General features: G+C 69.8%; 107 protein-coding genes and 1 tRNA gene (2 of these 108 only partly in view). 50 read left to right on the top strand and 58 right to left on the bottom strand.

The genetic code is table 11. From position 1 onward, the window contains the following. The 8 genes from QFZ27_RS19445 to QFZ27_RS19410 all read right to left on the bottom strand — a co-directional run. On the bottom strand, positions 1-274 hold the 5' portion of the coding sequence (locus QFZ27_RS19445) for a TfoX/Sxy family protein (RefSeq protein ID WP_429228039.1). It extends 56 nt beyond the left edge of the window; only the first 274 of its 330 coding nucleotides appear in the window; the start codon lies at positions 272-274; the stop codon falls past the left edge of the window. Between the two features lie 15 nt (positions 275-289). Beyond that, positions 290-748 carry a FadR/GntR family transcriptional regulator gene (locus tag QFZ27_RS19440; protein WP_429232476.1) on the bottom strand — a complete coding sequence of 153 codons (459 nt, stop codon included), beginning with the start codon at positions 746-748 and terminating at the stop codon, positions 290-292. Then, entirely contained in the window at positions 630-965 is a 336-nt protein-coding gene (locus QFZ27_RS19435) for a GntR family transcriptional regulator (protein WP_429232475.1), read from the bottom strand. Before QFZ27_RS19435 ends, QFZ27_RS19440 begins: the two co-directional genes overlap by 119 nt. A gap of 167 nt (positions 966-1,132) precedes the next feature. Then, on the bottom strand, positions 1,133-2,692 hold the full coding sequence (locus tag QFZ27_RS19430) for a HEAT repeat domain-containing protein (protein WP_429228038.1): 1,560 nt from the start codon (positions 2,690-2,692) through the stop codon (positions 1,133-1,135). Between the two features lie 97 nt (positions 2,693-2,789). Next, positions 2,790-3,641: a carbohydrate ABC transporter permease gene (locus QFZ27_RS19425; protein ID WP_429228037.1), complete on the bottom strand. Its 852-nt coding sequence runs from the start codon at positions 3,639-3,641 to the stop codon at positions 2,790-2,792. Next, positions 3,631-4,572, bottom strand: coding sequence for a carbohydrate ABC transporter permease (locus QFZ27_RS19420; protein WP_429228035.1), 942 nt, complete (start codon positions 4,570-4,572; stop codon positions 3,631-3,633). Before QFZ27_RS19420 ends, QFZ27_RS19425 begins: the two co-directional genes overlap by 11 nt. After that, complete coding sequence (locus tag QFZ27_RS19415) at positions 4,569-5,789, bottom strand: ABC transporter substrate-binding protein (RefSeq protein WP_429228033.1); 1,221 nt, start codon at positions 5,787-5,789, stop codon at positions 4,569-4,571. Before QFZ27_RS19415 ends, QFZ27_RS19420 begins: the two co-directional genes overlap by 4 nt. A 69-nt stretch (positions 5,790-5,858) precedes the next feature. Next, the gene (locus QFZ27_RS19410) at positions 5,859-7,175 is read right to left on the bottom strand and encodes an L-fuconate dehydratase (protein ID WP_429228031.1); all 1,317 of its coding nucleotides are present in this window, start codon (positions 7,173-7,175) and stop codon (positions 5,859-5,861) included. A 223-nt stretch (positions 7,176-7,398) separates the two neighbouring features. On the opposite strand from QFZ27_RS19410, the gene QFZ27_RS19405 reads away from it, so the two are divergent. From QFZ27_RS19405 to QFZ27_RS19385, 5 genes are all read left to right on the top strand, one after another. Then, entirely contained in the window at positions 7,399-8,091 is a 693-nt protein-coding gene (locus QFZ27_RS19405) for a FadR/GntR family transcriptional regulator (protein WP_429228029.1), read from the top strand. Positions 8,092-8,360: 269 nt separating this feature from the next. Further along, positions 8,361-9,311 (top strand): LysR family transcriptional regulator, encoded by a 951-nt coding sequence (locus tag QFZ27_RS19400; protein WP_429228027.1) that lies wholly within the window; start codon positions 8,361-8,363, stop codon positions 9,309-9,311. A 52-nt stretch (positions 9,312-9,363) separates the two neighbouring features. After that, a complete protein-coding gene (kdgD, locus tag QFZ27_RS19395; protein WP_429228026.1) occupies positions 9,364-10,302 on the top strand; it encodes a 5-dehydro-4-deoxyglucarate dehydratase in 939 nt (312 codons plus the stop codon). 27 nt (positions 10,303-10,329) lie between these two features. After that, positions 10,330-11,340, top strand: a complete 1,011-nt coding sequence (locus tag QFZ27_RS19390) for a UxaA family hydrolase (protein WP_429228025.1) — start codon at positions 10,330-10,332, stop codon at positions 11,338-11,340. Beyond that, positions 11,327-11,854, top strand: a complete 528-nt coding sequence (locus tag QFZ27_RS19385; RefSeq protein WP_429228024.1) for a hypothetical protein — start codon at positions 11,327-11,329, stop codon at positions 11,852-11,854. Before QFZ27_RS19390 ends, QFZ27_RS19385 begins: the two co-directional genes overlap by 14 nt. A gap of 12 nt (positions 11,855-11,866) precedes the next feature. Here the strand turns inward: QFZ27_RS19385 and QFZ27_RS19380 are convergent, their stop codons facing one another. The 6 genes from QFZ27_RS19380 to QFZ27_RS19355 form a co-directional block, all read right to left on the bottom strand. After that, positions 11,867-12,610, bottom strand: a complete 744-nt coding sequence (locus QFZ27_RS19380; RefSeq protein WP_429228023.1) for an ABC transporter ATP-binding protein — start codon at positions 12,608-12,610, stop codon at positions 11,867-11,869. Continuing rightward, on the bottom strand, positions 12,600-13,343 hold the full coding sequence (locus tag QFZ27_RS19375; protein ID WP_429228022.1) for an ABC transporter ATP-binding protein: 744 nt from the start codon (positions 13,341-13,343) through the stop codon (positions 12,600-12,602). Before QFZ27_RS19375 ends, QFZ27_RS19380 begins: the two co-directional genes overlap by 11 nt. Next, positions 13,340-14,311, bottom strand: coding sequence for a branched-chain amino acid ABC transporter permease (locus QFZ27_RS19370; protein WP_429228021.1), 972 nt, complete (start codon positions 14,309-14,311; stop codon positions 13,340-13,342). Before QFZ27_RS19370 ends, QFZ27_RS19375 begins: the two co-directional genes overlap by 4 nt. Further along, entirely contained in the window at positions 14,308-15,186 is an 879-nt protein-coding gene (locus QFZ27_RS19365; protein ID WP_429228020.1) for a branched-chain amino acid ABC transporter permease, read from the bottom strand. Before QFZ27_RS19365 ends, QFZ27_RS19370 begins: the two co-directional genes overlap by 4 nt. Positions 15,187-15,240: 54 nt before the next feature. Continuing rightward, positions 15,241-16,383 carry an ABC transporter substrate-binding protein gene (locus QFZ27_RS19360; protein ID WP_429228019.1) on the bottom strand — a complete coding sequence of 381 codons (1,143 nt, stop codon included), beginning with the start codon at positions 16,381-16,383 and terminating at the stop codon, positions 15,241-15,243. A gap of 121 nt (positions 16,384-16,504) precedes the next feature. Continuing rightward, on the bottom strand, positions 16,505-17,515 hold the full coding sequence (locus tag QFZ27_RS19355; protein WP_429228018.1) for a LacI family DNA-binding transcriptional regulator: 1,011 nt from the start codon (positions 17,513-17,515) through the stop codon (positions 16,505-16,507). Positions 17,516-17,677: 162 nt separating this feature from the next. On the opposite strand from QFZ27_RS19355, the gene QFZ27_RS19350 reads away from it, so the two are divergent. From QFZ27_RS19350 to QFZ27_RS19330, 5 genes are all read left to right on the top strand, one after another. Continuing rightward, the gene (locus QFZ27_RS19350; RefSeq protein ID WP_429228017.1) at positions 17,678-19,036 is read left to right on the top strand and encodes an ABC transporter substrate-binding protein; all 1,359 of its coding nucleotides are present in this window, start codon (positions 17,678-17,680) and stop codon (positions 19,034-19,036) included. A 250-nt stretch (positions 19,037-19,286) separates the two neighbouring features. Beyond that, complete coding sequence (locus tag QFZ27_RS19345; RefSeq protein ID WP_429228016.1) at positions 19,287-20,201, top strand: carbohydrate ABC transporter permease; 915 nt, start codon at positions 19,287-19,289, stop codon at positions 20,199-20,201. Further along, on the top strand, positions 20,194-21,033 hold the full coding sequence (locus QFZ27_RS19340) for a carbohydrate ABC transporter permease (RefSeq protein ID WP_429228015.1): 840 nt from the start codon (positions 20,194-20,196) through the stop codon (positions 21,031-21,033). Before QFZ27_RS19345 ends, QFZ27_RS19340 begins: the two co-directional genes overlap by 8 nt. Before the next feature lie 20 nt (positions 21,034-21,053). After that, complete coding sequence (locus QFZ27_RS19335) at positions 21,054-22,232, top strand: glycoside hydrolase family 172 protein (RefSeq protein ID WP_429228014.1); 1,179 nt, start codon at positions 21,054-21,056, stop codon at positions 22,230-22,232. A gap of 103 nt (positions 22,233-22,335) precedes the next feature. Continuing rightward, positions 22,336-24,645 carry a calcium-binding protein gene (locus QFZ27_RS19330; protein ID WP_429228013.1) on the top strand — a complete coding sequence of 770 codons (2,310 nt, stop codon included), beginning with the start codon at positions 22,336-22,338 and terminating at the stop codon, positions 24,643-24,645. A gap of 9 nt (positions 24,646-24,654) precedes the next feature. Here the strand turns inward: QFZ27_RS19330 and QFZ27_RS19325 are convergent, their stop codons facing one another. Next, positions 24,655-25,026, bottom strand: a complete 372-nt coding sequence (locus QFZ27_RS19325) for a winged helix-turn-helix transcriptional regulator (protein ID WP_429228012.1) — start codon at positions 25,024-25,026, stop codon at positions 24,655-24,657. Positions 25,027-25,181: 155 nt separating this feature from the next. Between QFZ27_RS19325 and QFZ27_RS19320 the strand changes: the two genes are divergently transcribed. Genes QFZ27_RS19320 through QFZ27_RS19310 form a run of 3 tightly spaced genes read left to right on the top strand, consistent with a single transcriptional unit; the run spans position 25,182 to position 28,795 of the window. Next, positions 25,182-25,688 carry a (2Fe-2S)-binding protein gene (locus tag QFZ27_RS19320; protein ID WP_429228011.1) on the top strand — a complete coding sequence of 169 codons (507 nt, stop codon included), beginning with the start codon at positions 25,182-25,184 and terminating at the stop codon, positions 25,686-25,688. Between the two features lie 3 nt (positions 25,689-25,691). After that, positions 25,692-26,681, top strand: a complete 990-nt coding sequence (locus QFZ27_RS19315) for an FAD binding domain-containing protein (RefSeq protein WP_429228010.1) — start codon at positions 25,692-25,694, stop codon at positions 26,679-26,681. Then, entirely contained in the window at positions 26,678-28,795 is a 2,118-nt protein-coding gene (locus tag QFZ27_RS19310; RefSeq protein ID WP_429228009.1) for a xanthine dehydrogenase family protein molybdopterin-binding subunit, read from the top strand. The genes QFZ27_RS19315 and QFZ27_RS19310 overlap by 4 nt, the downstream gene beginning before the upstream one ends. Positions 28,796-28,801: 6 nt before the next feature. Here the strand turns inward: QFZ27_RS19310 and QFZ27_RS19305 are convergent, their stop codons facing one another. The 10 genes from QFZ27_RS19305 to QFZ27_RS19260 form a co-directional block, all read right to left on the bottom strand. Continuing rightward, positions 28,802-29,644 (bottom strand): carbohydrate ABC transporter permease, encoded by an 843-nt coding sequence (locus QFZ27_RS19305; protein WP_429228008.1) that lies wholly within the window; start codon positions 29,642-29,644, stop codon positions 28,802-28,804. After that, a complete protein-coding gene (locus QFZ27_RS19300; RefSeq protein WP_429228007.1) occupies positions 29,634-30,554 on the bottom strand; it encodes a carbohydrate ABC transporter permease in 921 nt (306 codons plus the stop codon). Before QFZ27_RS19300 ends, QFZ27_RS19305 begins: the two co-directional genes overlap by 11 nt. A 23-nt stretch (positions 30,555-30,577) precedes the next feature. Beyond that, positions 30,578-31,846 carry an ABC transporter substrate-binding protein gene (locus QFZ27_RS19295; RefSeq protein ID WP_429228006.1) on the bottom strand — a complete coding sequence of 423 codons (1,269 nt, stop codon included), beginning with the start codon at positions 31,844-31,846 and terminating at the stop codon, positions 30,578-30,580. Positions 31,847-31,889: 43 nt separating this feature from the next. After that, on the bottom strand, positions 31,890-33,503 hold the full coding sequence (locus tag QFZ27_RS19290; RefSeq protein ID WP_429228004.1) for an FAD-dependent oxidoreductase: 1,614 nt from the start codon (positions 33,501-33,503) through the stop codon (positions 31,890-31,892). Between the two features lie 5 nt (positions 33,504-33,508). After that, positions 33,509-34,564: a LacI family DNA-binding transcriptional regulator gene (locus QFZ27_RS19285; protein WP_429228003.1), complete on the bottom strand. Its 1,056-nt coding sequence runs from the start codon at positions 34,562-34,564 to the stop codon at positions 33,509-33,511. 207 nt (positions 34,565-34,771) lie between these two features. Then, on the bottom strand, positions 34,772-36,979 hold the full coding sequence (gene paoC, locus QFZ27_RS19280; protein ID WP_429228002.1) for an aldehyde oxidoreductase molybdenum-binding subunit PaoC: 2,208 nt from the start codon (positions 36,977-36,979) through the stop codon (positions 34,772-34,774). A 3-nt stretch (positions 36,980-36,982) separates the two neighbouring features. Beyond that, positions 36,983-37,933: an FAD binding domain-containing protein gene (locus QFZ27_RS19275; protein ID WP_429228001.1), complete on the bottom strand. Its 951-nt coding sequence runs from the start codon at positions 37,931-37,933 to the stop codon at positions 36,983-36,985. Further along, positions 37,930-38,565, bottom strand: a complete 636-nt coding sequence (paoA, locus tag QFZ27_RS19270; protein ID WP_429228000.1) for an aldehyde dehydrogenase iron-sulfur subunit PaoA — start codon at positions 38,563-38,565, stop codon at positions 37,930-37,932. Before paoA ends, QFZ27_RS19275 begins: the two co-directional genes overlap by 4 nt. Before the next feature lie 400 nt (positions 38,566-38,965). Beyond that, entirely contained in the window at positions 38,966-39,394 is a 429-nt protein-coding gene (locus QFZ27_RS19265; RefSeq protein WP_429227999.1) for an RbsD/FucU family protein, read from the bottom strand. A 43-nt stretch (positions 39,395-39,437) separates the two neighbouring features. After that, positions 39,438-40,427: an aldo/keto reductase gene (locus tag QFZ27_RS19260; RefSeq protein WP_429227998.1), complete on the bottom strand. Its 990-nt coding sequence runs from the start codon at positions 40,425-40,427 to the stop codon at positions 39,438-39,440. Between the two features lie 204 nt (positions 40,428-40,631). On the opposite strand from QFZ27_RS19260, the gene QFZ27_RS19255 reads away from it, so the two are divergent. From QFZ27_RS19255 to QFZ27_RS19225, 7 genes are read left to right on the top strand one after another with little or no spacing between them, the layout of a single operon-like run. Beyond that, entirely contained in the window at positions 40,632-41,576 is a 945-nt protein-coding gene (locus QFZ27_RS19255) for an aminotransferase class IV (RefSeq protein WP_429227997.1), read from the top strand. A gap of 31 nt (positions 41,577-41,607) precedes the next feature. After that, positions 41,608-42,642: an ABC transporter substrate-binding protein gene (locus QFZ27_RS19250; protein ID WP_429227996.1), complete on the top strand. Its 1,035-nt coding sequence runs from the start codon at positions 41,608-41,610 to the stop codon at positions 42,640-42,642. Positions 42,643-42,662: 20 nt separating this feature from the next. After that, positions 42,663-43,712: an ABC transporter ATP-binding protein gene (locus QFZ27_RS19245; RefSeq protein ID WP_429227995.1), complete on the top strand. Its 1,050-nt coding sequence runs from the start codon at positions 42,663-42,665 to the stop codon at positions 43,710-43,712. An 8-nt stretch (positions 43,713-43,720) separates the two neighbouring features. Beyond that, a complete protein-coding gene (locus QFZ27_RS19240) occupies positions 43,721-44,623 on the top strand; it encodes an ABC transporter permease (protein WP_429227993.1) in 903 nt (300 codons plus the stop codon). Continuing rightward, positions 44,620-45,417 (top strand): ABC transporter permease, encoded by a 798-nt coding sequence (locus QFZ27_RS19235; protein WP_429227992.1) that lies wholly within the window; start codon positions 44,620-44,622, stop codon positions 45,415-45,417. The genes QFZ27_RS19240 and QFZ27_RS19235 overlap by 4 nt, the downstream gene beginning before the upstream one ends. A 50-nt stretch (positions 45,418-45,467) precedes the next feature. After that, positions 45,468-46,124: a helix-turn-helix domain-containing protein gene (locus tag QFZ27_RS19230; RefSeq protein ID WP_429227991.1), complete on the top strand. Its 657-nt coding sequence runs from the start codon at positions 45,468-45,470 to the stop codon at positions 46,122-46,124. A 42-nt stretch (positions 46,125-46,166) separates the two neighbouring features. Further along, positions 46,167-46,925 carry an SDR family NAD(P)-dependent oxidoreductase gene (locus QFZ27_RS19225; protein WP_429227990.1) on the top strand — a complete coding sequence of 253 codons (759 nt, stop codon included), beginning with the start codon at positions 46,167-46,169 and terminating at the stop codon, positions 46,923-46,925. A gap of 166 nt (positions 46,926-47,091) precedes the next feature. Here the strand turns inward: QFZ27_RS19225 and QFZ27_RS19220 are convergent. The 3 genes from QFZ27_RS19220 to QFZ27_RS19210 all read right to left on the bottom strand — a co-directional run bounded on the left by QFZ27_RS19220 (position 47,092) and on the right by QFZ27_RS19210 (position 48,590). Further along, positions 47,092-47,167, bottom strand: a tRNA-Glu gene (locus tag QFZ27_RS19220). 71 nt (positions 47,168-47,238) lie between these two features. Then, positions 47,239-48,297, bottom strand: coding sequence for a threonine aldolase family protein (locus QFZ27_RS19215; RefSeq protein ID WP_429227989.1), 1,059 nt, complete (start codon positions 48,295-48,297; stop codon positions 47,239-47,241). 14 nt (positions 48,298-48,311) lie between these two features. Next, positions 48,312-48,590, bottom strand: coding sequence for a hypothetical protein (locus QFZ27_RS19210; protein WP_429227988.1), 279 nt, complete (start codon positions 48,588-48,590; stop codon positions 48,312-48,314). Positions 48,591-48,625: 35 nt separating this feature from the next. Here QFZ27_RS19210 and QFZ27_RS19205 point away from each other — a divergent pair, with 35 nt between their 5' ends. Then, positions 48,626-49,645, top strand: a complete 1,020-nt coding sequence (locus tag QFZ27_RS19205) for an RluA family pseudouridine synthase (protein ID WP_429227987.1) — start codon at positions 48,626-48,628, stop codon at positions 49,643-49,645. Between the two features lie 86 nt (positions 49,646-49,731). Continuing rightward, complete coding sequence (gene rpoH / locus QFZ27_RS19200; RefSeq protein ID WP_429227986.1) at positions 49,732-50,616, top strand: RNA polymerase sigma factor RpoH; 885 nt, start codon at positions 49,732-49,734, stop codon at positions 50,614-50,616. 64 nt (positions 50,617-50,680) lie between these two features. Here rpoH and QFZ27_RS19195 read toward each other — a convergent pair whose 3' ends face one another. From QFZ27_RS19195 to QFZ27_RS19180, 4 genes are all read right to left on the bottom strand, one after another. Beyond that, positions 50,681-51,742, bottom strand: a complete 1,062-nt coding sequence (locus QFZ27_RS19195; protein WP_429227984.1) for a WD40 repeat domain-containing protein — start codon at positions 51,740-51,742, stop codon at positions 50,681-50,683. Positions 51,743-51,810: 68 nt separating this feature from the next. Further along, positions 51,811-52,203 carry a VOC family protein gene (locus QFZ27_RS19190; RefSeq protein ID WP_429227982.1) on the bottom strand — a complete coding sequence of 131 codons (393 nt, stop codon included), beginning with the start codon at positions 52,201-52,203 and terminating at the stop codon, positions 51,811-51,813. 9 nt (positions 52,204-52,212) lie between these two features. After that, the gene (locus QFZ27_RS19185) at positions 52,213-52,794 is read right to left on the bottom strand and encodes a hypothetical protein (protein ID WP_429227981.1); all 582 of its coding nucleotides are present in this window, start codon (positions 52,792-52,794) and stop codon (positions 52,213-52,215) included. Between the two features lie 29 nt (positions 52,795-52,823). Continuing rightward, positions 52,824-53,420 (bottom strand): phosphoribosyltransferase family protein, encoded by a 597-nt coding sequence (locus tag QFZ27_RS19180; RefSeq protein ID WP_429227980.1) that lies wholly within the window; start codon positions 53,418-53,420, stop codon positions 52,824-52,826. 117 nt (positions 53,421-53,537) lie between these two features. Here QFZ27_RS19180 and QFZ27_RS19175 point away from each other — a divergent pair, with 117 nt between their 5' ends. After that, on the top strand, positions 53,538-54,692 hold the full coding sequence (locus tag QFZ27_RS19175) for a PQQ-dependent sugar dehydrogenase (protein WP_429227979.1): 1,155 nt from the start codon (positions 53,538-53,540) through the stop codon (positions 54,690-54,692). 183 nt (positions 54,693-54,875) lie between these two features. Here QFZ27_RS19175 and QFZ27_RS19170 read toward each other — a convergent pair whose 3' ends face one another. The 5 genes from QFZ27_RS19170 to QFZ27_RS19150 form a co-directional block, all read right to left on the bottom strand. Then, on the bottom strand, positions 54,876-56,168 hold the full coding sequence (locus QFZ27_RS19170) for an adenylosuccinate synthase (RefSeq protein ID WP_429227978.1): 1,293 nt from the start codon (positions 56,166-56,168) through the stop codon (positions 54,876-54,878). A 25-nt stretch (positions 56,169-56,193) separates the two neighbouring features. After that, positions 56,194-57,336, bottom strand: a complete 1,143-nt coding sequence (locus QFZ27_RS19165) for an ATP phosphoribosyltransferase regulatory subunit (protein ID WP_429227976.1) — start codon at positions 57,334-57,336, stop codon at positions 56,194-56,196. A gap of 72 nt (positions 57,337-57,408) precedes the next feature. After that, entirely contained in the window at positions 57,409-58,659 is a 1,251-nt protein-coding gene (locus QFZ27_RS19160) for a trypsin-like serine peptidase (RefSeq protein ID WP_429227975.1), read from the bottom strand. Between the two features lie 3 nt (positions 58,660-58,662). Beyond that, positions 58,663-59,805: a trypsin-like serine peptidase gene (locus tag QFZ27_RS19155; protein ID WP_429227974.1), complete on the bottom strand. Its 1,143-nt coding sequence runs from the start codon at positions 59,803-59,805 to the stop codon at positions 58,663-58,665. Beyond that, positions 59,802-60,494, bottom strand: a complete 693-nt coding sequence (locus QFZ27_RS19150; RefSeq protein ID WP_429227973.1) for an ion channel — start codon at positions 60,492-60,494, stop codon at positions 59,802-59,804. Before QFZ27_RS19150 ends, QFZ27_RS19155 begins: the two co-directional genes overlap by 4 nt. Positions 60,495-60,654: 160 nt before the next feature. On the opposite strand from QFZ27_RS19150, the gene ypfJ reads away from it, so the two are divergent. Beyond that, positions 60,655-61,494, top strand: coding sequence for a KPN_02809 family neutral zinc metallopeptidase (ypfJ, locus tag QFZ27_RS19145; protein WP_429227972.1), 840 nt, complete (start codon positions 60,655-60,657; stop codon positions 61,492-61,494). 96 nt (positions 61,495-61,590) lie between these two features. Next, positions 61,591-62,241, top strand: coding sequence for a hypothetical protein (locus tag QFZ27_RS19140; protein ID WP_429227971.1), 651 nt, complete (start codon positions 61,591-61,593; stop codon positions 62,239-62,241). A 217-nt stretch (positions 62,242-62,458) separates the two neighbouring features. Here QFZ27_RS19140 and QFZ27_RS19135 read toward each other — a convergent pair whose 3' ends face one another. From QFZ27_RS19135 to QFZ27_RS19120, 4 genes are all read right to left on the bottom strand, one after another. Beyond that, on the bottom strand, positions 62,459-62,992 hold the full coding sequence (locus QFZ27_RS19135; protein ID WP_429227970.1) for a cupin domain-containing protein: 534 nt from the start codon (positions 62,990-62,992) through the stop codon (positions 62,459-62,461). A gap of 210 nt (positions 62,993-63,202) precedes the next feature. Then, entirely contained in the window at positions 63,203-64,594 is a 1,392-nt protein-coding gene (locus QFZ27_RS19130) for an NAD(P)(+) transhydrogenase (Re/Si-specific) subunit beta (protein ID WP_429227969.1), read from the bottom strand. Between the two features lie 49 nt (positions 64,595-64,643). After that, the gene (locus QFZ27_RS19125; RefSeq protein ID WP_429227968.1) at positions 64,644-65,045 is read right to left on the bottom strand and encodes a proton-translocating transhydrogenase family protein; all 402 of its coding nucleotides are present in this window, start codon (positions 65,043-65,045) and stop codon (positions 64,644-64,646) included. Between the two features lie 12 nt (positions 65,046-65,057). Then, the gene (locus QFZ27_RS19120; RefSeq protein ID WP_429227967.1) at positions 65,058-66,224 is read right to left on the bottom strand and encodes a Re/Si-specific NAD(P)(+) transhydrogenase subunit alpha; all 1,167 of its coding nucleotides are present in this window, start codon (positions 66,222-66,224) and stop codon (positions 65,058-65,060) included. 220 nt (positions 66,225-66,444) lie between these two features. On the opposite strand from QFZ27_RS19120, the gene QFZ27_RS19115 reads away from it, so the two are divergent. The 8 genes from QFZ27_RS19115 (at position 66,445) to QFZ27_RS19080 (ending at position 73,258) form a co-directional block, all read left to right on the top strand. Further along, positions 66,445-66,888 (top strand): hypothetical protein, encoded by a 444-nt coding sequence (locus QFZ27_RS19115; RefSeq protein WP_429227966.1) that lies wholly within the window; start codon positions 66,445-66,447, stop codon positions 66,886-66,888. Positions 66,889-67,065: 177 nt separating this feature from the next. After that, positions 67,066-67,530 carry a hypothetical protein gene (locus tag QFZ27_RS19110; protein WP_429227965.1) on the top strand — a complete coding sequence of 155 codons (465 nt, stop codon included), beginning with the start codon at positions 67,066-67,068 and terminating at the stop codon, positions 67,528-67,530. Positions 67,531-67,772: 242 nt separating this feature from the next. Continuing rightward, positions 67,773-69,833: a DUF4139 domain-containing protein gene (locus tag QFZ27_RS19105; RefSeq protein WP_429227964.1), complete on the top strand. Its 2,061-nt coding sequence runs from the start codon at positions 67,773-67,775 to the stop codon at positions 69,831-69,833. A gap of 239 nt (positions 69,834-70,072) precedes the next feature. Next, positions 70,073-70,282 (top strand): hypothetical protein, encoded by a 210-nt coding sequence (locus tag QFZ27_RS19100; RefSeq protein WP_429227963.1) that lies wholly within the window; start codon positions 70,073-70,075, stop codon positions 70,280-70,282. A gap of 35 nt (positions 70,283-70,317) precedes the next feature. Further along, positions 70,318-71,034 (top strand): helix-turn-helix transcriptional regulator, encoded by a 717-nt coding sequence (locus QFZ27_RS19095; RefSeq protein ID WP_429227962.1) that lies wholly within the window; start codon positions 70,318-70,320, stop codon positions 71,032-71,034. A gap of 369 nt (positions 71,035-71,403) precedes the next feature. After that, positions 71,404-72,561 (top strand): helix-turn-helix transcriptional regulator, encoded by a 1,158-nt coding sequence (locus QFZ27_RS19090; protein ID WP_429227961.1) that lies wholly within the window; start codon positions 71,404-71,406, stop codon positions 72,559-72,561. 47 nt (positions 72,562-72,608) lie between these two features. Beyond that, entirely contained in the window at positions 72,609-72,845 is a 237-nt protein-coding gene (locus QFZ27_RS19085) for a hypothetical protein (RefSeq protein WP_429227959.1), read from the top strand. A 2-nt stretch (positions 72,846-72,847) separates the two neighbouring features. Next, positions 72,848-73,258: a PIN domain-containing protein gene (locus QFZ27_RS19080; RefSeq protein WP_429227957.1), complete on the top strand. Its 411-nt coding sequence runs from the start codon at positions 72,848-72,850 to the stop codon at positions 73,256-73,258. A 20-nt stretch (positions 73,259-73,278) separates the two neighbouring features. Here QFZ27_RS19080 and QFZ27_RS19075 read toward each other — a convergent pair whose 3' ends face one another. Next, positions 73,279-76,773: an indolepyruvate ferredoxin oxidoreductase family protein gene (locus QFZ27_RS19075; RefSeq protein ID WP_429227956.1), complete on the bottom strand. Its 3,495-nt coding sequence runs from the start codon at positions 76,771-76,773 to the stop codon at positions 73,279-73,281. A 442-nt stretch (positions 76,774-77,215) separates the two neighbouring features. Between QFZ27_RS19075 and QFZ27_RS19070 the strand changes: the two genes are divergently transcribed. Then, positions 77,216-78,568: an ABC1 kinase family protein gene (locus QFZ27_RS19070; protein ID WP_429227955.1), complete on the top strand. Its 1,353-nt coding sequence runs from the start codon at positions 77,216-77,218 to the stop codon at positions 78,566-78,568. Positions 78,569-78,573: 5 nt separating this feature from the next. Then, the gene (locus QFZ27_RS19065) at positions 78,574-78,879 is read left to right on the top strand and encodes a hypothetical protein (protein ID WP_429227954.1); all 306 of its coding nucleotides are present in this window, start codon (positions 78,574-78,576) and stop codon (positions 78,877-78,879) included. Between the two features lie 230 nt (positions 78,880-79,109). On the opposite strand, the gene QFZ27_RS19060 is transcribed toward QFZ27_RS19065, so the two are convergent. After that, positions 79,110-80,939, bottom strand: coding sequence for an aromatic amino acid ammonia-lyase (locus QFZ27_RS19060; protein ID WP_429227953.1), 1,830 nt, complete (start codon positions 80,937-80,939; stop codon positions 79,110-79,112). A gap of 222 nt (positions 80,940-81,161) precedes the next feature. Between QFZ27_RS19060 and QFZ27_RS19055 the strand changes: the two genes are divergently transcribed. After that, entirely contained in the window at positions 81,162-81,983 is an 822-nt protein-coding gene (locus QFZ27_RS19055; RefSeq protein ID WP_429227952.1) for a universal stress protein, read from the top strand. Positions 81,984-82,326: 343 nt separating this feature from the next. Beyond that, on the top strand, positions 82,327-83,838 hold the full coding sequence (locus QFZ27_RS19050) for an aminoacyl--tRNA ligase-related protein (RefSeq protein WP_429227951.1): 1,512 nt from the start codon (positions 82,327-82,329) through the stop codon (positions 83,836-83,838). Between the two features lie 73 nt (positions 83,839-83,911). On the opposite strand, the gene QFZ27_RS19045 is transcribed toward QFZ27_RS19050, so the two are convergent. Next, positions 83,912-84,508 (bottom strand): cation efflux transmembrane domain-containing protein, encoded by a 597-nt coding sequence (locus QFZ27_RS19045; RefSeq protein ID WP_429227950.1) that lies wholly within the window; start codon positions 84,506-84,508, stop codon positions 83,912-83,914. A 12-nt stretch (positions 84,509-84,520) separates the two neighbouring features. Then, positions 84,521-85,471, bottom strand: a complete 951-nt coding sequence (locus QFZ27_RS19040) for an arginase family protein (RefSeq protein WP_429227949.1) — start codon at positions 85,469-85,471, stop codon at positions 84,521-84,523. A 103-nt stretch (positions 85,472-85,574) separates the two neighbouring features. On the opposite strand from QFZ27_RS19040, the gene QFZ27_RS19035 reads away from it, so the two are divergent. Further along, positions 85,575-86,159 (top strand): TetR/AcrR family transcriptional regulator, encoded by a 585-nt coding sequence (locus tag QFZ27_RS19035; protein ID WP_429227948.1) that lies wholly within the window; start codon positions 85,575-85,577, stop codon positions 86,157-86,159. A gap of 151 nt (positions 86,160-86,310) precedes the next feature. Further along, positions 86,311-86,910, top strand: coding sequence for a DUF308 domain-containing protein (locus QFZ27_RS19030; protein ID WP_429227947.1), 600 nt, complete (start codon positions 86,311-86,313; stop codon positions 86,908-86,910). A 254-nt stretch (positions 86,911-87,164) separates the two neighbouring features. On the opposite strand, the gene QFZ27_RS19025 is transcribed toward QFZ27_RS19030, so the two are convergent. Together QFZ27_RS19025 and QFZ27_RS19020 are read right to left on the bottom strand one after the other, a co-directional pair. Next, the gene (locus tag QFZ27_RS19025; RefSeq protein WP_429227946.1) at positions 87,165-88,424 is read right to left on the bottom strand and encodes an NAD(P)/FAD-dependent oxidoreductase; all 1,260 of its coding nucleotides are present in this window, start codon (positions 88,422-88,424) and stop codon (positions 87,165-87,167) included. A gap of 79 nt (positions 88,425-88,503) precedes the next feature. Next, positions 88,504-89,142, bottom strand: a complete 639-nt coding sequence (locus QFZ27_RS19020; RefSeq protein ID WP_429227945.1) for an FMN-binding negative transcriptional regulator — start codon at positions 89,140-89,142, stop codon at positions 88,504-88,506. Between the two features lie 330 nt (positions 89,143-89,472). Here QFZ27_RS19020 and purB point away from each other — a divergent pair, with 330 nt between their 5' ends. From purB to QFZ27_RS19000, 4 genes are all read left to right on the top strand, one after another. Further along, complete coding sequence (gene purB / locus QFZ27_RS19015; protein ID WP_429227944.1) at positions 89,473-90,765, top strand: adenylosuccinate lyase; 1,293 nt, start codon at positions 89,473-89,475, stop codon at positions 90,763-90,765. Positions 90,766-90,786: 21 nt separating this feature from the next. After that, positions 90,787-91,938 carry a trans-sulfuration enzyme family protein gene (locus tag QFZ27_RS19010; protein ID WP_429227943.1) on the top strand — a complete coding sequence of 384 codons (1,152 nt, stop codon included), beginning with the start codon at positions 90,787-90,789 and terminating at the stop codon, positions 91,936-91,938. Positions 91,939-92,052: 114 nt separating this feature from the next. Then, positions 92,053-92,334 carry a hypothetical protein gene (locus QFZ27_RS19005; RefSeq protein WP_429227942.1) on the top strand — a complete coding sequence of 94 codons (282 nt, stop codon included), beginning with the start codon at positions 92,053-92,055 and terminating at the stop codon, positions 92,332-92,334. Between the two features lie 108 nt (positions 92,335-92,442). Continuing rightward, positions 92,443-92,784: a hypothetical protein gene (locus tag QFZ27_RS19000; protein WP_429227941.1), complete on the top strand. Its 342-nt coding sequence runs from the start codon at positions 92,443-92,445 to the stop codon at positions 92,782-92,784. 6 nt (positions 92,785-92,790) lie between these two features. Here QFZ27_RS19000 and QFZ27_RS18995 read toward each other — a convergent pair whose 3' ends face one another. Genes QFZ27_RS18995 through QFZ27_RS18985 form a run of 3 tightly spaced genes read right to left on the bottom strand, consistent with a single transcriptional unit; the run spans position 92,791 to position 95,715 of the window. Continuing rightward, the gene (locus QFZ27_RS18995; RefSeq protein WP_429227940.1) at positions 92,791-93,663 is read right to left on the bottom strand and encodes a phosphotransferase family protein; all 873 of its coding nucleotides are present in this window, start codon (positions 93,661-93,663) and stop codon (positions 92,791-92,793) included. Positions 93,664-93,682: 19 nt separating this feature from the next. After that, positions 93,683-94,624 (bottom strand): DUF1186 domain-containing protein, encoded by a 942-nt coding sequence (locus tag QFZ27_RS18990; RefSeq protein WP_429227939.1) that lies wholly within the window; start codon positions 94,622-94,624, stop codon positions 93,683-93,685. 26 nt (positions 94,625-94,650) lie between these two features. Continuing rightward, positions 94,651-95,715: a dipeptidase gene (locus QFZ27_RS18985; protein ID WP_429227938.1), complete on the bottom strand. Its 1,065-nt coding sequence runs from the start codon at positions 95,713-95,715 to the stop codon at positions 94,651-94,653. A gap of 195 nt (positions 95,716-95,910) precedes the next feature. On the opposite strand from QFZ27_RS18985, the gene QFZ27_RS18980 reads away from it, so the two are divergent. After that, the gene (locus QFZ27_RS18980; protein ID WP_429227937.1) at positions 95,911-96,705 is read left to right on the top strand and encodes an SDR family NAD(P)-dependent oxidoreductase; all 795 of its coding nucleotides are present in this window, start codon (positions 95,911-95,913) and stop codon (positions 96,703-96,705) included. Here the strand turns inward: QFZ27_RS18980 and QFZ27_RS18975 are convergent. Beyond that, positions 96,624-97,586 carry a helix-turn-helix domain-containing protein gene (locus tag QFZ27_RS18975; RefSeq protein ID WP_429227936.1) on the bottom strand — a complete coding sequence of 321 codons (963 nt, stop codon included), beginning with the start codon at positions 97,584-97,586 and terminating at the stop codon, positions 96,624-96,626. The two genes, QFZ27_RS18980 and QFZ27_RS18975, sit on opposite strands and share 82 nt — an antisense overlap. 127 nt (positions 97,587-97,713) lie before the next feature. Between QFZ27_RS18975 and pobA the strand changes: the two genes are divergently transcribed. Then, on the top strand, positions 97,714-98,880 hold the full coding sequence (pobA, locus tag QFZ27_RS18970; RefSeq protein ID WP_429227935.1) for a 4-hydroxybenzoate 3-monooxygenase: 1,167 nt from the start codon (positions 97,714-97,716) through the stop codon (positions 98,878-98,880). Here the strand turns inward: pobA and QFZ27_RS18965 are convergent. The 5 genes from QFZ27_RS18965 to QFZ27_RS18945 all read right to left on the bottom strand — a co-directional run bounded on the left by QFZ27_RS18965 (position 98,877) and on the right by QFZ27_RS18945 (position 105,600). Next, positions 98,877-100,496 carry a GMC family oxidoreductase gene (locus tag QFZ27_RS18965; protein ID WP_429227934.1) on the bottom strand — a complete coding sequence of 540 codons (1,620 nt, stop codon included), beginning with the start codon at positions 100,494-100,496 and terminating at the stop codon, positions 98,877-98,879. The two genes, pobA and QFZ27_RS18965, sit on opposite strands and share 4 nt — an antisense overlap. A gap of 10 nt (positions 100,497-100,506) precedes the next feature. After that, the gene (locus tag QFZ27_RS18960; RefSeq protein ID WP_429227933.1) at positions 100,507-101,724 is read right to left on the bottom strand and encodes a mandelate racemase/muconate lactonizing enzyme family protein; all 1,218 of its coding nucleotides are present in this window, start codon (positions 101,722-101,724) and stop codon (positions 100,507-100,509) included. Then, on the bottom strand, positions 101,721-103,016 hold the full coding sequence (locus QFZ27_RS18955) for an MFS transporter (protein ID WP_429227932.1): 1,296 nt from the start codon (positions 103,014-103,016) through the stop codon (positions 101,721-101,723). Before QFZ27_RS18955 ends, QFZ27_RS18960 begins: the two co-directional genes overlap by 4 nt. Before the next feature lie 50 nt (positions 103,017-103,066). Then, positions 103,067-104,491: an aldehyde dehydrogenase family protein gene (locus QFZ27_RS18950; RefSeq protein ID WP_429227931.1), complete on the bottom strand. Its 1,425-nt coding sequence runs from the start codon at positions 104,489-104,491 to the stop codon at positions 103,067-103,069. Between the two features lie 206 nt (positions 104,492-104,697). Then, positions 104,698-105,600: a LysR substrate-binding domain-containing protein gene (locus QFZ27_RS18945; RefSeq protein WP_429227930.1), complete on the bottom strand. Its 903-nt coding sequence runs from the start codon at positions 105,598-105,600 to the stop codon at positions 104,698-104,700. 165 nt (positions 105,601-105,765) lie between these two features. Here QFZ27_RS18945 and QFZ27_RS18940 point away from each other — a divergent pair, with 165 nt between their 5' ends. Further along, entirely contained in the window at positions 105,766-106,899 is a 1,134-nt protein-coding gene (locus QFZ27_RS18940) for a mechanosensitive ion channel family protein (protein WP_429227929.1), read from the top strand. Between the two features lie 90 nt (positions 106,900-106,989). Continuing rightward, positions 106,990-107,679, top strand: a complete 690-nt coding sequence (locus tag QFZ27_RS18935; RefSeq protein ID WP_429227928.1) for an endonuclease III domain-containing protein — start codon at positions 106,990-106,992, stop codon at positions 107,677-107,679. Between the two features lie 4 nt (positions 107,680-107,683). On the opposite strand, the gene msrA is transcribed toward QFZ27_RS18935, so the two are convergent. Together msrA and QFZ27_RS18925 are read right to left on the bottom strand one after the other, a co-directional pair. Then, positions 107,684-108,295 (bottom strand): peptide-methionine (S)-S-oxide reductase MsrA, encoded by a 612-nt coding sequence (gene msrA, locus QFZ27_RS18930; RefSeq protein WP_429227927.1) that lies wholly within the window; start codon positions 108,293-108,295, stop codon positions 107,684-107,686. Between the two features lie 90 nt (positions 108,296-108,385). Continuing rightward, on the bottom strand, positions 108,386-108,958 hold the full coding sequence (locus QFZ27_RS18925; protein WP_429227926.1) for a histidine phosphatase family protein: 573 nt from the start codon (positions 108,956-108,958) through the stop codon (positions 108,386-108,388). 174 nt (positions 108,959-109,132) lie between these two features. Between QFZ27_RS18925 and QFZ27_RS18920 the strand changes: the two genes are divergently transcribed. The 3 genes in view from QFZ27_RS18920 to QFZ27_RS18910 are tightly spaced (at most 14 nt apart) and all read left to right on the top strand, a layout consistent with a single transcriptional unit that may run on beyond the window. After that, a complete protein-coding gene (locus QFZ27_RS18920) occupies positions 109,133-109,645 on the top strand; it encodes a hypothetical protein (RefSeq protein ID WP_429227925.1) in 513 nt (170 codons plus the stop codon). A 14-nt stretch (positions 109,646-109,659) separates the two neighbouring features. Continuing rightward, positions 109,660-110,361, top strand: coding sequence for a PspA/IM30 family protein (locus tag QFZ27_RS18915; protein WP_429227924.1), 702 nt, complete (start codon positions 109,660-109,662; stop codon positions 110,359-110,361). Beyond that, positions 110,361-110,970 carry the 5' portion of a YqiJ family protein gene (locus tag QFZ27_RS18910; RefSeq protein WP_429227923.1) on the top strand. The gene runs 65 nt beyond the window's last position, so the window shows 610 of its 675 coding nt (coding positions 1-610); the start codon lies at positions 110,361-110,363; the stop codon falls past the right edge of the window. Before QFZ27_RS18915 ends, QFZ27_RS18910 begins: the two co-directional genes overlap by 1 nt.

Raw genomic sequence — 110,970 nt, 5'->3', positions numbered from 1 at the left:
GCAGCGCGTCGTCGCCATAGGCCGCGGCACCGGCCCGGACCCAGCCCGGCATGGGACGGCCCTGCATGACCATCGGCGCGACGCCCGGCTGCTCCAGCGCCCAGCCGTCGTTGCCCTTGCCGAGGCGGACCAGCATGCTGTCGAGCCGGGCGCCGCACAGCAGGTTGCCGTGCAGCAGCCAGGCCAGGCCGCCGAACATCCGCTTTTCGTCCAGGCCGGGCTCGGCGCCCAGCGCCTCCCGCACCAGCTCCTCCAGCCCCGGATCCCGAGCCATGCCGCCCTCCCCGTTTCAGTCCGGCGCCGCCACCTTCTCGGCGATGCCACGGTTGCGGGTCAGCATCGCCATCACCGCCTCCCGCGCCTTTCGCGGGTCGCGGCCGCGGATGCCCTCGGCAATCGCCATATGATAGTCGGCCGAGGGGCTGTAGGCATATTCCGCCGCGATGCCGTGGGCCGAGACCAGGAACTGCACCCGCAGCAGCACGTCGAGCGGCCGGGCGAAGCCGGACAGCAGCCGGTTGTGCGAGGCGTTCAGCACCGCCAGGTGGAAGGCAACGTCGGTGTCCAGCACCTGCGGCATGGTCTCGACCGCCAGCCGCGCGGCCAGGGTGACGATCGCCTCCGCCTCCTCATCCGTGGCGCGCAGGGCCGCCAGCTCGGCCGCCTGCGGCTCGACGATCTCGCGCAGCTCGGAGATCTCGACCAGGAAGCGACCGATGCCGTCCGGCTCGCGCAGATGCCAGGCCAGCACGTCGGGGTCGAGGATCGACCATTCCTCGCGCGGCCGGATGCGGGAGCCGTAGCGCCGGGCGCGTGCGGATCAGCCCCTTGCCGGCCAGGACCTTGATCGCCTCGCGCATGGCGTTGCGGCCGACCGCGTATTCGGCGGCCAGCTCGGTCTCGGTCGGCAGCGGCCGGTCGGCGGCATAGCGGCCGGCGACGATGGCGCGGCCCAGCGTCTGCACCGTCTGGCGCACCGCGCCGCCCGCGAGCGAACGGCCGGAGGCGCCGGACAGGGTGCGCTCCAGCAGCGCGGCCAGCGCCTCCGGATCCTGGGCTGCCGGATCCTGAGCTGAAGGTCCGCTGGTGGGGGAGAGCCGCCGATCCGCCAATGCCGCGCCGTTGAAACAGGTTAGAAAATGCTCGCCGACGTCGTCATCGGACACCAGCGGGAAAGCTTGAGATAGGGTAGCAGCACCCGGTGCGCGGCGTCATCCCCGATGCGGGACAGCGCCTCGACCGCATAGCCGCGGACATAGCGGTTCGGATCCTCGGTCAGCACCCGGCCGAGCGCCGGCACCGCGGCGGCCGCCGCCTGCCCCATCCGCGCCAGGCCGAGCACCGCGTCGAAACGGACCTCCGCATCGGCATCGTCCAGGGCGCGGGCCAGCGCGGCGACGGTCAAGTCATCGGCCGATTTCAGTCCCAGCGCCTCGACCGCGGCGATGCGCAGATGCGGGTCGGCATCGCCGGCGGCGGCGATCAGAGCGTCGCGCACCTCCGGCCCGGTGCCGGCGATCTCGCCGAGGGCGAAGGCGGCGAATTTGCGCGACCGGCCGGCGCCGGTCCGCAGCAGGCGCAACAGCTCGGGCACCGCGGGCGCCCCGATCTCGACCAGGCCGTAGATGGACGACAGGGCGATGCAGTCCTTCGGCGTCAGCCGGCCGGAATCGCTCTTGTTCGAGCCATCCTCCGGATCGCGGCGTGTGTCGGCCTCGACCCGCTGCAGCAGCGCCGGTAAGGCCGCTTCGCCGATCGCGCCCAGGGCATAGGCGGCGTCGAGCTGCAGCGCCTCGTCGTCGCCGTCGAGATGCGGCAGCAGCGCCGGCACCAGCGCCGAGGCGGCTGGGCCGAGATCGGCGATGGTCGACATCGCAACGGCAGCGTCCGCCGGCGTGCCGACCAAAGCCGCACGCAGGGCGTCGGGATCGGCCGCGCCGCCGGCCTGGGTGCCACCGGTCAGCCAGCGCCAATGCGCCTTCCAGGCCGCCTCCATGGCGAAAGACGGTGCCTGTTCCGGCGCCCGCCAGGCCGGGTCGCCATGCGGCCAGGCCGGAGCTTCGACCGGCGCCATGCGGATGAACTCGAACTTCATCATGAACCGCTTGTCGGCGGTCAGGTTCTTCATCTTCCGGTGCCAGATGTCGTAGTGGATCATCAGCACCGAGCCGGCGGGGCCGGAGCCGTTGCGCTCAAGCGCGTCCGGGTCCTGGATCCCGGCGGCGAGCAGGTGGCTGCCCGGCACCACCCCGGTCGGCCCCAGCTCGGCCGGCGTGTCCTGCGGGTAGTACATGATCATGACCCAGCGCGGCCGGTGGTTCCGCACCCGGCGCATGTAGCCCCAGTAGCTGTCCTTGTGCCAGTTCTGGATCGGCGAGCCGGGCGGGTTCTTATGCAGGGCCCGGTGCGGGTGCATGATGTAGTCTGGCCCCAGCACGCTGGTCAGCGCGCCCTTCACCACCGGATCCTCGAACACGGCATTGATCTCCGGCACCAGCGGCAGCAGGTTGTTGCCCGGGTTCTCGTGCCGGTCGGCGCCGATCAGGTCGTCGAAGCGCTGGAAGACCTGGTCGTGGAACGACTTCGGCAGCGCCGTCTGCAGCACCAGATAGCCGTTCGCCAGGAACTGCCGGATCTGCGCATCGGTGAGGAGGCGCGGCGCCTCGGCCTGCGCCGGAACATGCATGTCCATGGTTGTATCCTTCCCGCCTCTTCCGATTGGCTTGTCCAATGATGCGACTCTAAATGGGATTTAGCAATATGTCCGCTCCTCTAAATCCTCCTTAACGTTACCGTCCCCCGAACCCGGAATTCATGGCGATGCCGCTGAAGATGTAGCGCTGCAGCAGGATGGTCAGGCACAGGCCCGGGATCATCGAGATCGCGGCACCGGCCATCAGGTAGTTCCACTGCGTGCCCTGCTGGGTCTGGAACATGGTGAGGCCCAGCGGGATGGTGGCGTGCTCGGTGCCGTTCACGATGATCAGCGGCCACAGAAAGCTGTTCCACTGCGCCGTGAAGGTGAACAGGGCCAGGAGGCCGAGCACCGGCAGCGACATCGGCAGGATGATGCTGACCAGGATGCGCAGCCGCGAGGCGCCGTCGCACAAGGCCGCCTCCTCCAGCTCGCGCGGGATGGTCTTGAAGAACTGGCGCAGCATGAAGGTGCCGAAGGAGCCGAAGGCCACCGGCAGGATCAGCGCCTGGAAGGTGTTGACCCAGTCCAGCCTGCTGATCAGCAGGAACAGCGGGATCACCAGCACCACCTGCGGGATCATCAGCGTCGAGAGATAGGTCAGGAACAGCGTGTCGCGGCCGACGAAGCGCAGCCGGGCGAAGGCATAGGCGGCGAGGCTGGAGACGGTCAGCACGATCACGGTGACGGCGGCGGAGACCATGGCGCTGTTCAGGAAGAAGCGGCCGAACGGCAGGTACACCCAGGCGTCGAGGAAATTGCCCCATTGCCATTCGCTGGGCAGCAGCCGCGGCGGCACGGCCAGCACCTCGCCATTCGGCCGGATGGCGTTGGTCAGCATCCAGAAGAACGGGAACAGGAAGGCCAGCGCCACCAGCGCCATCGCCCCCTGCGACACCAGCGTGCCGGCGGTGACGGCGCCGGCGTGCTTCGGCCTAGTCGTCATAGTGCACCCATTTCCGCTGCAGCCGGAACTGGAACGCCGTCAGCGCCATGATGATGACGAACATCACCCAGGCGATCGAGGACGCGTAGCCCATCCGGTAGGTGGTGAAGCCGTTCTGGTAGATGAAGAATCCGAGCGTCGCGGTGGCGGCGCCGGGCCCGCCGCGGGTCATGGAATAGACCTGATCGAACACCTGCAGCGCGGTGATCGCGGTCATCACCGTGCCGAAGAACAGGGTTGGCGAGATCAGCGGCAGCTTGATCCGCCAGAAGCTCTGCCAAGCAGTGGCGCCGTCGATCTGGGCGGCGTCGAGATAGGTCTGCGGGATCGATTCCAGCGCCGCCCCGAACAGCAGCAGGTTGTAGCCGAAGCCCGACCACAGCGAGACGATGACGATCGCCTGCATCGCCCAGCCGGGATCGACCAGCAGGTTCGGGATCGGCAGGCCGAGCGACTGCACGACCCAGTCCATCAGCCCGCCCGGGGTGAAGATCAGCACCCAGACCAGCGAGGCGCCGATCATCGGGGTGAAGGTCGGCAGGAAGAAGATCAGCCGGAAGAAGCGCTTGCCCCAGCGCAGGCTGGAGATCCAGACCGCCATGCCGACCGCCAGCACGATGTTCAGCACCAGGTATTCGGCCGTGTAGAAAAAAGTGTTGAGCAATGCCCGGCCGAAGCTGGGATCGACGGTGAACAGCCGGACGTAGTTGGCGACCCCGACGAACTTCGGCTCGGCCAGCAGCCGCCAGTTGGTGAAGCTGAGCGCCAGCGACGCCACCAGCGGGAACAGCAGGAAGGCGAGGAAGCCGAGCAGGCTGGGCAGCAGGAACCAGAAGGCGGCCCGCCCCTCCGCCCGGAAGGCCCGGAGGCGCCGCCGGGCCTGCGGGACGACCGCCGCCTGCGCCCCGAGATCCTGGGCCTGCACCGTCATTCTGCGGCCAGGCCCTGCACGGTGTTCAGCACCTCGGCGCCGCTCTGCGACCCGCCATAGGCCAGCGGCGCATATTGCTCCAGCAGCTCGTACACCGTGTTCCAATTGGCGGTGGTGCGGTAGGGCTGGGCGGTCTTCAGCGCGAAGTCGATGGTCTCGCGCGCATTGGCGACGCCCTGCGCCGCGACGTCGTACCAGTAGCCCTGCTGCGCGATCCGGCCCGGGAAGGCACGGCCCTGCGACGCCAGGTACTGCTCCGCCTCCGGCCCGGTCAGCACCTGGATTGCCTTCCACGCCAGGTCCTTGTGCGGGCCGGCCTTGTTGATGCCGAAGCCCGAGCCGGCGGTGAAGGTGATGCTGCCGGCCTTGCCGGCGGGCAGCGGCGCCAGCCCGACCGGGAAGTTGGAGGATTTGCGGATGTTGATCATCTCCCACGGGCCGGTGACGTACATGGCGACGTTGCCGGCCAGGAAACGGCCGCGGGCGATGTCGCCGGAGGGCTGGCCGCTGGCGGCGATCACCGGCGCCACCTTCTCCTTGGTCACCAGGTCGACATAGGACTGGAAGGCAGCCTGCAACTCGGCGTCGCCGAAGTTCAGCGCTCCGTCCTCGGTCAGGTACCTGGCCCCGTCGGACAGCGCGAATTCCAGCCAGTCGCCGGAGGTGACGGCGAAGCCGTAATGGCCGTCCTGGCTCAGAGCCTTGGCCGCGGCCAGGAAATCCGCCCGGGTCCAGCCGGACTTCGGCGGCTCGACCTTGTACTTCGCGAACAGGTCGCGGTTGTAGTAGACGACCAGGGGCCCGAAATCATAGGGCAGCGCGTAGAGATGGCCGTCATAGCTGAGGCCATCGAGGATCGATTTGTCGAACTGGCCGAGGTCGAAGCCGTCCTTCACATGCTCGTCGAGCGGCTCGAACAGGGTGGTGAAGCCGGACAGGCGCAGCGACTGGATGCTGACGATGTCCGGCAGCGTGTTCGACGCGGCCAGGGTCGGCAGCTTGGTCCAGTAGTCGCGCCAGGGCGAAGTCTGCAGCTCGACCTTGATGTCGGGGTACTGGGCGTTGACCAGCCCGGCGACGTGCTGCCAAGCCGCGGTCTCGGCGTCGGTGCTGCTCCACATCTGCCAGGTCAAAGTCACCGGCTCGGCCCGGGCCGAGAGGGCGGACAGCGACAGGGCGGCGGCGGCCACCGTCAGAATGGTCGTCAGCGTCTTCATGGCGTTCGTCCTCCTGCTGCGGCCCGCCTTCTGCCGGGCGGGCGCTTGATGGATGGTGCCGGCCGAAGCTCAGCCGTCCTTCACGACCGGCTCGTCGCGCCAGGCGCTGCCGTCGGGGAAGCGATGGGCCCGGAGCGAGGCGGGCTTCATGGCGATGGAATAGCCAGGCGCGGTCGGCACGGCATAGCAGCCGTTCTCGATCCGCACAGGGTCGACGAAATGCTCGTGCAGATGGTCGACATATTCGATGAAGCGGCGATCCTTGCTGCCGCTGACCGAGATGAAGTCCCACATCGACAGGTGCTGCACGTATTCGCACAGGCCGACGCCGCCGGCATGGGGGCAGACCGGGACGCCGAACTTGGCCGCCATCAGGATGATGGCCAGGTTCTCGTTCACCCCGCCGACCCGGGCCGCGTCGATCTGGCAGAACCCCATGGCCGTGGCCTGCAGGTACTGCTTGAACATCACCCGGTTGTGGACGTGCTCGCCGGTCGCGACCCGGGTGCCGTAGCGCCGCAGCACCCGGTCGATCGCGGCATGGCCGAGGATGTCGTCCGGGCTGGTCGGCTCCTCCACCCATAGCGGCTTGAAGGGCAGGAGCGCGACCGACCATTCGATCGCCTGGCCCACATCCCAGACCTGGTTGGCGTCGACCATGAAGGTCAGGTCGTCGCCGATCTCGGCGCGCACCAGGGCGGCGCGGGCCAGGTCGGCCTCGCGATCGGCGCCGACCTTGATCTTGAACGCCTTGAAGCCCTGGGCCAGCGCCTCGCGCACCAGCCGGCGGATCTTGTCGTCGCTGTAGCCGAGCCAGCCGGCACTGGTGGTGTAGGCGGGATAGCCCTCGGCCAGCAGACGCTCGATCCGCTCCGCCTTGCCGGCCTCCTGTCGGCGCAGCAGCTCCACCGCCTCATCCGGCGTCAGGGCGTCGGTGATGTAGCGGAAGTCGATGCAGCGCACCGTCTCCTCGGGCGTCATGTCGGCCAGCAGGCGCCACAGCGGCTTGCCCTCGGCCTTGGCCCAGAGGTCCCAGATCGCGTTCAGCATCGCCGCGGTGGCGAGCTGCATCACCCCCTTCTCCGGCCCCAGCCAGCGCAGCTGGCTGTCGCCGGTCAGGCGGCGGTAGGTGGCGCCCATGTCGCGGATGAACTCAGCCAGGTCACGGCCCAGCACCGCCGGCTTCAACGCCTCGATCGCGGCGCAGACGATGTCGTTGCCGCGGCCGATGGTGAAGGTCAGGCCGTGCCCTTCCAGCCCGTCATCGGTCGACAGGATCACATAGGCGGCGGAATAGTCGGGGTCGGGATTCATGGCGTCCGACCCGTCCAGCGCTTTCGCGGTCGGGAATCGGATGTCGAGGACGCTGATCCGGTCGATTTTCAAGGGTGTCTCCGTCCCAGGACGGCGCGCCATGACAGCGGCCCGAGCGACGTTCCACAGCCGCTTCTCCGGCGGCTTTGCCCCGCCGATCGACGGCAGAGCGCTGGCATTAGGGCGTGACCCCGGATAGGCTGTCAAGTGGTCAGGCCAGCTCAAATGGGATTTAGAAGAAGATTCTTTTGGCGCCGTCCGGGCCGATGGTGAGACCTTCGAGCGGCAGGGCAGGATGCCCCTTCAAGCGGTCGTCAATCGCAAGCTCTACATCCAGATCGCCGAGCAGATCACGGCGGCGATCAAATCCGGCGAGTTCAAGCCGGGGCAGCAACTGCCGTCCGAGCGCGACCTGGCGCACGAGCTGGGCGTCAGCCGCCCAACCGTGCGCGAGGCGCTGATCGCGCTGGAGGTGGCGGGGCTGGTCGAGGTCAAGATCGGGGTCGGCGCCTTCGTCCGCACCGCGGCCAGGCCCGGCAGCGCCCTGCCCGAGGCCGACCATTCGGCGCTGGAGATCATGCAGGCCCGGGCGCTGGTGGAGCCGGAGCTGGCGGCGCTGGCGGCCCGGCACATCACCGCCGAGGGCCGGGCCGAGCTGGCCGGCATCGTCGCCGCCATGCGCGGCCAGACGGCGCGGCGGGAATGGTCGCAGGAAGCGGACCGGGCCCTGCACCTGCTGATCGCCGAGCATTGCGGCAACCAGGCGCTGCGGGAGATCGCCCTGACCCTGTGGCGCGGCCGCGAGGAAGGGCTGAGCGCCGCCTTCCACCAGCATCTGGCCCGCCAGCCGGCGCTCCTGGACCGGATCATGGCCGACCATGACGGCATCGCCGCCGCGATCGCCGCCGGCGACCCGGACCGCGCCCGGTCGGCGATGGCGGCGCATCTGGACTATGTGCAGCGGGAGATGCTGACGGTCTGGGATTGAGACGGCTTCAATGCCATTCCTGGATCGATCGATGCCCATTCGGCAATAGAACCGGATCGAACCCGCTCCTAGGGTTGCGCCCGAAGGCTTGCACAGCCGAATCCCGGGAGGAACCCGATGGCCGTCGCCATGGCCGCCTACCTCTTCGTCGCCGGCGAGATCCGCCGGGTCGGGCTGAAGCGGTGAGGGGGCCGATCCGGCCCCTCCCCTTTCGCCACCGGCGGCAGACGGGGCACACTCCGCCCCTGACTGACGCGGGACGCCCACCGATGTTCGACCTGAACCAGCTGCGCTGCTTCGTCGCCGTCGCCGAGGAGCTGCATTTCGGCCGAGCCGCCGCCCGGCTGAACATGACCCAGCCGCCGCTGAGCCGGCAGGTGCAGATCCTCGAGCGCATCCTCGACGTCGCGCTGTTCGAGCGGACCAGCCGGTCGGTGCGGCTGACCCCGGCGGGGCAGAGCTTCCTGGTCGAGGCCCGGCGGCTGCTGAAACAGGCCGAGGGCGCGGCGCTGCTGGCCCGCCGCGTCGCCGCCGGCCGGGCCGGCGCGATCGGCATCGGCTTCACCGCCACCTCGGCCCATAGCTGCCTGCCCGACCTGGTCGCCGCCTGCCGCCGCCGGCTGCCCGACGTCACCCTGGTGCTGCGCGAGATGGTTTCCGGCGACCAGTTCGAGGCGCTCGGCAACGGCCAGATCGATGCCGGGCTGCTGCGGCCGCCGGTGGTGCAGGCCGGCACCGCCAGCTTCCGCGTCGCCGAGGAACGGCTGATGGCCGCGCTGCCGGAGGACCACCCCCTCGCCCAGGCGCCCAGCCTGTCGCTGCGCGACTTCGCGGGGGAGCCCTTCATCATGTATGCGCCCTACGAGGCGCGGTATTTCCACGACCTGGTGATCGAGCTGTTCGCCCGCTCCGGCCTGCTGCCGGACTATGTCCAGCATCTCAGCCAGATCCACTCGATCCTGGCCCTGGTGCGGGCCGGCCTCGGCGTCTCGATCGTGCCCGAGGCGGCGCTGCACCTGTACAGCCGGGGCGTGGTGCTGCGGCCGCTCGATCTCGCCTCGCCGCGCTCGGCCGAGCTGTACATCGCCTGGCGCCAGGACAACGACAATCCGCTGCTGCCGGCGATCCTCGACATCGCCCGCGGCCTGGCGGAGCAGCATCGCCCAGCCGATACCGAAGTCGCATCGATCGATCCAGCAATCGGGTTGGAACGGAATTGATCCGGACGTTAGAACGGGATCGACCTTGATTTCGATGCCGGGAGGACGATTGATGGCCAGGATGACCCCGAATGAGATGGCGCAGCGGCTCGGCTCCGGCCTGCTGTCCTTCCCCGTCACCCCTTTCGACCGCGACAACGCCTTCGACGCGGAGCGCTACCGCTCCAATCTCGACTGGCTGTGCGGCTATGACGTCGCCGGGCTGTTCGCCGCCGGCGGCACCGGGGAGTTCTTCTCGCTGGCGCCGTCCGAGGTCGAGACCGTGGTCAGGACGGCGGTGGAGGAGACCCGCGGCCGGGTGCCGGTTCTCGCCGGCGCCGGCTACGGCACCGAGATCGCGAAGCAGATGGCGGCGGCGGCGGAGCGGGCCGGCGCCGACGGCGTCCTGCTGCTGCCGCCCTATCTGGTGCATTCGGAGCAGGAGGGGCTGGCCGCCCATGTCGAGGCGGTCTGCGCGTCGACCAAGCTCGGCGTCATCGTCTACAACCGCGACAACGCGATCGTGACCGAGGACACCCTGGCCGGGCTGTGCGAGCGCTGCCCGAACCTGGTCGGCTACAAGGACGGCATCGGCGATATCGAGCTGATGACCCGGGTCCAGCTGCGCATGGGCGACCGGCTGACCTATATCGGCGGGCTGCCGACGGCCGAGACCTACGCCCTGCCCTATCTGGAGATGGGCGTGACCACCTATTCCTCCGCCGTGTTCAACTTCGTGCCGGAGTTCGCGACCAAGTTCTACGCGGCGGTGCGCCGCCGCGACCGCGAGACGGTGCAGGCGGGCCTGCGCGACTTCATCCTGCCGCTGCTGACCATCCGCAACCGCCGCAAGGGCTATGCGGTGTCGATCATCAAGGCCGGGATGCGGGTGATCGGCCGGGATTCCGGCCCGGTGCGGGCGCCGCTGCACGACCTGACCGAGGCCGAGACCGAGCAGCTGGCGGCCCTGGTGCGGGGCCTGGCGCGGAGCAGCTTCGCCGCCGCGGCGTAACGGAGAGCGACGATGCCGGAGCCAGGCGTGACCCACGCGGACACACCCCGCACCATCCGGCTGCACGAGGCCGACAACGTCGCCATCGTGGTCAACTCCTTCGGCCTGCCGGAGGGCACGCGCCTGCCGGACGGCCCGACCCTGCGGCAGTTCGTGCCGCAGGGCCACAAGGTGGCGCTGTCCGACATCGCCGAGGGCGCCGAGATCCGGCGCTATGGCGAGGTGATCGGCCGCGCCGCCCGGCCGCTGACGGCCGGCGACTGGGTCGAGGAGGCGGCGGTGCTGGTCCCCGCCGCGCCGGATCTCGACCGGCTGGAGCTCGCCACCCGGGCGCCGGCGCCGCTGCCGCCGCTCGACGGCTACAGCTTCGAGGGCTTCCGCAACCGGGACGGGTCGGTCGGCACCAAGAACGTGCTGGCGATCAGCACCAGCGTGCAATGCGTGGCCGGGACGCTGGATTTCGCGGTGAAGCGGATCAAGGAGCAGCTGCTGCCCCGCTTCCCCAATGTCGACGACGTGGTGGCGCTGAACCACAGTTACGGATGTGGCGTGGCGATCAACGCGCCGGAGGCGGTGGTGCCGATCCGCACCCTGCAGAACCTGGCGCTGAACCCGAATTTCGGCGGCGAGGTGATGATCGTCGGCCTGGGCTGCGAGAAGCTGCAGCCCGAGCGGCTGCTGCCGGACGGGGCGCCGCCGGGCATCGTGCGGCTGCAGGAAGAGGCTGGGTTCGGCGCCATGATCGACTCGATCCTGGCGATGGCCGAGGCGCGGCTGGAGATCCTGGACCGGCGCCGGCGCGAGACCTGCCCGGCTTCCGACCTCGTGGTCGGGGTGCAGTGCGGCGGCAGCGATGCCTTCTCCGGCGTCACCGCCAACCCGGCGGTGGGCTTCGCCGCCGACCTGCTGGTCCGCGCCGGCGCTACGGTGATGTTCTCCGAGGTCACCGAGGTGCGCGACGCCATCCACCTGCTGACGCCGCGGGCGGCGACCGAGGAGGTCGGCCGCGCCCCTGATCCGCGAGATGGCCTGGTATGATTCCTATCTCGCCCGCGGCCAGGCCGACCGCAGCGCCAACCCCTCGCCCGGCAACAAGAAGGGCGGCCTGGCCAATGTCGTCGAGAAGGCCCTGGGCTCGGTGGTGAAGTCGGGGTCGAGCCCGATCGTCGACGTCCTTTCGCCCGGCGAGCGGGTGCGCAAGAAGGGCCTGGTCTTCGCCGCCACCCCGGCCAGCGACTTCGTCTGCGGTACGCTGCAGCTGGCCTCGGGCATGACGCTGCAGGTCTTTACCACCGGCCGCGGCACGCCCTACGGACTGGCGGCGGCGCCGGTGATCAAGATGTCGACCCGGACCGACCTGGCCCAGCGCTGGTCCGACCTGATCGACCTCGACGCCGGCCGGATCGCCAGCGGCGAGGCGACGATCGAGCAGGTCGGCTGGGACCTGTTCCGCCTGATCCTCGACGTCGCCAGCGGCCGCACCAAGCCCTGGTCCGACCGCTGGGGCCTGTTCAACGCGCTGATGCTGTTCAATCCGGCGCCGGTGACGTAGGGGTCGACGGGTTCAGGTCGTCCCCGCCGTCATCCCGCCACCGAGGAACATCTCGCCGATCCGGGGGTCGGCCAGGATCGCCTCCGCCCGGTCCTGCAGCCGGGTGCGGCCGAGTTCCAGCACCAGCCCGTGATCCGAGATCTGCAGCGCGCTGCGGGCGTTCTGCTCGACCATCAGCACCGACACGCCCTTGTCGCGCAGGCCGGTCAGGATGGCGAAGGTCTCCTGCACCATTAGCGGCGACAGGCCGATCGAGGGCTCGTCGATCAGGATCAGCTTCGGGTCCAGCAGCAACGCGCGGGCGATCTCCAGAAGCTTCTGCTCGCCGCCCGACAGGGTCGAGGCCTGGCGGTCGGCCTTGCGGCGCAGCATCGGGAACCGGTCCATCGCCGCCTCGATCCGTCCCGGCAGGTCGGCGATGCCCTGCGCCGCCACCCCGCCGAGCTCGAGATTGTGGCGGACGCTGAGCTCGGGGAAGATGTTGCGGCCCTGGGGCACGTAGCACAGGCCCTGGGCCAAGAGCCGGCGCGGCGTGGCGTTGGTGATTTCGGCGCCGGCGAAGCGGATACGGCCGGAGCGGGCGGGCAGCAGGCCGAACACGGTCTTGAACACGGTCGACTTGCCGGCCCCGTTCGGCCCGATCACGGTGGTGATCGCCCCGCGCGCCACCTTGAAGCTGGTGCCGTTCAGGATGGTCATCCGGCCGTAGCCGGCGACCACATCCTCCAGGTCGAGGATCGGCGCCTCAGTGTCCAAGATAGGCCTCGATCACGTCGGGGTTGCCGCGGATCTCGTCCGGCGTGCCCTGGGCGATGACGCGGCCCTCGGCCAGGACCAGGATCCGGCTGCACAGCGACATCACGAATTCCATGTTGTGCTCGATCACCACGAAGGTCGCCCCCTCCTCCCGGTTCATCGCGGCCAGGCGGTCCTTCAGTCCGGCCAGCATGGTCGGGTTGACGCCGCCGGCCGGCTCGTCCAGCAGGGCCAGCTTCGGCCCGGCCATGAAGGCCATGGCGGCATCCAGGAGCTTCTGCTGGCCGTAGCTGAGGCCGCCGGCCTTGGCGTCGGCCAGATGCTGCAGCCGGAAGAAGGCGATCATCCGGTCGGCGGCGGCGCCCAGCCCGGCGTCGCGCCGGCCGAACAGGCGGGACAGCATCGACCCCTGATGCTCCTGCCCCGCCAGGATCAGGTTCTCGCGCAGCGAGAGGAGCGGGAAGATCTGCAGCAGCTGGAAGGTGCGGCTGACCCCCATGCGGTTGAGGTCGCAGGGGCGCAGGCCCGTCACCGGCTGGCCGTCGATCCGGACCTCGCCGGCGCTCGGCTTCAGCTGGCCCAGGATGCAGTTGAACAGGGTCGACTTGCCGCTGCCGTTCGGCCCGATGATGCCGAGGATCTCGCCCGGATGGACGATGAAGGAGACGCCGTCGACCGCGGTGATGCCGCCGAAGCTGCGATGCAAGTCGCTGACCTCCAGCACCGGGCTCATCGCGCCGCCTCCTCGGCCGCGACCTGGTTGCGCCGCATTGGCCGCAGCAGCCGATCGGCGAGGCCCAGCAGTCCGGTCGGGCAGGCCGTCATCAGCGCCATCACCAGCAGGGCGTAGAGGATCAGGTAGTAGCCCTCGGTGAAGCGCAGCCATTCCGGCAGCAGCACCGCCACCAACGCGCCGAGGAACGGCCCGAAGAAGAAGCCGGCGCCGCCGACCACCACCATCAGCAGCAGGTTCAGCGACAGGCCGAGGCCGAAGGGCGTCGGGTCGACGAACTGCACCAGCGGCGCGTAGAGCGCGCCGGCGAAGCCGCCCAGGGCCGAGCCCAGGGCGAAGGCGATCAGCGTGTAGCGCCGGGTGTCGACGCCGAGCGACAGCGCCCGCACCGGGTTCTCGCGCAGCGCCACGAAGGCGCGGCCCCAGGGCGAGCGCAGGACCCACCACAGGGCGGCCGCCACCAGCACCAGCATGCCGAGGCAGAAATGATAGAAGGCGGTGGCCTGCCCGGTCTTCCAGCCCAGCACCACCGGCCGCGGGATGCCGCTGATGCCGGTGATGCCGCCGGTCAGCCACTCCTCGTTGCGGAACACCAGATAGGCCAGCGTGGTGAAGGCCAGGGTGACGAAGGCCAGGTAATGGTGCTGCACCCGCAGCGCCGGATAGCCGAGGCCCCAGCCGACCACGAAGCTGATCGCCCCGGCGGCCAGGAAGGCGACGCCGAAGGGCCAGCCCTGGGTGGTCAGGATCGCCGCGGTGTAGGCGCCGATGCCGACGAAGGCTGCCTGCGCCATCGACACCTGGCCGGCATAGCCGAGGGTGAGGTTCAGCCCCATCGCGGCGATGGTCATCACCAGCCAGGTGCTGATCAGGTAGATGCCGTAGGATTTGAGGCCGAAGGGCAAAGCGGCCAGCCCGGCGACGGCCAGGACCAGCGCCAGCCCGGCCAGGATGCGGTGCCGGGTCATACCGTCCGCTCCTCGGCCCGGCCCAGCAGGCCCTGCGGCCGGAACAGGATCACCGCGATCAGCAGCAGCAGCGGCACAGCGGCGCGATACTGGGCCGAGACATAGGCGGCCATGAGGTTGTCGATCACGCCCAGCAGCAGCCCGCCGGCGATGGCGCCGCGGATCTGGTTGAAGCCGCCGACGATGGCGGCGATGAAGGCCGCCAGCCCCAGCGTCTCGCCATTCGAGAACTTGGCCAGGTAGATCGGGCTGACCAGCAGCGAGGCCAGCGTCACCAGCCCGGCATTGATCAGGAAGGTGTAGAGGATCATCCGCTCGACCGGGATGCCGAGGATCCGCGCCACGGTCGGGTTCTGCGCCGTGGCCTGCATGCAGCGGCCGGTGCGGGTGCGGTTGAGGAACAGCTGCAGCACCACCACCGCGACCACGGCGACCGCGATCACGGCGAGGTCCTGCAGCGACAGGGTGACGCCGCCCAGCGACACATCGCCGGCCGGCACCAGCGCCGGGAAGGGCTGCGCCTCGGCGCTGTAGAACTCCTTCACCGACTCTTTCAGGAACACGCCGAAGGCGATGGTGGCGATCACCAGCGGCAGCACCCCGTGGCGCAGCATCGGATCGACCAGCAGGCGCTTGAACAGAACGCCGAGGATGATCAGCGCCAGCACCGCGCCGATCCCCACGGCCGGCCAGAACGGCAGGTCGCCGAAGCGCATCGCGGCCAGGATGAAGAAGGCCGGCAGCATCACGAACTCGCCCTGGGCGAAGTTGATGGTCTGCGAGGTCTGCCAGAGCAGGGTGAAGCCGATGGCGACGAGGGCGTAGATCGCGCCCGTCGCCAGGCCGGAGGCGAGAAGCTGCAGGACGTTCGCCATGGGGGGGTCCTCGAGGCCCCGGCCCGCCGCGCCGGGCGGGCCGGATGCGTGCGGTTACTGGCCGAGCCTGGGCAGGGTCTTGACGATCACCTGCCGGCCGTTCTCGACCTCGGCCAGGAAGCTGACGCGATCGACGTCGCCATTGGCGTCCCAGGTGGTGTCGATCAGGATCCCCGGCTCGTCCTGGGTGGTGATGCTCAGCCCGTGCAGCGTCTCGGCCAGCGCCACGCTGTCGACCTTGCCGATCTTCTGGGTGGCGTAGCGCACGGCGTAGACCGCCAGATACGCCTTGATCGCGTTGTGGTCCGGCAGGTAGCCGTAGCGCGCCTGGAACCGGTCGCGGAAGGCGCGGATGGTGTCGAAGGGCGCGTCGGCCGACAGCCCGACATGGCCGCGGACGCCGTTCGCCGCATCTCCTGCCAGGTCGATCACCTTCTGGTTCAAGAGCGTGGTCTCGCCGATCAGCGGGATGGCGATCGCCTGCTTGCGGGCCTCGCGCAGGAAGCGCGCGCTCTCCTCCTCATTGGTGTAGACGATGGCGGCGTCGGCGCCGGAGGATTTCAGCTTCACCACATCGGCGGCGAAGTCGGCCTGGCCGGATTCGGTCGACAGGTCGGCGACCACCTCGATGCCATGCGCCTTCATCTGCTCGAGGATGGCGTCGTGACCGCCCTTGCCGAAATCGTTGTTGACCCAGACCACCGCGACCTTCTTCGCCTTCAGGTCGTCGGTCAGGTAGGTCGCCAGCTTCGGCATCGCCGCCGCCTGGCTGATCGAGGTGCGGAAGATGTAAGGGTTGCCGGAATGGGTCAGTTCGGTCGCCTCGGCGCCGGTGAATTGCGGCACCTCGGCCTGCTGCGCCAACATCATGTTGACTTTCACGGAGCCGGAGAAGATCGGCCCGAAGATCACATAGGGCTCTTCGTCCAGCGCCTTCTGCACCTGGGCGCGGGAGACGCCCGGATTGGTCTGGGTGTCGTAATGCGTGACCTCCAGCGGCCGGCCGAGAATGCCGCCCTTCTGGTTGATCTCCTCGACCGCCATCTCGATCGCGTTCTTCCAGTTGGTGCCGACCGTGGCGCCGGCGCCGGACAGCTCGATCACATCGGCGATGCGGATCGGGTCTTCGGCCCCTGCCGGCCCGGCCAGGGCCAATGCCAGGGCGATGCCCATGCCGAAGGCGTATCGCAGTCCCATCTCGTCTTCCCTCCCTGTCAGCCTGTTGTTCTGCGGATGATTCCGGCCGACTACCACAGGGAGGATCGTGCGACGAGGGGCCTGACGTCAAATATCGGACAAAAAGCACCCCATGGGTCGGTCAGCCGATCGCGCGGCAGGAATCCCGGACCACGAGCTGCGGCGCGAACACGTCGCGCACCGGCTCGGCCGGCGGTGGGCCGGCGAGGCGCGCCAGCAGGCATTCCACCGCCCGCTCACCGATCGCCTGCACCGGCTGCACCACGGCGGTCAGCCGCGGCGAGAAGGCGGTGCTCCATTCGAAATCGTCGATGCCGGCCACCGAGACATCCTGAGGGCAGCCGAGGCCCTGGTCGGCGATCGCCCGCATCACCCCGATCGTGGTCAGGTTGCTGGTCGAGAAGATGGCGGTCGGCCGCGGCCGCCGCCGCAGCAGCGCCGCCGTGGCCTGCAGCGCCGTCTCGATGTGGAAGTCGCCGCAGGCGGCAAGGTCGTCGTCGAGGGGAATGCCGGCCGCGGCCAGGGCATCGCGGTAGCCCTCGAAACGCTCGGTCGAGATCGAGATCCCCGGCCGGCCGGTGACGATGCCGATGCGGCGATGGCCGCAGCCGATCATATGCTCGACCGCCAGCCGCGCCGCGGCGCGGTTGTCGACGGTGACGGAATCGAAATCGGCGAGGCCCCGCAGCGTGCGGTCGACCAGCACCGCAGGCCCGGTGACGAGGCGGCGGATCGCCTCGGCATTGCCGGGCTCGACCCCGCTCAGCACCAGGATCAGCCCGTCGGCGCGCTGGGTCCGCATCAGCCGCAGGGCGCGCAGCTCCTTCTCCGGGTCGTCGGCGGTGGCGCACAGCACCAGCGCATAGCCGACGGCATCGCAGGCCCGCTCGATCGTGGCGGCCAGCGCGGCGAAGAGCGGGTTGGTGATGTCCGGAAGCACCAGGCCGATGGTGCGGGTGCGGCCGGTCTTCAGGCTGCGCGCCACCCCGTCCGGGGCATAGCCCAGCTCGTCGATCGCCGCCATCACCCGGAGGCGCAACGCGGCGCTGACCGGTGCCGTCCGGTTGATCACCGCCGAGACCGAGCCGATCGACACCCCGGCCCGGTTCGCCACATCCCGCAATGTCGTCATGTCGCCCCGAAGCCGTTGCCAAGCCGCGAACCGGATGATAGCTTTTCTGAAACGTTTCAGACAAGTCGCCGACCGCGGTTCGAACGGTACCGCCGGGCTGCGACTTCGCCGGGCCCGAAGGCCCAGGCTGACGCATCGCGTCGCGACAAGGGGAGGACCGCCATGACCCGCCGCAACGGCACCACCACGCCCGGACACCCGCTCGGCCGCCGCAAGCTCCTGGCCGCCGGCACCGCCCTGGTCGGCGGCAGCCTGTTGCCAATGCCGTACCTGTCCCGCGCCCGGGCGGCCGAGGGGCCGCTGAAGTTCTGGCAGTTCTATGCGCCGGGCGGCGCCGTGCCGGGCCAGGTAAAGTGGTTCCAGGACACGGTGAAGGGCTGGAACGACAGCCAGGAGGTGAAGGTCGAGCTGGAATACATCCCGACCTCGCAATACATCAACGGCACCAAGCTGCAGACCGCCTTCGCCGCCGGCGAGGGGCCCGACATCTTCCTGATCAGCCCCGGCGACTTCCTGCGCTACCACAATGGCGGCGCGCTCCTGGACCTCGCCCCCTATGTCGCGGCCGAGGCCCGCGCCGACTACTACGACACCGCTATTGCCACCCGGGTGGTCGATGACGGCCTGTTCGGCCTGCCGATGGAGGTCGAGCCGATGGCGATCTATTACAGCGTCAAGGCCTTCAAGGACGCCGGCATCGGCGAGGCCGACATCCCGAAGACCTGGGACCAGCTGCTGGAGGTGGCGAAGACGCTGACCAACGACAAGCGCTTCGGCATCCTGTTCGAGACCAATCCCGGCTACTACCAGAACTTCACCTGGTACCCGTTCCTGTGGCAGGGCGGCGGCGAGATCGTCGGGCAGGACGGCAAGAGCGGCTTCAATTCCAACGCGGCGAAGGCCGCGCTGAAGTTCTGGCAGGACGCGGTCGCCCGGGGCGTCGCCCCGCGCAAGCCGCTGGGCTACGGCGCCAACGACATCGCCGCCAATCTCGGCTCCGGCTTCTGCGCCATGCAGAATGTCGGCATCTGGGGCATCAGCGCGCTGCGCAACGCCGACCCGAATTTCGAATACGGCGTGTTCAAGCTGCCGCTGCCGCCGGGCGGGCAGGACCGCACCGTGGCCGGCGGCTGGGCCTTCGTCGCCAACGCCAACGGCCGCAACACCGAGGCGGCGGGCAAGTTCTGCGCCTGGGCGCTGGGGTCGATGGAGCCCGGCTCGGTGCAGCGCGCCGTCGACTGGTGCACCAAGGCCAAGAGCGACATGCCGCCGCGCAAATCGGCCTTCGCCGAGGCCACGGCCGCCCAGGCCTATGGCAGCGGCGCGATGAAGACCTTCGCCGAGCAGGTGTTCCCGACTGCACGCGGCGAGCCGCGGGTGCCGCCGCAGGTGTACAAGGCGATCTCCGACGCGATCCAGGCCTGCCAGCTGAACGGCGAGGACCCGGGCAAGCGGGCCGAGATGGCGGCGCAGCAGATCGACAGCTTCCTGGCCGGCTATGACGGCGCGCCGATTTTATGAGCTGGGCGATGCATGGTGTTCCCGATCACTTCCTTAGTCCCCCCTCCCCTCGCGGGAGGGGGCTAGGGGGAGGGGGGTCTCGCGGCATGCACCGGCGCTGGCCTGCAGGCGTCGGTGACTCCGGAGACAATCCACCGCACACGCGCGCGGACGCGCGCAGACCCCTCCCCCTGCCCCCCTCCCGCAAGGGGAGGGGGGACTCAGAGGGATGGCCGACGGTATGAGCACGGCCTCTCCAACGGCGGTTCCATTGGCAAGCGTCCGGAAGCGCCGCCGCCTGTCTGCCCGGCATCGCGAATGGATCGCGGGCTATCTCTTCGTGCTGCCCGACGCGCTCGGCCTGCTGGTGTTCGTCGGCGGGCCGATGCTGCTGTCGCTCAGCCTCGGCTTCTTCGGCGTCACCGGCTTCGGCGGCTACCGCTTCGTCGGACTGGCCAACTACCGCCGCATGCTGGCCGACCCGCTGTTCCTGGAGAGCCTGAAGGTCACCCTGCTGTATGTCGTGCTGCTGGTGCCCAGCCTCTATGTCACCGGACTGGGCCTGGCCCTGCTGGTGCACCGGCGCAGCCGCTTCTCCGGCCTGTTCCGGGCCATGTTCTTCCTGCCGCACATGGTCAGCCTGGTGGTGGTCGGGCTGATCTGGCAGGTGCTGCTGATCGACAAGATCGGCGCGATCAGCCGGGTCTCGGCCGCGATCGGGCTCGGCGGCCTGTCCTGGCTCGGCGACCCCAGCCTGGCGCTGTATGCCATCGTCGGCGTCAGCGTCTGGTTCCTGATGGGCTACTACATGCTGATCTTCCTGTCCGGGCTGCAGGACATCCCCCGAGAATATCTCGACGCGGCGCGGATCGACGGCGCCGGGCCGGTCGCGGCCTTCCGTTACATCGTCCTGCCGCTGCTGCGCCCGACCAGCTTCTTCGTGCTGCTGGTGTCGACCGTGGCCGCCGTGGCCGGGGCCCAGACCTTCGACCTGGTCTATGTCATGACCAAGGGCGGCCCGGCGAACTCGACCTCCCTGGCGATCTATTACATCTACGAGCAGGCCTTCCAGTTCGGCGAATACGGCTATGCCGCGGCGATGGCGTCGGTGCTGGTGGTCATCCTGCTGGCCTTCACCGCCGTTCTGTTCCGGGCCACGCGCGGCGGGCGCTTCGATTATGACTGACGCTGCTGCCCTCCCCGCCCGCGCCTTCCGCCCGGCCGCCACCGTCTGGTTCCTGGCCTCGGCCGTCGCGGCCCTCATGGCCGTGGCGCCGCTGCTGTGGATGCTGTCGATCGCCTTCAAGGGGCCGGACGAAATCTTCGACCCCGGGCTGATCCCGGCGCGGCCGACGCTGGACAACTTCCTCTACGTCTTCACCGAGGTCGATTTCCTGCGCTTCCTGCTGAACACGCTGGTCGTCGCCGGGTCGGTGACGGTGATCGCGCTGCTGTTCCACTCCATGGCCGGCTATGCCCTGGCCCGGCTGCGCTTCCCGGGGCGCGAGGCGATCTTCCTCGGCATGTTCGCGACCTTCCTGATCTCGCTGCCGGTGATCATCGTGCCGCTGTTCATCCTGGTGCGGCAGCTCGGCCTGGTGAACTCCTATGGCGGGCTGATCATCCCGGCGATCTTCAACGCCTTCGGCATATTCCTGCTGCGCCAGTTCTACCTGAACGTGCCGCGCGAACTGGAGGAGGCGGCGTTCATCGACGGCGCCGGCTACTGGCGGGTCTATTGGAGCATCGTGCTGCCGCTGTCCCGCCCGATCCTGGCGGCGCTCGCGATCTTCTTCTTCCTGGCCAACTGGAACGCCTTCCTGTGGCCGCTGACCATCACCACCGACCCGGACCTCTGGGTGGTGCAGGTCGCGGTCGCCAGCTTCCAGGCCCAGTACTCCGCTTCCTGGAACTACATCATGGCCGCCTCCACCGTGGTGGCGCTGCCGACCCTGCTGCTGTTCGTGCTGTTCCAGCGGCAGATCATCGAATCGATCAAGACCGGCGGGCTGAAATAGCCGCCGCCACGGGAGACCTCATGATGCAGAGCAATGCCGGATTGTCGCCGCTGCGCGGCCTCGCCAAGCTGCGCCAGGCCCGCACCCGGCGCTTCTCCAGCTGGGACCGCACCGGCGGCAATGACGACCGGCTGCACGTCGCCCCGGGCGAGACGGTGACGATCGCCGAGGCCGCGGGCGCGGGCGTGGTCACCCACATCTGGGTGACCATCAACTGTGCCAGCCGCCACGCGCTGCGCAAGATCGTGCTGCGCGCCTGGTGGGATGGCGAGGCCGAGCCCAGCATCGAATGCCCGCTGGGCGATTTCTTCGGCATGGGCCACGGCCAGACCCGCACCTTCGCCAGCCTGCCGCTGCAGATGAGCCCGCAGGACGGCAAGGCGCTGAACTGCTATTTCCCGATGCCCTTCGCGGCCGGCATGCGCTTCGCCGTGACCAACGAGGCCGAGCACGAGCTGCTGTTCTACTACTACATCGACCTGGAGCTGCACGACGCGCTGGAGGACGGCCTCGGCCGCTTCCACGCCCAGTGGCGCCGGGCCGCGCCGCAGCCCTTTGACGAGGGAGCCCTGACCAACGAGGAGGTGCTGTTCGGCGGCGTCAACACCGACGGCGCGAGGAACCACACCATCCTCGACGCCGCCGGGCACGGCCACTATGTCGGCTGCCTGCTGAGCGTCTATTCGCTGCGCCGGTCGCAGAACTGGGACTGGTACGGCGAGGGCGACGACATGATCTTCGTCGACGGCGAGCCCGGGATCTCGGTGCCCGATGCCGGCCGCAGGCGGCAGATCGCGGCCGAGGCGCCGCAGCCGGTGATCGCCGATAGGCCGGAAAGCTCAGCCGGCGCCAACGACGCCTGGCCGCCGACGCTGCACGGCACCGGCACCGAGGACTACTTCAACACCGCTTGGTGCCCGAACCAGGAGTATTCCGCCCCCTATCACGGCATCATCGCCGGCGGCGGCCCGAACTGGCAGGAGCCGGTGACCCTTTACCGTTTCCACATCGAGGACCCGGTGGTGTTCAAGCGTGCGATCCGGGTCACCATCGAGCGCGGCCACGCCAACCGGCGCGACGACGAGGTGTCGAGCACCGCCTTCTGGTACCAGGCCGAGCCGCACAAGCCCTTCCCGCCCCTGCCCGCAGCGGCGGACCGGCTGCCGAGCTTCCGGGCGCCGTTCGAGGAAAGGGGCTGAGGCCGGCTCATATCCCCTATTCGGCTGACGCCACCGGCAGCGGATTCCTGGCAGACTGAGGCAGCTCGGGCGCGCTCGCCCCCTCCAGCTCGGGAGACCGACCATGGCCGTCGTCAATGGGACCGCAGGCAACGACGTGATCCACGCCTCCGGCGACGGGGTGATCGCCCCGCCCGGCTTCACCGACATCCCTCTGGCGACGACAGGCGACGACACGCTGAACGGCCTCGGCGGCACCGACGTCCTCTACGGCGGCGACGGCGGCGACCTGATCGACGGTGGCGACGGCAACGATTCCCTGATTGGTGGCGCCGGGGCCGACACGCTGCTCGGCGGCACGGGCATCGACACCATCGTCTACAACACCAGCCTGATCAGCACCGTCATCATCGATCTCACCACCGGCCACGGCAAAGGCGGCGACGCCGAGGGCGACACGTTCTCCGGTATCGAGAACGTCCAGGGATCCGACCTCGCCGATGGTCTGTCCGGCTCCGCGGTGGCCAATACTCTGATCGGCCTCGACGGAAACGACACTCTCCGCGGCCGCGGCAGCAACGACGTCCTCAACGGCGGATCGGGCGACGACTACCTCGAGGGTGGCGCCGGAGCCGATGTGCTCGCCGGTGGCACGGGCCGCGACGTGATCTTTTACGCCGACAGCACGGCGGGAGTGACGGTCGATCTCGGCACGGGCCGCTGCAGCGGTGGCGACGGTCAGGGGGATGTGTTCTCCGGCATCGAGGGCGTCAGGGGCTCCAGCGCCCATGGCGATACCCTCACCGGCTCCGCGGTCGCCAACTCCATGTCCGGCTTCGGCGGAAACGACGTTCTCGCCGGCTTGGCCGGGGATGACGACCTCTCCGGCAACGACGGCAACGACGTGCTCCGCGGCGGCGCCGGGGCCGATGTGCTCGCCGGCGGCGCCGGCATCGATCTCGCCAGCTATTACGGCGCCACCGTCGCGGTGTCGGTCGACCTGAGATCCGGCCTCGGGAGCGGCGGCGATGCCCAGGACGACGACCTTAGGGATATCGAGAACGTCAACTGCGGCACGGCCGGCGACAGCATGATCGGCAGCGCGGCCGCCAATGTCCTGAATGGCTATGAGGGCAACGACGCACTCATCGGTCATGACGGCAACGACACGCTCATCGGCGGTATCGGCGATGACGGCCTCGACGGCGGCAGCGGTGCGGATCGTCTCAGCGGCGGCGCCGGAATCGACACCCTCGAATACGCCGGCAGTGTCGGCGTGACCGTCAGCCTGGCTGCCCTGACCGCCTCCGGCGGCGAAGCCCAGGGAGACGTGATCGGGACGGATCTGGAGAATGTGGACGGCACCGGTTTTGACGACGCCCTGACCGGTTCCGCCATGGCCAACCGGCTCCGCGGTTATGTTGGAAACGATGTCCTCGACGGCCTGGGCGGCGCCGACACGCTGATCGGCGGTGTCGGCGATGACACGCTCCACGGCGGCGACGGCGACGACTTCCTCTATGTCAGCACCGAGACGGATGTGATGGATGGCGGCGCCGGCCGCGACACCATGGTGTTCACCCGCGCCATGGTGGCCGACTGGCAGGCCGGCGTGCTGGACGCCGACATCGGCGCCGATGTCTGGCGGAACTGGGAGGTGATCCAGGGCTCCGACGGCGACGACCGTATCCGCACCAACAGCTGGGGCTTCGCGGTCGAGCTGCGCGGCGGCGCCGGCAACGACGTGCTCGCCACCGGCATGTCCGGGATCGTCGGCGATACGCTGTCGGGCGAGACCGGCAACGATCAGCTCGACGGCGGCGCCGGCAACGATGTCCTCCGCGGCGGCGCCGGGGCGGATGCGCTGACGGGCGCCGCCGGCACCGACACCGCCAGCTACTACAGCGGCGCCGTCGGGGTCGTGGTCAGTCTGGTCAGCGGCAATTGCAGCGGCGGCGAGGCCCAGGGCGATACCCTGAGCGGGATCGAGAACGTCTCCGGCAGCCAGGGCAGTGACAGCCTCTTCGGCAATGCCGGCGCCAATGTGCTGCAAGGCTGGGGCGGCAACGACTCCCTCGTCGGCGGCGCCGGCAAGGACACGCTCACCGGGGGGGCCGGAGGCGACCGCTACTATTTCTCCGCCCTCGCCGACAGCGTGGTCGGCGCCAATGCCGACCGGATCACCGATTTCAGCCACGCCCAGGGCGACCGCATCGACCTGGCGGCGATCGACGCCAGGTTCACGGTCGCCGGCGACCAGGCCTTCAGCTTCATCGGCAGCGCCGCCTTCACCGGCGTGGCCGGCCAGCTTCACACCTGGCACGATTCCGGCCGGACCATCGTCTCCGGCGACGTCAACGGCAACCGCACGGCCGATTTCAATATCGTCCTGACCGGCACCATCAATCTCGTGGCGGCCGACTTCGTGCTGTAGCTGGCGCAGCTACGACGCCGGTTCCAGCATGCCGTGCGCTTCCCGACGCTGCCGGGCCGTGCCGATCCGCTCCGCATGCGCCTCGCCCCAATCGGCCAGGGGGCCCAGCGCCTGGTTGAGCGAGGTGCCGAGCGCGGTCACCGAATACTCCACCCGCGGCGGCACCTCGTGGAACATCTCGCGGTGGACCAGGCCGTCCGCCTCCATCTCCCGCAGCTGCTGGATCAGCATCTTCTCGCTGATCCCCGGCACCAGCCGCTTCAGCTCTCCGAACCGGCGGGGCTCGACCTGGATCTCCCAAAGGATCAGGGCCTTCCATTTGCCGCCGATGACCTCCAGGGCGGGCCCCAGGCCGCAACTGTAGGGCTGCTCTCCCCTCATGATGTCCTCGCATGTCTTGCAGCGCCACGAATCTTACCATTAGGTAAGTACCTGACTTTAAAGTAGGTACTTGAGGAAAATCAAGGAGTCCATACCTTCCGATCAGACCGAACGAGCCGAATCCGGCCTCGGGCGCAGCAGGAAGGGCGAGAACCATGGACGCCGAACCGACCACCATCGAGGCCCCCGAGGATGCGGCGGAGGCGACCCTGCGGGTCAACGGCCGCTCACGGCAGCTCAGGATCGATCCTCGCGTCACGCTCCTCGACGCGCTCCGGGACCATCTCGGCCTGACCGGGACCAAGAAGGGCTGCGACCGCGGCGAATGCGGCGCCTGCACCGTGCATGTCGACGGCCGCAGGGTGCTGTCGTGCCTGACGCTCGCGGTCATGGCCGAGGGCCGCGAGATCACCACGATCGAGGGGCTTGCCGAGAGCGACCGGCTCCACCCCGTGCAGGCCGCCTTCATCGAGCACGACGCGTTCCAGTGCGGCTTCTGCACCCCGGGGCAGATCATGTCGGCGGTCGCCTGCATCCGCGAGGGGCATGCCGGCTCGAACGACGAGATCCGCGAGTCCATGAGCGGCAATCTCTGCCGCTGCGCCGCCTATCCGCAGATCGTCGCCGCGGTGCGGGCCGCGGCGGCCGCAACCGGGAGCTGACCCATGCAGAGCTTCGCCTATGAGCGGGCAGCGACCCTGGCGCAAGCGATCGGAGCCGCGGCCGAGCCGGGCACGGCAGTGATCGCCGGCGGCACCGAGCTTCTCAACTGGATGAAGGACGGCATCACCGCGCCGCGGCGCCTGGTCGACCTGAACGGCGTGTCCGGCCTCGACGGCGTCGCGATCGACGATCGCGGCCTGAGGATCGGGGCGCTGGCCCGGATGAGCGACGTCGCCGAGCATCCGGCGATCCGGCGCGACTGGCCGGCCGTCTCGCAGGCGCTGCTGCAGAGCGCCTCCGCCCAGATCCGCACCATGGCCTCGATCGGCGGGAACCTGATGCAGCGGACGCGCTGCCCCTATTTCCGGGCCGAGGTCGACCTGCCCTGCAACCGGCGCCGGCCAGGCAGCGGCTGCGCGGCGCTGGCGGGCGAGGACCGGTCGGCCGCGATCTTCGGCTGGACCGAGCAGTGCGTCGCGACCCATCCGTCGGATGTGGCGGTGGCCCTGGCCGCGCTCGATGCCGTGGTGCATGTCGATGGGCCCGACGGGCCGCGCGCGATCCCGGTCACGGAGTTCCATCGCCTGCCCGACCACGGATCGGTCCGCGAGACCGTGCTGGAGCCCGGCGAGCTGATCACCGCGATCGAAGCGCCGGCCTTCGCAGCCGCGCGCCGATCGCACTACCTCAAGCTGCGCGAGCGGGCGTCCTACGAATTTGCGCTGGTTTCGGCGGCAGTCGGGCTCGACCTCGACGGCGCGGTGATCCGCGAGGCGCGGATCGCGCTCGGCGGCGTCGCGGCGAAGCCGTGGCGCCTGAGGGAGGCGGAGGAAGCCCTGCGGGGCGTCACACTGGGGGACGAGCCCGCCCTGCGGCGCGCTGTGGACATCGGCTTCGCCGAGGCGCGGCCACTGCGCCGGAACGGCTTCAAGGTGGAACTGGCCAAGCGCGCCGCCGTTCGGGCGCTGCAGATCGTGGGAGGCGTGGCATGAGCGGCGGAATCGGGCAGGCGGTCAGCCGCCGGGACGGACCGGCGAAGGTCACCGGCGCGGCGCTTTACGCCGCCGACACGCCGGCGGCCGGCGCCGTTCACGCGGCGATCGTGCCGGCGACGCGGCCGAAGGCGCGCATCACGGCGATCGAGCTTGGCCGGGCATCGGTCGCCCCCGGCGTGATCGCGATCTTCACTCATGAGAACGCGCCGCGCATCGGCAAGGTGACCGTGGTGCTGGCGGAGGACAGCCTGCCGCCGCTGCAGGGCGACCGCGTCCTGTACGAGGGACAGCCCGTGGCGCTGGTGGTCGCCGGGACGCCGGAGCAGGCGACGGAAGCGGCGCGCCTCGTCCGCATCGCCTATGACGAGGAGCCGTTCGAGGCGGACTTCCTCGCTGACCCGGAACGCGCCGAGCCGGTCGCCGAGTTCTTCGGCCTGCCGCTCGACACCGCCTGGGGCAACGTGGCGGCGGCCTGGGGCGAGGCCGATACCAGGACCGAGGCCGTCTATGTCACCGCCGACCGACATCACAACCCGATCGAGCCGGGGGCGATCCTGGCGATCTGGCAGGACGGGCAGCTCACCGTGCATGATTCGACCCAAGGGGTGGCGGAGGAGCGCGAGGCGCTGGCCCAGGCGCTCGGGCTCGATCCGGCGCAGGTGCGGGTCCGCAACGACTTCATCGGCGGCAGCTTCGGCGCCAAGCTCTGGGGCCTGCCGCACCAGTTGCTCGCGGCCATGGCGGCGCGGGCGCTGGAGCGCCCGGTGAAGCTGGTGCTGACCCGCGCCCAGACCTACACGGCCTGGGGCTACCAGTCGGCGACCCGCCAGACGGTCGCCCTGAGCGCCTGGGCCGACGGCAGCCTTACCGGCGTCCGTCACGACGTCGTCGCTGCGGGCTCCCATATCGGCCATTACATCGAGGCGGCGGGCTGGGACACGGCGGCGATATACGCCACGCCGAGCTTCAAGATCAGCCACCGCCGCAGGCGCCTGGACCGCGCCAGCCCCTCGGCCATGCGCTCGCCCTTCGGCGGCGTCGGCCTGGTCCCGGTCGAGATCGCCATGGACGAGCTCGCCGTCCGCCTCGGCATGGACCCGCTGGAGCTCCGGCTTCGGAACTACGCCGAGGCCTATCCGGCCGATGGCCGCCCCTTCTCCTCCAAGCGGCTGAGGGAGTGCTATGCGGAGGGTGCGCGCCGGTTCGGCTGGTCCGAGCGTTCGGCGGCACCACGCTCCATGCGCGACGGGCGGGATCTGGTCGGCTGGGGCATGGCGACCGCCGTGCTGCGGGCCTTCCGGTTTCCGGCCACGTCGCGGATCGGCATCGGCCGCGACGGCCGGGTGCTGGTCGAGACCGCCACCCACGATGTCGGCCAGGGGCTGAGCACGATCCTCCGCCAGATCGCCGCCGATACGCTCGGCGTGGCGGTCGAGCAAGTGGATCTGGCGATCGCCGACACGGCGCTGCCCAAAACCACCTTCACCGGCGGCTCCTCGACCTCGATGAGCGTCGGTTCCGCCGTGCAGGCGGCAGCCACAACGCTGAGGGAGAAGCTCGTCGAAGGCGGCGCCAACGGGCCCGAAGGCTATGCCGGCGCTTTGGCACGGCTCGGCGTCGAACGGCTGTCGGCCGACGGCGAATGGGCGCCGGACGACAACGAGGCGACCCCGCCGATCTTCAGCTTCGGGGCGGTGTTCGCCGAGGTGCGGGTCGACCGCGACATTCCGATCCCCAGGGTCAGCCGCGTCGTCGGCGTCTACGACGCCGGCCGGATCCTCAATCCGAAGACCGCGCGCAGCCAGATGACCGGCGGGATCATCTGGGGGATCGGCCAGGCGCTGCTGGAGCGTTCGGAGATGGATCCCCGCCTCGGCCGGTTCCTGTCGAAGAACCTGGCCGGCACCCTGGTTCCGGTGAACGCCGATGTGGGCGAGATCGACGTCGCCTTCGTCGAGGCGCCCGACCCGCATGCCAGCCCGCTCGGCGCCCGCGGCATCGGCGAGCTGAGTGCCATCGGCATCGGCGCGGCGATCGCCAACGCCGTGTTCCACGCCACCGGAGTGCGCGTGCGCGAGCTGCCGATCCGGCCGGAGCATCTGATGGGGTGACAGCCCTCAGCCCTTGAGCCCGGTATGGGCCAGCCCCTCGATGAACTGGCGCTGGGCGATGACGAAGACGATCAGCACCGGCAGGGCCGTCAGCGTCACCGCCGCCAGCTGGACGTTCCACATCGGCCCGCCATAGGCGTCGACATACTGCGTCAGCGCCTGCGGCAGGGTGAACTTGTCGGTCGAGGACAGGAAGACGATCGGCTCGAGATACAGGTTCCAGCTGTGCAGGAAGGTGAAGATGGCGACGGCGCCGAGGGCCGGGCGGGCCAGCGGCAGGGCGATGCGCCAGAACAGCCCGAAGCGGCCGAGCCCGTCGATCCGCCCCGCCTCCTCCAGCTCCGGCGGCAAGGTGATGAAGAACTGGCGCATGATGAAGGTCGCCAGAACGCAGGGCGCGCCCAGGATCGGCACCAGGATCAGCGGCCAGTGGGTGTTGACCAGGCCAAGCCCGAGGAAGAAGCGGAACAGCGGCACGATCGTCACCTCGCTGGGCACCAGCAGGGCCAGCAGCACCACCATGAACACCAGGTTCTGGCCCGGGAAGCGGATGCGGGCGAAGGCGTAACCGGCCAGCGACGCCACCGCCATGGTGCCGAGCGTCACCACCGCGGCGATGTACAGGCTGTTCCAGTACTGCAGGGCGAAGGGCTGCAGCGCGAACACCTGGGCGTAGGCGTCGAGGTCGAGACGGCGCGGCAGCAGCGCCGGCGGAAAAGCGAAGATCTCCTGCACCGGCTTGAAGGACGAGGTCACCATCCACCAGGTCGGGAAGACGAAGGGGATGGCCAGCACGCACATCAGGCCGTAGATCGCCAGGCGGACGCGCGGGGTGAGGTCAGCCTTCATGGAACACCCAGCGCTTGCGCAGCTGCCACTGCGCGAAGGTCAGCACCGCGACGATGGCGAACAGCAGCACCGCCAGCGCCGAGCTGTAGCCGAAGGCGTGGAACTGGAAGGCCTGCTGATACAGGTAATAGACCAGCACGGTGGTCGAGATCCCCGGCCCGCCCTGGGTCAGCACCGCGATCTGGGCGAACACCTGCAGCGATCCGACGATGGTGATGATCGAGGTCAGCAGGATGGTCGGGCTGATCAGCGGCAGGGTGATGCGGCGGAACTGAGCGAAGCGGCCGGCGCCCTCGATCCGCGCCGCCTCGTACAGGTCGCGCGGGACGGTCTGCAGCGCCGCCAGGAACAGCACCATGTTCAGCCCGACATTCTTGAACACCTGGACCACGATCACCGACAGCATCGCCGTGGTCTCGCCGCGCAGCCAGTTCGGGCCGGTGACACCGAGCACGGCCAGGATGCCGTTGATGCCGCCATCCTTCTGCAGCAGGAAGCCCCAGACGATGGTCCAGGCCACCAGCGACACCACGACCGGCGAGAAGAACAGCGCCCGGAACACCGTCATGCCGCGCAGCCGCTGGTTCAGCAGCACCGCCAGCAGCAGCGCCAGGCTGAGGTTCAGCACCACCAGGCCGATCGAGAACAGGGCGGTGGCGCCCAGCACGCCCGGCAGCTCCGGATCCTCCAGCAGCATCCGGTAGTTGCCGCCGCCGACATAGTCGAAGCTGCCGGCCAGGACGTTCCATTCGTGCAGGCTGTACCAGGCCACCAGCGCCAGCGGCATCAGCACGAACAGAGCGACGCCGGCTAGCTGCGGCGCGACGAAGAGATAGCCGGCCAGGGCGTCGCGGCGCCGCATCGTCCAGAACGGCGCCCGCGGCGCTGCCGCCGTGGCGGGGGCGGCCATCACGGACGTCCGAGCCGCCATCGTCAGCGCGCCAGCAGCGGCCGGATTCGGCCGCACACCGCCTGCAGCGCCGCGTCGACATCGGCGTCGGGCTGCCACAGCGAATCCAGCCCGGCCCGCACCACCTGGGCGATCTGGGCGTTGCCGGTGTGGCTGGGCTTGACCGCGCCGATCTCGATGCCGCGCACCACCACCGCCTGGATCTGCGCCGGCTTCAGCATCGGGTTGGCCTTGGCCAGCAGGTCGACGACGAGCTGGCTCTTGCGCGGCGGCGGGAAGAACTGCGCCAGCTTGGCCGAGTTCTCCGGATTGCTCAGGAAGGCCAGGAAGGACGCGGCGGCCTGCGCGTTCGGTCCGGCCTTGAACACGCCGATGCCGGCCTGGCCGATCACCGCGTATTCGCCGGCCGGACCCTTGGGCAGCGGCACCAGGTCCCAGGCGAAGCTGCCGTCCTTCAGCAGTGCCGCCCGGCTGATCTGGGTGATGGTCATGGCGGCGTCGCCGGCGAAGAAATCGGCCGGCGCGCCCGGCCCGGGCATCGCCTGGTCGGTGAACACCGCCTTGTGCAGGAAGCGCATCGCCTCCGCCATCGGCGGCTGGTCGAAGCCGCAGGCCTTGCCGTCGGCGTTCCAGGGCGCGGCGCCCCAGCCGTTCCAGATCGTGGCCAGGTTGTCCCACAGCTTGTAGTCGAAATCGCGCACCACCAGCCCGGCCTTGCCGGTCTTGGCATGGACCGCGGCCGCGTCGGCGACCGCGTTGTCCCAGCTCCAGCTCCCCGCCGCGATCCGCTCCGCCGGCGGCTTCACCCCGGCCTGTTTGACCAGGTCGAGATTGACGAAGACGCCGAAGGGCGAGGTCGAGAACGGATAGGCGTAGAGCACGTCGTCGCGGCGCCACAGCGCGGTGGCGCTGGGCAGCAGGTCGTCATAGCCGTAGCCCGGCGTCGCCCGCAGCACGTCCTGCAGCGGCAGCAGCACGCCGGAGGAGACGAAATCCGGCGCCGAGTTCTCGAAGATCCAGGCCAGGTCCGGGGCGTTGCCGCCGGCGATCTGGGTGGTCAGCGCCGTGGTGTAGCCGTCGAAGGGCAGCGTCTCGAAGGTGATCGACGCCACCTCCGGATGGTCCTTGCGATAGGCGGCGGCGATATCGTCCAGCAGCTGCAGATGCGCCTTGTTGCCGGTCCATACCGTCATCCGGAGGGCAACGCCCTCCGCACGGGCCGGGCCCCCGAGGGCCGCCGCGACCAGCAGGCCGGCCGCGGCGGTGGCGAAGATACGGCGTCCGAGCGTCATGGCGTCCTCCCCTTGTTTTATCCGTTGGATCCGGCCGTACCGGTCAGTAGCCCGCGACCTCCGGCCAGTGCAGCTCAACCCCCTGTCCTTCCAGCCGCGCCTGGAAGGCGGCCAGCCGGTCCGGCCGCGCCCGCACCGCGCGCGGCGGCAGGTCGTGCTGCAGGCACCAGGCGGCGAGATGGCCTGCCACCTCGCCGATGTTCCATTCCACCGGGTGCAGGCGGTAGCAGCCATTGGTGATGTGGGTGGTGCCGATCGCCTTGCCGGCCGGCAGCAGGTTCTCGATCCGCCGCGGCAGCAGGGCGCCGAGCGGGATCTCGAACGGGCAACTGCCGACATCGATGTAATTGTCGCCGCCGGTCGAGGGATGCAGGTCGATCCGGTACATGCCGACCCCGACGGAATCGGGATAGCGCACGGCCCCGCGGGCACCACGCACCGCTAGCGACAGGTCCTGCTCCACCACGGTGTATTCGGCGCGGATGCGGCGGGATTCGCGGATGTAGGGCGCCTGGGCCAGGCCGTCGAGCGTGCCGGTGACGTCGCTGCGCAGCCGCAAGCCCGGGAAGCCGGCGCCGCCGTCCGTCCGCGGCGCCTCGGTCTGCAGCCAGTACAGGACGCAGCGCGACAGCTCCGCCGCGCCGGCCAAGTGGCGCTGGGCCTCGTCCTCCGGCACCTCGAACACCGGCCCCTCGAAATAGTCGATCATCGGCCAGTTCACGAGGGTGATGTCGCTGGCATAGGTGCCGCCGGTGAAATTGCGGCGGGCGGCGATGCGCCGGAAGGTCCACAGGTTGCCGTCGCCCGGGTTCAGCCGCTGGTCGGCGTTGACCGCCAGCGGGTCGTCATCCGGGTTCGGGGTGAAGCTGCGCTCGGTGATCTCAAGCGTGCGCGGATGCGGCGACCGCCAGCCGAGCAGCGGCCCGCCCCAGAACTCCGGCCGGTAGTCGCGCCAGAAGGCGTAGTTGGCCGGCCGGTCGATCACATGATTGCCGTCGACATGGTCGATCGCAAAACAGATCGACACTGCCTGCATGTTCAGCGGCTGCGCCGTTTCCGACCCGCTCGGCTCCCCGGTCTCGGCCCGGGATTCGAAGCCGGTGACGTATTCGGCGCCGGTCAGCGGCAGCAGGGCGCCGGTCTCGGTCGCGTCCAGCACGTAGCGGCCGGCGGCGACGATGTCGGGGCCCCCGTCGCAATGGGCCAGGCGGACGGCGCGCACCCGGTCGCCGTCGACATCCGCGGCCACCGGCCGGTAGGGCTGCAGCACGCGCAGGCGGCCGGAGCCGCGCCAGGGCGCCAGCATCGCCTCGATCACCGCCAGGCCGACCCGCGGCTCATGGCACAGCCGGCTGACCCAGCCGGCGCCGGGGTTCAGGTCGCGCCAGGCCCGCGCGCCCTCGGTCAGCGGATAGTGCCGGCGGTAATGCTCGCGGATGCCGTCGCGCAGCGCCCGGTAGCTGGCGGTGACGCCGAACCGCTCGACCCAGGAATGCTCGTCCGGCGGCACCGCCTGGCTGGTCAGCTGGCCGCCGAGCCAGTCGTACTCCTCGGTCAGGATCACCGACCGTCCGGATTTGAGCGCCGCCAGCGCCGCCGCGACGCCGCCCAGGCCGCCGCCCACCACCAGCACGTCCGCATCGAATTCCCGGGTCAATTCCATCATCCCTTCCGCTTGTCCGGCGTCCTGTCCGGTACTGGGCCGAGGGTCTGCCCCTCGGCCAGTTCGCAGGGCAGCAGCCGCTGCCGCCCCTCCTCTTCCCCACCCATCACCAGGGTCAGGATCTCGACCGCCTGCCGTCCCATCTCCTCGCGCGGGATGCGGAAGCAGGTGAAAGCGATATCGGTCGCGACCGGCCGGGTCGGGTTGCCCAGCGCGACCAGCGACAGGTCGCCCGGCACCGCCACGCCGCGGTCGCGGGCCGCCCGCTCCAGCAGCACGGCGTCGGCCTGATCCTCGACCAGCGCCACGGTGACGCCCTCGCGCAGCAGACCGTCGACGAGATCCCCGCAATCGCGGTCCTGGACCGGCTCATGGATCCCTTCCACCCCCGCCTCCTCCACGGCGGCCCGGAAGCCGGCCCAGCGGTCGTCGGAGGATTCGGCACCACGGCCCAGGCCGACAAAGGCCAGGCGGCGGTGGCCGAGCGCCACGGCCTGGCGCACCAGCGCGGCGGTGGCGGCGGCATAATCGGCACCGACATAGGGCACCGGGCCGCCGGCATCGTCGCGGCGGCCGATGGCGACGAAGGGGTAGCCGCCGGCGACCAGCCGGGCCAGCTCGTCCCGGTCCAGCGTCCGGCCCAGCAGGATGCAGCCATCGGCCAGCCGCAGCCGGTTGTTGTCATGAAAGATGCGGCGGCGCCCGTCGGTCACCGGCGCGCTGGTGAACAGCAGCAGGTCATAGCCGAACCGCTCCGCCGCCCCTTCGATGCCCAGCAGGAAGGGCGTGTAGAAATCGGCCTGCCCGCTCGGGAACACCGGCTCATAGGTGAAGACGCCGAGCAGCTGGTTGCGCCGCCCGACCAGCTTCTGCGCCGCCGGGTCGGCGACATAGCCGGTGGACCGGATCACCTCCAGCACCCGGTCCCGGGTCTCCTGCGGGATCCGGGCCGAGCTGTCGCCGCGCCGGTTGAGCACCAGCGACACAGTCGCCTGGCTGACCCCCGCCAGCCGCGCGATGTCTCGCTGCGTCAGCCTTGCGCCCCCTCCCGGCATCGCGTCGCCCCTTGATAATACGTATTATCCGAGATAATAATCAAACCCTGCCGGGATGGTCAACCCTCGACTGGGTTTTCTCAACTTGGCGGAAAAGGCCCGACCCGGGGCGTGGTGGGGGATAGCCCCGGGTCGGGCTGGCAGCTCTGGGAAGTGGAGCGCCACTCCTGAGACGAAGCCGAGCGGCGTTCTATTCCAAGATTCTGATCAAGCGACCTCGGGCAGCCGGTCCAGCAGCTTGTCGAGCGTGATCGGATAGTCCCGCACCCGCACGCCGGTGGCGTTGTGGACGGCGTTGGCAACAGCCGCGGCGACCCCGCAGATGCCGAGCTCGGCGACGCCCTTGGCCTTCATCGGCGACGAATACGGGTCGGTCTCGTCGAGGAAGATCATGTCCTGGTGCGGGATGTCGGCATGGACCGGCACCTCGTAGGCGGCGAGGTCGTGGTTGACGAAGAAGCCGTGGCGCTTGTCGACCGCGAGATGCTCCATCAGCGCCGCGCCGACGCCCATGGTCATGGCGCCGATCACCTGGCTGCGCGCCGATTTGGGGTTGAGGATGCGGCCCGCGGCGCAGACCGAGAACATGCGCCGCACCCGGATCTCGCCGGTGGCGGCATCCACCGCCGCCTCGACGAAATGGGCGCCGAAGGTCGATTGCTGATGGGTCTCGGTGACGTCGCCGAACTCGATCGTGTCCTCGCCGACCAGCTCGCCCTCCCCGGCCGCCTGGGCCAGCGGGGCGCTGCGGTTGCCGGCGCGGACCTGGCCGTCGGCGAACACCGCCTCGGCCGAGTTGAAGCCGAGCTTCTGCGCCACCGCCTCGCGCAGCTTGACGCAGGCCGCATAGACGCCGGAGGTCGAGCTGACGGCGCCGAACTGCCCGCCCGAGCCGCTGGAGACCGGGAAGCTGGAATCGCCGAGCCGCACCACCACCTTGTCGAGCGCCACGCCCATCATCTCCGCCGCGGTCTGGGCGATGATGGTGTAGCTGCCGGTGCCGATGTCGGTCATGTCGGTCTCGACCGTCACGTCGCCGCGGGCGTCGAGCCGGACGCGGGCGGCGGATTTCACCAGCAGGTTGTTGCGGAAGGCGGCGGCGACGCCCATGCCGACCAGCCAGCGCCCGTCCCGCGTCTGGCCGGGCTTCGGGTTGCGCTTGCTCCAGCCGAAGCGCTCGGCACCGGTGCGCAGGCATTCCACCAGATGGCGCTGCGAGAACGGCCGCTCGGGCTTTTCCGGATCGACCTGGGTGTCGTTGCGGATGCGGAACTCGACCGGGTCGAGGCCCAGCTTCTCCGCCATCTCGTCGATCGCGATCTCCAGCGCCATCATGCCCGGCGCCTCACCCGGGGCGCGCATCGCGTTGCCCTCGGGCAGGTCGAGCACGGCGAGCCGCATCGCCGTCATCCGGTTGGCGCCGGCATAGAGCAGCCGGGTCTGGAAGACCGCGACCTCCGGGCTGCCCCCGGGCAGGTCGCCGGACCAGCTTTCATGTCCGATCGCGGTGATCCTGCCGTCCCGGTCGGCGCCGATGCGGATGCGCTGGATCGTCGCCGGCCGATGCGTGGTGTTGTTGAACATCAAGGGCCGCGGCAGCGTCACCTTCACCGGCCGCCCGGCGGCGCGGGCCCCGAGGGCCGCCAGCACCGCATCGGCCCGCACGAACAACTTGCCGCCAAAGCCGCCGCCGATGAAGGGCGAGATCAGGCGGACCTTCTCCTTGGGGATGCCGAGCGTCTTGGCCACATCGCCCACGCCCCAGTCGATCATCTGGTTCGAGGTCCAGACCGTCAGCCTGTCGCCGTCCCAGGCGGCGATCGACGCATGCGGCTCCATCATCGCATGCCCCTGGTCGGGCGTGGTGTAGGTCTCGTCGAGCTTGACCGGCGCCGCGGCGAAGGCGCCGTCGAAGTCGCCGACGGCGGTTTCGGACGGGCTGCCGAACATCGGCTTCGAGACGGGGGCGGAGTCCTTCGCCGCGGCCAGGTCGAACGCCCCTTCGGCCCGGGCATAGTCGACGCGGATCAGCTGCGCCGCGGCGCGGGCCTGCTCGAAGGTCTCGGCGACGACGACGGCGATCGCCTGGTGATAATGATCGATCTCGGGGCCGCCGAGCAGCTTGGCAGTGTTGTAGTCGCCCTTGCCGAGCGTGCCGGCATTCCCCGCCGTGACGATGGCGAGCACGCCGGGCGCGGCCTTGGCGTCGCCCAGATCGATCGCCGTGATCCTGCCCTTGGCGATGGCCGAGCCAAGCACATAGCCATAAGCCGGGTTCGAGACGGCATCGTGCCGCTCATAGGCATAGGGCGCGGTGCCGGTGGTCTTCATCGGGCCGTCGATGCGGTCGGTCGAGCGGCCGACGACCTTGAGTTGGTCGATCGGGTTGGTGGTGGCGGGGGTGTCGAACTTCATGGCTCAGGCCCTCGCTTCGGCCAGCACCGCGGCGAGCGTGCGCTCGACCAGCGGCAGCTTGAACGCGTTCTCGGGAGTCGGCTTGGCGCCGGCCAGCAGTTGCTCCGCGACCGGCTTGGCGCCGCGCGGCAACTCGGCCTCGGCGGCCTCGACCCGCCACGGCTTGTGCGCCACGCCGCCGAGGGCGACGCGGCCGGTGCCGTCGGGCTGCACGATCGCCCCGACCGAGACCAGCGCGAAGGCGTAGGACGCGCGGTCGCGCACCTTGTGATAGATCTGCCTGCCGCCGACCGGCTTGGGCAGCATCGCCGCGGTGATCAACTCGCCCGGTTCCAGCACCGTCTCGATATGCGGCGTGTCGCCGGGCAGGCGGTGGAATTCGGCGATCGGAATGCTGCGGGTCGCGCCGTCGGCCTTCACCGTCTCCACCGTCACGTCGAGGGCGCGCATCGCCACCGCCATGTCGCTGGGATGGGTCGCGATGCAGGCCTCGCTGGTGCCCACCACCCCGAGCTGCCGGCTGAAGCCGCCGATCGCGGCGCAGCCGCTGCCGGGCTGGCGTTTGTTGCAGGGCTGATTGGTGTCGTAGAAATACGGGCAGCGCGTGCGCTGCAGCAGGTTGCCCGCGGTCGTCGCCCGGTTGCGCAGCTGGCCTGAGGCGCCGGCGAGCAGCGCGCGGGACAGCAGGCCGTAGTCGCGCCGCACCCGCCGGTCGGCGGCGAGGTCGGTGTTGCGCACCAGCGCGCCGATGCGCAGGCCGCCCTCCGGCGTCGCCTCGATCCGGTCGAGCCCGAGGCCGTTGACGTCGACCAGATGCGCCGGCGTCTCGATCTCGAGCTTCATCAGGTCCAGCAGGTTGGTGCCGCCGGCGATGAACTTGGCGCCCTCGGTGCGGGATGCGGCCGCGGCGGCGTCGGCCGGCGAACGCGCGCGTTCATAGGTGAAGGACCTCATGCCTGCCTCCCCGCGACCTCGGTGATCGCCTCGACGATGTTGGAATAGGCGCCGCAGCGGCAGATGTTGCCGCTCATCCGCTCGCGCAGCTCGGCTTCGGTCAGCTGCGGCTGCGCGGTGAGATCGGCGGTGACATGGCTCGGAATGCCGGCCTTGATCTCGTCCAGCACCGCCACCGACGAGCAGATCTGGCCGGGCGTGCAGTAGCCGCATTGGTAGCCGTCATGCTTGACGAAGGCAGCCTGCATCGGGTGCAGGTTGTCCGGCCGGCCCAGCCCTTCGATCGTGGTGACGCTGTCGCCATCATGCATGACCGCCAGGGTCAGGCAGGAATTGATCCGCCGCCCCTCGACGATGACGGTGCAGGCGCCACACTGGCCGTGGTCGCAGCCCTTCTTGGTGCCGGTGAGATGCAGGTGCTCGCGAAGCGCATCGAGCAGCGTCGTCCGGGTGTCGAGATCGAGGTCGCGGGCCTCGCCGTTGACGGTGAGGGTCAGCTTGGTCATGACGGGTGCTCCGGCAGTGCCGGCTGCGGCATTGGCGACCGACGGCGCCGTCGTCATCGCCACGGAGGCGGCGGTCCCGATCATCAGGCCGCGCCGGCTGATTGCGAGTTCGCCGAGGGTCTGCATGGTGTCCCAATCCCCATTTCGCTGGCGGTTGCTGGCATGGGCGAAACAGCCTTCAGGCGGCTTCTTCTGATCGGGAGCCGTCCCTTCGCGGCGTGTCGGGCACGACGAGCGCGGGTGCAAATCGCCGAGCCCCTGCATCGGGGCAAATGCCCGGCTGCCGGCAGGAGTTCCTCGCCAGCCGACCGGACAGGCTCCCGACGACCGGCCGTGGCAGTGCCGCCCATCCTCAATCTAAGAGGATGAGGGCCGGCGATTAGGCATGCCGGTCGGCATGAGCCTATCGATGAGGATCATGAATTCAGGCCGGGGCCAGTCCCGGCCTCGTTGTACGTCCGGCCGCTATCAGCCAGCTTTGCGGGTCGCGGCGGGGACTTCGACGCCGTCTCCGGGCTTCGGCGCCTTATGCCGCCACAGTGCCCTTGCGGATGATGACGTTGCCGTAGAACAGCCGTTCGCCGGTGGCGATCACCAGCGAGGCCTGCTTCGCTCGGTCGTAGAAGGCGAAGCGCTCCAGCAGGGTCAGCCGGTGGTTGCCGGCCACCCGGCCCAGCGCCTCGCGGATCAGGGTGTGCGCCGGCATCACCTCGGCCGGGTTGCCGATCACCTCCATTCCCATCACCGGGTCGGGCTCGGACTCGTCCATCGGCAGCACGCTGAGCACGGCGTCGAGCATGCGGCGCAGGTCCGCCGCCTCCATCCGCACCAGGCGCCGGGCAACGGTCCCGGCCGGGAAGCTGCCGTCGGCGATGACGACCTCGTCGCCATGCCCCATCGCCCGCAGGCCGTGCAGGATGTCGGGGCCGAGGATGGGGTCGATGCCGATCAGCATGGCGCGGGTCCTTCGTGTCGGTGATGGCGAGGCAGGACGGGGATCACGGCGTCGGCGCGGCCGGGGCGATCAGCCTCTCGGCGCGCAGCTCGGCCCACAGATCGGCCGGGATCGGATGGCGGAACAGCGCCTTGTTCTCCTCCAGCTCCGCCGGCGTGCGGGCGCCGGTCAGGATCGAGGCGACGGCCGGATGCGCCGCCGGGAACTGGATCGCCGCGGCCTTCAGCGGCACGCCGTGGCGCCGGCACACCGCGTCCAGCGCCTGGGCCCGGGCGACCAACGCCGGGTCGGCGTCCTGGTAGTTGAACTTGGCGCCGGCATTCGGGTTGGCCAGGATGCCGCTGTTGTAGACGCCGCCGATGATGACGCCGATGCCGCGTGCCTCGCACAGCGGCATGAAGTCGTCGAGCGAGTTCTGCTCCAGCAGCGTGTAGCGGCCGGCCAGCAGGAAGCAGTCGAACACGCCGTCGCGGGCGAAGCGCGCCAGCATCTCGGCCTGGTTCATGCCGGCGCCGACCGCGCCGATCACGCCGTCGGCGCGCAGCCGATCGAGTGCCCGGTAGGCGCCGGAGATCGCGGCGTCGTAATGGTCGTCCGGGTCGTGGATGTGCAGCACATCGACCCGGTCCAGCCCCAGCCGCTCCAGGCTCTCCTCCAGCGACCGCATCACCCCGTCATAGGAGAAGTCGAACACCGGCCGCTCCGGCGGGGTGCCCTTGTAGAACGCGTCCTCCTGTGCCTCGGGCTGCGGCGGCACGCGCAACAGGCGCCCGACCTTGGTCGCTAGCACGTAGCTGTCGCGCGGCTTGCCGGCCAGGAAACGGCCCAGCCGCCGCTCCGACAGGCCGTTGCCGTATTGCGGCGCGGTGTCGAAGAAGCGCAGGCCAAGGTCCCAGGCCCGGGTGATGGTGGCCTCGGCCTGCCCCTCCTCCACCGCCGCGTAGAGGCCGCCGAGCGGCGCGGTGCCGAGGCCGAGCCGCGTGACCTTGAGGCGCGTCGGGCCGAGCCCGGCCGTGTCGGTCGCTGAAACCATGTGCATCCCCGTCTGAATCGTCTGCGTCGGCCCTCGATGCGGGGTCTGGCAGCTGCGGCGCAGGATGAGGCGCCGATTTCCAAAGATCAATAGAAAATTCGTATACGAAATTTATATTGCCAATGAGAGATTCGTTGCGCATCCTGTAGGCCAATCCGGACAACACGGGACCGGCCCGCAGGGCCGAGCAGACGGGGACGGCGCATGACCGCAAGCCAGCAGGATTACTCGGCAGGTGCCGCCTTTGTCGGCGGCACCTATGTGCCGATCGCCGACGCAAAGATCTCGGTGCTGGATTGGGGCTTCACCCGGTCCGACGTCACCTATGACGTGGTGCATGTACGCGACGGCGGCTTCTTCCGACTGGCCGATCATCTCGACCGGTTCGAGCGCTCGCTGGCCGGGATGCGGCTGGCCCCGCCGCATGACCGGGCGGAGATCGCGGCGATCCTGGCCCGCTGCGTGGCCCTGGCCGGGCTGCGCGATGCCTATGTGGCGATGATCTGCACCCGCGGCCGGCCGCGCATCTTCGGGTCGCGCCGGCCGGCCGATTGCGACAACAGCTTCGTCGCCTATGCCATTCCCTGGATCGACGTGATCCCGCAGGCGGTGCAGGAGCGCGGGGCGCATCTGCATGTCGCCTCCACCCCGCGCGTCGCCCCCGCCTCGGTCGATCCGACGATCAAGAACTACCAGTGGGGCGACCTGACCCGCGGCCTGCTGGAAGCGCATGACCGCGGCGCCGACACGGCGGTGCTGCTGGATGCGGATGGTTTCGTCACCGAGGGCCCCGGCTTCAACGTCTTCGTGGTCCGCGACGGCCAGGTGCTGACGCCGGACCGCGGGTCGCTGGAGGGCATCACCCGATGGTCGGTGCTGGAGCTGTGCGAGGAGATCGGCGTGCCGGCCCGGATCGCCCCGCTGCGGCACGAGGACCTGCTGCAGGCCGACGAGATGTTCTGCACCACCACCGCCGGCGGCGTGATGCCGGTGTCGCGCGTCGACGGCCATGTCATGGGCAACGACCGGCCGGGGCCGGTCAGCGCCCGGCTGAAGGCGCTGTACTGGGACAAGCACGCAGCCGGCTGGCACCGCACGCCGGTCGACTACGCCGACCCGGGCCGTCCGCTGGGCGGCCCCGTGGTCTGAACAACGACAAGACGAAAAACAGGAGGCTGAGATGGTGAGACGGCGTGAGTTCGTCATGGGCGCCTGCATCCTGGCGGCGCTGGGCGCGGCCCTGCCCGCCGCGGCGGCGGAGAAGGAGCTGCGGGTGCTGACCTGGGAGGGCTATGCCGACGAGCCCTGGGTCAAGGCGTTCGAGGAGAAGACCGGCGCCAAGGCGAAAATCAGCTACACGGGCAGCGTCGACGAGATCTTCGCCAAGATGACCGCGAGCAAAGGCGAGGACTACGACGTTATCGCCATCGAGACCTCGTCCTACAAGCGGCTGGTGCAGGAGAAGCTGGTCCAGCCGGTGGACCTATCGAAGATCCCGAACGCCGCCAACCTGCTGCCGGCCTTCCGCGACGTCCAGGCCATCGTGTTCGACGGCAAGACCTATGCCGTGCCCTTCGCCTGGGGGTCGATCCCTCTGATCTACGACAAGAAGGCCTTCCCCACCCCGCCGGACAGCTGGTCGGTGCTGTGGGACGACAAATATGCCGGCCGGGTGCTGGCGATGGACGACGCCAACAACGCCATCGTCACCACCGCGCTGGCGCTGGGCATGAAAGACCCGTTCAACCTGACCGATGACCAGTTCGCCGCGATCAAGGCCAAGCTGATCGACCAGAAGCGCACGGTGCTGTCCTACTACGCCGGCTTCGACGACGGGGTCAGCATCTTCGCCCAGGGCGGCATCGACCTGATGATGTCGATGGGCGAGCCGCAGGTGCCGCAGCTGCAGAAGAAGGGCATCGACGCCGCGCTGACCATCCCGAAGGAAGGGGCGATCGGCTGGATCGACTGCTGGGCTATCAGCGCCGGCGCGCGCGACACCGCTTTGGCCCAGGCCTGGATCGACACCATGCTGGACAAGAAGGTGGGCACCTACATCAGCGAGAAGACCGGCTACGGCAACACCACCGACGCCGACGCCAACCAGGCGATCGGCCTGACCTATGCCGACAGGCTGGTGTTCCTGCAGGCGCCGGAGAACTTCTCCAAGCGCATCGACCTGTGGAACGAGATCAAGGCCACACCCGCCAACTGAGCGCCAGGCCGAGGGCCGTCATGACATTCCGAAGCCTCATCCGCCTTGCCGGAATCGGCAAATCCTACGGCGCCGTCACCGTGCTGCAGCCCTTCGACCTGGAGATCGGCGACGGCGAGTTCCTGACCATCCTCGGCCCCTCCGGCTCCGGCAAGACCACGATCCTGCGGATGCTCGGCGGCTTCACCGCCCCGAGCACCGGCCGGATCCTGCTGGACGGGGCGGACATCACCGACACGCCGATCTTCCGCCGGCCGTTCAACACCGTTTTCCAGGACTACGCGCTGTTCCCGCACATGACCGTGGCCCGCAATGTCGGCTATGGCCTCAGGATGCGGCGCCGGCCCCGGGCCGAGGTCGAGACGCGGGTGGCCGAGGCGCTGGCGGTGGTCGGCCTGGCCGACAAGGCCGGGCGCCATCCCGGCGAGCTGAGCGGCGGCCAGCGCCAGCGCGTCGCCCTGGCCCGCGCCATCATCTGCGAGCCCCGCGTGGTGCTGCTGGACGAGCCGCTGGCCGCCCTGGATGCCGGGCTGCGCCGGTCGATGCAGGAATTCCTGAAGGACCTGCAGCGCCGCATCCGCACCACCTTCGTCTTCATCACCCATGACCAGGAGGAGGCGATCTCGATGTCCGACCGGATCGTGGTGATGGATCACGGCCGGGTCGAGCAGGTCGGCACGCCGAAGGAGATCTACTACCGCCCGCGCAGCGAATTCGTCGCCCGGTTCTTCGGCGAGAACAACCTGCTGCCGGCCCGCGCCGCCGGGGCCGCGGCGGTCGACAGCCCGCTGGGCCGGCATGCCGTCGCCCCGGCCGGCAGCCCGTCGGCCATCGCCATCCGGCCGGAGAGCCTGAGCCTGCGGCCGGGTGCGGAGCGGCGATCGGCCGAGGGCGCGGTCGAGAGCCTGACCTTCCTGGGCGCCACCACCCAGATCGTGGTGCGGCTGGGCGGCACCGGCTCCAGCGTCAAGATCCGCCTGCCGACGCCGGAGTTCGACGGCCGGGCCGATGTCGGCGACCCGATCTCGGTGTTCTGGTCCGATGCCGATGTCAGCGTGCTGGGGGCATGAGCATGGCCATGGCCGACAGCTTTGCCCCCGCGGACCCGGCACGCCACCTCGGCGCCGGGTCACCCGCCGCCCGCGCCCTGGGCTGCTGGTTGCCGCGGCTCGCCGTCTACGGCCTGCCGACGGCGCTGATCCTGGCGCCATTGGCCGCCTTCCTGCTGACCGGCTTCTGGTCGATGGCGGACGGCCGGGTGGTGCACGACTTCACCCTGGCCAACTATGCCGCCTTCCTGGCCCAGCCCAGCTATATCCGGGTGTTCCTCGGCACCCTGCAGCTGGCCGGCATCGTCGCCGCCATCGGCCTCGTCTTCGGCTACATCATCGCCTATCTGATCTGGCGGCTGGAGGGGCGGATCCGCTATTTCATGCTGCTGTTCAGCGTGATCCCGCTGGCGATGAACTACATCGTCAAGATCTACGCCATGCGCGGCATCCTGGGCTACAACGGCTTCCTGAACTGGGCGCTGGTGTCGACCGGCATCCTCGACGCGCCGAGCAAGCTGTTCATCTTCAACCAGACGGCGGTGATGATCACCATGGCGGTGATCTACTTGCCCTACGCCATCCTGCCGATCTTCCTGTCGCTGGAGCGGATCCCGCCGTCGCTGGCCGCGGCCTCGGCCGATCTCGGCGCCCGCCCGGGCCAGACCTTCCGCACCGTGGTGCTGCCGCTGAGCCTGCCCGGGTCGATCGTCGGCGGGCTGTTCGTGATGGTGCTGGCGCTGGGCGATTTCCTGACGCCGCAGATGGTCGGCGGCAACCAGGGCTTCACCTTCGGCCGCGCGATCTGGAGTCAGTTCGGCATGGCCTTCAACTGGCCCTTCGGCGCCGCGCTGGCGGTGGTGCTGCTGCTGGCCGTGGCCGCGGTGATCGGCCTGGCCGCCCTGGTGTCCCGCCATGCGAGGGTGAAATGACCGCGCCGGAACGGATCGTCATCACCGCCCTGTGGCTGGTCGCCGCCCTGGTCTTCGCCGCGCTGTACGGCCCGGCCCTGGCGGTGGTCACCACCAGCTTCTTCGACCTGAAGGGCCAGTCGATCGACTGGTCCAGCTTCAGCCTGCACTGGTATGCCGGCCTGACCGACAATCCGGAGATGCTGGCGGCGCTGGGGCACACCCTGGTGGTGGCGGCCGCTTCGGTGCTGCTGGCGCTGATCCTGGCGCTCGGCCTGGCCTGGTACATGAAGACCGGGACGCGGCGCGGCCGGCCTTTCGTCGAGTTCGTGATCTTCCTGCCCTTCGTCCTGCCCGGCATCATCACCGGCATCTCGCTGCTGGTGGCGTTCCGCGAGCTCGGCATCGAGCGCAGCCTGGTCACCGTCACGATCGGACACACGGTGCTGGTGCTGGCGATCCTGTACCGCATGGTCTCGGTCCGGCTGGACAGCCTGGAGACCAGCCAGATCGAGGCCTCGCTGGACCTCGGCGCCACCGGGCTGCAGACCTTCCTGTTCGTGGTGCTGCCGCAGCTGCGCTCGGCCATCGTCACCGGTGCGCTGCTAGCCTTCACCCTGTCCTTCGACGAGACGCTGGTGACCTTCTTCCTGGTCGGCGGCGACGCCACATTGCCGATCCGGCTATGGGCGATGATGCGCGTCGGCTTCACGCCGGAGGTGAACGCGCTGGTGGCGCTGGTGCTGCTGGCGACGATGACGCTTGCGGTGCTGGGCGCGTTGTCGTTGAAGGACAGCATGGCGGCACGCCGATGAGCCGCCCGGATGCCTGGAGGGCCCCTGCGCCGGATGACCGAGCTCGCGCCATGACCGACGACCTGCCGCCCTTGGGCCGGGTGCTGCGCGAGCGCCGCGCCCATCACGGCTGGACCCTGGCCGATGTCGCCACGATGACCGGCATCTCCGCCTCGACCCTGTCGAAGATCGAGAACGGCCTTCTGTCCCCGACCTACGACAAGATCCTGCAGCTGGCCCGCGGCCTGGGGGTGGAGATCGCCGACCTGTTCGCCACCGGCGAGGCCAGCAAGCCGGCCGTGGTGGTGGCCCGCCGCAGCGTCAGCCGCCAGCATGAGGGTCAGCGGCTGGACACCGAGTTCTACAGCTACACCTATCTGTGCAGCGACGTCGCCCACAAGCGGATCATCCCGATCCGGATCGAGGTGCGCGCCACCGAGCCGGAGCAGATGGGCGGCTTGAGCTCGCATGTCGGCGAGGAGTTCGTGGAGGTGCTGCAGGGCCGGATGAGGCTCTACAGCGAATACTACGAGCCGATCGAGCTGGAGCCGGGCGACAGCGTCTATCTCGACAGCACCATGAAGCACGGCTACCTGGCGATCGGCGCCGCGCCCTGCGTGATTATGGTGATGTGCTCGAGCGCCACGCCGAACCTGGCGCAGACCCTGCGCGAGATCATCAAGCAGCGGATGATCGAGGAGCAGGCGCGCCCTGCCCCGAAGGCCTGACCGCCCTTCCCTTCTCCCCACCGACGACGCCCAGGAGCTTCCATGTTCGACCTGACCGGTAAGGTCGCCATCGTCACCGGCGGCAATGGCGGCATCGGCCTGGGCATCGCCCGCGGCCTGGCCCGGGCCGGCGCCGCGCTGCTGCTGGTCGGCCGCGACGCCGCCAAGACCGAACGCGCGGTGGCCGAGATCGAGGCACTGGGCGGCCGGGCCTCCGGCGTCGCCGCCGACGTGACTATGGAGGCGGATTGCCGCGCCTTCGCCGAGGCGGCGCTGCAGCGCCACGACCGGATCGACATCCTGGTCAACAATGCCGGCACCAACTGGCGCAAGGCACCCGAGGCCTATTCGCTGGAGGAGTGGCGGGCGCTGATCGATGCCAACCTGACCAGCGCCTTCCTGGCCACGATGGCGGTGTTCCCGGCGATGCAACGGCAGGGCGTCGGCAAGATCGTCAATATCGGGTCGATGACCTCGATCTTCGGCGCCTCCTTCGCCGCGCCCTACAGCGCCAGCAAGGGCGGCGTGGTGCAGTTCACCAAGGCCTGCGCCACCGCCTGGGCGCAGCACGGCATCCAGGTCAACGCCATCCTGCCCGGCTGGATCGACACCGAGCTGACGCAGCAGGGCAAGGTCGAGGTGCCCGACCTGCACGACCGTGTGGTGAAGCGAACCCCGGCAGGGCGCTGGGGCGTGCCGGACGACATGGCCGGCACGGCGGTGTTCCTGTGCAGCCGCGCCTCGGACTTCGTCACCGGCGCCGCCATTCCGGTCGACGGCGGCTACTCGGCGCAAGCTTAGCGGGAGTATCGGCGCGTGCAGGAACGACGCGCCGGCTCGGGCGCCTTCGGTCAGGTCAGTCGGAAATCCCGAGATTTTTGCGCCGCCGCTCGGCGACGCGGCCACACCGTCGTCGGAACAGCGAGAATTGCCGCGTCCGATGTCGAGCCAAAAGGCCCGAAAGCCTTGGCGTCCCCTAGGGGATTCGAACCCCTGTTACCGCCGTGAGAGGGCGGTGTCCTAGGCCTCTAGACGAAGGGGACTGAGGCGCGGGCCCGGATATAGGGGAGCCCGCGCGCCGACGCAAGACATTTCCGTCGGTTTCTTGACAGCCCTACCCGGCCGCCGCCACGGCACCCGGCGCGAGGCAGCGGCGCGCCCGCTCCAGCACTGTCTCGATGGTCGTGGCGTCGGTGTCGAAGGCGCCGACGAAGCGCCAGATCTCGCCTTCCCAATGCGCCGCGACCACGCCCTGCCGCCTCAGCCCCTCGGCCAGCGCCGCCGACAGGCGCACGAACACCTCATTGGCCTCGACCGGATGCTCCAGCGTCACGCCGGGCAGCTCCTGCAGCCCGGCGGCCAGCTGCCGCGCCCGGGCATTGGCGTTGCGCGCCAGGCGCAGCCACAGCCCGTCGGCCAGATAGGCCTCGAGCTGGGCCGAGACGAACCGCATCTTCGACAAGAGGTGCCCGGCGCGCTTGCGGCGGAAGGCGAAATCCGCCGCCTTGTCCGGGTCGAAGAACACCACCGCCTCGGCCATCACGCAGCCGTTCTTGGTGCCGCCGAAGGACAGCACGTCGACGCCCGCCTTCCAGGTCAGCTCGGCCGGGGAGCAGTTCTGTGCCGCGAGCGCATTGGCGAAGCGCGACCCGTCCATGTGCACCGCCAGGCCGTGGCCCCGCGCCGCCTCGGCCAGCGCGCCGACCTCGGCCGGGCTGTAGACGGTGCCGGATTCGGTCGCCTGCGACAGGCTCAGCATCGCCGGCTGGCTGCGATGGACGTCGCCGTGCCATTCCGGGACGGCGGCCGCCAGCGTCGCCGGCGTCAGCTTGCCATGCGCGCCATCGGCCAGCAGCAGCTTGGCGCCATGGGTGTAGAACTCCGGCGCGCCGCATTCGTCGACCGCGACATGCGCCTCGCGGTGGCACAGCACCGCGCCCCAAGGCGGGGTGAAGGTGGCCAGGGCCAGGGCGTTGGCCGCCGTGCCGGTCGGCACCGGGAAGGCGGCGACGCGGCGCTCGAACAGCTCGGACAGGCGGTCCTGTAGCCGGGCGGTGATCTCGTCGCCGCCATAGGAACGCGCCCTGCCTTCGGCGGCACTGGCGATCGCCGCCAGGATCTCGGGCGCGGCGCCGGCGACGTTGTCGCTGGCGAGGTTGATCGGGTCGGTCATGCCGATTCTTCCGGTTACGGAGCGGTGGTCAGAAGGGTCGCGGCGGCGCCGGTGCGCGGGTCGATGCTGCGCACTTCCTGCCCGCCGCCGGGCAGTGTGATCAGGATCACTGCGCGATCGCCGGCGACGGTGATGCTGGTGATGCGGCTGCCGGCAGGCAGCGCGGACGGCGCGGCGGCGGTCGCCGGCGTCGTGGCGGGAACGGCGGCGGCCGGTGCCGGGGTGGTCCCCGGGGCCAGGAAGCGGCGGCCCAATTCCCCGACGACGACGGCAGCGATCAGGATGATGACCACAAGCATCGCCCAAACGGTTATCTTCACCGCCCGCAATGACCCAGCTTCCAGACGCACCCGCCACACCCCTATTCCTGGACGGGACCATTCCCGTCGTCATCGGCCCGGATTCCGCCGGCCAGCGGCTGGACCGCGCCCTGGCCGCCGCGGTGCCGGACCTGTCCCGGTCACGGCTGCAGGCGCTGATCGCCACGGGCTGCGTGCGGGAGGGCGAGCGGACAGTAGAAGACGCCTCGGTCAAGGTCAAACCCGGCCAGCGCTTCGAAATCCGGGTGCCGCCGCCGGTTCCGGCGGAGCCCGAGCCTCAGGCGATCGGACTTGATATCGTGTACGAGGATTCCCATCTTATCGTCATCGACAAACCGGCCGGACTGGTGGTCCACCCCGCGGCCGGCAATCCCGATGGCACCCTGGTGAACGCCCTGCTCGCCCATTGCGGCGCGGAGCTGTCCGGCATCGGCGGCGTCGCCCGCCCGGGCATCGTCCACCGGCTGGACAAGGACACCAGCGGGTTGATGGTGGTGGCCAAGACCGACGCGGCCCACAAGGCGCTGTCGGCCCAGTTCGCGGACCGCACCCTGTCGCGCACCTATCTCGCTTTGGTCTGGGGCCGGCCGAACCCTTCGGCCGGAACGATCGAGGGCGCGATCGGCCGCGACCCGCGGAACCGCCAGCGCATGGCCCTCGTTAAGGCTGGAGGCAAGGCGGCGCGGACCCACTACCGGGTGCTGCGCCCGGCCGGCACCGAGGCCAGCCTGGTCGCCTGCAAGCTGGACACCGGGCGGACCCACCAGATCCGGGTCCATCTGACCTCGATCGGCCACCCGCTGATCGGCGATCCGGTCTATGGCCGACGCCCGCGCTCGGCTATCGGGCCCAAGGCCGGCGGCAACGAAACGGCGCGCAGCTTTCCGCGGCAGGCCTTGCATGCGGCGAGGCTGCGCTTCCGCCATCCGGCGGATCAACGTGAACTCGAATTCACGAGGCCCCTGCCGGGAGACATGCGACATTTGCTCGTCTCCCTCGCAGGGGAAGACCGTATACCCGAGTACTGAAGTCGGGTATTATGAATCGGTCCGGATGAGTCATCCGGAAGGGCGCCCGCCTCCCGAGGCCTGGGCGCCGGAGAGGGAGTAAGATTATGGCAACAGCAGCACGCCTGCCGGCCCTGGGGGCCGAATCCAATCTGAGCCGCTACCTGCAGGAAATCCGGCAGTTTCCGATGCTGGAGCCACAGGAGGAGTTCATGCTCGCCAAGGCGTGGCGGGAGCATGGCGATACCGAATCGGCGCATCGCCTGGTGACCAGCCACCTTCGGCTGGTCGCGAAGATCGCCATGGGCTACCGCGGCTATGGCCTGCCGATCTCGGAACTGATCTCCGAGGGCAATGTCGGCATGATGCAAGCGGTGAAGCGGTTCGACCCGGACCGCGGCTTCCGCCTGGCGACCTACGCCATGTGGTGGATCCGCGCCGCCATCCAGGAATACATCCTGCACAGCTGGTCGCTGGTGAAGATGGGCACCACGGCGGCGCAGAAGAAGCTGTTCTTCAACCTGCGCAAGCTGAAGGGCCAGCTGCAGGCAATCGAGGACGGCGACCTGAAGCCGGAGACGGTGACCAAGATCGCCACCGAACTGTCGGTGCCGGAGCAGGACGTCATCTCGATGAACCGTCGCCTGGCCGCGCCGGACCATTCGCTGAACGCGCCGCTGCGCGTCGACGGCGAGGGCGAGTGGCAGGATTGGCTGGTCGATGAGCGCGACAGCCAAGAGGTGATGCTTGCCGACAAGCAGGAGCTCGGCAAGCGCCAGCAGCTGCTGAAGGATGCGATGGCGCATCTGAACGACCGCGAGCGCCGCATTCTGAGCGAGCGCCGGCTGCGCGACGAGCCGACCACGCTGGAGGATCTGAGCCAGGAATACGGCATCAGCCGCGAGCGGGTGCGCCAGATCGAGGTGCGCGCCTTCGAGAAGCTGCAGAAGGCGATCCGCAACGCCGCGGTCGAGGCCAAGCTGGCCCACTGATCCACGGATCGGAATAAGGTTGAGACGGCCGGGGCATCGCTCCGGCCGTTTCGTTTGTGCGGCCTCAACCGCCGATGTCGATGCGGATCAGCTCGGTCACCCCGGTCTTGACCGGCTCGGTCCAGCTGTCCGGCGTGTAGCGGGTGACGGTGAGGCTGCGGGAATCGGCGCTCCAGACCAGGTTGCGGAAGGTCTCCCGGCTGGCGATGCGGCGCAGCAGCCGGCCGTATTCCACCTCCCACACGAACAGGCCGGTGGTGTCGTGCCCCCAGCGGTCGGACATGCCGAAGCTGGCGGCCAGGCGCCGCCCATCGGGGCTGAAGCTCAGCTGCGGGAACAGGTGCTGCAGGCCGGAAACGAAGGTCGGGACATCCAGCGCCCCGGTGAGCAGCAGGGTCGACTGGCTGAGGTCGGCCGCGTTGCTGAGGCGGATGGCGACCACGCCGCTGTCGCCACGGGTCTCGACATGCTCGGCCAGCACCGCGCCGTCGGGTGATCGGGCCGTCCTGACGCCCTGGCCGAACAGGCCGGGCACCTCGCCCATCGGCCGGGCCGGCAGGTCGCCGTCATCGGCGACCGAGACGACCGTTGCAAGGTCCGGGACGTCCCAGAAGGTCAGACCGGGATCGAGCGCGAGGGTGTCGTCCGACACGAAGACCAGGTCCGTGCCGCCGCGGCGCAGGCTCGCCCGGGTCGCGCCGGTGCCGGCATCGATCACCTGCAGCGGCCCGTTGAAGAACAGACCGGCGATCCAGCGGCCGGAGGGTGAGATCGCCGCGGCCTTCCACCTGGCGTCCGGCGGCACCTGGGCCAGTGCGAGCCGCGACCGGACCTGGCCGGTCTGCGGGTCGATCCGCAACAGCTCCTGCGGCCGCTGCGGCTCCTGACCCGGCTGGCACGACACCGCCAGCAGCGTGCCGTCCGCCGCCGCGATCAACTGGCCGAGATTCTGGTCGTCGAACACGGCCAGGCGCTGACAGGCGCTGGCATGGACGATGCGGTCGAGCAGGCCGCAGGGCCGGAACGCCCCCTCGCCCCAGGCATAGACTCCGCCGACGACGACCGCCACGACCAGGACCACCGCCGTAACACGCTGCCAGGGCCGCATGAGATCCCCCTCGATCACCGTCGCCGATCCTGCCGCGGAATCGGGGCGATTTCGTGAAGGCCGAAAGACGGTGCGGCTGCAGCGGACTATCGGGACTTGAGCTGCAGCAGGTCCCAGAGGTTGCCGTACAGGTCCTCGAACACGGCGACGGTGCCGTAGGCCTCCTCGCGCGGGGTCTCGCGGAACGCCACGCCGCGGGCGGTCATCGCGGCATGGTCGCGCCGGAAATCGTCGGTGTGCAGGAACAGGAAGACGCGGCCGCCGGTCTGGTCGCCGATCCGGCTCTCCTGCTCCGGCGTCGCCGCCCGGGCCAGCAGCAGGTTCGGACCGCCGGGCGGCGCCACCAGCAGCCAGCGCTTGCCGTCCCCCATCGGCGTGTCCTCGACCAGGTCGAAGCCGAGCATGCCGGTGTACCAGGCCTTGGCCTCGTCATAGTCGCGGACCACCACGGTCACCGCGCCGATCTGCCGCTGCGCCATCGCTCTTCCTCAATCGGTCTTGCCGAGTCCCCAGGGCGCCCGGTCCGGGTTGCCGCCGCCGGCGCTCACGCTGAACACCCGCCACTGCCCGGATGGGGCGCGCCCCAGCCGGAACTTGACCGCCGCCGTCCCCTGGCCGAAGCCGATGGTCACCGCGCCGTCCGGCCGCGGCTGGGGCGGGCCGGCCATGCCGTCCTTCGGCATCTGCACGGGCAGCGCGCCCGCGGCTTCGGCCGTGACCATGACACGGTCGAACAGCCAGCTCACATCCTGCTGGTCCCACTGGTCCATCGGCGGGATGCCCGCCATCAGGATCTCCGACTGCCGGCCGGCCGGCAGCTTGGCGATCAGCGGCTCCGTGTTGAAGGCGTAGAAATCATCGGTCCAGGCCTTCTGCGCGGCCGGGGACAGGATCCAGTAGACGGTGACGTAGTCGTGCTGGCGATAGGCGTCGACGAAGCGGGCGACCGCCGCCTCCGGGCTGTCCAGGGCCAGGCGGTCGAACGGGGTGCGCGTGGACTGGGCCGCCGCGGCCCCTGACATCACGATCAGACTCAGCACCAGCGCTCCGACGAAACGGCGTGGACTCACGAGCATCTCCCCTCCTGTACGACTGCGGACTATGGCGCGATCATCGGCGGCGTCGCCAGTAGCGTTCCGGCGGCGCAAAGCGGGCAATCCTCCGGCCGCCACATCCCGCGCTCCAGCGCCGCCAGGGCCAGCAGTGCCACGCCCTCCGCCGCCGCGACCCGGCCCGCCGCTTCGCCGAGGGTCAGCAGGCAGGCGATCCCGGCCAGCACGGCGCCGTGGCGCCGTAGCTCCGCCAGGGTCAGGTTGACCGCCGAGCCGGCATTGATCGCGTCGTCCACGACCAGCACCCGCCGCCCGGCCAGCGTCGCTGCCAGCGGCGCCGGGATCCGGTATTGCACCGCGCCGTCGGCGACGTGCCGCTCGGCATGGATGAAGCCGAGGCCGAGCTCGGCCGCGACGAACTGCGCCAGGAAGGCGCCGCCGGTCAGCGGGCCGCAGACGATCTCCGCCCCCAGCCCCGCCGCCTGGCCGGCCAGCGCCGCGGCCCAGCCGCGCATCCGGGCGGCGTCGAGGAACAGCGAGTCGAGATCGAGCCACAGGTCGCCGTGGTGGCCGGATTCGTAGCGGAAGTGCCCACGCGTGGCCGAGACCGCCTGCCGCAACGCCTGTTCGATTCCGTCCGCCATGCGTCCGCCCTCCCCGGGCCGCGTCATCATGTCTGCGAACCGCTCTGCGGCGAAGTGTTGCCTGCGATGCCTGGCCGCCCATCTCAACCAGGACGACTTCGAGACGAGGAGAGCTTCATGCGCATGCCCATCCCCGCCTTCGCCGCCCCCGCCCTCACCGCCGCGGCCCTGTTGGCTCCGATCCCGGAGGCCGCCGCGGTCGACGCGGCCTACGACACCGAGAAAGGCCGGATCCGGGTCCAGACCGTCGTCGAAGGGCTGCGCCATCCCTGGGGCCTCGCCTTCCTGCCGGACGGCCGCATCCTGGTGACCGAGCGCGACGGCAATCTCCGCCTGATCGGCGGCGGCAAGGTCTCCGAGCCGCTGGACGGAGTGCCGGAGGTGGACACCGGCGGCCAGGGCGGGCTGCTGGACGTCGCGATCGAACCGACCTTCGCCCAGAGCCGCCTGGTCTATCTCAGCTATTCCCAGGCCGGCGACGGCGGCAACTCGACCGCCGTGGCGCGCGGCCGCCTCAGCGAGGACGGCACGCGGCTGACCGGGGTGGAGGTCATCTTCTCGCAGAAGCCGAAGCTCGACAGCGCCCAGCATTTCGGCTCGCGCCTGGTCTTCGACCGGCAGGGGCATCTGTTCATCACTCTCGGCGAGCGCTCGAAGGCGCAGTTCCGCGACCAGGCGCAGCAGCTCGACTCGCATCTCGGCAAGCTGATCCGGATCCGGCCGGACGGATCGGTACCCGAGGACAACCCCTTCACCGGCCGCCGCGACGCGCTGCCGGAGATCTGGTCGTATGGCCACCGCAACGCCCAGGGCGCGGCGCTGAACCCGGACACCGGCGTGCTGTGGCTCAACGAGCACGGGCCGCGCGGCGGCGACGAAATCAACATCCCGGAGGCCGGCAAGAACTACGGCTGGCCGATCGTCTCCTACGGCGTGAACTACGACGGCAGCCCGGTCGGCGCCGGCCAGCGGGAGGCGCCGGGCATGACCGGGCCGATCCATCATTGGACGCCGTCGATCGGCGTCTCCGGCATGGCCTTCTACACCGCCGACGCGATGCCGGGCTGGCGCGGCAATGTCTTCGTCGGCGGCCTCGCCATCCCCAAGCTGGTGCGACTCGAGCGCGACGGCGACCGGATCACCGGGTCGGAGGACCTGCTGGAGGATCTCGACCTGCGCATCCGCCAGGTGGTGCAGGGCCCGGATGGCGCGCTGTACCTGCTCACCGACGAGAGCAACGGCGAGATCCTCAGGGTCGGGCCGGCCCCGTAGGGAGAAGAAGCCGCACCGCTCTCCCCCTCACCCTCCCGCCGCCAATGCGGCGGGGCCCTCCCTCTCCCCGAGGAGAGGGAAACAAGGTCAGTGCTCCTACACCTCTCCTTGGGGAGAGGTCGAAATCGCACAGCGATTTTGGGTGAGGGGGCGGCGCCGGCCCATCAGACCGCACCGACGACCTCAGTCGGCGAACGGATCCCGCACCAGGATGGTGTCGTCGCGCTCCGGGCTGGTCGAGAGCAGGGCCACCGGCGCCTCGATCAGCTCCTCGATCCGGCGGATATACTTGATCGCGGTGGCCGGCAGGTCGGCCCAGGAGCGGGCGCCCTTGGTGCTCTCCTCCCAGCCGTCCCACTCCTCGTAGACCGCCTTGGCGTTGGCCTGGGCCGACTGGCCGGCCGGGAAATGCTGCAGCACCTGGCCGTCCAGCTCGTAGCCGGTGCAGATCTTCAGCGTCTTGAAACCGTCCAACACGTCCAGCTTGGTCAGGGCGATGCCGTCGATGCCGCCGGTCTTCGCCGCCTGCCGCACCATCACCGCATCGAACCAGCCGCAGCGCCGCGGCCGGCCGGTCACCGTGCCGAACTCGTGACCGCGCTCGCCCAGGCGGCGGCCGATGTCGTTCTCCTGCTCGGTCGGGAACGGGCCGGAGCCGACGCGGGTGGTGTAGGCCTTGGTGATGCCCAGCACATAGCCGATGCCCTTCGGCCCGATGCCGGAGCCGGCAGCCGCCTGCCCGGCCACGGTGTTGGACGAGGTGACGAAGGGATAGGTGCCGTGGTCGATGTCCAGCATGGCGCCCTGGGCGCCTTCGAACAGGATGCGCTTGCCCTCGCGCTTCAGCGCGTCCAGCCGCTCCCACACCACGCCGACATAGGGCAGGATCTTCGGCGCCACCTCGCGCAGCTGGGCCAGCAGCTCGGCCGGGTCGACCTCGTCGGCGCCCAGCGCGCGCAGCAGCGCGTTGTGATGCGCCAGCAGGTTTTCGATCTTGCCCGGCAGCGCCGCCTCGTCGGCCAGGTCGCAGACCCGGATGGCGCGGCGGCCGGTCTTGTCCTCATAGGCCGGGCCGATGCCGCGGCCGGTGGTGCCGATCTTGCTCTCGCCGCGCGCCGCCTCGCGGGCCCGGTCCAGCGCGCCATGCACCGGCAGGATCAGCGCCGCGTTCTCGGCCAGCAGCAGGTTCTCCGGCCCGACCTCGACATCCTGGGCGCGGATCCGCTCGATCTCGGCCAGCAGCGCCCAGGGGTCGACCACCACGCCGTTGCCGATGATGCCGAGCTTGCCCGGCCGCACGATGCCCGAGGGCAGCAGCGACAGCTTGAGCACCTTGTTGCCGATGACCAGCGTGTGGCCGGCATTGTGGCCGCCCTGGAACCGCACCACCACATCGGCCCGGCTGGACAGCCAGTCGACGATCTTGCCCTTGCCCTCGTCGCCCCACTGGGCGCCGACCACGGCCACATTCGCCATCGGAATACCTCGTACTTAAGTGCTCTTAGATCTCGTCGAGCCGGCCGTCCCGGAGAACCCAGCTGCAGCCGAGGCGGCGCGCCTCGACGAGAGGATCGGCGCCGGGCTCCAGCCCGGCGATGGTGACATAGCCCTGGGCCCGCAGCGCGGCGCCCTCGCCCCGTGCGGTGCCGCGCGGCAGGAACACCCGGCGCGGCGCCTGGGGCGGCGTGACCGCGCGCAGCACCGTGTCCATGAACAGGGTGAAGCCGGTCGCCTCCTCGCCCTCGGCGCCATTGGCGCGGTAGCGGCCGCCGCGGCCGACCTCGCCGCGCGCACCGCGGGCGAACAGGGTGAAGGCGACGCCGGTGTGGTACTCGAAGCCGCGATGCTCGACGAAGTCGACCGTCACCATCAGGTCCGGGGCCGAGGCGCGGATCAGCCGCACGACCTCGGCCAGCCGGTCCAGGATCGGCCGGGTCACCGCCGGCAGGTCGATGCCGGACAGCGCGGCCAGCGCCGCATCGGCCGGGCCGGAGGCGGCGAGCAGCCCGCCCAGCGCCGCGGCGGCAGGACCGCCGAGCTGGGCGACGGCAGCGGCGTCCTTGCGGTCGAGGGCGTGGCGCAGCGCGGTGGCGGCCCCACCCTCCACCCCGAGCGCGCCGAGCAGCGCCGGCACCAGGGTCGGCTCGGTCAGGTCCAGCGCCAGCCGGTCGACCCCGACCGCCTGCAGCGCCTCGACCGCCAGCAGCGCCGCCTCGGCATCGGCGGCCGGCTGGGCGCCGCCGATCAGCTCGGCGCCGACCTGGGCGAATTGCCGTTCCGGCCGCAGCTGGGTGCCGCGCACCTGCAACACCTGGCCGGCATAGGCCAGGCGCAGCGGCCGCGGCGCCGCGGCCAGGCGCGAGCGGGCGATGCGGGCGACCTGCACCGTCATATCGGCGCGCAGGCCGAGCATGCGGCTGCCCATCGGGTCCATCAGGCGGAAGGTGTGGCGCGCCATGCTGGCGCCGACGCCGGACAGCAGCGTGTCCTCGAACTCGACCAGCGGCGGCTTGACCCGGTCGAAGCCGTGGCCGCCCAGGACGGCCACCATGCGTTCGATCACCGCCGCCTCCTGCGCCGCGTCGGGCGGCAGGACGTCGTAGAAGCCTTCGGGGAGAAGTGCGGCGTTGGGTGCGTCGGTCATGACGTGCCGCACGCTAGGGCCTTCGCGTCCCCGGCGCAACGACGAAGGCGGCCCGATCCCCTCGCCTTGCGCTCACCCCCCATGCGCGGCGAGATACGTCGCCAGGGCATCCGCGAAAGCCCGGCTGTCGACCGCGAGATAGGCATTATCGTTCCCGCCGTCGCGGAAGAAGCGGGTGACCACGGCGACCACGGCATAGCCGCCACCCTGCTTCATGAAGATCGGGCCGCCGCTGTCGCCCTTGGTCATGTCGCAATCGTGCTTCAGGGTGCGGTCGCGGCGCAGCGCCAGGGCGCGGCAGCCGCTATGCGCCGTCATCCGGTCCGGCGCGTCCCAGGCATAGCCGGCCTGGACCAGCGGCACCCAGCTGCCGGCCGCGATCTGCGCCTCGTCCGCGGCGGTCAGCCGGTGCACCACCATGGTGCCGGCCCGGTCGCCGATATCGGCGTCGAGCAGCAGGATGGCCCAGTCCGAGCCGTAATCGACGCGCTCGTCCTCCTCCCGATCCGCCTCGGGGCGGTAGCCCGGCGCCAGCTGGATCGAGACGATGCCGGCCTGCGCCACCTCACCATCGCCGTCGCGCCCGGCACGGAAGCCGTTCGGCTCGTCGCGTCCTCCGTCGTCGCGGAAGAAGCAATGGGCCGCGGTCAGCACCACCCGCCGTCCGACCAGCGTGCCGGTGCAGCTGCCGCCGCTGTCGAAGGCGATCTCGCCGATCGCGGTCCAGGGCATGCGGTCGGGCCGGACCATGCGGCGGTCGTCACGGCCATAGAAATGGTCGCGGATGCCGGGCACCGTGTCGCGGCCCAGGCAGTCGGCGGTGTCGCTGCGGGCGGTGCAGCGGCCGGTGCCGAGGCCGGGCTCGTCGCAGACGTCGTCGAAGGCGGTGGCGCAGCTGTTGATGTGGTTGCGCCGGTCGTAGAGCGGCCGGCAGTCGCTGATGTCGGTGCCGTCCGGGCAGACGCCGGTGCCGATGCCGGGCTCGTCGCAGGCGCCGTCGCTGGACCAGTAGCAGCCGTCGCCGCCGCCGGTCCGCAGCGGCCGGCAATCGGTGCTGTCTCGGCCGGCATCGCATTCGCCGGTGCCGATCCCGGGCTCGTCGCACTGGCCGTCGAAGGCCCAGCGGCAGCTGTTGTCGCCGGTCTTGAAACCGGCGCAGTCGGCATCGTCGGTGTCGGCGGCGCATTCGCCGGAGCCGCCGAAGCGCTGCTCGTCGCAGGCGTCGTCCTGGGCCCAACGGCACGTATCGTCGGCCAGACTCGGGGGGGCCAGAGCCGGACCGGCCAGGGCGAGGGCGGCCAGTGCCGCGAGCAGGCCCCTCACCGCTCAGCCGCCATGGCCGGCGACGTACTTCGCCACGGCCTTCTCGAAGGCCCGGCTGTCGACCGCGAGATAGGCCGAGCGGCTGCCCTCGTCGCCGCCGTAGAAGCGGCTGACCACCGCCACGATCGCATAGCCGCCGGCCCGCTTGATGAAGATCGGCGAGCCGCTGTCGCCCTTGGTCATGTCGCAGTCGTGCAGCAGCGTGCCGTCGTCGCGCAGCGAAACGATGCGGCAGCCGATATGCTCGGTCATCCGGTCCGGCGCGTCCCAGGCGTAGCCGCCCTGCATCACCCGCACCCAGCGCCCGGCCTCGATGTCGGCCTTGTCCTCGGGCTTCAGCCGGTGCACCGCCATGATGCCGGTGACGTCGCCGATATCAGCGTCGAGCTCGACCAGCGCCCAGTCGAGATTGTACCAGGATTCGCCGCCGCGGCTGCGGCCCTCGCGGAAGCCGGGCGGCAGGGTGAAGCCGGTCACGCCCGCCTGGGCCACCTGGCTGGCCCCGTTGCGGCCGGCGCGGAAGCGGCGGGGCTTCTCCACCGAGCCGTCGTCGGCCATGAAGCAATGCGCCGCGGTCAGCACCACCCGCCGCCCGACCACCGTGCCGGAGCAGGCGCCGCTGTCGAAGGTCAGCTCGCCGATCGCGCTCCACGGCATGCGGTCGACCCGCGCCAGGCGGCGCTGGTCGCGGCCGAAGAAATGGTCGCGGATCCCGGCCGGGGTGTCGCGGCCCAGGCAGTCGGCGGTGTCGCTGCGGATGGCGCAGCGGCCGGTGCCCGTCCCCGGCTCGTCGCAGATGTCGTCGAAGGCGCTGGCGCAGCTGTTGTCGCGGTTGCGCCGGGTGTAGAGCGGCCGGCAGTCGGTGACGTCGGTGCCGTCGGCGCAGACGCCGGTGCCGATGTTCGGCTCGTCGCAGCTGTGGTCCCCGGCCCAGCGGCAGCTGTCGTCGCCGCCGGCCCGAACCGCCCGGCAATCCGCGGTGTCGGTGCCGCGGCTGCAGTCGCCGGTGCCGATCCCGGGCTCGTCGCAGCGGTCGTCGAAGGACCAGCGGCAGCTGTTCGGGCCGGATTTGATGCCGGCGGCCTCGGCCGGGGCCGCCCAGGCCAGGCACAGCAGGGCGGCGGCGATCCACAGCGGCCGGGTCACTCGGCGTGCCTCGATTCGAGCTCCATCGACACCAGCCGGGCCAGCAGGATGGCCGGGAACAGCTGGCCGCACAGCCCCTCGAGATTGGCCAGCGACCGGGCCAGCGGGAACACCGGCGTGATGTCGCCGAAGCCGACCGAGGTCAGGGTGGTGAAGCTGAAATAGATCATCCGCGACAGCAGCCGGACATGCTCGGTCTCCAGCGCATCGGCGAAGGCGTAGGCCTTGTCGCCGACATGCAGCACCAGCAGCGTGCCGAGCAGGGCGAAGATCAGGCCGAGATGGAGGTAGACCGCGACCGCGCCGAGGATGCAGTGCAGGTTGATGCGGCTGCGGCGGAACACATGCACCAGGATGAGCCAGCTCAGCAGCCCCAGGAAGGCGACGAACAGCAGGATGTAGACCGAGGTCAGCCACAGCTGGCCGATATAGAGGCTGAGCGGCTGCAGCGGGATCAGCACCATCCCGAGGCCGGCCACCACCTTGGCCAGGCGGGTGTGGCGGGCGACGGCGAAGACCCCGGCCAGGACGATGAAGCAGAAGTTGAAGACGAAGATGTGGCGCGAGGCCTCGTGCACGGTGGCGAACGGCCCGAACACGAAGATCGCGAGCGCCTCGAAGACGACCAGCGCGCTGAGGCTGCGGTCGCGGCCGATTCCCGTCGGCGTGGCGGTGGCGGTGGCGGGCATCGGGTCGAAGGAAACCGTCCGGAACGAGGCGATGCCGCCATCCTAGGCGGAATTGCGCGGCGAAACGATGGCGGATCGCGCGATCGGTCTACCTCCCTTAGGATGGAACCGGATGGGCCGCGGCGGGGTTTCGGCTGCGCGATCAGGGGAGAGAGCATCCATGCGGTGGCAGGATCTGAGGCGCAGCAGCAATGTCGAGGACCGGCGCGGCATGCGCCCGGCCGCGGTCGGCGGGGTGGGCGGCATCGGCGCGATCGTGATCGTGCTGGTGGCGCTGTTCTTCGGCGTCGATCCGTCGGCTTTGCTGCAGCAGGTCGACCCCGGCTCGTCCCAGACCGAGACGGCCTCCAGCCCCGCGCCGCAGGACGAGAACTCCCAGTTCCTCGCCGCCGTGCTCGGCAGCACCGAGGACACCTGGGGCGCCATCTTCCAGGAGGCCGGCAGCCGCTACGCGCCGCCGAAGCTGGTGCGGTTCAGCGGCGCCACCCGCTCCGCCTGCGGCTCGGCCAGCTCGGCGATGGGGCCGTTCTACTGCCCGGGCGACCGCATGGTCTATATCGACACCGACTTCTTCGACGAGCTGAGCCGCCGCTTCGGCGCGCCGGGCAAATTCGCCGAGGCCTATGTCGTGGCGCATGAGGTCGGCCACCATGTCCAGAACCTGCTCGGCATCATGGACAAGGTCGCTGAGCAGCGCAGCCGGGGCGGCGACGGCAACGCCCTGTCGGTGCGGGTCGAACTGCAGGCCGACTGCTTCGCCGGGGTCTGGGCCAAGCGCGGCGACCAGCAGAGCCGGTTCATCGAGCCGGGCGATGTCGAGAGCGCGATGAAGGCGGCCGCCGCGGTCGGCGACGACGCGCTGCAGAAGCAGTCCCAGGGCTATGTCGTGCCGGACAGCTTCACCCATGGCAGCTCGGAGCAGCGGGTGCGCTGGTTCCGCCGCGGCTTCGACAGCGGCAACCCGACCACCTGCGATACCTTCGCGGCGAAGACGCTGTAGAAGGGCATTTGCGGGCGGACGCACGCAGACCCCTCCCCCTGCCCCCTTGTGCAAGGGGGAGAGTGGAAGGCTGGGGCAGGTGAAACGACTGGCAGGGTGCGCTGCGGCGGCGATCAACTGCCGTCCGGCGCGTGTTCCGGGCAGCCCGTGCTCGTCGTTCACGCTGTCATCCTTGGCCGGCGCCTGGGCCGTGGCATCCGGGTCGGCCATCAGGATGAATTCGGGCTGGACGTCCATGTCGCGGCAAAGCCGGAGGATGATCTCCTCGATCGGGTGATCGGCCAGGGCGAGGGCGGCGTCGATGTCCGCCTTCTCGAGCAGCCGCCTCCACATCTCGGTGGTGGCCAGCAGCCGCTCCCCCGAGTCGAAATTGGGGTCGGTGGCGATCGAGCTGGTGACGATCCGCGCCACCTGGCGCCGGCGCCGCGCCTTCTCCTCGGTCCGGGCGCGGGCTTCGGCAGCGGCCATGTCCGCAGCCTCGCGGTGGCGGCGGGCGAAATGGGCCTTGAGCGCCAGGGCGTGGCGGATGCCGCGGCCGACGCGGTCGAGCGAGAGCTCCAGGTCCCGGACCGCGGCGGTGTCGCCGGCCTTGATCGCGGCGAGGGAGGCGACATGCATGGCCTCGGCGCGCTCCATCGCCATCTCGGCCAGCCGGTCGAGCATGCGCGCAGCCTGCCCGGCATCGGCGGGGGCCGGTGCGGCTGGCTGCGGGGTGGAATCGGAATGCGCCTTGTTCATAGAACATAGCATGAACGATACCGCTCCGCCCGCGCAATGAACATTGTGTTAACAACGCCTCTGGCCGGTGCGGACGGCGCGATTCCTGGATCGCCACGGCGCTCCGCGCCTCGCGATAACGGTGAGGGGTTGGCGAAAGCGGCTCTTCCCAAATCATCATTGCGACTCGGCCTTGAGCCGGGGGAAGCCATCCATTCCGCCGCATGAGCCGCCGCCGGGCAGCCCTCTACCCGCCCTGGGCCTCGCGCCAGATCTTCACCAGCGGCCCGTCGGTGCCCAGCACCGGGTCGGTGTCCGGCACCGGCACGGCGCGGATGCTGTCGCGCAGGGCGCGGCCGTCGCCCTCGCCTTCCCTGACGAGATCGGGATCCTCGCCCGGGGGATAGGCGCCGATCACCAGCAGGTCCCCGCTGCCCTCCTCGCGCTTGTGGCCGACCCCGGCCGGGATCACCACGACGTCGCCGGCCAGCAGCTCGAGCGACACGCCGGAGGCGCCGCCGAACCGCACCTTGGCGCGGCCGCCGGCGATGCCCAGCACCTCATGCGCGTTGCTGTGGAAATGGTGGAACGGGTAGATGCCGTTGCGCCAGCCCTTGCCCCAACCGTTCTGGCCGAAGCGCGCCTCGATCGCGGTGGCGACATCGCCGAGGCCGAGGCCGCTGGGCTGGCGATAGACCAGGAGCGGCAGGGCCGGATTGTTCGGCACCGCGCCGTCATCCTCGAAGTAATGGGCCTCGACGCCCAGATCGGCTTCGGTCATGGCCTGTCTCCTCGGCTGCTGCCCAAGGAGTCTGGCCCGAAGGCGGCGGGCGGCAAGGGGCTGTGGCCCTCCCCCAACTGTCATTGCCGGGCTTGACCCGGCAATCCAGGGACCCCGAGAACGGCTTTGAAAGCCCCTGGATCCTCGGGTCAAGCCCGAGGATGACAAATAAAACAAGGCAGAGGGGAGAGAGCCGAACGCTGATCCGCCTCACGCCAACGACTTCGCCACGTCTTCGCACATCTTCTTGGCGTCGCCGAAGAGCATGAGGGTGTTGTCGCGGAAGAACAGCTCGTTCTCGACCCCGGCATAGCCCGAGGCCATCGAGCGCTTCACGAACAGCACCGTCTTGGCGTTCTCCACGTCCAGGATCGGCATGCCGTAGATCGGGCTCGCCGGATCGGATTTGGCCGCCGGGTTGGTGACGTCGTTGGCGCCGATCACGAAGGCGACGTCGGCCTGGGCGAAGTCGCGGTTGATCTCCTCCAGCTCGAACACCTCGTCATAGGGCACGTTGGCTTCGGCCAGGAGCACGTTCATGTGCCCCGGCATGCGGCCCGCCACCGGGTGGATGGCATAGCGCACATCCACGCCTTCCTTCTTCAGCAGGTCCGACATCTCCCGGAGCGCGTGCTGCGCCTGCGCCACCGCCATGCCGTAGCCGGGCACGATGATCACCGAGCGCGCATTCTTCATTACGAAGGCCGCATCCTCCGCCGAGCCCTGCTTCACCGCACGGTCGCCCGCCGGTCCCGCCGCCGCCGAGGCCGCCTCGCCGCCGAAGCCGCCCAGGATGACGTTGATGATCGACCGGTTCATCCCCTTGCACATGATGTAGCTGAGGATGGCGCCCGACGACCCGACCAGCGCGCCGGTCACGATCAAGAGGTTGTTCTGCAGGGTGAAGCCGATGCCCGCCGCCGCCCAGCCGGAATAGCTGTTCAGCATCGACACCACCACCGGCATGTCCGCCCCGCCGATCGGCAGGATCAGCAGGAAGCCGAGCGCCAGCGCCACCAGGATCAAGAGCAGGAACGCCGCCCCCGACTGGCCGGCGCACATCCACACGATCAGCAGCAGGATCAGCAGGCCCAGGCCGGCGTTCAGCGGGTGCTGCAGCGGGAACACCAGCGGCTTGCCCGTGACCAGCCCCTGCAGCTTGGCGAAGGCCACCAGCGAGCCGGTGAAGGTGATCGCCCCGATCGCCGCCCCCAGCGCCATCTCGATCAGGCTGCCGACATGGATCGCGCCCGGCGTGCCGATATTGTAGGCCGCGGGGTCGAGGAACGCCGCCGCCGCCACGCACACCGCCGCCAGCCCGACCAGGCTGTGGAACGCCGCCACCAGCTGCGGCAGCGCCGTCATCTGGATCCGCTGCGCCACCACATAGCCGATGCCGCCGCCGATCGCGATCGCCGGCACGATCAGCCAGTAGTTCCGCACCTGCGGCACCAGGATCAGCGTCGTCGCCACCGCGATCGCCATCCCCGCCATGCCGAACAGGTTCCCCTGCCGGCTCGTCACCGGGCTCGACAGGCCCCGCAGCGCCATGATGAAGCACACCGCCGCCACCAGATACGCCAGCACCGCCAGGCTCGTCATCGCGTCCCCTCGCACTTCTCGTCTCGGATTGTCGCCTGTACGGGCTGGATCAGCCCTTCTTCCGGTACATCGCCAGCATCCGGCGCGTCACCAGGAAGCCCCCGAAGATGTTGACCGAGGCCAAGAGCACCGCCAGCGCGCCGAGCAGGCTCGACGCCCCGATCACCGCCGGCCCCGCCGCGATCAGCGCCCCGACCACGATCACCGAGGAGATCGCGTTGGTCACGCTCATCAAGGGCGAGTGCAGGGCCGGCGTCACCCGCCACACCACGTAATAGCCGACGAAGCAGGCCAGCACGAACACCGTCAGACCGGTCAGGAAGAAGCCATGCTCCCCCGCCGGTGCCACCGTTGCCTGGGCCTGCACCGCCAGCGCCTGGGCCTGGTCGGCCAGGCCCCGCGCCGCCTCGGCCAGTCCCTGTGCGCCTTGCGCGAGTTCCTCTGTCGCCATCTGCCCGCTCCCTTACGCCGCCTGCTCGGCCTGGCCGCCGAAGCCCGGATGCACCACACGCCCCCCCGAGGTCAGCCGCGTCGCCGCCACGATCTGGTCCGATCCGTCCACCTTCAGCGCCTGGCTCGCCTTGTCGACCAAGGGCGTCAGGAAGGCGACGAGATTGCGGGCATAGAGCGCCGAAGCATCGGTCGCGATCCGGCCCGGCACGTTGCGGTGGCCGACGATGGTGACGCCCTGGTCCTCGATCACCTCGCCCGGCTTGGTCAGGGCGCAGTTGCCGCCGCGCTCCGCCGCGAGATCCACGATCACCGAGCCGGGCTTCATCGACCGCACCATCGCCTCGTCCATCAAGACCGGCGCCTTGCGGCCGGGGATCAGCGCGGTGCAGATCACGATGTCCTGCTTCTTCACCGTCTCGGCGATCAGCGCCGCCTGCTTGGCCCGGTATTCCGCCGACATCTCCTTGGCGTAGCCGCCCGCCGTCTCGGCCGCCTTGAACTCCTCATCCTCGACCGCGACGAAGCTGGCCCCCAGCGACTGCACCTGCTCCTTCGCCGCCGGGCGCACATCCGTCGCCGACACCACCGCCCCCAGCCGCCGCGCCGTCGCGATCGCCTGCAGGCCCGCCACGCCCGCGCCCATCACCAGCACCCGCGCCGGCGGCACCGTGCCCGCCGCCGTCATCATCATCGGGAAGGCCCGGCCGAACACCGACGCCGCCTCCAGCACCGCCCGGTAGCCCGCCAGGTTGGCCTGGCTCGACAGCACGTCCATCGCCTGCGCCCGCGTGATCCGCGGCACCAGCTCCAGCGCGAAGCTCTCGATCCCGGCCTCGGCGTATGCCGCCAGGCTGTCGGCGTCGTCATAGGGCTCCAGCACGCCGATCAGGGTCGCCCCGCGCGGGATCAGCGAAAGCTCGTCGACCTCGCCCTCGCCGGCCCGCAGCGGGCGGCGCACCTTCAGCACCACATCGGCGCCCGCGAGAGCGGCTGCCGCATCCGGCGCAACCTCGGCCCCCGCCGCGCGATACGCATCGTCCGTCACCGCACTGCCCAGCCCGGCGCCGGTCTCCACCACCACCGTCGCGCCCAGCGCCACCAGCTTCTTCACGCTGTCCACCGTCGCCGCCACACGGCGCTCGCCGTCCCGCCGCTCACGCAACACACCTATCCGCATGGATCGTTCTCCCTTCGCGTTTCCGGCGATGGATCCGCAAGTTTTTCCCCGCGGCGACGCAACGTCCGACCATGCCTCAGGCCCCCGCCCGCTGTCCACGATCCTTCCAACTGAAACAGAGGAACCCAAAGCGGGAATTGCCTATTGGGTTATCACACGCCGTCTCGCTTTGAGTGATCGGGGTTGGACGTCGCACAGAAACGGTCTGGAGGAACTCTCCGTGACGACCTTCCTGCGTACCCTCGCCCTCACCGCCATCGCCGTCGGCGCCATCGCCTGCGTGCCCCAGGATGGCGGCAACTACGGCAACTCCGGTTACGACAATAACGGCGGCTATCAAACCGGCCAACGCGACCGCAACGCCAATTCCTGCCGCCGCGCCAACAACGGCGAATGCGACGAAGGCCGCTACGGCGGCTCCAACAGATGTGACGACGGCACCGACACCAATGACTGCCGGCGCTACGCCGGCCGCAATCAGGATCGCGACCGCGGCAACAGCTGCCGCCGCGCCTTCAACGGCGTCTGCGACGAAGGCCAGTACGACGGCACCAACAAATGCGACGACGGCACCGACACCGCCGATTGCCGGGGTGGGCAACAGGGCGGCTACAGCCGGCGCAGCAACAACGATCAGCCGTTCGGCGACCTGTTCGGCAACTAGCCGGGCCCTCTTTCCGCCAGGCTTGGCGGCAGACGGCCAGCTGCCGCCTGAGCCTGGCCGCCGTCCACGCTCCTTCCACCCGAAACAACGGAACCCGGAGAGGGGGTCGCTCCTTGTTTTCGACGCCGCATCGCCGGGCGTCCGGCGCGGCCGTCGACAACCTTCGAGGAACCGCCCTTGTCCAGCTTCCTGCGCACCCTTGCCCTGACCGCCGTCGCCATCGGCGCGATCGCCTGTGTCCCCCAGGACGGCTCCTACGGCAGCGGCATCTTCGACAACGGCTACTACGGCGACGGTGGCTACAGCGACGGCGGCTACACCCGCATCGACAACCGCAATCGCGGCGACCGCAACGACCGCGCCAACAGCTGCCGCCGCGCCTATGACGGCGAGTGCGACGAGGGCCGCTACGGCGGCAGCAACCGCTGCGACGACGGCACCGACACCGCCGATTGCCGCGGCTATGCCAGCCGCGACCGCGACCACGGCCCGAACAGCTGCCGCCGCGCCAATAACGGCGTCTGCGACGAAGGCCGCTACGGCGGCACCAACCGCTGCACCGACGGCACCGACACCAACGACTGCAGCCGGCGCGGCAACCGCCGCGGCAACAATAACAATAACGGCTGGCCCTTCGACTGAGAGCCCATCCGATACTGCTACTGGTGCGGCCGTCTGACGGCGGCTTCTGCGCTTCCGGTGCTCACGGACTTAAACGTCCGCTGCGCGCCGGTTCTCGAAGCCACCGCCAGCCGACTCACACCGCGCAGTCTCGGACGGGCTCTCGCAGCGGACTTCTTTCCGCCACGCTCGGCCGCACATGGCCGCGGCGTCGCCATGATCGCCCCGCAAGGTCGGGTCCTCGATCCTGAAGGGGGACCCGCATGACTCCGATCCGCCTCGCCTTGCCGGCCTTCGCCGCCGCGGCGTTCCTGGCCATGCCGGCCTTCGCCGCCGAGCCGCTGGCGCTGAAGCGCGTGCTGCTGTCGACCGGCGGCGTCGGCTACTTCGAATACGAGGCCAAGGTCACCGGCAACGAGACCCTGGACCTGGCCGTGCCGCTGGACCAGGTCGACGACGTGATGAAGAGCATCGTCGTCTATGACGACAAGGGCGGCATCGGCGAGATCAGCCTGCCCGGACGCGAGCCTCTGGCCGCCGCGTTCCGCGAGATGCCGTTCGGGCCGGAGGCGCTGGCCTCCCCCGCCGACCTGCTGAACGCGCTGCGCGGCGCCGAGGTCCGGGTCGAGGGCGCCCGCGGCGTGTCCGGCCGCATCCTGTCGGTGGTGCCCGAGACGGCGAAGGACAAGGACGACGCCCAGATCACCCGCCACCGCGTCAGCCTGATGACCACGGGCGGGGTGCGCCAGTTCCTGCTGGAAGAGGCGGACGGGCTGCAATTCGCCGACCCGGCGCTGCAGGCCAAGCTGGATGCGGCGCTGGCCGCGCTGGCCCGCGATTCGGCCAAGGACCGGCGCACCCTGGCAATCCGCGCCACCGGCGATGGCGAGCGCACGCTGCGCGTCGGCTATGTCGTCGAGGCACCGCTGTGGAAGACCAGCTACCGCCTGACCCTGGCCGCCGACCCGAAGGCGGAGACGGCGGCACTGCAGGGCTGGGCGGTGCTGGAGAATATGAGCGGCGCCGATTGGGACGGGGTCGACCTGACCGTGGTCTCCGGCAACCCGGTCACCTTCCGCCAGGCGCTGTACCAGAGCTACACCGTGGCGCGGCCGGAGGTGCCGGTCGAGGTGGCGGGCCGCGTGCTGCCGCCGGTCGACGAGCGCGCCCGCGATGCCGATGGGGAAGGCCGTGGCGATGCGGCCGCCTCGGGGGCGGCCCCGCCGGCGCCGATGGCGATGATGGACCGGATGATGGCCGCCCCGGCCGAGGAGGCGATCGTCGCGCAAGCCTATGCGGGTCAGCCGCAGGGGCTGGCCAAGGTCACCGCGGCCGAATCGGGCGAGACTGCGACCCAGGTCACCTTCCGCCTGCCGGAGCCGGTGACCGTCGCCGCCGGCCATTCCCTGCTGGTGCCGATCATCGACCGCGAGATCCCGGCCGGCCGGGTCGACCTGTATCTGCCGCAGACCGAGCCGAAGCATCCGCTGGCCGCGGTCGACCTGAAGAATGACGGCCAGACCGGCCTGCCGCCCGGCGTGCTGACGCTCTACGAGCGCGGCGCCGACGGAGTGTCCTATGTCGGCGACGCCCGGCTGGGCGCGCTGCCGGCCGGCGAGACCCGGCTGGTCAGCTTCGCCGTCGACCAGAAGGTGACGGTCGACCGCGAGGACAAGCGCGACGACACGCTGGCCCGCGCCCGCATCGTCGACGGGGTGCTGGAGCTGACCACCACCCAGCGCGCCAGCGTCACCTACGCCGTCACCGGCGCCGCCGGCGAGGACCGCACGGTGCTGCTGCAGACGCCGCGCTACGAGGGCTGGACCCTCACCGAGCCGGCGCAGGGCCTAGAGAAGAAGGGGGTGGAGATCGTCGCCGGCCAGTACCGCATCCGCCAGGCGGTGGCCGCCGGCAAGACTGAGACCGTGACGGTGACGCAGGAGCAGCCGCTGGCGCAGAGCATCGACCTGGCCGAGGACGCCGACGACCAGATCGCCGCCTGGGCCGAGGACCGCACCCTGCCGGCCAAGGTGCGCCAGGCGATGGCGGAGCTGGCCGGCCAGCTGGCGGTGATCCGCGACCACGAGGCCGAGGCCGGACGGCTGGACCAGCGCCAGGGCGAGATCGCCCGGGAGCAGGCGCGGCTGCGCCAGAACATCGGCGCCGTGCCGAAGGACAGCGACCTGTTCCAGCGCTATCTCGGCAAGCTGAACGACAGCGAGAGCGAGCTGGAGCAGGTCGGCACCGATCTCGCCAAGGCGCGCAAGGCAGTCGACACGGCGCGGGCGGCGTTCCGCCAGTCGGTGCGCAAGCTGAACATCTGACGGCAGCGGCGGGAGTTCTCGACCCGCCCGCATTTCCAAAGCCGTCATGGCGAGGAGGCGAAGCCGACGTGGCCATCCAGAGATCGAGCCGCTCGATGGCCGCGCCCCTTCGGGGCTCGCCATGACGGGAATTGTTTTGTGCGATTGAACACCCCTCCTGACAGGATACTGTCAGGAGGGGTGTCGTATTCTCCCATCATCGATGGCCCGGCAAGGGCCTCACGGATGGAGAGACATGCATGGCCTTCGTCACCGAGATCGTGCTGTTCCGGGCCCGGCCGGGCATCGCGCCCGAGACCGCAGTCGAGACCGTGGTCGACGCGGCGGAGGGCAGCCGCCCGACGATCGGCGGGCTGGATGGCGCGGTCGGTGCCGATGCCGGCCGCTGCATGCAGGTCATCGACGGACCGGGCGTTCAGCTCTATCACTGCGGGAGCCGTTCCCTCTGACCCTGCCGCCTGCCCCTTCGGCGGGCCTCCCGCCGATGCGCCGAGCCGATCGCCTGATCCAGATCCTGCTGTTGATGCGCGGCCGCAGCCTGGTCACGGCGCTGCAGCTGTCGCAGGCGCTCGAGGTCTCCGAGCGCACGGTCTACCGCGACATGGCGGACCTGCTGGCCAGCGGCGCGCCGATCGACGGCGAGGCCGGCGTCGGCTACCGGCTGCGCCGCGGCTTCGAGCCGCCGCCGGTGCAGTTCACCGCCGAGGAGCTGCTGGCGCTGAGCCTGGGCGCCCGCATGGTGGCGGCCTGGACCGACCCGGCCCTGGCCCGTGCCGCCGGCAACGCCGCGCGCAAGATCTCCGGCGTTCTGCCGGAGGCCAGCGCCGCCTCGCTCGACGAGGTCCCGATCCACGCCCCGGCCCATCGCCCCTACCCGCTGGAGCTGATGGAGCCGATCCGCCTGGCGATCGCCGAGCGGCACAAGCTGCGGCTGCACTACAGCGCGCCGGAGGCGACCAGCGAGCGGATCGTGCATCCGCTCGGCCTGTTCTTCTGGGGCAACCGCTGGACCGCCACCGCCTGGTGCGAGCTGCGCCAGGATTTCCGCAGCTTCCGTCTCGACCGGATCGACACGCTGGAGACGCTGGAGGAGCGGTTCGAGCCGGTCAGCGGCCGCACCCTCCAGGACTACCTCGATCGCGAGCGTGAGTGGCGCGAGGCGGAGGAACTGAAGGCGGCGAGCCCCCGTTCCGCTTCCTAGAGGCCGCCGCCCGAACCAGGGCGTCGACGGCCGAACGAACCGGAGACGTCGCGTGCGCTACATCCTGCTCTGGCTGCTTGGGATTCCGATCCCGCTCCTGATCCTGATCTGGCTGTTCTTCCGCTGACCGGCGCCTCAGACGACCGGCCCGAACAGGCCATTGAGCGGCCATCGCGGGCATCGCCACCAGCCTGGACTCGGCGCGGCCGGCTGGCCGAGGTGCTGGGCGGGATAGACCTGATCCTGGTCGAGCATCTCGGAGGCTGACTCCTGTTGGGTACTCTGGCCTGAATCCCGCGTCCTCACATGCCGGCACGACACCAATTGTGATAGAATTTGAAGCGGCGAGGCTGATCCGATAGGCGGGGGATGGACCGGGCGGACGCAATCCTTAAAGCGGCGCAGCGGATCTACGACACCGTGGCGTCGCCGGATGCCTGGCCCGATGCGGTCGCGGCGATCGCCGCCGCCGCTCACGGGCAGCGCGGATCGCTGCTGGTCGAGGACCAGCCGCAGCGGCGGGCGGACCTGATGATCGGCTGGCGCTGGGATCCGGCCCATCTGAAGCGCATGTCGGCTCCCGGCGCCCCGCGGACGGCGCCATGGGCGGCCACGCTGCCGTTGGGCCGGGCGGTGCGCAGCCTGGCGCTGAAGCCCGAGCGCGATTTCATCCGATCGGACTTCTACAACGAGGTGGTCCGGCCGAACGGCGACTTCTATGGGGTCGTGGCGCTGGTGCGGCAGACGCCGACGCACAGCAGCTACGTCGCCGTCCGCCGGGTTCTGGGTGCGCCGGATTTCACCGACCGCGACGTCGAGGCGCTGCAGGCGGTGCTGCCGCATCTCGCCCGCATCCTCGAACTCCGCCAAACGCTGGGCGGCGCCGATCTGCGCCTCGCCGGCGCGATGGCCGTGCTCGACCGGATCGACCTCGGGCTGATCCTCTGCGATGCCGAAAGCCGGCCGGCCTATCTCAATCGGCGGGCCGAGGCGCTGGTCGCCCGCCCCGACGGGCTGTCGGCCGGATCGGCCGGTATCGCCGCGGCGCTGCCCCAGGAGACCCGCCGGCTGCGGCATGCCGTGGCCATGGCCGCCGCCGCCGGGGCCGCGCGGCCGGACATGGATGCCGCCGCGCGCGCCGCCGCCGCCGGGACCCGGATGCGCCTGTCGCGCCCCTCCGGCGCGCGGCCCCTGCTGCTGACCGTGATCCCGCTCCGCCAGTTCGGGGTCGGCGACTGCCGGCCGCAGGCCCAGGTGGCTATCTTCATCATCGATCCGGAGCACAATCCGACGCCCGCCCCCGCCCTGCTGCAGGAGATGTTCGGGCTGACGGCGGCGGAGGCCGGCTTCGCCGTCGAGATCGGCCAGGGCGACGGCATCCAGGCTGCGGCCGGGCGCCTGTCGATCTCGGACAACACCGCCCGCACCCATCTGTCGCGGATCTTCGAGAAGACCGGTACCAACCGGCAGGCCGAGTTGGTCCGCTTGCTGATGCAATGCAGCCAGCCGTCGCTGCCGCCCGGCTGAGCGGGCCACGGTTGATCCATCGCACGAGATAGGGTTACTGTGATCTCATGAAGAACATCACAGTTTCCGTGGACGACACCACCTATAGGCGCGCCCGCATGAAGGCCGCCGAGCGGGACACCTCCGTCTCGGCTCTCGTCAAACAGTTCCTGAATGAGCTGGCGCAGGAGGAGAGCGAAACTGAACGACTGAAGCGTGAGGAGGCCAAGCTGAGGGCCTCGATACGCTCGTTCCGCGCGTCCGACCGCCTGTCACGCGACGACATTCACGGACGCGGCACCTGAAGGTGGGCCCGTTCCTCGACACGAATGTCTTACTGTATTCGATCAGCAACGCGGCGGATGAAACGAAGAAGCGCGACCGGGCGCTGGACCTGCTGGATCGCGACGACTGTGTTCTTTCCGTGCAGGTCCTGCAGGAATTCCACGTGCAGGCGACCAGGGCTTCACGACCCGATCCCCTCCCTCACGACATCGCGGTAGGCTTGATCCGAACCTGGCTGCGCTTCCAGATCCAGGAGAACACCGTCGCGATCCTGAAAGCGGCGCTGGAGATGAAGAAGCTTCACCAGTTGTCCTTCTGGGACAGCGCCATTGTCGCGGCGGCCCGCGCAGCCGGCTGTCGTGAGCTCTATTCGGAAGACCTGTCGCACGGCCGCACCGTCGACGGCGTCACCATCATCAATCCGTTCCGGTGACGTCCCGCGTCTGAAGGCCCCTACTCCGCCGCCAGCTTCGGCGCGGCCGGGGTGCGCAGGGTGGCCAGCAGCTCGGCCTCGCGCGCCTTGGCCTTGTCCAGGGCCTCGTCCTTGATGTGGCCGTAACCGCGGATCTGCTCCGGCACGCGGGCGATGGCGACGCAGACGGCGTGGGTGTCCGGCCCCAGCCGGGCCAGCAGCTCCTCCACCACCGCCTCGTAGTCGGCAATCAGCTGCCGCTCGGTCTTGCGCTCCTCGGTCCGGCCGAACGGGTCGAGGGCGGTGCCGCGCAGCCGCTTCATCCGCGCCAGCAGCTTGAACGCCTTCAACATCCAGGGGCCGAAAGCGCGCTTCTTCAGATGGCCGGTGTCCGGGTCCTTCTCGGAGAAGTTCGGCGGAGCCAGATGGAACTGCAGCTTGTAGTCGCCCTCGAACTGCGCCTCGATCTGCTTCAGGAAGCTGCCGTCGGTGTACAGCCGGGCGACCTCGTACTCGTCCTTGTAGGCCAGCAGCTTGTAGTAGTTGCGCGCCACCGCGTCGGTCAGGTCCTCGCGGCCCAGCTTCGCTTCCGCGGCCCGCACCTTGCCGACCAGCGTGCTGAAGCGAGCGGCATAGGCGGCGTCCTGATAGGCGGTCAACTGCTCGACCCGGCGGGCGATCGCCTCGTCCAGCGTGCGCGATAGCCGGTGCCCCTGCTCCTGCGGCGGCGTGGCCAGCCGCTCGACCCTGGCGAGGTCGTGGGCGGCGCGGCGGCCCCACAGGAAGGCGGCCTTGTTCATGGCGACCGCGGTGCCGTTCAGCTCGATCGCCCGCTCCAGCGCCTCGTGTGACACCGGCACCAGCCCTTTCTGCCAGGCGTAGCCGAGCATGAACAGGTTGGTGGCGATGCTGTCGCCGAGCAGCGCGGTGGCCAGGCGGGTGGCGTCGACCGTGTCCAGCAGCTTCGGGTCGCCGCCGTTCTTGGCCACCGCCTCCAGCATCGACTTGCCGGGGACGACGAAGTCCGGGTTGCGGGTGAAGGCGCCGGTGATGGTCTCGTGGCTGTTCACCACCTGCCGGGTCAGGCCCGGATGGATCTTCGACTGGGCCTCGCCCGAGGCCGCGACCACCAGGTCGCAGCCCAGCATCAGCCTGGCGCCGCCTGCGGCGATGCGCACGGCGTGGATCTCCGTGGGATCGCGGGCGATGCGGACATGGCTGACCACGGCGCCGCCCTTCTGGGCCAGCCCGGCCTGGTCGAGCACCGAGACGCCCTTGCCCTCGAGATGCGAGGCCATGCCCAGCAATGCGCCGATGGTGATGACGCCGGTGCCGCCGATGCCGGTGATCATGATGCCGTAGGGCTGGTCGAGCGACGGCAGATCAGGCTCCGGCAACGCCGGGAACAGGTCGGTCTTGTTCTCCGCAGCGGGCTTCGGCTTGCGCAAGCTTCCGCCCAGCACCGAGACAAAGGACGGGCAGAAGCCGTTGACGCAGGAATAGTCCTTGTTGCAGCTGGACTGGTCGATCGCCCGCTTGCGGCCGAACTCGGTCTCCACCGGCACCACTGACAGGCAGTTCGAGACCTTCGAGCAGTCGCCGCAGCCCTCGCACACCGCCTCGTTGATCACCACCCGGCGGGCCGGGTCCTCCATCAGGCCGCGCTTGCGGCGACGGCGCTTCTCGGCGGCGCAGGTCTGGTCGTAGATCATCACCGAGACGCCGGGCGTGTCGCGCAGCCGCTGCTGGACGTGGTCGAGCTCGTCGCGGTGCTCGACCGGCACGCCCGCGGGCAGCAGCTTGCTCTGCGTCCCCGCCTCGCCATAGATCTCCGGCCGGTCGGTGACCACGACCAGGGTCTGGACGCCCTCGGCCTTCAGCTGGGCCGCGATCATCGGCACGGTCAGGGTGCCGTCCACCGGCTGGCCGCCGGTCATCGCCACGGCGTCGTTGAACAGGATCTTGTAGGTGGCGTTGACGCCCGCGGCCAGCGCCGCGCGGATGGCCAGGCTGCCGGAGTGGAAATAGGTGCCGTCGCCGAGATTGACGAAGACGTGCTTGGTGTCGGTGAACGGCGCCTGGCCGATCCACGCCGCGCCCTCGCCGCCCATCTGGCTGAAGGTCTCGGCTTTGCGGTCGGGCATCCAGGTCGCCATGTAGTGGCAGCCGATGCCGGCCAAGGCGCGGCTGCCCTCGGGCACCCGGGTCGAGGTGTTGTGCGGGCAGCCGGAGCAGAAAAACGGCACCCGGTCGACCGCGGCCTTGACGATCTTCTTCTGGCCCTCGCGCTCCTCCAGGTAGCGGACGCGCTCGGCCAGGCCGGGATGGTCGAGGTATTTCAGCAGGCGCTTGCCGATGGCGACCGCGATCTGCGCCGGCGTCAGCTCGCCGGTCGAGGGCAGGATCCACTCCCGCTTCTCGTCGAACTTGCCGACGATCACCGGCCGCTTGTCGGCCTGCCAGTTGTACAGCTGCTCCTTCAGCTGGTTCTCGATCAGGGCGCGCTTCTCCTCGACCACGATCAGCTCGTCGAGGCCTTCGGCGAAAGCGCGCACCCCAGTCGGCTCCAGCGGCCAGGGCATGCCGACCTTGTAGATGCAGATGCCCAGCTGCGCCGCCAGCGCCCGGTCGATGCCGAGGTCGTCGAGCGCCTGGCGGACGTCGAGATAGGATTTGCCGGTGGTGACGATGCCGAAGCGGTGCCGGCCGCTGTCATAGACCAGGTGGTCGAGCCTGTTGGCGCGGGCGAAGGCGAGCGCGGCGTACAGCTTGTCGCGCATCAGCCGCTCTTCCTGCACCAGCGGCGGGTCGGGCCAGCGGATGTTCAGCCCGCCGGGCGGCATCGCGAAATCCTCGGGCAGCACGATCTGGACCCGGTTCGGGTCGACATGCACCGAGGCCGAGCTGTCGACGTTCTCGGCGATGGTCTTGAAGCCGACCCACAGGCCGGAATAGCGGCTCATCGCCCAGCCATAGAGGCCGTAATCCAGGATCTCCTGGACGTTGGTCGGGTTCAGCACCGGCATCATATGGGCGATGAAGGCGTGCTCGGACTGGTGCGGCACGGTCGAGGATTTGCAGGCATGGTCGTCGCCGGCCAGGGCCAGGACGCCGCCGAACTGCGAGGTGCCGGCGAAGTTGGCGTGCTTCAGCACGTCGCCGGTGCGGTCGACGCCCGGGCCCTTGCCGTACCAGATGCCGAACACGCCGTCATGCTTGGCACCGGGCCACAGCCCGACCTGCTGGCTGCCCCAGACCGCGGTGGCGCCGAGATCCTCGTTCAGCCCGGGCTGGAACTCGATATTCTGCTTCTGCAGGAATTTGCGCGCCGCCCACAGCGCCTGGTCGTAGCCGCCGAGCGGCGAGCCGCGATAGCCGGAGATGAAGCAGGCGGTGTTCAGCCCGGCGGCTTCGTCGCGCCGGCGCTGCATCAAGGGCAGGCGGACCAGCGCCTGGATGCCGGTGAGATAGATGCGGCCGGAGTCGAGGGTGTATTTGTCCTCGAGGCTCACGGAAGCAAGCGCCGTTGCCGTCATCGATGCCTCCCGAAAGGCCGCCGATCTGTCGCCGCGGCCACTCCTCAATAGGTAATCTTCTTTCGCTCCGGGGACAATCGCACCAGGGCTACGATGGTAAGAAAGCAACGGGAAACCGACAGTATTGCTGTCCTTGATCCAAGATGTCCGGCTTTGCCGAAAACGCGACGGAAACGAACCCGCCTCATGCCCGATGGCCGCGCACGGGTTCCTTACTCTGTCATGCCGGGCTTGACCCGGGCATCCAGGGAATGCCGATGCCGCTCTGGGTGGCCCCTGGATCGCCGGGTCAAGCCCGGCGATGACAGTTTAGGGGAAGTCTCTTCCTTACCCCGGAGCCCTCAATCGGGACACATGCGACACCGCCGGGGGTGACGGATCGGCCTTGTGTCCCTAGATAGGTCGGGCGGCCGGGCCCGGCCGCGCGACCTCCGGTGGATCCATGGCCGACGAAGAGAACAGTTTCGGCGGACGCCTTCGCCGCTACGCCCGCGTCTCCGGCGCCATGGGCGGCTTGGCCGCCCGGGTGGCGGGCGAGCGCTATCTCGGCCTCAAGGTCGATCGCGAGGCGCATGCCAACGAGCTGCGGGCGGCGCTGGGCGGGCTGAAGGGCCCGCTGATGAAGGTGGCGCAGATGCTGTCCACCATTCCGGAGGCGGTGCCGAAGGAATATGCGCAGGAGCTGCAGCATCTGCAGGCCGACGCGCCGTCGATGGGCTGGCCCTTCGTCAAGCGCCGGATGGCGAGCGAGCTGGGCCCGGCTTGGCAGTCGAAATTCCAGAGCTTCGAGCACGAGGCGGCGGCCGCGGCCTCGCTGGGCCAGGTGCACAAGGCGGTCGGGCTCGACGGACGGCGCCTGGCCTGCAAGCTGCAATATCCGGACATGCAGTCGGCGGTCGAGGCCGACCTGAAGCAGCTGAAGCTGATCCTCGGCATCTTCGAGCGCTACGACAAGACCGTCTCGACCAAGCAGATCCACGCCGAGATCTCGGAGCGGCTGCGCGAGGAGCTGGACTATGCGCTCGAGGCCCGGCACTCGCAGCTTTATTCCGAGATGCTGGCGAAGGAGCCGAACGTGCATGTGCCGGAGGTGGTGCCGGAGCTGTCGACCAGGCGGCTGCTGACCACCACCTGGCAGGACGGCAAGAAGATCCTGACCTTCGTCGAGGGCAGCGAGGAGCAGCGGGCCCAGCTGGCCCTGAACATGTTCCGCGCCTGGTACGTGCCGCTGTACTATTACGGCGTGATCCACGGCGACCCGCATCTCGGCAACTATTCGGTGCGGCCGGACGATTCGATCAACCTGATGGATTTCGGCTGCGTCCGGGTGTTCCCGCCCAGCTTCGTCGGCGGGGTGATCGAGCTGTATCGGGCGCTGGAGACCAATGACCGTGACCGCGCGGTCGAGGCCTACAAGACCTGGGGCTTCAAGAACATGACCAATGAGCTGGCCGACGTGCTGAACGTCTGGGCCGGCTTCCTGTACGGCCCGATCCTGGAGAACAAGGTGCGGCTGATCGGCGAGGCAAAGAACGGCGTCTATGGCCGCGAGACCGCCGAGCAGGTGCACAAGGAGCTGCGCCGGGTCGGCGGGATCGAGGTGCCGCGCGAATTCGTGTTCATGGACCGGGCGGCGCTCGGCCTCGGCTCGGTGTTCATCCACCTCAAGGCCCGGGTGAACTGGCACACCCTGTTCAACGAGCTGATCGCCGATTTCGACCAGGCCACCCTGGCCAAACGGCAGGCCACGATCCTGAAAAAGCACGGCCTGACGGCGCCGGTGGCGGGCGCCTGACGGCCATGGCTCCGGACGAGCTGGCGGCTCTGCGGCAGGACTGGACCGAGGGCGGTCGCCTCGTGCTCCAGGACGATGCGAACGGCGATGACCACGGCATCGTCCATCACTGGGTCGTGCGGCTGATCGACGGCGACATCGCGGATGACGAGCGGGACAGCATCCTGTCGCTGGTCTATCACAGCGTGAACTTCGACATTCCTTTCGCCGCCACCAAGGGCGTGCGGAACGAGTTGCTGCATGTGGTCCGGATGAAGATCAAGGACCTCGCCTGGCGGCGATTTCCCCGGCAGCCCGGGGCGGAAGGCTGAGCGGGGCTTTGCCTCTCCGCTTGCGAGATCTTTATCAGAATTTCCAACATCGTCGTTGCGAGCGCAGCGAAGCAATCCAGGGCCGCTCGCACCAGCCCTTGGATTGCTTCGTCGGCTTCGCCTCCTCTTGAAGAAGTTAAAACTTTCTTTCCCTTCCGGGGCCGCCCCAGCGGCGTGAGATGCTCGCAATGACGGCGAGAAATGGGCGCCCTCTCAGGCCGTCCGCACCTTCAATTCGCCGATGGGCCTGCCTTGGGGACCTGCTGGCCTTGCGGCGGCGTCGGCCCGCCCGGGTAGAATTTCGAGGCGGGATTGGCCTGCATGAAGTCGTAAACCACCATGCCGAGCGGGCGCTTCTGCCGCTCGGATGGCAATTGCTGCCACGGCACGATTTCGCGCAGCGCCGCCAGCGCCGCGGTCGGCACCGTTCCGAAGTTGCGCCCGGGAGTCTGGACCTTGCGCACCTCAATCCAGAAGCTTCCCATCAGCAGGTCCTGCGCCAGGAGCTGGAAGGAAAGGTCGACAGCGTCGCGGGCACGCTGGGTCTTGAGGCGGGTTTCTGCCTGCAGGTCTTCGACCGTGGCGACGATGGCCTGTCCGGCCGGCGCGACCGGCACGCCCATGCTCGACAATTCCAGCCAGAGATCGGTCGGCAGGTAGCCGTCCCGGCCAGGCGCCTGCCTGAGCATGTCGGCACCCAGGATATCGGCCGGCTTTACCACCGTGAAGAAGGGGTTGCCGAAGCGCTCGATGCGCTGGGCGATCGCCACGTCCATATTGGTCAGGGCGATGGTGAAGGCTTCCACCTGATTGGCGAGCGGATAGGGATCCCAATTGGCGTTGGAGAAGATGTAGCCCGACTTGCCATGGCTGAGCGGGCCGCCCTTGACGTAATATTTCATGAATTGCGGCGTGCTCAGCTCCCATGAGCTTTCCGGCGTCAGGCCGGGCAGAATGGCCGGGTTGTGATCGGACGCGTTGATCGACAGCAGCGTGGTATCGCGCAGATCGGCCCAGGCCTGCCAGGCCGAGCCCTGGCGCTGGCTGGAGGCGCGCATGCTTTCGGGATCCTGGATGATGCGGGCCGGGTCTTCCTCGAAGAGATAGCTGCCCCGGATCATGTCCATGACCCGCGCAGCGTCCCATGTCAGCCATGGATGGGGACGCATCGCCTGCACCGGCGACGAGATCGGCGTGACGCTGGAATTCATGCCGAGGAGGTCGATGGCGTAGACGAGGTCCGTCCACTCCAGCAGGCGGCGCGCATCGGCCAGCAGCAGCACGGCCTGGGCCTGGGCATAGGCGTTGGTGCTGAACAGGGCGGCTTCATCGGCGGCGAAGGGCTCCAGCGGCTTCAGGCCGGCCTTGGCAAGAGCGTCGGCAGCCGGCATGCGCACGCCGCGGTAATAGGCATCGCCTTCGCCGACCATGGTCCCCGCGATGTTGCCCATGGTGGGCAGGTCGCCCTCACCGAGCGTCCCGCGCGACTGCACCACCGGGGTGACGCGCGCGTTGAGCATGTCGACGAGAATCCGGGTCAGCTGTGGGCTGGCCGCCTCATAGGACATGGTGTTGGCGCGGATGGCCATGATGGCGCGGATCAGCGCCTCCTCGTGCAGTTCCGGGCCGAAACCGGCGGCGACCCCTCTCCTGAAGCGCGCCAACTGCTGCTCTTTCAGGAGCTTGGTGTTTTCGGGCGTGGTCGGGTCGCCCGAAAAGATCACCGTTTCGCGCTGGTCGCCGGCCCCGCGGTTGAACCAGTAGATCGTCACGTTCTCGGCCGCGCCCTGCAGCAGGAGCCCGTAGGCAGCGGCCGAGCGTTGCAGGGCTTCGTCGCTCAGCCTCACCTTCGCACCGTCGCGGGCGATGGTGATCACCTGCTCGATCGTGAGGTCATGGCCTGTCAGGGTGACGGTCTTGTCCGCAGCGGTTTCGACGATGGCCTGATAGGTCGCCGGCGCTTCAAAAGCCCGGAGGGATTGGGGCGCCATCAGGAAGGCGAGCATCGTCAACGCGTTCAACAGAAATTTCGTGCAGGCGGAGGTAATCCGATCCGGCATGAACATCTCCCGCTGTCGATGGAAATTTATGGCAATAATTTTACTATACAGAAAAAATGTTTCCTGAAAAGCATCTAGGAAATAACTCTTGCCGACAACTGCGAAGCTGAAGGACGCAGCCCGACGAAGCCGCACGGCAGCCATGCCGGGCACCGAAACGGTGGATTGGAGGTTTCTTCAGGTGAACAATGGGTCCGAGATCATTGAGCCCCCGGAGGTTCCATGTCCATCCAGCACCTGCTCGTCCCCCTGAACGGCCATGCCGGCGACGCCGCGGCGCTCGACGCCGCGCTGCGCGTCGCCAAGCGCTTCGACGCCTCGGTCGAGGTGCTGTCGCTGCGCCCCGACCCGCAGCGGGTCCTGGCCTATACCGGGGCCGAGATGGCGGTCGCCACCAGCATGCTGCTGGAAGGGGCGGAGAAGGCCTCGAACGAGGTCGCCGCCCGCAACCGCGCCGTGTTCGAGGCCGCCTCGGCCGGCACCGGCCCGGAGGTCGAGTTCCGCGAGGAGACCGGCAGCGAGACCGCCGCCATCGGCCACCGCGGCACCGTCGCCGACCTGATCGTGACGCCCGGCCCGGGCCAGGACCCGAACGCCAGCCGCGCGGTGCTGGAGGCGGCGCTGTTCGAGACCGGCCGGGCGGTGCTGATCGTCCCCGGCCCGGTGGCCGAGGATTTCGCCGAGCGCATCCTGGTGGCCTGGGACGGCGGCAAGGAGGCGTCGCGCAGCGTCGCCGCCGCACTGCCTTTCCTGGAGGCGGCGACCGCGGTCAGCGTCTATACCCGCGACGAGGGCGAGGACCGCTGCACCGCGGCCGAGCTGGTGCGCTATCTCAGCCGCCACGGCGCGCCGGCGAACCGGATCGCCGAGGACGACCCGAAGCAGGGGGTCGACGCCGCCATCCTGACCGCGGCCCAGCGCGCCAATGCCGGGCTGATCGTCATGGGCGGCTACAGCCACAGCCGGTTCCGCGAGATGATCCTGGGCGGCGTCACCGAGCACATGCTGTTCCACTCCGACCGCCCGGTGCTGATGGCGCATTGACCGGCCCGCCGCGGGGCTTCCCGCGTCGGGCCCCTTCCGCTAGTCTCGGGCTGCCGTCAGCGATGACGGCAACAACGGACGAGGATTTCCGGTGACCATCGCCGGCACCCAGCACGACACCTGCTCCACCGCCTGCGGCGGCGGACGGGTCGTGCCTGCCCTCGTTCCCACCATCGGGCGACCGTTCCCGGCGCGCTGACCGCGTCCGGACCGTCCAGCCAGGCTTACCAGCTCACGCAACGCTCCCGGGCCCGGTCCGCGCCGCGGTCCCGTGCGTCGTTGCGTCCGGACCGTCCGTTCCTGCCTGCACGCCAGGCATCTCCCCACGCCAGGAACACCTCCGATGACACAGAGCAAGACCACCGCCGTCACCCCCACGCGCGCCGAGGACTATGCCGGCTGGTACCAGGCCGTCGTGCGCGCCGCCGATCTGGCCGAGCCTGCCCCCGTGCGCGGCTGCATGACGATCAAGCCCTGGGGCTACGGCATCTGGGAACGCATCCAGGCGATCCTGGACCGCCGCTTCAAGGAGACCGGCCACCGCAACTGCTACTTCCCCCTGTTCATCCCCCTGCAGTACATGCAGAGGGAGGCCGAGCATGTCGAAGGCTTCGCCGCCGAGGTGGCGCTGGTCACCCATCACCGCCTGGCCAATGTCGACGGCCGGCTGCAGGTCGACGCGCCCCTCGACGAGCCCCTGGTCGTCCGCCCCACCTCGGAGACGATCGTGGGCGAGGCGTTCTCGCGCTGGATCCAGTCGCATCGCGACCTGCCCGTGCTGATCAACCAATGGGCCAATGTGGTGCGCTGGGAGAAGCGGCCCCGCATCTTCCTGCGGACTTCCGAATTCCTCTGGCAGGAGGGCCACACCGCCCACGCCACCAAGGCCGAGGCGATCGAGGAGACCGAGCGCATGCTGGGCATCTACCGCGAGGTGGCGGAGGACGCCTTGGCGCTGCCCGTCATCGCCGGCCGCAAGACCCGGCGTGAGAAGTTCCCCGGCGCCGTCACCACCCTGTGCATCGAGGCGATGATGCAGGACGGCCGTGCCCTGCAATCCGGCACCTCCCACTTCCTGGGCCAGAACTTCGCCCGCGCCGCCGACATCCGCTTCACCGACGCGGACGGCACCGTGAAGCTGCCCTACACCACCTCCTGGGGGGCCTCGACCCGGCTGATCGGCGCGCTGATCATGACCCACAGCGACGATGACGGGCTGCGCCTGCCGCCTGCGGTGGCGCCCGACCAGGTAGCGATCCTGCCCGTGCTACGCGGCACGCCCGAGGATGCCGCCGTGCTGGCCCGCTGCGACGAGATCGCCGGGCGGCTGCGACGGGAATCCTGGAGCAGAGAGCCCGTGCGAGTAACGATCGACCGGCGTCCCGGCAGCGGCTCCGCCAAGCGCTGGGACTGGGTGCGCAAGGGCGTGCCGGTGATCGTCGAGCTCGGCGCCCGCGACCTCGCCGCCGGCCGGATCACCATCTGGCGCCGCGACCGGCTGCAGGACGGCAAGGCCGAGAGCGGGCTGGACGCATTCGTCGCCGCCCTGCCCGGCCGACTCTCCGAGATCCAGGACGCCCTCCTCGCCGAGGCCTGCACGTATCGCGACGCCCGCCTGCGTGACGCGGCGACCCTGGACGAGGCCCGCACGCTGCTCGGCGACGGCGGCGCCGACGGCTACCGCACCGGCGCCGGCTTCGTCCGCGTGCCCTGGAGCGGCTCGGAGGACGAGGAGGCCGCGCTGGCCGAGACCGGCGTGACCATCCGCTGCCTCGTACCGGCCGAGGGCCCCGCCCCTTGCGCCGCGACCGGGACGGAGACGGCCGACCGCGCGATCCTGGCGCGGGCTTATTGAGCGGCGGCTCCGTGGGTTGGGTTCGCGGCCCGCGAACCCAACCCACGCAGAAATCACCCGCCGCTGGACATGCTCAACCGGCCGCCGCCCGATGCTCTTCGCGGGCGGCCTGCCAGACCTCCCTCGCCGCATCGGCATTCATGGCCGCGATGCCGAGGCCGACGATCAGGTCGGGCCAGGCCGACAACGTAGAGGCCGTGAGCAGGCCGGCGGCGATGATCGCGACATTGGCGAAGGCGTCGTTGCGCGCCGAGAGGAACGCCGCCTTCGTCAGGCTGCCGCTGTAGCGCCGGAAGCGGGCCAGCATCAGGGCGCAGCAGAGATTGACCACGAGCGCGCCCAGGCCGGTCAACGACAGCGCCAGCGGCTCCGGCGGCATCGGGGCCGCGAATTTATCCCAGGCGGTCCACAGCGTCGCCAGGCCGGGAACGAGGATGATCCCGGCCAGCGCCATCCCAACCCTGGCGCGGCGGCGCGCCGTCCATCCCAGCGCCGCAAGGATCAGGAGATTGATCGACGCGTCTTCGAGGAAATCGACGCTGTCGGCGAAGAGCGATACGGAGCCGATGGCGAGCGCAACCGCAAACTCGACTCCGAAATAGGCGAGATTGAGGAGGGCGACCGTGCGAACGGCCCGCCGCAGGCCCTGGTCGGGCGCCGACATGTCCATAGGCCAAGCTCCTCAGCGACGGCGGGGGCCTGTCAATGGCGCCAGCCCCTCGGCCAGCATCTCCACCAAGCCATGGGCATAGGCGCCATCCGGGTCCAGGTCCGGGTCGTAGATGGTGATGGTCAGGCCGGTGCAGCGCGGCGAGGCCACGAAGCCGCGCAGCAGCGCCGCCAGCCCGTCAAAATCCAGCCCCGGGCTGCCCGGCGAATCCACCGCCGGCATCACCGCCTGGTCGAGGATGTCGACGTCGAGATGGACCCAGAACGGGATCTCCGGCGTCCGGTCCAGCACCGCGAAGCTGCGGTTCAGCGCCACCGCCACACCCCTCTCCAGCAGCTCGAACATGTCGATCCGGGTGATCGCGGTGTCGGCGATGTCCTCCCAGCCCCAGTCGGGATCCCGCCCTTCGCGCTCGCCGATCTGGATCGCCCGCTCGGCCGGCACCAGCGGGTCCGGCGCGCCGTCCCAGCGCAGCATCAGCGGGTCGCCCAGGCCGATCGCCAGCGCCAGGTCCATGCCGGCCGCCGAATGCAGCGGGAAGTCCTCGTAGTTGCCGGGGTGTCGGAAATCGCTGTGGCCGTCGAGATGGACCAGCGCCATCTCGCTGTGCCGCCGCGCCCCGGCCAGCGCGCCGATCAGGATCGAGCAGTCGCCGCCGACCACCACCGGGAACAGCCGATCCCGCAACGCGGCGTCGACCGCGTCGGCGACCGCTTCATTGAAGTGCCGGATCGCCGGGCCGTTGCGCAGCACGGTGCCGGGCTGCGGTTCGGTGCTGTAGCGCGGCCGCGCCAGATCCACCGTCCGCGCCGGCGCCAGCCGCGACTCCAGCCCGGCCTCGGTCAGCACCTGCGGCGCCCGCCAAGTCCCCGGCTCCCGCCCCGGCCGCAGCGGCCGCAGCCCCAGATTGGACGGCGCCCGGATCAGCGCCGTGCCGGCGATGCCTTCGATCGGGTATCCCATGGTTCCCCTCCCCATCCGGATCGGAGTATGGCCGGAGACGCGGCGCCCTTCGAGCCGATCATCGTCGCTTGACACACTACCTACTAGAAGGTAGATAAGTTTTATGGGAAATCCTTCTTCTACGGCTGAAGATATCCTGGCCTGCGCGCGGTCCCTGATCGTCGCGGGCGGCTACAACGGATTCAGCTATGCCGACATCGCCCAGGTGGTCGGCATTCGCAAGCCGAGCATCCACCATCACTTTCCGAGCAAGGCCGATCTGGTCCGCTCGCTCGTCTCCCGCTACCGCGAAGAAGCCGAGGCGGGGCTGGCACAACTCGAAGCCCATGTCTCCGATCCGGCAGAGCAGCTCCGGGCCTATCTGGGATTCTGGGAGAAGTGCATCGCGGATGCCAGCCTGTCATTCTGTGTCTGCGCCCTTCTCGCGAGCGAGCTTCCCATGCTGCCGGAGGCCGTAGCGTCTGAGGTCAAGGCGCATTTCCGGTTCCTGTCGGCGTGGCTGACATCGGTGCTTGAACGCGGGGTGCGGCAGGGTCGCCTTCACCTCGCGGGCGCGCCCTCCGTGGAAGCGGAGGCTTTCATGGCGACCGTCCATGGAGCGATGCTGTCGGCCCGGGCCTATGGCAACCCGAAGATGTTTGCCATCGTCACGGCTCCCCTGCTCGACCGGCTGTCCGCCCGGCGCTGATCCTCCCGGGCGGCGCCATCGGCATCCAACGGCGCGCCGCCCCGGAGCCGGCCAAAAACCGCTCATCGAGACTACCAACTAGTCGGTAGTTATCTTACCCGCTTCGAGGGAACGCCCTCGAGCTCCGCCTGCAAACGAAAGGACGTTCGCGATGACCGACCAGCCCATGGATCCCACCAGTGCCCAGGAGCGATGGCTGAGGCTCTACTACTTCGCCCGAGCGGCGTTTTCCGTCCTGTGGGTGGCCGCGGCGTTCACCCTGGGACAGCAGACACCGTCGATCGCGGCAGTTCTGCTGATCGCCTACCCCGCATGGGATGCCCTGGCGAACTATGCCGATGCGTCGCGAAGCGGTGGGCTGGGCCGGAACCGCACGCAAGCCGTCAACGTCATCGTCAGCCTGATCACCGCCGTCGCCGTCGCTGTGACCCTGCAGATGAGCATGAACGCGGTGCTCGCGGTGTTCGGCGTCTGGGCCATCCTGTCCGGATTGCTGCAGCTTGGCACCGCGGTTCGCCGCTGGACGAGCTCCGGCGCCCAATGGGCGATGATCCTGAGCGGCGGCCAATCGGCGCTGGCCGGCGGGTTCTTCATCGTCCAGGCGCGGATGCCGGCGGCGCCTTCGATCACCGCCATCGCCGGCTATGCCGCCGTGGGCGCGGCCTACTTCCTGGTTTCGGCGCTATGGTTGTCAGTGAGCGAGTGGCGCCGCAGGGGCGGTGGAGTGTCCCGAGGAGCGCGGATGGGCTGATATCGGAACGGCCCCACTGCCTGCGCCGGGCCGGCTGTGAAGCTTCTTCCTCCCCTTCGCGTGGCCTCTCCCGCCTGGCGGGACCCTTTCACAACGCCCATCCCTCGCCGTCATTGCGAGGAGGCGAAGCCGACGAAGCAATCCAGGGCCGTCGCATGCGGTCCCTGGATTGCTTCGCTTCGCTCGCGATGACGATGTTTGGAATTCAAAAAGCGCCCCGCAAGCGGGAGAGTCCAGCGTGTAGCCCTGGGCGCCTACTCCTCCCGCCCGCGGCCGGTGATCAGCCGGGCGCTGCGCTGGCCGGTGGTGTAGATCCACAGCCAGCTCAGAGCCACGGTCAGGCGGTTGCGCAGACCGATCAGGAAATAGATGTGGGCGAAGCCCCAGATCCACCACGCCAGCCAGCCGCGCAGCTTGATCCAGCCGAAATCGATCACCGCGGCGCGCTTGCCGATGGTGGCCAGGCTGCCGGCATGCTTGTAGCGGAACGGCCGCGTCTCCGCGTTGCCCTCCAGCCGGGCCCGGATGGTGTCGGCGACGTGTTGGCCCTGCTGCTTGGCGGCCGGGGCGATGCCGGGCAGCGGCTGGCCGTTCCAGGCGTCCAGCCGGGCGGTGTCGCCGACCACGAAGATCTCGGGGTGGCCCGGCAGGGTCAGGTCGGGCGCGATCATCACCCGGCCGGCGCGGTCCGCCTCCGCCCCCAGCCAGGCGGCGGCGGGGGAGGCCTGGACCCCCGCGGCCCAGATGATGGTCTTGGCCGGGATCCGCTCCGCCGCCAGCATCACGCCGTCGGCGTCGCAGGCGGTCACCGCGTGGCCGGTGAGGATCTCGGCCCCCAGCCGCTCCAGCGCCGTCTTCGCATAGGCCGACAGGTCCTCCGGAAAGGCCGGCAGCACCCGCGGCCCGGCCTCGACCAGCAGGATGCGCGCCTCCTTCGGATTGAGGGCCCGGAAATCCCGGACCATGGTGTGGTGCGACAACTCGGCGATGGTGCCGGCGATCTCCACCCCGGTCGGCCCGCCGCCGACGATGACGAAGGTCAGCAGCGCCCGGCGCGCCACCGGGTCGGTCTCGGTCTCCGCCCGCTCGAACGCCATCAGGATGCGGCGGCGGATCGCGGTGGCGTCGTCGATGTCCTTCAGCCCCGGGGCGAAGGGCTCCCAGTCGTCATGGCCGAAATAGGCGTGCCGGGCGCCGGTGGCGACCAGCAGCGTGTCGTAGGGCACCCGCTCGTCGCCCAACTGCACCTGCCGGCCGGCCATGTCGACGCCGGTGACCTCGCCCAGGATGGTCCGCACTTCCGGCCGCCGCGCCACCAGGTGGCGGACCGGCCAGGCGATCTCCGACGGCGCCAGCGACGCGGTGGCGACCTGGTACAAGAGCGGCTGGAACAGGTGGTGGTTGCGGCGGTCGATCAGGGTGATGTCGACCGGCGCGCCCTTGAGGCGGAGCACCGCCTGCAGCCCGCCGAAGCCGGCGCCGATGACGACAACGCGGTGACGCGCTTCGGCCATGATGATCCCCTCGCCGTGAGACTTGTCTCACCGTCCGATATTGCGGTGCGGCGGGCAAGGGCCAGGGTGTCGCTGGGCGTCAGCCCTCCGGCACCAGCGCTGCGATCTCCTTCCGCCCCTCGCCGCGCAGCCCTTCGACCACGCCGGCGCGGTCGGCGGCAGGCCGGTTCTGGCTCATCTTCCACTTGCCCTCCAGCCGGGCGATCGGCAGGGCGAAGCCGATGATGCCCTTGAGCTGGCCGCGGACGAAGTCGGCGGGGGCATCGGCCACCGCCCAGGGCGCCGCCCGGCCGCCCTCGTGCCGCACCGTCAGGCGGGTCACCAGGTCGAGCAGCCGGTCGGCATCGTCGAACATCTCCAGCGGGCCGCTGGCGTGGATTGCGACGTAGTTCCAGGTCGGCACCACCTTGCCGGTCTGGCGCTTGGTCTCGTACCAGGACGGGGTGATGTAGGCGTCAGGCCCCTGGAAGATTGCCAGCGCCTCCACCCCCGGCACCCCACCGGCGGCATGCGGGTTGGCCTTGGCGAGATGGCCGTAGAGCGTGCCGTTCGGCCCGGCCTCCGGGTCCAGCAGCATCGGCACATGGCTGGCGACCAGCCCGTCGGCGCCGAGGCTGACCAGCGTGGCCAGGCCGGCTTCGCGGATGACGGCGTGCAGGATCTCGATCCGGTCTTCCCGGAAGGCGGGTGGGACATACATGGCAGTGCCTGGCAGCATGGCGGAGGCTGCAGAGATGGCGATGAATCGGACTGGCCACCAGGACCAATCGGCCGAATCCAGCCAGTCCAATTCCACTCGGCGCAGCGGCGGCATGCGCCCTCGGCAGGGCCGCGTGCTTCCGCCGTGCCGGCCGTTGCTGCTATATCCCGCCTCTGAACATCAGGATGGGTCGGATCTCTCTCACCTGTCATGCCCGGGCTTGACCCGGGCATCCAGAGGATGTCGACATCTTCTGGATTGCCGGGTCGAGCCCGGCAATGACAAGAAAGAGAGGCCGGTCCTTCCCTCGACTGTGCCATCCCTCCCCCGCGCATCTGGACCACGCCGATGATCCCCCGCTACAGCCGCCCCGAGATGACCCGGATCTGGGAGCCTGAGAACAAGTACCGAATCTGGCTGGACATCGAGGTCGCGGCGCTGGAGGCGATGGCGCAGCTGGGCATCGTGCCGGAGACGGCGGTGAAGGCGGTGCGCGAGCGCGGCAACTTCAACGTCGAGCGCATCGACGAGATCGAGCGCGAGACCCGGCACGACGTCATCGCCTTCCTGACCAACCTGGCGGAATATGTCGGGCCCGAGGCGCGTTTCGTGCACCAGGGCATGACCTCGTCCGACGTGCTGGACACCACGCTGTCGATCCAGCTGTCCCAGGCGATCGACCTGCTGATCGCCGATGTCGACGGCCTGCTGGCGGCGCTGCAGCGGCGGGCGGAGGAGCACCGGCACACCCTGACCGTCGGCCGCAGCCACGGCATCCATGCCGAGCCGACCACCTTCGGCCTGAAGCTGGCCGGCCACTGGGCCGCCTTCCGCCGCAACCGCGACCGGCTGGTGCAGGCCCGGCGCGAGATCGCCACCTGCGCCATCTCCGGCCCGGTCGGCACCTTCGCCTCGGTCGATCCCTTCGTCGAGCGCTACGTCGCCGACAAGCTGGGGCTGCAGGTCGAGCCGGTGTCGACCCAGGTGATCCCGCGCGACCGCCACGCCATGGTGTTCTCGGTGTTCGGCGTCGTCGCCTCCTCGATCGAGCACCTCGCCATCGAGATCCGGCACCTGCAGCGCACCGAGGTGCGCGAGGCGGAGGAGTTCTTCCACCCGGGCCAGAAGGGCTCGTCGGCGATGCCGCACAAGCGCAACCCGGTCTTGACCGAGAACCTGACCGGCCTGGCCCGGCTGGTGCGCGCCGCGGTGATCCCGGCGATGGAGAATGTGGCGCTGTGGCACGAGCGCGACATCAGCCATTCCTCGGTCGAGCGGATGCAGGCCCCTGACGCCACCGTCACCCTGGACTTCGCCCTGTCGCGCCTGACCGGCGTGGTCGACAAGCTGCTGATCTATCCGGAGCGGATGAAGGCCAATCTGGAATCGCTCGGCGGCCTGGTGTTCTCGCAGCGCGTGCTGCTGGCCCTGACCCAGGCCGGGGTCAGCCGCGAGGACGCCTACACCCTGGTCCAGCGCAACGCCATGAAGGTGTGGCACGAGGGCGGCAGCTTCCTCGACCGGCTGGCGGCCGACCCGGAGGTGACGATCCCGCGTGAGACCCTGGCGCACGCCTTCAGCTACGACTTCTACACCAAGCACGTCGACGACATCTTCGCCCGCGTCTTCGCGGCGGCCTGACACCGCTCGGGGGGCGGCACGATGGACAAGACCAAGCTTTCGGCCGCGAGCATCGCGGCGCAGGCGCTGGGCTGGGTCGACCCGGTGACCAAAGCGGTCACCCCGGCGATCCACCCCTCCTCCACCTATATCCGCGACCCGGACAACCAGTACCGGTCCGGCCGGATCTACGCCCGGGACAACAACCCGAGCTACGACCAGGCCGAGGCGGTGCTGGCGGCGCTGGAGGGGGCTGAAGGCGCCGCCGTCTTCGCCTCCGGCATGGCCGCGGCGACCGCGGTGTTCCTGGCGCTGGCGCCGGGCGACCATGTGCTGGCGCCGAAGGTGATGTACTGGTCGCTGCGCAACTGGCTGCTGACCGAGGCCACCCGCTGGGGGCTGAAGGTCGAGCTGGTCGACACCCATGACATCGACGCCGTCCGCGCCGCGCTGCGGCCGGGCGAGACCAGGCTGGTGTGGCTGGAGACGCCGGCCAACCCGCTCTGGACCGTCACCGACATCGCCGCGGTGGCCGAGGCGGCACATGCCGCCGGCGCCCGGGTGGCGGTGGACTCCACCGTAGCGACGCCGGTGCTGACCCGGCCGCTGGCGCTGGGCGCCGACCTGGTGATGCATTCGGCCACCAAGTACCTGAACGGCCATTCCGACGTCATCGCCGGGGCGCTGGCCACCGCCCGCGACGACGAGACCTGGCAGCGGATCAAGCGCATCCGCGCCCAGCACGGCGCCGTGCTGGGCCCGTTCGAGGCCTGGCTGCTGCTGCGCGGCATGCGCACGCTGGTGCCGCGGGTGCGCCAGGCCTCGGCCACGGCACTCGCGATCGCCGAGCATTTCCGCGGCCACGACCTGGTCTCGGCGGTGCTGTATCCCGGCCTGGACGACGCGCCGGGCCATGCGGTCGCCGCCCGGCAGATGCAGGGCGGCTTCGGCGGCATGCTCTCGGTTCGCGTCAAGGCCGGCGCCCAGGCGGCGATCGCCACGGCGGCGAAGGTCGAGCTGTGGAAGCGCGCCACCTCGCTGGGCGGGGTCGAGAGCCTGATCGAGCACCGCGCCAGCGTCGAGGGCCCCACCAGCCCGGTGCCGGACGACCTGCTGCGCCTGTCCGCCGGCATCGAGGACCCGTCCGAGCTGATCGCCGACCTGGAGCAGGCGCTGCGGGCCGCCTTGGCCTAAGGCGACAGGGCTCGCCCCTTTGTATTGCCTCTCCCGCTTGCCAAGTTATTGCCGGACGCCGGAACAAATCGCCGCCCCATGTCTTGTGTGAAGACCATGCTGACGGCAGATCGAATGACGAACGACGGCCAGAGCCTCGCGCAGACGCTGCATTTCTGGTTCCGCATCCAGGGCCAGAACTGGGAGGACGGGTTTCCGCCCAGCCCCGAGGAGACGTGCTGGATCTCCCTGGCGATGGTGGCGGCGCGCCAGGGCAGCCTGGGGCGGACTCAGGAATGCATTCTGCACGCGATCCTGCAGGACCGTGACCCTCCTCTGGAGACCGGGGTCTACAGTCTCGCCAGCTTCCGGCATGACCTCTCCGACTTCCAGACGCGATATCTCGACAGCCACTAAAATCCCTGGAAAATCCGTAGGATAAATTATCTGAAAGGGTCTGCTTCGGAGTTGCCAAATATCCCGATCCAAGGGATCGTGGATGCTTGATCTTCGGGGAGGCCCAGCATGGATCGGCCGACACGCATCGTTCCACCGATCCGCTTCACCTCGACCGAGGGCGACGAGGCTTCGATCGCCGCCGCCACCACGCTGGTCGAGCATCTCGACGCGCTCTACGACACGCTTCTCGACTCCGGGCGCCGGGAGGCGCATGTCGCCGGCACGCTGCGGACGAAGCATCTCGACACCATCGAGCGACTGCTGTTCCGGGTGACCGACGAGATGGGCCGCGGCGCGCCGCAGCTCAGCGATGCGCTCCGGACGCAGGCGGCGCTGCTGATTGGCCAGTACCGGCCGATGGACACGCCGGCGCGGGCCGGCCTGGGCGAGGACCGGCCGGCGCTCTGATCCGCCCTAGCAAATCTCCGCGGTCGCCACCCAATCCGCGAAGCTGCGGACCATTTTCGGCACATGCTCGGGATCGCCGGCGAGCTCGGCCAGCTCCCACAGGCGGTGCATGCCGGTCAGGATCGCGATCCGGCGGCGGTCGAGCGTGAGCCCGGTCAACCCCTCATACGCCGCCACGAGCCGGGCGGTGAGGTCGGGCGACACGAAGCTCGAATAGACGAACTCCTGGTGCAGCGGTCCGATGCCCGAATCCGCGAAGTCATAGATGCCGTTGAGCCGCTGCCGGTCATGGTCGAATGCCATGTTCCAGCCATGCCCGTCGAAGAAGCCGTAGATCGCATCATGCGGCTCCGCCGGCAGCCGGTCATAGGCGGAGAGCACATGTTCCGCCATCGGGCGCAGCTCCGGCGTCAGGGCCGGCAGCGCCTTGGCGCCGATCTCCTCCGTCGTTCCCCACTCCTCGACCGGCCCGGCGCCGGCGGCCGCCATCCGGCCGGGATCGAGCCGGTGCAGCTCGGCATGGAAGCGCGCCAGATCCTCAGCCAGACGCCGGCGCGCCCCCTCCGGAAGCTCGGCATAGTGCGCGGTCAGCAGATGCTCGCCAGGGATCTTGGCGTGACGGGAGAACAGCGGCGGCCCCTCCTCGAGCACCAGGTGGGGGACCGGCAGGGAGACCGAAGGTCGGATCATAGCCAGCAGCGCGGCCTCCGTGCGCAGCCGCCCTGCTGCCGCCTCGTGGCGCGAGAACTTGAAGACCAGTCGGCCGTCCGCCTCGACCGCCGTCGAATCCCAGCTTTCCGCCAGCAGCCGAAAAGACGACGCGGCGATGTCCGGGACGGCACCGAGGATGGCGGCGCGATACCGATCGATCTCCGTCATCAGCGGATGACAGGCGAGGTCAACCCGCATCCTTCCCCAGGCAGCACTTCTTGTACTTCTTGCCGCTGCCGCAGGGGCACGGATCGTTGCGGCCGACGTCCCGCACCGGATTGACCGCAGGCTCGCCGAACGCAATGGACGGCCATCCACGAGGGACCAGCGGATCGTCCAGATTGCCGAGCCTGTCGCCCGGGTCTTCCCCTCTCGCCAGCTGCTCCCGGTATTCCTCCGAGAACCCGTGCCAGGTCGACAGGGTGCCGACCGCATCCACGAACGGATGCAGATGGTTGGCGGTGAAGCGCACCATCCGATCGGGGTCTTCGAGGGTCTGGCGGAGATCGTCGCGGAAGTGGCCGACGTTCATGACATACAGGAAGAACTCGTCGACCAGCCGTTCCGCCTGTGGCGCCAGATCCTCATAGCCCAGGCTCGAGACCGCGTTCACCCAGCCGAGCCAGACGACAGTGTCGTCCTGCGGCCGCATGTGCTCGTGGAGATGCAGCAGATAAGCCCGCATGTCGTCGTCGGAGATCGCGCCCATGCGGCAGTGCCAGGCCAGGGCCTCGAACGCCGCTTCGCGCACGAACTCGTCGGCCGCGGCATCCTCGATCACCGCCTTCAGCAGCGCAGCGTTGCCGTCGAAGATGCTGATCAGGATCTGGGCGAGCGTCTCGGTGATCGCATCGCTAAGAATCAGCTCGACCGCCTCGCTGTCGCGGACCAGGCGGCAGAGCGCCGGGAAGGCACGCGTCTCCTGCTTCTCCGCCAGCAGGTGGAAGATGAAGAAGAGCGCATCCTCCGTGCCCTCCGACCAGACGCGGCCATCGGCACAGCGCTCCAGCAGCTCGACGAACCGGGGGCCGGCTTCATCCCAATGCTGCAGCGCCCAGGTCATGGCGTCCACGGGCAGGACGCCGTCCGGCGCTTCCGCGAACTCGCGGATCGCGTCGTCGATAGTCATGATGGTCCGTTCTTCCGAGATCACCGTCATCCGCCCCAGCTGCGCTCCAGCACCCCGAACCAGTTCTCGGTGCCGAGCTTGCGCAGCAGCGCGTCGTCATAGCCATGGGCGCGCAGCGCCTCGAACAGCCGCGGCAGGCCGGCCGCGTCCTTGATCGCGGCCGGCACGGTGGCGCCGTCATAGTCTGAGCCCATGCCGACCCCATCCTCGCCCAGCCGCTCGATCAGCGCGTCGAGGTGCCGGATCATGACCTCGAGGTCGGTGTCGGCGTTCATCGACCCGTCCGGCCGCAGGAAGGCGGTGGCGAAGTTGAGGCCGACCATGCCGCCGCTCTCGCGGATCGCGTCTAGCTGCCGGTCGGTCAGATTGCGCGCATGCGGGCAGACCGAATGGGCGTTGGAATGGGTCGCGACCAGCGGCGCCGTCGACAGCTCGGCGACGTCCCAGAAGCCCTTCTCGTTGAGATGCGAAAGGTCGATCAGGATGCGGCGCTCATTGCACACCCGCACCAGCTCGCGCCCGGCATCGGTCAGGCCCGGGCCGGTGTCCGGCGTGCTCGGGAAGGTGAACGGCACGCCGTGGCCGAAGGCGTTCGGCCGGCTCCAGACGATGCCGAGCGAGCGGAGGCCGGCGGCGTAGAGCAGGTCGAGCATGCGGAAATCGGTGTCGATCGCCTCGCAGCCCTCGATGTGGAACACCGTGGCCAGCGAGTCCCTTGCGATCGCGGCGCGGATCTCGGCGACGCCGCGGCAGACGCTGAGGCCTCCGGCACGCTCGAGCCGCAGCAGGATCGAGGCCATCGCGATGGTCGAGGCCTGGGCGTCGACCAGCCCCAGCTCCGCCGGCAGCGGCACGGTGTAGCTGCCGCCCTTCATCCGGTCGATCGGGCTGCCGGATCCCTGCACCGGCGGTGGGAAGATCGCGAACATGCCGCCGACGAAGCCGCCCTTCCGCGCCCGCGGCAGGTCGAGGTGGCCGGTCGCCGTGCCCTCGATGAAGGCGGTTTCGGCCGAGCCGGCGTGGGATTTCAGCAGGCGCAGCAGGACATCATTGTGCCCGTCGAAGACGGGAATGGGCGCGGGCTCGGTCATCGGATCCATCGTCTCGGGAGCGCGGCCTCGGATCGGCCGGACGCTTGCGAGTTGAGCAGCCTTGGCGCTCAGTGGCAAGGCATGGCAGCCCCACCCTGACACCGCCGCCGTCCTTGCCTATATCGAAGAATGGGCGTCGGCCGGATGCCGCCGCTTCCCTCCTTTCGTCATGCGGCAGGACCGCGGAGACACCAGATGAAGATCGACCTGTCGGGCAAATCCGCCCTCGTCACCGGCTCGACCACCGGCATCGGCTTCGCCATCGCCCAGGGCCTCGCGGCCGCCGGCGCCGAGGTGATCGTGAACGGCCGCAAGCCCGCCGCGGTGGCGGAGGCGATCGAGCGGATCGGGCAGGCCGTGCCCGGCGCCGCGTTGCGCGCCGCCGCGGCCGACGTCTCGACCGCCGCGGGCTGCGCCGATCTGCTCGCGGCGGTGCCGGAGGCCGACGTGCTGGTCAACAATGTCGGCATCTTCGAGATGAAGGACTTCTTCGACATCCCGGACGAGGACTGGACCCGGTTCTTCGAGGTCAACGTCATGTCCGGCGTCCGCCTGTCGCGCGCCTATCTGAAGGGCATGCTGGCGCGGGACTGGGGCCGGGTGGTGTTCATCTCCTCCGAATCGGGCCTGAACATCCCGGTCGAGATGGTGCATTACGGCGTCACCAAGACGGCGCAGATCTCGATCGCCCGCGGCCTGGCCAAGCTGACCCGCGGGACCGGCGTCACCGTCAATTCGATCCTGCCCGGCCCGACCATGACCGACGGGGTGAAGGACTTCCTGCGCGAGATGGCCGAAGACTCCGGCAAGTCGATCGACGAGACCGCGACCGAGTTCGTCCGCACCCACCGCCCGACCTCGATCATCGGCCGCATGGCGACGCCCGAGGAGGTCGCCAACATGGTGGTCTACGCCGTCTCGCCCCAGGCCTCGGCGACCAACGGCGCGGCGCTGCGGGTGGATGGGGGCGTGGTCGACGCGCTGACCTGATCTCTTGCGACCCGGCCGTCGCCGCCGCGGCGGAAGGCGCGCGGCGACCGGCCGGTCTCCTTGGCGAACAGCCGCGAGAAATAAGCCGGGTCGTTGAAGCCAAGGGTGTAGGCCGCCTCGGCCACCGAGACATTGGTGTAGAGCAGCAGGCGCTTGGCCTCGAGCAGCAGCCGGTCCTGGATCAGCCGGGCCGGCGGCGCGCCCGCCACCTGGCGGCAGGCGGCCCAGAGCTGCTTCGGGCTGACCGCCAGGGCCCTGGCATAATCCTCGACCTCGTCATGGGCGCGGTAGCGCGCCTCGATCCGCTCGCGGAACCGGGCCACCAGCAGCGCCTGCGGGCCTGGCGCCGCCGTCTCCCCACCCCCGGCCAGCAGCGCCAGGCGCAGCACCTCGACCAGGATGCCGACCAGCAGCGCCTCCACCGCCGCGGCCCGGCCGGGCGCCAGCCAGGCCAGCTCGCGCGACAACCGGCCCAGGCTGGCCAGGATGAAGCCCTGGTCGGCGACCGGGATCACCGCCGGCGCCGCGAAGAGCGGCCGGAACTCCGGCTCGCGCCGCAGCAGCTCGCGCAAAGTGGTGTCCGACACGGTCAGGACGGAGCCGACGGTCTCCGGCTCGAAGTCGAAGCCGTGCACCACCCCGGCCGGCATCAGCAGCAGGCACGGCACCGGCAGCCGGATCGACTGCCCCTCGACCCGCCCCACGCCGCCGCCGCGGGTGAAGTGGAAGATGTGGTTCAGGTTGGCATGGCCGTGGGGCCGGATGGTCCAGCCGCTCGGCCGGCTGCGGTCCTCCAACGCCTCCAAATGCAGGAACCGGTCGTCGACGGTTCGCGGCGCCTCGCCATAGAGGAAGAAGTTCGGAATTGCGGACGCTTGCATAGATTCCTGCTGCCTGACCGCCCAAAGCACGCGGGAAGAATTGTCCAAGTTTTCTAACGCAGCGTCCATGGCATTCCATGCCACGGCGCTTAGCCTGTCCGGGAAGGAAGGGCTCCGGGAGGGCCAAATGCGCACGCAGGTCGCGATCATCGGCGCCGGGCCGGCCGGGATGGTGCTGGCCCATCTGCTGCACCGCGCCGGCATCGACGCCGTGGTGGTCGAGCGCCGCAGCCGCGACTATGTCGAGGGCCGGGTCCGCGCCGGGGTGCTGGAGCAAGGCACGGTCGACCTGCTGGCCCGGTTGGGCCTGGGCGACCGGCTGCGCCGCGAGGGCCTGCCCCACGCCGGCACCAACCTGGCGGTCGACGGCGAGGTTTTCCGGATCGACATGCAGGCCCTGACCGGGTCCTGCATCACCGTCTACGGCCAGCAGGAGGTGATGCGCGACCTGTTCGACGGCGCCGAGGCGCGCGGCCTGCCGGTGGTGTTCGAGGCCGGGGATGTGGCGCTGCACGGCATCGACGCCAAGCATCCCACTGTCACCTGGCGCCAGGACGGCGCGGAGCAACGCCTGGACTGCGACTTCATCGCCGGCTGCGACGGCTTCCACGGCGTCAGCCGCGGCTGCATCCCGGCGGGAGTGCGGCGCGAGTTCGAGCGGATCTACCCCTTCGGCTGGCTGGGCGTGCTGGCCGAGGTGCCGCCAGCCCATCACGAGCTGATCTACGCCAATCACGAGCGCGGCTTCGCTTTGGCCAGCATGCGGTCGGCCCAGCGCAGCCGCTACTATGTGCAATGCCCGCTGGACGACCGGATCGAGGACTGGCCGGACGACCGGTTCTGGGACGAGATCTGCCTGCGCCTCGGCCCGCAGGCGGCGGTGGTGCGCGGCCCGTCCTTCGAGAAGAGTATCGCGCCGCTGCGCAGCTTCGTGTCCGAGCCGATGCGCCATGGCCGGCTGTTCCTGGCCGGCGACGCCGCCCATATCGTGCCGCCGACCGGCGCCAAGGGGCTGAACCTGGCGGTGTCCGACGTGGCCATGCTGGCCGAGGCCCTAGCCGAGTTCTATGCCGAGCGCTCGGCTGCCGGGATCGACGCCTACTCCGCCCGCGCTCTGGCCCGGGTGTGGAAGGCGGAACGCTTCTCCTGGTGGTTCACCGGCCTGACCCACCGCTTCCCCGACACCGGCCCGCTGGAGCGCCGGCTGCAACGGGCCGAGCTGGACTACATCCGCGACTCCCGCGCCGCCCAGACCGTGCTGGCCGAGAACTATGTCGGGCTGCCGCTGGTCTAGGCGCCCCCTGCATCCGCCAGGATCATCTCGGCGCCTTTCTCGGCCACCATCATGGTCGGGGCGTTGATGTTGCCGGCGGTGATGTTGGGGAAGACCGAGGCGTCGACCACGCGCAGCCCCGACAGGCCGTGCACCCGCAGTTGGGCGTCGACCACCGAATTCGCCGCATCCGGCCCCATCGCGCAGCTGCCGCACAGGTGGTAGATCGAGCCGCTGTTCGCCCGGAACCAGTCCAGCAGCGCGGCGTCGCTTTCGGCCCCGGCGGAGGGCGGCATCTCCTCCACCGTGATCGCGGCCAGGCTCGGCGCCGCCATGATCCGGCGCGCCAGCCGGCTGGCCTGCAGCGCCTCCTCGATGTCGCGGTCGGTCGACAGGTAGTTCGGCCGGATCTTCGCCGCCGCCGCCGGGTCGGGCGAGGCGATGGCGATCTCGCCCCGGCTGGTCGGCCGGCACGCGTTGAAGGCCAGCAGGAAGCCGGGATAGGGCTCGGGCTTCAGCCCGGCCTTCGGGCTGTCGGGGATGCGATAGGACAGCGGGTTGAAATACATCTGGATGTTCGGCCGCGCCTCGCCCGGCGCGCCGCGGAAGAAGCCGCCCGCCTGGTTGACGCTCATGGCGAAGGGGCCCTTGCGGGTCAGCAGGTATTGCAGCCCCAGCCGGGCCTGGCCCCACAGGCTGCCGAAGGGGCCGTTCAGCGTCGGCACGCGCGAGCGGTAGTAGAAGCTGGCGCAGAGATGGTCCTGCAGGTTGCGGCCGACCGCCGGCAGGTGATGCGCCACCGCCACCCCGGCCCCGGCCAGCCGGGCGCCGTCGCCGATGCCGGACAGCTGCAGCAGCTTCGGCGTGTCGACGGCGCCGGCCGCCAGGATCACCTCGCGTCGCGCCGTGACGATCCGCGTCTCCGACCCCTGGCGGATCTCGACGCCGGTGGCGCGGCCGGTCTCGTCCAGCACCACTCGCAGGGCCTGGGCGTCGCGCTCGACCGTCAGGTTGCGGCGGCCCAGCGCCGGGTGCAGGTATTCGAAGCTGGAAGAAGACCGCCGCCCGTCATGGGTGTTGACGTCGTAGACGCCGGCACCCTCGATCGACGCGCCGTTGAAGTCGCCGTTCTCCGGCAGCTGCAGCTCGCGGCAGGCGGCGAGATAGGCGTCGGTCACCGCATGGGTGGCGCCGCGCATCGGCGTGACATGGATCGGCCCGTCGCCGCCATGCCAGTCCGAGGCGCCGCCGGCATGGCTCTCCAGCCGGCGGAACTGCGGCAGCACGTCGTCATAGGCCCAGCCGGGGTTGCCGGCGGCGGCCCAGTCGTCGAAATCGGCCGCGGCGCCGCGCACGAACACCATGGCGTTGATCGAGCCGGAGCCGCCCTGCACCTTGCCGCGCGGGACGTAGATGCGGCGGCCGCCCAGAGCCGCCTCCGGCTCCGACCAGTACATCCAGTTGACCCGCGGGTTGTAGTAGCTGCGGGCGTAGCCGACCGGGATGCGGAACCAGAAGGAATCGTCGCGGCCGCCGGCCTCGAGCAGCAGCACGCTGCGCCGGCCGCTCTCGCTCAGCCGCGCCGCCAGGATGCAGCCGGCCGAACCGGCGCCGACGATGACGTAGTCGTGGGTCATGGAGCGTCGCTCAGCCGCGTGCCGGGGCGAACTGCTTCACGTCGGCCGGCTCGGACGCCATCTGCAGGTGCAGCCGGTCGCCGGTGTAGGGCGAGTGCTTCGCCACCACGTCCATGTTCAGCTCCACCCCCAGGCCGGGTTCGCGTGACGGGATCAGATAGCCGTCGTCGAAGGTCAGCGGCTTCTTCAGGATCTCGCCGTGGAAGCCGCCGTAGTCGAGGATCGATTCCTGGATCAGGAAGTTCGGCGAGCAGGCGCCGACCTGGATGCTGGCGGCGGCGACGATCGGGCCGCAATACACATGCGGCGCGAGCTGGGCGTAGTACGCCTCGGCCATGCTGGCGATCTTCTTGGTCTCCAGGATGCCGCCGACCCGGCCGATATCCGGCTGCAGGATCGAGGCCGCGCCGAGCTCCAGCACCCGCTGGAACTCGTATTTGGTGCACAGCCGCTCGCCGGTCGAGATCGGGATCGAGGTCGCGCGCGCCACCTCGGCCATCGCCGCTTCCTGCCCCGGCGGCACCGGCTCCTCGAACCACAGCGGGTCGTATTTCTCCAGCCGCTTGGCCAGGCGGATGGCCGAGGACGGCACCATCTGGCCATGCGTGCCGAACAGCAGGTCGGCGCTGCTGCCCACCGCCTCGCGCACCTTGCGGCAGAAGGTCTCGCAGCGGTCGAGCACGCCGAGCGAGATCTGGTGCCCGGAATAGGCGGTGTAGGGGCCGGCCGGGTCGAACTTCACTCCGGTGAAGCCCATCGCCACCATCTCGGCGGCGCATTCGGCGGCCAGATCGGGATCGTTGAAGTCGAACTCGCCGGCCGAATTCTTCGGGTAGAGATAGGTGTAGGCGCGCAGCTTCTCGTGCACCAGCCCACCCAGCAGGTCGTAGACCGGGCGGCCGGCCGCCTTGCCGATGATGTCCCAGCAGGCCATCTCCAGCCCCGAGACGATGCCCATCATCGTCGGGTCGGGGCGCTGGGTGAAGCCGCTGGAATAGGCCGACCGCCAGAACCGCTCGACCCGGTGCGGGTCGTGGCCCAGCAGGTGGCGCTCGAACACGTCGTCGATCAGTGGCACCATCGCCTGGGGATGGAAGGCGGTGGAGTAGATCTCGCCGACGCCCTCGATGCCGTCATCGGTCTTCAACTGCACGAAGATCCAGTACATGCCCCCGACATGCGGTGGCGGGACGGCGACGACATGGGTCTGGAGCGATGCGATCTTCATGCGGCGGCCTTTCGCTTGAGCCGGATCATCAGGCCGGCCGTGGCCAAGGCGCCCAGGACGCAGATCACGGCGACGTAGCCGAAATAGATCTGATAGCCGGCAATGCCCGGATAGCGGTCGACGATGATGCCGTTGACGATGGGAAGATACGTGTCCGGCGCGTAGCCGACGAGCGAGATGATGCCGATGGCGAGGCCGGTGATCTCCGGCGGCACGCCGCATTCGTCCAGGATCGCCCAGTACAGGCCGCGGATGGCATAGGTCAGCAGGCCGGCCAGCAGCAGCAGGCCGATCAGCACGGCCGAGGAGCCGATGCCGGGCAGCGCGATCATGCCGACAAGACTGGCCGCCGCCAGCAGCAGTGACCACAGCAGCACCCGGCTGTTGGAGAGGCGATCGCCGAGAAGCCCGCCGCCGATGCCGCCCACCGGGCGCAGCCACAGCTTGACCGTGACGATGAAGCCGGCCGCCGCGGCGGACAGTCCGAAACCGCCCTCCTGCAGGTAGCCGGAGAAGCTGTAGGTGGCGAGGAAGACGTGGTAGCCGCAGAAGATGATGGCGGCGACCAGCCAGACCTCGGGGATGCGCAGCAGCGCCTTGAGGTCGGCGATGGTGTCGCGCTTCAGCCGGATCTCGCGCTCGCCGCGGGCCGCGCCGCGCGACGCCAGCCCGTAGGCGATACCGACGATGAGGCAGGCCACGGCGTACATCAGCACCACGTCGCGGAACCCGGCGGCCAGGCCGGCGCCGCGGGTCTCGGTGGCAGTGACGAACAGGGCGATCGCCAAGCTGGCAAGCACCGCCTCGACCAGGCCGCGGCCGCCGTCCAGCACGCCGAAGAACCGGCCCTGCTCGGTGTGGCCGGCGATCAGCTTCACCTGCTTCAGCGTCGCCGCCCAGAACGTCAGCCCGGTGGTGATGCCGAAGCCGCAATAGATCACCAGCAGCGCAGTGTAGCCCGGCAGGGCGGCGTACCACAGGCCCAGGAGGCCGGTGCCGAGCAGCGAGAAGATGATCAGCAGCCGCGGCTGGATCCGATCGGCCAGCCAGCCGCTGGGCAGATAGCTGACCAGGAAGCTGGTGCCGAGGATCGAGTACAGCACCCCGAGCTCGGTGTTGTTGATGCCCAGCACCTCCAGCATGGTCGTCTGGTAGACCTGCCGCAGGTAGAGGATCGGATAGATCGCGCCGGCCGCCAGCACGATCAGCGCCAGCTGCAGGTAGCGCGACCGGGCGCTGGGCAGGGCCGCCTGCACAGCGAGCCCCCGGCCGGGTTGGACGATGGATGCCATGGAACGGCTCCTCCCGATGATTTTCTTGTTCGGTGTGGCTTGCGGCCCGGTCAGTGCTTCAGCACGACCAGCCGCGTCTGGGTGAATTCGAGCATGCCGTGCTTGCCGTCGTCGCCGCCGAGGCCGGAGCGCTTCCAGCCGGCGTGGAAGCCCTGGTAGGGGTCGGCGGGGAAGCGGTTGACGTAGAGCTCGCCCGCCTCGATGGCGTCGGCAAAGCGCATCACGGTGCGGTAATCCTCGGTGAACAGCACCGAGGTCAGGCCGAACTGGTGGTCGTTGGCCAGGGCCAGCGCCTGGGCGGCGTCGCGGTACGGCATCATCGCCAGCACGGGACCGAACACCTCCTCGCGGATGATCTCCATCTCCTGCCGGCAGCCGGACAGCAGCGTCGGCGGGTAGAAGAAGCCGTCGCCGTCCGGCAGCACGCCGCCGACCTCCAGCACCGCGCCCTCGGCCACGGCACGCTCGACCATGCCGTGGGCATGCGCCCGGGCCGCGGCGGTGGCCAGCGGACCCATGCGGTCCGGATCGGCCGAACGGTCGCCGAAGCCGCGGGCGCGAAACGCCTGGCGCAGCCGGTCCAGCAGCGCGTCATGGATGCTGTCATGGGCGTAGAGTCGTTCGGCCGCGGTGCAGACCTGGCCGCAATGCGTGGTCTTGGCGGCGACGATGCGGGACGCGACCTCGTCCAGATCGGCATCCGGCTCGACGATCACCGGGGTCTTGCCGCCCAGCTCCAGCGACGGCTTGGCGATGTTGTCCTTGCAGTAGTCCAGCACCGTGCGGCCGGCGCCGACGCTGCCGGTCAGGGTGATCATGCCGACCGCCGGCTGGGTGCACAGCACACGCGCCGTCTCATGCGTCATCGCCGCGATGCTGACCAGGCCGGGCGGCAGCCCCGCCTCCTCCACCGCCTCGGCGATCGCGAGAGCCGAAATCGGGGTGCTGTTGCTGGGCCGCACCACGACGGCGTTGCCGGCGATCAGGGCCGGCGCGATCTTCCGCACCAGCGTGTAGACTGGATAGTTGAACGGGATCAGGCAGGCGACGACGCCGATCGGCTCGCGCTTCAGCAGCAGGGTCTCGTCCGGCGTGTCGCTGGGGATCACCTCGCCCTCGATGCGCCGGGCCCATTCGGCATGGTAGCGCATCAGCTCGGCGGCATAGACCGCTTCGGCCGTGGCGTCGGCCAGGCTCTTGCCGGATTCTTGCGCCAAAGCGGCGCCAATCGCGCCGGCCCGCGCCTCGATCGCAGCGGCCAGCCGGCGCAGCGCGTCGCCGCGCTGGATCGCCGGCAGGCGGCCCCAGGCCTTCTGCACCTCGGTGGCGGCCCGCACCGCCGCCACCGCCTCGGGCTCGGTCGCCGCGGGAACGGTGGTGAAGACTTGGCCGGTGGCCGGGTTGCGCACCTCGATCACCGCATCGGAGGACGGCGCCGCGAAGCGGCCGGCGATGAAGTTCTGGTGAGGCGTCATGGTCGGATCCGGGGCGCGACCGGACGCATGCCGACGGCCGAGATCCTCGGCGCGGCGCATCCGGAGCGATGGGCCAGGGAGAGGGGCGCTGTTGTCGCCAGTCCTCCCGAGGCCGGCGGCGCCGCTGTCGATGGCTGCGATCTAGCCGCGGCCCCGGAGCCGGCGCAAACGACTTGTTCTTGGGCAAAGCATTCCGAAAGGGAATGTTACGGCCCCGCCGCCGCGACCTCCGCCGTCAGCCAGGCGCGGAACAGGGCGACATTGGCGCTGTCCTCCTGCACCGCCCGGGTCACCAGCCAATAGGATTCATGGCCCTCGACCTCAACGTCGAGCAGTTGCACCAGGCGGCCCGAGGCCAGCTCCCGCTCGACCATGAAGCGGTCGACCACCGACACGCCGAGCCCGTCGCAGGCCGCCTCGATGGCGAGGTCCAGCAGGTCGAACTCCAGCCCGCCGCGGGTGTCGACCTCGTCCAGCCCGGCGGCGTTCAGCCAGTGCCGCCAGGTCAGATAGCGCCGGTCGTCCGAGGCCAGCACATGCAGGAAGGTGAAGCGCGACAGGTCGGCCGGCCGGTCGCGGTCGATGCCCTGCAGCAGCGCCGGGGCGCAGACCGCGATGTGCCGTTCCGTCATCAGCCGCGTCGCCTTCAGCATCGGCCATTCGCCGTCGCCGAAACGGATGGCGCAATCCAGCAGGCCGCGCTCGGCCAGGCTGTCCGACAGCCTGGTGCCGAGGCTGACATCCAGCTCCGGATGGGCCCGACGCAGCCCGGGCAGCCGCGGCATCAGCCAGCGCCGGGCGAAGGTCGGCGGCACGTTGATCCGCAGCCGGTTGCGGTTGCCCTTCTCCTCGATGCCGCGCACCGCCAGCTCGACCTCGTGGAAGGCGTGCTGCAGCGCCTCGAACAGCTGCACCCCGGCGGCGGTCAGCTCCAGCCGGTGGTGGCGGCGCACCAGCAGGTCGGCGCCGAGCTGCTCCTCCAGGTGCCGCACCTGCCGGCTGACGGCGCTCTGGGTCAGGTTCAGCCGTTCCGCCGCCCGGGTGAAGCTGCCGGTCTGGCCGACGACCTCGAAGATCCTCATGGCGGTCAGGGCGGGGAGTCTGCGCATCGGGGTCGGATCTCGGCGGGTCGCGAACGCAGCATGGTATAGCGCGGATCGGCACCGGGCCGTCACGCGGCCGTGCGCGATGGTCGCGGAGATAGGACGACCCTGGGGCGGAACCGACCGCGGTCCTTCGCATTGCCCAGCAGAGGGACACCGCGGGAATCGCCGATGACCGACACCGTCAACCGCTGGCTGGACTGGTTCCAGGCCCAGCTGCCCTGGATGCCGTCCTGGGCCATCAGCGCCGGCCTGCTGGCCCTGGCCGCGGTGGTTGCCAGGGCCGTTCACAAGATCCTGTTCCGGGCCGCGACCCGCATCGTCGCCGGCAAGGACCTGTTCTGGCGCTCGCTGGTGTCGCGCACACACGGGCCGACGCGGCTGGCGGCGATGATCGTGGCGATCTCCGCCGCGGCCACCGTGGCGCCGCTGACCGACGCCCAGATCGGCATCGTGCGCCACGTCCTGTTGCTGGCCTTCATCGCCCTGCTCGGCTGGGTCGCGCTGACCGCGCTGCACATCTGGATGACCGTCTATCTGCGGCGCTTCACGCTCGACGCCGAGGACAACCTACTGGCGCGCAAGCACGTCACCCAGACCCGGATCCTGCGCCGGGTCGCGGCGACGCTGATCGTGATGGTCGCCCTCTCCGCCGCGCTGATGACCTTCGAGGAGGTGCGGCAATACGGCATCAGCCTGCTGGCCTCGGCCGGCGCCGCCGGGCTGGTCATCGGCCTGGCGCTGCAGCCGATGCTGAAGAACATGATCGCCGGCATCCAGCTGGCGGTGACCCAGCCGATCCGCATCGACGACGCCGTCCTGGTCGAGAACGAATGGGGTAACATCGAGGAGATCACCTCGACCTATGTCGTAGTCCGGCTGTGGGACTGGCGCCGGCTGGTGCTGCCGCTCAGCTATTTCATCGAGCAGCCGTTCCAGAACTGGACGCGCGAAGGCTCCGCCCTGATCGGCAGCGTCTTCCTCTATCTCGACCACACCGCGCCGGTGGAGGAGATGCGGAGCAGGCTGGACGAGATCGCCAAGGCCTCACCGCTGTGGGACGGCCAGGTCGCCGTGCTGCAGGTCACCGATTTCCGCGAGCAGGTGATGGAGATCCGCATGCTGGTCAGCGCCCGCAACTCCGGCCGCGCCTTCGACCTGCGCTGCGAGGTGCGGGAGACGATGATCGCCTGGCTGCAAGACGCGCATCCGCACGCCCTGCCCCGCTGGCGCGGCGAGCTGCAGCCGCCGGATGCCGAGGTCCAGGAGATCGTCCGCCGCCGAGCTGTCGGCGGCCGCGGGTGAGTCAGCCATCGGTGAGCGGCCTCTCATGCGACCGATTGCGATGTTCGCTATTTGTTCATATGCTGATCGGGTACTTGGCCGGTGGCTTGCATGCAGCTTTCCTTCGCCCTCGACGACCGCCCATTCCTGCCCCGGGTGCGGGACCGGCTGCTGGTCCGGCTCGGACCGCGGCGCGACGGCCGGCGCCGCGACCCGGTCAGCCAGCTGGTCTGCAGCATGCTCGGCTCCAAGACCCGGGACGAGGTCTCACGGCGCGTCTTCAGGGAGCTGCGCCGGCGCTATCCATCCTGGGACGGGCTGGGCGACGCGTCGCCGCGCGCGATCCTGCGCGTCATCTGGCCGGTGAACCTGGCGGAGCCGAAGGCCGGGCAACTGCCCCAGGCCCTGCGCATGATCGTCGCCTGCACCGGCCGCCTGTCCCTCGACCATCTCGCCGATCTGGACGAGGAGGTGGCGATGCAATGGCTGCGTCGCCTGCCCGGCGTCGGGTCGAAGATCGCCGCCGAGGTGCTGAACTTCAGCACGCTGCGCAAGCGCGCCTTTGTTGTGGACACGCAACTGCTGCGGCTCGGCGGCCGGCTCGGGCTGCTGCCGCTCGATGCCGATTACGACGCCGGGTATGAGCAGCTGATGCGCCAGCTGCCGGATGCGTGGGACGCCGAAGATCTGGCCGAGCTCCACCGCCTGATGAAGCTGCTGGGCCAGACCACCTGCACCGCCCATACCCCTTCCTGCGGCGCCTGCCCGTTGCGCGACCTGTGTCCGCGCTGCGGAGTCTGAGACGTCAGCCCGCCTTCGCCGCCGGCTTCAGCAGGTCGCCATGCACCGCCTTCAGCTTCTCGACCTTCGGGGTCGAGACCGCGCGGATATAGGGTTGGTTCGGGTTCCGGGCGGCGTAGTCGTGGTGGTACTGCTCGGCCTCGTAGAAAGCCTCCAGCGGCACCACCTCGGTCACCACCGGCGTGTCGAACAGCCGGTCCCGCTGGATCTGGGCGATATAGGCCTCGGCCACCCGCTTCTGCTCGTCGTCGGCATAGAAGATCGCCGAGCGGTACTGCCGGCCGACATCGTTGCCCTGGCGGTCCTTCTGGGTCGGGTCATGGGCGATCGAGAAGAACAGCTTGAGGATCTGGCCCAGGCTGATCTTGCCGGCGTCGTAGGTCACCTCGATCACCTCGGCATGGTCGGTGGTGCCGGTGCAGACGGTGCGGTAGTCGGCCGTCTCCCTCGTGCCGCCGGCATAGCCGGGCCGCACCGACAGCACGCCGTCGAGCTGGCTGTACACCGCCTCGGTGCACCAGAAGCAGCCGCCGCCCAGCACGATCGAGCGGCGGCCCTGCTCTTCGGCGTCCAGCTCGGGGGCGGGAAAGGACCAGGGATCGATCTTGAGGGCCATGGGATGTCTCCGGCGGCCGGGCGCGGCCGCAAGCGCGATGCAGTCTCCAAAGTGAGATCGCCGCTCCGGCAGGACAAGTCCCCGAGGTGTTCAGCCGGCGAAAGGCAGGCTTGACGCCCGCCAGGCCCAGCGTCGGCCGTCATGGCTCAGTTCGACGACGCTCAGCGGCGCGATGTCGATGCGCCAGAAGGAAGAGGCCGGCGCCGCCAAAACATGCAGGATTGCCGCCCGGATCACCGCGACATGGGTGACGGCGATGCCGTGGCCGCCATCGCCGGCCCGGGCGTCGAGCCAGGACGCGGCCCGGCGCAGCAGCGCCGACAGCGCCTCGCCGCCATGCGGTGCGGCATCCGGATCGGCCAGCCAGGCAATGACGCCGTCCGGCTCCTCGGCCTGGATCTCCTCCAGCCGCCGGCCGGCCCAGCGCCCGTGATTGCCGTCGCGCAGAGCCGGCTCTTCCACCGCATCGAGCCCGAGCGCCACCCCGGTCTGCCGCGCCCGCAGCGCCGGGCTGGTCCAGACCCGGTCGGCGCGCCGGATCATCGGACGCAGCGTCGCCGCGCGGACCAAAGCGCGCTCCTCCAGCGGCTCGTCGTCGGGAAACGCGCCCGACCGGGTGGCGGCGGTGGCGCCATGGCAGATCAGGGTCAGGCGGGTCGGCATCGGCGGGACCGTTCGGCGGAAACTCGGCCACAGCAAAGCACGACCGCGGCCGGCCGGCAGCAGCGCTATCGATCAGCCGGAAGATGCTCGTCTTGCCTTCATTCGCATCCGAATGTTGACATTTGCATGCATTTGTATACTGTGAGCGTGGGACTTGAGAATGGGCGCACGACGATGTCAGGCAAATCGGTCACGCTCAGCGCGCGGATCTCGCAGGAGGACGCAGACTTCCTGGCCTCGCTGCAACCGCCGGGAGCGGTGACGCCGAGCGACAAGCTGCGCCACCTCCTTTCCGAGGCGCGGCGCTGGCAGGAAGACGCGGCGACCTATGAGTCGAGCCTGGCACGCTATGCCGAGCTGGCGGCGCCCGCCCTGCGCCGCTGGCGCCAGGCCGAGCGTGCCGAACACATGCATTCCGAGGTGGTGCGGCTCCTGGCCGAATGGCTGCCCGAGACCATGGCATTCATGGCCTCGGCCGTGCCGGGGCCGGACGATCCGACGCCCCGGCCGGAACTCGAGGCACTCGAGGCCGGGCTCGCCGACCGCGCCTTCACCTTCATCGACACTCTGCTCCGCCTGGGTGTCACCGCGACCGCGCCGGGATATGATCCTGAGGTCGTCGCCCGGCGGATCGAACCGGTCTTCGACCTGCTCTCGGTGATGCAGGCCGCAAGACGCGCTCGTTAGAGGAGGCCATGTCCATGTCGTCCCCCCTGTCCGCCCGCGTCGGGCGCATTATCAGCGGCGGGCTGAACGCACTGATCGACGCCGTCGAGGGCATGGCGCCCGAGGCGGTGATGGAGCAGGCGATCCGCGAAGTCGATGCCGCGGTCGACGAAGTCCGCTCGGAACTTGGCCGCACTGTCGCCGCAAAGCACCTCGCCAATACCAGGCTGATGGAAGAGAACCGCCGCCACGAGGATCTGGCCGAGAAGATCGAGATCGCGGTCGGCAGCGGCCGCGACGACCTGGCCGAGACCGCGATCGCGCAGCAGATCGACATCGAGGCGCAGATCCCGGTGCTGGAGCAGGCGATCGCCCAGAATGCGGAGCGGGAGCGCGAGCTCGAAGGCTATGTCCGCGCCCTGCTGGCCAAGCGCCGCGAGATGCAGACGGAGCTGGCGCAGTTCCGTGCCAGCCGGGCCAAGGCCGAGACCGCCGGGGCCGGCGGCACCGCGCCCGGTGCCGGGACCGGCTCGGGCGTCGACGCCAAGGTCCGCGGTGCCGAGACCGCCTTCGACCGCGTGCTGCAGCGCACCACCGGCCTGCCCGGCCGCGGCGGCTCACGCGACCTGGGCGACGGCGCCAAGCTGGCGGAGCTGGAGGCCCTGGCCCGCGACAACCGGGTCAAGGAGCGGCTGGCCGCGGTCAAGGCCAAGACAAGGGACGACGGAGCCCGCTGATGGACTTTGCCCTGCAGCCGGCCAACCACCTGTTCTCCGGTGCGCTCGGGCTGATGCTGGCGATCGGCCTGGTCGAGCTGGTGGCGATGATGCTCGGCGCCAGCCTCAGCGACCTGATCGGCATGGGCCTCGACCATGATCTGCACATCGAGGTGCATCACGAGGTGGCCGGGCCGGAGGCGACCGAGGGGGCCTGGGCGGCGGCGCTGGGCTGGCTCTATATCGGCCGGGCGCCGTTCATGGTGATCCTGGTCGGCTTCCTGCTCGGCTTCGGCCTGGCCGGGCTGGCCGTGCAGTCCGTCGCCCGGTCGCTGACCGGTGATCTCCTGCCCGGCCTGATCGCGGCGTTGCCCGCCTTGGCCGTCGCCCTGCCGGTGACCCGCGGCGTCGGCCGAAGCTTTTCCCGGATCTTCCCGAAGGAGGAGACCTATGCCGTGTCGAGCGACAGCTTCGTCGGCCAGGTCGCAACGGTCAGCGGCGGCACCGCGACCGACGCCCAGTCGGCGGAGGGCAAGCTGCGCGACATCCACGGCCGTACCCATTACCTGCGGGTCCTCGCGGACATTCCCGGCGAGACCTTCCCGCGGGGTGCCCAGGTCCTGATCGTGC

It is taken from the genome of Inquilinus ginsengisoli, assembly GCF_050434925.1.
GTDB lineage: Bacteria > Pseudomonadota > Alphaproteobacteria > DSM-16000 > Inquilinaceae > Inquilinus > Inquilinus ginsengisoli_B.
The sequence above is the reverse complement of the archived record's forward strand: the minus strand, read 5'-3'. Positions and strand labels throughout refer to the sequence as shown.

What these genes read in the sequence shown, in the direction of transcription:
- QFZ27_RS19190 (WP_429227982.1), bottom strand. Translation starts at nt 52,203, where the DNA reads ATGGCGCAGCGGCAGATCGGCGCGGTGACCGTGGTGGTCCGCGACTAT.
- paoC (WP_429228002.1), bottom strand. Translation starts at nt 36,979, where the DNA reads ATGAAGTTCGACACCCCCGCCACCACCAACCCGATCGACCAACTCAAG.
- QFZ27_RS19020 (WP_429227945.1), bottom strand. Translation starts at nt 89,142, where the DNA reads ATGCTGCCAGGCACTGCCATGTATGTCCCACCCGCCTTCCGGGAAGAC.
- QFZ27_RS19175 (WP_429227979.1), top strand. Translation starts at nt 53,538, where the DNA reads ATGCGCATGCCCATCCCCGCCTTCGCCGCCCCCGCCCTCACCGCCGCG.
- QFZ27_RS19205 (WP_429227987.1), top strand. Translation starts at nt 48,626, where the DNA reads ATGACCCAGCTTCCAGACGCACCCGCCACACCCCTATTCCTGGACGGG.
- QFZ27_RS19360 (WP_429228019.1), bottom strand. Translation starts at nt 16,383, where the DNA reads ATGGGACTGCGATACGCCTTCGGCATGGGCATCGCCCTGGCATTGGCC.
- QFZ27_RS19125 (WP_429227968.1), bottom strand. Translation starts at nt 65,045, where the DNA reads ATGGCGACAGAGGAACTCGCGCAAGGCGCACAGGGACTGGCCGAGGCG.
- pobA (WP_429227935.1), top strand. Translation starts at nt 97,714, where the DNA reads ATGCGCACGCAGGTCGCGATCATCGGCGCCGGGCCGGCCGGGATGGTG.
- QFZ27_RS19135 (WP_429227970.1), bottom strand. Translation starts at nt 62,992, where the DNA reads ATGACCGAAGCCGATCTGGGCGTCGAGGCCCATTACTTCGAGGATGAC.
- ypfJ (WP_429227972.1), top strand. Translation starts at nt 60,655, where the DNA reads ATGCGGTGGCAGGATCTGAGGCGCAGCAGCAATGTCGAGGACCGGCGC.
- QFZ27_RS19085 (WP_429227959.1), top strand. Translation starts at nt 72,609, where the DNA reads ATGAAGAACATCACAGTTTCCGTGGACGACACCACCTATAGGCGCGCC.
- QFZ27_RS19065 (WP_429227954.1), top strand. Translation starts at nt 78,574, where the DNA reads ATGGCTCCGGACGAGCTGGCGGCTCTGCGGCAGGACTGGACCGAGGGC.
- QFZ27_RS19100 (WP_429227963.1), top strand. Translation starts at nt 70,073, where the DNA reads ATGGCCTTCGTCACCGAGATCGTGCTGTTCCGGGCCCGGCCGGGCATC.
- QFZ27_RS18960 (WP_429227933.1), bottom strand. Translation starts at nt 101,724, where the DNA reads ATGAAGATCGCATCGCTCCAGACCCATGTCGTCGCCGTCCCGCCACCG.
- QFZ27_RS19375 (WP_429228022.1), bottom strand. Translation starts at nt 13,343, where the DNA reads ATGAGCCCGGTGCTGGAGGTCAGCGACTTGCATCGCAGCTTCGGCGGC.
- QFZ27_RS19405 (WP_429228029.1), top strand. Translation starts at nt 7,399, where the DNA reads ATGCCCCTTCAAGCGGTCGTCAATCGCAAGCTCTACATCCAGATCGCC.
- QFZ27_RS19130 (WP_429227969.1), bottom strand. Translation starts at nt 64,594, where the DNA reads ATGACGAGCCTGGCGGTGCTGGCGTATCTGGTGGCGGCGGTGTGCTTC.
- QFZ27_RS19355 (WP_429228018.1), bottom strand. Translation starts at nt 17,515, where the DNA reads ATGACGACATTGCGGGATGTGGCGAACCGGGCCGGGGTGTCGATCGGC.
- QFZ27_RS19215 (WP_429227989.1), bottom strand. Translation starts at nt 48,297, where the DNA reads ATGACCGACCCGATCAACCTCGCCAGCGACAACGTCGCCGGCGCCGCG.
- QFZ27_RS19150 (WP_429227973.1), bottom strand. Translation starts at nt 60,494, where the DNA reads ATGCCCGCCACCGCCACCGCCACGCCGACGGGAATCGGCCGCGACCGC.
- QFZ27_RS19170 (WP_429227978.1), bottom strand. Translation starts at nt 56,168, where the DNA reads ATGGCGAATGTGGCCGTGGTCGGCGCCCAGTGGGGCGACGAGGGCAAG.
- QFZ27_RS19070 (WP_429227955.1), top strand. Translation starts at nt 77,216, where the DNA reads ATGGCCGACGAAGAGAACAGTTTCGGCGGACGCCTTCGCCGCTACGCC.
- QFZ27_RS19090 (WP_429227961.1), top strand. Translation starts at nt 71,404, where the DNA reads ATGGACCGGGCGGACGCAATCCTTAAAGCGGCGCAGCGGATCTACGAC.
- QFZ27_RS19180 (WP_429227980.1), bottom strand. Translation starts at nt 53,420, where the DNA reads ATGGCGGACGGAATCGAACAGGCGTTGCGGCAGGCGGTCTCGGCCACG.
- QFZ27_RS19165 (WP_429227976.1), bottom strand. Translation starts at nt 57,336, where the DNA reads ATGACCGACGCACCCAACGCCGCACTTCTCCCCGAAGGCTTCTACGAC.
- QFZ27_RS19315 (WP_429228010.1), top strand. Translation starts at nt 25,692, where the DNA reads ATGCAGAGCTTCGCCTATGAGCGGGCAGCGACCCTGGCGCAAGCGATC.
- QFZ27_RS18980 (WP_429227937.1), top strand. Translation starts at nt 95,911, where the DNA reads ATGAAGATCGACCTGTCGGGCAAATCCGCCCTCGTCACCGGCTCGACC.
- rpoH (WP_429227986.1), top strand. Translation starts at nt 49,732, where the DNA reads ATGGCAACAGCAGCACGCCTGCCGGCCCTGGGGGCCGAATCCAATCTG.
- paoA (WP_429228000.1), bottom strand. Translation starts at nt 38,565, where the DNA reads ATGCAGACCCTCGGCGAACTCGCAATCAGCCGGCGCGGCCTGATGATC.
- QFZ27_RS19385 (WP_429228024.1), top strand. Translation starts at nt 11,327, where the DNA reads ATGGCCTGGTATGATTCCTATCTCGCCCGCGGCCAGGCCGACCGCAGC.
- QFZ27_RS19335 (WP_429228014.1), top strand. Translation starts at nt 21,054, where the DNA reads ATGATGCAGAGCAATGCCGGATTGTCGCCGCTGCGCGGCCTCGCCAAG.
- QFZ27_RS19040 (WP_429227949.1), bottom strand. Translation starts at nt 85,471, where the DNA reads ATGGGATACCCGATCGAAGGCATCGCCGGCACGGCGCTGATCCGGGCG.
- QFZ27_RS19260 (WP_429227998.1), bottom strand. Translation starts at nt 40,427, where the DNA reads ATGGTTTCAGCGACCGACACGGCCGGGCTCGGCCCGACGCGCCTCAAG.
- QFZ27_RS19310 (WP_429228009.1), top strand. Translation starts at nt 26,678, where the DNA reads ATGAGCGGCGGAATCGGGCAGGCGGTCAGCCGCCGGGACGGACCGGCG.
- QFZ27_RS19240 (WP_429227993.1), top strand. Translation starts at nt 43,721, where the DNA reads ATGGCCGACAGCTTTGCCCCCGCGGACCCGGCACGCCACCTCGGCGCC.
- QFZ27_RS19340 (WP_429228015.1), top strand. Translation starts at nt 20,194, where the DNA reads ATGACTGACGCTGCTGCCCTCCCCGCCCGCGCCTTCCGCCCGGCCGCC.
- QFZ27_RS19060 (WP_429227953.1), bottom strand. Translation starts at nt 80,939, where the DNA reads ATGCCGGATCGGATTACCTCCGCCTGCACGAAATTTCTGTTGAACGCG.
- kdgD (WP_429228026.1), top strand. Translation starts at nt 9,364, where the DNA reads ATGGCCAGGATGACCCCGAATGAGATGGCGCAGCGGCTCGGCTCCGGC.
- QFZ27_RS19245 (WP_429227995.1), top strand. Translation starts at nt 42,663, where the DNA reads ATGACATTCCGAAGCCTCATCCGCCTTGCCGGAATCGGCAAATCCTAC.
- QFZ27_RS19275 (WP_429228001.1), bottom strand. Translation starts at nt 37,933, where the DNA reads ATGAGGTCCTTCACCTATGAACGCGCGCGTTCGCCGGCCGACGCCGCC.
- QFZ27_RS19350 (WP_429228017.1), top strand. Translation starts at nt 17,678, where the DNA reads ATGACCCGCCGCAACGGCACCACCACGCCCGGACACCCGCTCGGCCGC.
- QFZ27_RS19250 (WP_429227996.1), top strand. Translation starts at nt 41,608, where the DNA reads ATGGTGAGACGGCGTGAGTTCGTCATGGGCGCCTGCATCCTGGCGGCG.
- QFZ27_RS19105 (WP_429227964.1), top strand. Translation starts at nt 67,773, where the DNA reads ATGACTCCGATCCGCCTCGCCTTGCCGGCCTTCGCCGCCGCGGCGTTC.
- QFZ27_RS19235 (WP_429227992.1), top strand. Translation starts at nt 44,620, where the DNA reads ATGACCGCGCCGGAACGGATCGTCATCACCGCCCTGTGGCTGGTCGCC.
- QFZ27_RS19370 (WP_429228021.1), bottom strand. Translation starts at nt 14,311, where the DNA reads ATGACCCGGCACCGCATCCTGGCCGGGCTGGCGCTGGTCCTGGCCGTC.
- QFZ27_RS19005 (WP_429227942.1), top strand. Translation starts at nt 92,053, where the DNA reads ATGACGAACGACGGCCAGAGCCTCGCGCAGACGCTGCATTTCTGGTTC.
- QFZ27_RS18975 (WP_429227936.1), bottom strand. Translation starts at nt 97,586, where the DNA reads ATGCAAGCGTCCGCAATTCCGAACTTCTTCCTCTATGGCGAGGCGCCG.
- QFZ27_RS19430 (WP_429228038.1), bottom strand. Translation starts at nt 2,692, where the DNA reads ATGGACATGCATGTTCCGGCGCAGGCCGAGGCGCCGCGCCTCCTCACC.
- QFZ27_RS19045 (WP_429227950.1), bottom strand. Translation starts at nt 84,508, where the DNA reads ATGGACATGTCGGCGCCCGACCAGGGCCTGCGGCGGGCCGTTCGCACG.
- QFZ27_RS18925 (WP_429227926.1), bottom strand. Translation starts at nt 108,958, where the DNA reads ATGCCGACCCGCCTGACCCTGATCTGCCATGGCGCCACCGCCGCCACC.
- QFZ27_RS19415 (WP_429228033.1), bottom strand. Translation starts at nt 5,789, where the DNA reads ATGAAGACGCTGACGACCATTCTGACGGTGGCCGCCGCCGCCCTGTCG.
- QFZ27_RS19050 (WP_429227951.1), top strand. Translation starts at nt 82,327, where the DNA reads ATGACACAGAGCAAGACCACCGCCGTCACCCCCACGCGCGCCGAGGAC.
- QFZ27_RS19075 (WP_429227956.1), bottom strand. Translation starts at nt 76,773, where the DNA reads ATGACGGCAACGGCGCTTGCTTCCGTGAGCCTCGAGGACAAATACACC.
- QFZ27_RS19325 (WP_429228012.1), bottom strand. Translation starts at nt 25,026, where the DNA reads ATGAGGGGAGAGCAGCCCTACAGTTGCGGCCTGGGGCCCGCCCTGGAG.
- QFZ27_RS19330 (WP_429228013.1), top strand. Translation starts at nt 22,336, where the DNA reads ATGGCCGTCGTCAATGGGACCGCAGGCAACGACGTGATCCACGCCTCC.
- QFZ27_RS19225 (WP_429227990.1), top strand. Translation starts at nt 46,167, where the DNA reads ATGTTCGACCTGACCGGTAAGGTCGCCATCGTCACCGGCGGCAATGGC.
- QFZ27_RS18985 (WP_429227938.1), bottom strand. Translation starts at nt 95,715, where the DNA reads ATGACCGAGCCCGCGCCCATTCCCGTCTTCGACGGGCACAATGATGTC.
- QFZ27_RS18920 (WP_429227925.1), top strand. Translation starts at nt 109,133, where the DNA reads ATGTCAGGCAAATCGGTCACGCTCAGCGCGCGGATCTCGCAGGAGGAC.
- QFZ27_RS18990 (WP_429227939.1), bottom strand. Translation starts at nt 94,624, where the DNA reads ATGACTATCGACGACGCGATCCGCGAGTTCGCGGAAGCGCCGGACGGC.
- QFZ27_RS18940 (WP_429227929.1), top strand. Translation starts at nt 105,766, where the DNA reads ATGACCGACACCGTCAACCGCTGGCTGGACTGGTTCCAGGCCCAGCTG.
- QFZ27_RS19300 (WP_429228007.1), bottom strand. Translation starts at nt 30,554, where the DNA reads ATGGCCGCCCCCGCCACGGCGGCAGCGCCGCGGGCGCCGTTCTGGACG.
- QFZ27_RS19295 (WP_429228006.1), bottom strand. Translation starts at nt 31,846, where the DNA reads ATGACGCTCGGACGCCGTATCTTCGCCACCGCCGCGGCCGGCCTGCTG.
- QFZ27_RS19285 (WP_429228003.1), bottom strand. Translation starts at nt 34,564, where the DNA reads ATGCCGGGAGGGGGCGCAAGGCTGACGCAGCGAGACATCGCGCGGCTG.
- QFZ27_RS18945 (WP_429227930.1), bottom strand. Translation starts at nt 105,600, where the DNA reads ATGCGCAGACTCCCCGCCCTGACCGCCATGAGGATCTTCGAGGTCGTC.
- QFZ27_RS19025 (WP_429227946.1), bottom strand. Translation starts at nt 88,424, where the DNA reads ATGGCCGAAGCGCGTCACCGCGTTGTCGTCATCGGCGCCGGCTTCGGC.
- QFZ27_RS19035 (WP_429227948.1), top strand. Translation starts at nt 85,575, where the DNA reads ATGGGAAATCCTTCTTCTACGGCTGAAGATATCCTGGCCTGCGCGCGG.
- QFZ27_RS19120 (WP_429227967.1), bottom strand. Translation starts at nt 66,224, where the DNA reads ATGCGGATAGGTGTGTTGCGTGAGCGGCGGGACGGCGAGCGCCGTGTG.
- QFZ27_RS19230 (WP_429227991.1), top strand. Translation starts at nt 45,468, where the DNA reads ATGACCGACGACCTGCCGCCCTTGGGCCGGGTGCTGCGCGAGCGCCGC.
- QFZ27_RS19000 (WP_429227941.1), top strand. Translation starts at nt 92,443, where the DNA reads ATGGATCGGCCGACACGCATCGTTCCACCGATCCGCTTCACCTCGACC.
- QFZ27_RS19095 (WP_429227962.1), top strand. Translation starts at nt 70,318, where the DNA reads ATGCGCCGAGCCGATCGCCTGATCCAGATCCTGCTGTTGATGCGCGGC.
- purB (WP_429227944.1), top strand. Translation starts at nt 89,473, where the DNA reads ATGATCCCCCGCTACAGCCGCCCCGAGATGACCCGGATCTGGGAGCCT.
- QFZ27_RS19055 (WP_429227952.1), top strand. Translation starts at nt 81,162, where the DNA reads ATGTCCATCCAGCACCTGCTCGTCCCCCTGAACGGCCATGCCGGCGAC.
- QFZ27_RS19320 (WP_429228011.1), top strand. Translation starts at nt 25,182, where the DNA reads ATGGACGCCGAACCGACCACCATCGAGGCCCCCGAGGATGCGGCGGAG.
- QFZ27_RS18955 (WP_429227932.1), bottom strand. Translation starts at nt 103,016, where the DNA reads ATGGCATCCATCGTCCAACCCGGCCGGGGGCTCGCTGTGCAGGCGGCC.
- QFZ27_RS18950 (WP_429227931.1), bottom strand. Translation starts at nt 104,491, where the DNA reads ATGACGCCTCACCAGAACTTCATCGCCGGCCGCTTCGCGGCGCCGTCC.
- QFZ27_RS19255 (WP_429227997.1), top strand. Translation starts at nt 40,632, where the DNA reads ATGACCGCAAGCCAGCAGGATTACTCGGCAGGTGCCGCCTTTGTCGGC.
- QFZ27_RS19365 (WP_429228020.1), bottom strand. Translation starts at nt 15,186, where the DNA reads ATGGCGAACGTCCTGCAGCTTCTCGCCTCCGGCCTGGCGACGGGCGCG.
- QFZ27_RS19305 (WP_429228008.1), bottom strand. Translation starts at nt 29,644, where the DNA reads ATGAAGGCTGACCTCACCCCGCGCGTCCGCCTGGCGATCTACGGCCTG.
- QFZ27_RS18995 (WP_429227940.1), bottom strand. Translation starts at nt 93,663, where the DNA reads ATGACGGAGATCGATCGGTATCGCGCCGCCATCCTCGGTGCCGTCCCG.
- QFZ27_RS18915 (WP_429227924.1), top strand. Translation starts at nt 109,660, where the DNA reads ATGTCGTCCCCCCTGTCCGCCCGCGTCGGGCGCATTATCAGCGGCGGG.
- QFZ27_RS19265 (WP_429227999.1), bottom strand. Translation starts at nt 39,394, where the DNA reads ATGCTGATCGGCATCGACCCCATCCTCGGCCCCGACATCCTGCACGGC.
- msrA (WP_429227927.1), bottom strand. Translation starts at nt 108,295, where the DNA reads ATGGCCCTCAAGATCGATCCCTGGTCCTTTCCCGCCCCCGAGCTGGAC.
- QFZ27_RS19425 (WP_429228037.1), bottom strand. Translation starts at nt 3,641, where the DNA reads ATGACGACTAGGCCGAAGCACGCCGGCGCCGTCACCGCCGGCACGCTG.
- QFZ27_RS19030 (WP_429227947.1), top strand. Translation starts at nt 86,311, where the DNA reads ATGACCGACCAGCCCATGGATCCCACCAGTGCCCAGGAGCGATGGCTG.
- QFZ27_RS18935 (WP_429227928.1), top strand. Translation starts at nt 106,990, where the DNA reads ATGCAGCTTTCCTTCGCCCTCGACGACCGCCCATTCCTGCCCCGGGTG.
- QFZ27_RS18965 (WP_429227934.1), bottom strand. Translation starts at nt 100,496, where the DNA reads ATGACCCACGACTACGTCATCGTCGGCGCCGGTTCGGCCGGCTGCATC.
- QFZ27_RS19420 (WP_429228035.1), bottom strand. Translation starts at nt 4,572, where the DNA reads ATGACGGTGCAGGCCCAGGATCTCGGGGCGCAGGCGGCGGTCGTCCCG.
- QFZ27_RS19010 (WP_429227943.1), top strand. Translation starts at nt 90,787, where the DNA reads ATGGACAAGACCAAGCTTTCGGCCGCGAGCATCGCGGCGCAGGCGCTG.
- QFZ27_RS19400 (WP_429228027.1), top strand. Translation starts at nt 8,361, where the DNA reads ATGTTCGACCTGAACCAGCTGCGCTGCTTCGTCGCCGTCGCCGAGGAG.